This window comes from Geodermatophilus sp. URMC 63 (assembly GCF_053502565.1).
In genome coordinates, this window is record NZ_CP199956.1 from 3,852,692 (window position 1) to 3,968,034 (window position 115,343).

General features: G+C 76.5%; 96 protein-coding genes, 3 pseudogenes and 1 riboswitch (2 of these 100 running past the window's edge). Of the genes and pseudogenes, 53 read left to right on the top strand and 46 right to left on the bottom strand.

Translation table 11 applies throughout. The features are described from left to right. Window positions 1-79 carry the beginning of a winged helix-turn-helix transcriptional regulator gene (locus tag ACWIZO_RS18880; RefSeq protein ID WP_448639184.1) on the bottom strand. Its footprint begins 203 nt before the window's first position, so 79 of the gene's 282 nt are visible here — the first part of the coding sequence; its start codon is at window positions 77-79; the stop codon falls past the left edge of the window. After that, complete coding sequence (locus ACWIZO_RS18885) at window positions 76-480, bottom strand: VOC family protein (protein WP_448639185.1); 405 nt, start codon at window positions 478-480, stop codon at window positions 76-78. Before ACWIZO_RS18885 ends, ACWIZO_RS18880 begins: the two co-directional genes overlap by 4 nt. A gap of 167 nt (window positions 481-647) precedes the next feature. On the opposite strand from ACWIZO_RS18885, the gene ACWIZO_RS18890 reads away from it, so the two are divergent. Next, window positions 648-1,253 carry a dihydrofolate reductase family protein gene (locus ACWIZO_RS18890; protein ID WP_448639186.1) on the top strand — a complete coding sequence of 202 codons (606 nt, stop codon included), beginning with the start codon at window positions 648-650 and terminating at the stop codon, window positions 1,251-1,253. Between the two features lie 322 nt (window positions 1,254-1,575). Here ACWIZO_RS18890 and ACWIZO_RS18895 read toward each other — a convergent pair whose 3' ends face one another. From ACWIZO_RS18895 to ACWIZO_RS18905, 3 genes are all read right to left on the bottom strand, one after another. Beyond that, on the bottom strand, window positions 1,576-1,989 hold the full coding sequence (locus ACWIZO_RS18895) for a hypothetical protein (RefSeq protein ID WP_448639187.1): 414 nt from the start codon (window positions 1,987-1,989) through the stop codon (window positions 1,576-1,578). 561 nt (window positions 1,990-2,550) lie between these two features. After that, entirely contained in the window at window positions 2,551-2,694 is a 144-nt protein-coding gene (locus ACWIZO_RS18900; RefSeq protein ID WP_448639188.1) for a hypothetical protein, read from the bottom strand. 86 nt (window positions 2,695-2,780) lie between these two features. Continuing rightward, the gene (locus ACWIZO_RS18905; RefSeq protein WP_448639189.1) at window positions 2,781-3,746 is read right to left on the bottom strand and encodes an NADPH:quinone oxidoreductase family protein; all 966 of its coding nucleotides are present in this window, start codon (window positions 3,744-3,746) and stop codon (window positions 2,781-2,783) included. 114 nt (window positions 3,747-3,860) lie between these two features. On the opposite strand from ACWIZO_RS18905, the gene ACWIZO_RS18910 reads away from it, so the two are divergent. The 6 genes from ACWIZO_RS18910 (at window position 3,861) to ACWIZO_RS18935 (ending at window position 12,704) form a co-directional block, all read left to right on the top strand. Beyond that, on the top strand, window positions 3,861-7,235 hold the full coding sequence (locus ACWIZO_RS18910; protein WP_448639190.1) for a pyruvate carboxylase: 3,375 nt from the start codon (window positions 3,861-3,863) through the stop codon (window positions 7,233-7,235). Window positions 7,236-7,240: 5 nt separating this feature from the next. After that, complete coding sequence (locus tag ACWIZO_RS18915; RefSeq protein ID WP_448639191.1) at window positions 7,241-7,825, top strand: TIGR03086 family metal-binding protein; 585 nt, start codon at window positions 7,241-7,243, stop codon at window positions 7,823-7,825. A gap of 75 nt (window positions 7,826-7,900) precedes the next feature. Continuing rightward, window positions 7,901-8,041 carry a hypothetical protein gene (locus tag ACWIZO_RS18920; RefSeq protein ID WP_448639192.1) on the top strand — a complete coding sequence of 47 codons (141 nt, stop codon included), beginning with the start codon at window positions 7,901-7,903 and terminating at the stop codon, window positions 8,039-8,041. Window positions 8,042-8,352: 311 nt separating this feature from the next. Continuing rightward, the gene (locus tag ACWIZO_RS18925; protein ID WP_448639193.1) at window positions 8,353-10,299 is read left to right on the top strand and encodes a protein kinase domain-containing protein; all 1,947 of its coding nucleotides are present in this window, start codon (window positions 8,353-8,355) and stop codon (window positions 10,297-10,299) included. A 59-nt stretch (window positions 10,300-10,358) separates the two neighbouring features. Further along, complete coding sequence (locus tag ACWIZO_RS18930) at window positions 10,359-10,916, top strand: DNA-directed RNA polymerase subunit alpha C-terminal domain-containing protein (RefSeq protein WP_448639194.1); 558 nt, start codon at window positions 10,359-10,361, stop codon at window positions 10,914-10,916. 117 nt (window positions 10,917-11,033) lie between these two features. Further along, window positions 11,034-12,704: a bifunctional 3'-5' exonuclease/DNA polymerase gene (locus ACWIZO_RS18935; RefSeq protein ID WP_448639195.1), complete on the top strand. Its 1,671-nt coding sequence runs from the start codon at window positions 11,034-11,036 to the stop codon at window positions 12,702-12,704. A gap of 3 nt (window positions 12,705-12,707) precedes the next feature. Here ACWIZO_RS18935 and ACWIZO_RS18940 read toward each other — a convergent pair whose 3' ends face one another. Continuing rightward, window positions 12,708-14,117: an MFS transporter gene (locus tag ACWIZO_RS18940; protein WP_448639196.1), complete on the bottom strand. Its 1,410-nt coding sequence runs from the start codon at window positions 14,115-14,117 to the stop codon at window positions 12,708-12,710. Between the two features lie 57 nt (window positions 14,118-14,174). Continuing rightward, entirely contained in the window at window positions 14,175-14,684 is a 510-nt protein-coding gene (locus ACWIZO_RS18945) for an ArsC/Spx/MgsR family protein (protein WP_448639197.1), read from the bottom strand. Between the two features lie 181 nt (window positions 14,685-14,865). Beyond that, window positions 14,866-15,003: riboswitch (cyclic di-AMP (ydaO/yuaA leader) on the top strand. Window positions 15,004-15,286: 283 nt separating this feature from the next. Between ACWIZO_RS18945 and ACWIZO_RS18950 the strand changes: the two genes are divergently transcribed. After that, window positions 15,287-16,300, top strand: a complete 1,014-nt coding sequence (locus tag ACWIZO_RS18950; RefSeq protein WP_448639198.1) for a hypothetical protein — start codon at window positions 15,287-15,289, stop codon at window positions 16,298-16,300. A 70-nt stretch (window positions 16,301-16,370) separates the two neighbouring features. Here ACWIZO_RS18950 and ACWIZO_RS18955 read toward each other — a convergent pair whose 3' ends face one another. Beyond that, window positions 16,371-18,410 (bottom strand): DUF993 family protein, encoded by a 2,040-nt coding sequence (locus tag ACWIZO_RS18955; protein WP_448639199.1) that lies wholly within the window; start codon window positions 18,408-18,410, stop codon window positions 16,371-16,373. After that, the gene (locus ACWIZO_RS18960) at window positions 18,407-19,564 is read right to left on the bottom strand and encodes a Gfo/Idh/MocA family protein (RefSeq protein WP_448639200.1); all 1,158 of its coding nucleotides are present in this window, start codon (window positions 19,562-19,564) and stop codon (window positions 18,407-18,409) included. Before ACWIZO_RS18960 ends, ACWIZO_RS18955 begins: the two co-directional genes overlap by 4 nt. Window positions 19,565-19,749: 185 nt before the next feature. On the opposite strand from ACWIZO_RS18960, the gene ACWIZO_RS18965 reads away from it, so the two are divergent. Beyond that, window positions 19,750-20,811: a LacI family DNA-binding transcriptional regulator gene (locus tag ACWIZO_RS18965; protein ID WP_448639201.1), complete on the top strand. Its 1,062-nt coding sequence runs from the start codon at window positions 19,750-19,752 to the stop codon at window positions 20,809-20,811. A 136-nt stretch (window positions 20,812-20,947) separates the two neighbouring features. Here the strand turns inward: ACWIZO_RS18965 and ACWIZO_RS18970 are convergent, their stop codons facing one another. Beyond that, complete coding sequence (locus ACWIZO_RS18970) at window positions 20,948-22,339, bottom strand: MFS transporter (RefSeq protein WP_448639202.1); 1,392 nt, start codon at window positions 22,337-22,339, stop codon at window positions 20,948-20,950. Window positions 22,340-22,697: 358 nt separating this feature from the next. Here ACWIZO_RS18970 and ACWIZO_RS18975 point away from each other — a divergent pair, with 358 nt between their 5' ends. Together ACWIZO_RS18975 and ACWIZO_RS18980 are read left to right on the top strand one after the other, a co-directional pair. Beyond that, window positions 22,698-23,855, top strand: coding sequence for a Gfo/Idh/MocA family protein (locus ACWIZO_RS18975; RefSeq protein WP_448639203.1), 1,158 nt, complete (start codon window positions 22,698-22,700; stop codon window positions 23,853-23,855). Beyond that, window positions 23,848-24,693: a DUF6807 domain-containing protein gene (locus ACWIZO_RS18980; RefSeq protein WP_448639204.1), complete on the top strand. Its 846-nt coding sequence runs from the start codon at window positions 23,848-23,850 to the stop codon at window positions 24,691-24,693. The genes ACWIZO_RS18975 and ACWIZO_RS18980 overlap by 8 nt, the downstream gene beginning before the upstream one ends. Before the next feature lie 42 nt (window positions 24,694-24,735). On the opposite strand, the gene ACWIZO_RS18985 is transcribed toward ACWIZO_RS18980, so the two are convergent. Together ACWIZO_RS18985 and ACWIZO_RS18990 are read right to left on the bottom strand one after the other, a co-directional pair. Beyond that, the gene (locus ACWIZO_RS18985) at window positions 24,736-25,179 is read right to left on the bottom strand and encodes a WhiB family transcriptional regulator (RefSeq protein WP_448639205.1); all 444 of its coding nucleotides are present in this window, start codon (window positions 25,177-25,179) and stop codon (window positions 24,736-24,738) included. Window positions 25,180-25,380: 201 nt separating this feature from the next. Beyond that, on the bottom strand, window positions 25,381-25,863 hold the full coding sequence (locus ACWIZO_RS18990; protein ID WP_448639206.1) for a heme-degrading domain-containing protein: 483 nt from the start codon (window positions 25,861-25,863) through the stop codon (window positions 25,381-25,383). Between the two features lie 240 nt (window positions 25,864-26,103). Between ACWIZO_RS18990 and ACWIZO_RS18995 the strand changes: the two genes are divergently transcribed. The 3 genes from ACWIZO_RS18995 to ACWIZO_RS19005 all read left to right on the top strand — a co-directional run bounded on the left by ACWIZO_RS18995 (window position 26,104) and on the right by ACWIZO_RS19005 (window position 30,738). Next, a complete protein-coding gene (locus ACWIZO_RS18995; protein WP_448639207.1) occupies window positions 26,104-26,829 on the top strand; it encodes a hypothetical protein in 726 nt (241 codons plus the stop codon). Between the two features lie 75 nt (window positions 26,830-26,904). After that, on the top strand, window positions 26,905-27,513 hold the full coding sequence (locus ACWIZO_RS19000; RefSeq protein ID WP_448639208.1) for a DUF6529 family protein: 609 nt from the start codon (window positions 26,905-26,907) through the stop codon (window positions 27,511-27,513). Window positions 27,514-27,606: 93 nt separating this feature from the next. After that, on the top strand, window positions 27,607-30,738 hold the full coding sequence (locus ACWIZO_RS19005; protein ID WP_448639209.1) for an FAD-dependent oxidoreductase: 3,132 nt from the start codon (window positions 27,607-27,609) through the stop codon (window positions 30,736-30,738). Between the two features lie 39 nt (window positions 30,739-30,777). Here the strand turns inward: ACWIZO_RS19005 and ACWIZO_RS19010 are convergent, their stop codons facing one another. Then, the gene (locus ACWIZO_RS19010) at window positions 30,778-31,887 is read right to left on the bottom strand and encodes an FHA domain-containing protein (RefSeq protein ID WP_448639210.1); all 1,110 of its coding nucleotides are present in this window, start codon (window positions 31,885-31,887) and stop codon (window positions 30,778-30,780) included. A 328-nt stretch (window positions 31,888-32,215) separates the two neighbouring features. Between ACWIZO_RS19010 and ACWIZO_RS19015 the strand changes: the two genes are divergently transcribed. Continuing rightward, window positions 32,216-33,523 carry a protein kinase domain-containing protein gene (locus ACWIZO_RS19015; protein WP_448639211.1) on the top strand — a complete coding sequence of 436 codons (1,308 nt, stop codon included), beginning with the start codon at window positions 32,216-32,218 and terminating at the stop codon, window positions 33,521-33,523. Here ACWIZO_RS19015 and ACWIZO_RS19020 read toward each other — a convergent pair. From ACWIZO_RS19020 to ACWIZO_RS19030, 3 genes and pseudogenes are all read right to left on the bottom strand, one after another. Beyond that, window positions 33,439-34,806, bottom strand: a complete 1,368-nt coding sequence (locus tag ACWIZO_RS19020) for a cytochrome P450 (protein ID WP_448639212.1) — start codon at window positions 34,804-34,806, stop codon at window positions 33,439-33,441. The genes ACWIZO_RS19015 and ACWIZO_RS19020 overlap by 85 nt on opposite strands. Before the next feature lie 106 nt (window positions 34,807-34,912). Beyond that, window positions 34,913-35,728: pseudogene (locus ACWIZO_RS19025) on the bottom strand (SCO6745 family protein). A 30-nt stretch (window positions 35,729-35,758) separates the two neighbouring features. Then, complete coding sequence (locus tag ACWIZO_RS19030; protein WP_448639213.1) at window positions 35,759-36,937, bottom strand: MFS transporter; 1,179 nt, start codon at window positions 36,935-36,937, stop codon at window positions 35,759-35,761. A 189-nt stretch (window positions 36,938-37,126) separates the two neighbouring features. Here ACWIZO_RS19030 and ACWIZO_RS19035 point away from each other — a divergent pair, with 189 nt between their 5' ends. After that, window positions 37,127-37,843: a helix-turn-helix domain-containing protein gene (locus ACWIZO_RS19035; RefSeq protein WP_448639214.1), complete on the top strand. Its 717-nt coding sequence runs from the start codon at window positions 37,127-37,129 to the stop codon at window positions 37,841-37,843. A gap of 100 nt (window positions 37,844-37,943) precedes the next feature. On the opposite strand, the gene ACWIZO_RS19040 is transcribed toward ACWIZO_RS19035, so the two are convergent. Together ACWIZO_RS19040 and ACWIZO_RS19045 are read right to left on the bottom strand one after the other, a co-directional pair. Further along, window positions 37,944-38,207 (bottom strand): YciI-like protein, encoded by a 264-nt coding sequence (locus ACWIZO_RS19040; RefSeq protein ID WP_448642970.1) that lies wholly within the window; start codon window positions 38,205-38,207, stop codon window positions 37,944-37,946. A 16-nt stretch (window positions 38,208-38,223) separates the two neighbouring features. Next, entirely contained in the window at window positions 38,224-39,519 is a 1,296-nt protein-coding gene (locus tag ACWIZO_RS19045) for a diacylglycerol/lipid kinase family protein (protein ID WP_448639215.1), read from the bottom strand. Window positions 39,520-39,833: 314 nt separating this feature from the next. Here ACWIZO_RS19045 and ACWIZO_RS19050 point away from each other — a divergent pair, with 314 nt between their 5' ends. From ACWIZO_RS19050 to ACWIZO_RS19070, 5 genes and pseudogenes are all read left to right on the top strand, one after another. Further along, window positions 39,834-40,217, top strand: coding sequence for a response regulator (locus ACWIZO_RS19050; protein ID WP_448639216.1), 384 nt, complete (start codon window positions 39,834-39,836; stop codon window positions 40,215-40,217). Beyond that, window positions 40,205-41,971, top strand: coding sequence for a sensor histidine kinase (locus ACWIZO_RS19055; RefSeq protein ID WP_448639217.1), 1,767 nt, complete (start codon window positions 40,205-40,207; stop codon window positions 41,969-41,971). The genes ACWIZO_RS19050 and ACWIZO_RS19055 overlap by 13 nt, the downstream gene beginning before the upstream one ends. Further along, a pseudogene (locus ACWIZO_RS19060) lies at window positions 41,971-42,225 on the top strand (response regulator); the annotation flags it as partial. The gene ACWIZO_RS19055 and the pseudogene ACWIZO_RS19060, both read left to right, overlap by 1 nt. A 76-nt stretch (window positions 42,226-42,301) precedes the next feature. Beyond that, a complete protein-coding gene (locus ACWIZO_RS19065) occupies window positions 42,302-42,607 on the top strand; it encodes a helix-turn-helix domain-containing protein (protein ID WP_448642971.1) in 306 nt (101 codons plus the stop codon). A gap of 59 nt (window positions 42,608-42,666) precedes the next feature. Continuing rightward, a complete protein-coding gene (locus tag ACWIZO_RS19070; protein ID WP_448642972.1) occupies window positions 42,667-43,383 on the top strand; it encodes a CPBP family intramembrane glutamic endopeptidase in 717 nt (238 codons plus the stop codon). Between the two features lie 16 nt (window positions 43,384-43,399). Here the strand turns inward: ACWIZO_RS19070 and ACWIZO_RS19075 are convergent, their stop codons facing one another. The 7 genes from ACWIZO_RS19075 to ACWIZO_RS19105 all read right to left on the bottom strand — a co-directional run bounded on the left by ACWIZO_RS19075 (window position 43,400) and on the right by ACWIZO_RS19105 (window position 52,035). After that, window positions 43,400-45,112 carry an alpha/beta hydrolase gene (locus ACWIZO_RS19075; protein ID WP_448639218.1) on the bottom strand — a complete coding sequence of 571 codons (1,713 nt, stop codon included), beginning with the start codon at window positions 45,110-45,112 and terminating at the stop codon, window positions 43,400-43,402. A 130-nt stretch (window positions 45,113-45,242) separates the two neighbouring features. Continuing rightward, window positions 45,243-46,067 carry a CPBP family intramembrane glutamic endopeptidase gene (locus tag ACWIZO_RS19080; protein ID WP_448639219.1) on the bottom strand — a complete coding sequence of 275 codons (825 nt, stop codon included), beginning with the start codon at window positions 46,065-46,067 and terminating at the stop codon, window positions 45,243-45,245. Between the two features lie 180 nt (window positions 46,068-46,247). Continuing rightward, complete coding sequence (locus tag ACWIZO_RS19085) at window positions 46,248-47,234, bottom strand: NAD-dependent epimerase/dehydratase family protein (protein ID WP_448639220.1); 987 nt, start codon at window positions 47,232-47,234, stop codon at window positions 46,248-46,250. Continuing rightward, window positions 47,231-49,789 carry an alpha/beta fold hydrolase gene (locus tag ACWIZO_RS19090; RefSeq protein ID WP_448639221.1) on the bottom strand — a complete coding sequence of 853 codons (2,559 nt, stop codon included), beginning with the start codon at window positions 49,787-49,789 and terminating at the stop codon, window positions 47,231-47,233. Before ACWIZO_RS19090 ends, ACWIZO_RS19085 begins: the two co-directional genes overlap by 4 nt. Next, window positions 49,786-50,826, bottom strand: a complete 1,041-nt coding sequence (locus ACWIZO_RS19095) for a 3-oxoacyl-ACP synthase III (protein WP_448639222.1) — start codon at window positions 50,824-50,826, stop codon at window positions 49,786-49,788. The genes ACWIZO_RS19090 and ACWIZO_RS19095 overlap by 4 nt, the downstream gene beginning before the upstream one ends. Window positions 50,827-51,027: 201 nt before the next feature. Next, entirely contained in the window at window positions 51,028-51,540 is a 513-nt protein-coding gene (locus ACWIZO_RS19100) for a hypothetical protein (protein ID WP_448639223.1), read from the bottom strand. 114 nt (window positions 51,541-51,654) lie between these two features. Beyond that, the gene (locus ACWIZO_RS19105) at window positions 51,655-52,035 is read right to left on the bottom strand and encodes a hypothetical protein (protein WP_448639224.1); all 381 of its coding nucleotides are present in this window, start codon (window positions 52,033-52,035) and stop codon (window positions 51,655-51,657) included. A 134-nt stretch (window positions 52,036-52,169) separates the two neighbouring features. Here ACWIZO_RS19105 and ACWIZO_RS19110 point away from each other — a divergent pair, with 134 nt between their 5' ends. Next, the gene (locus ACWIZO_RS19110) at window positions 52,170-53,348 is read left to right on the top strand and encodes an FAD-dependent oxidoreductase (RefSeq protein ID WP_448639225.1); all 1,179 of its coding nucleotides are present in this window, start codon (window positions 52,170-52,172) and stop codon (window positions 53,346-53,348) included. A 12-nt stretch (window positions 53,349-53,360) separates the two neighbouring features. Then, window positions 53,361-54,335, top strand: a complete 975-nt coding sequence (locus ACWIZO_RS19115; RefSeq protein WP_448639226.1) for a patatin-like phospholipase family protein — start codon at window positions 53,361-53,363, stop codon at window positions 54,333-54,335. 94 nt (window positions 54,336-54,429) lie between these two features. Here the strand turns inward: ACWIZO_RS19115 and ACWIZO_RS19120 are convergent, their stop codons facing one another. Next, window positions 54,430-54,633 carry a cold-shock protein gene (locus ACWIZO_RS19120; protein ID WP_446760363.1) on the bottom strand — a complete coding sequence of 68 codons (204 nt, stop codon included), beginning with the start codon at window positions 54,631-54,633 and terminating at the stop codon, window positions 54,430-54,432. A gap of 504 nt (window positions 54,634-55,137) precedes the next feature. Further along, complete coding sequence (locus ACWIZO_RS19125) at window positions 55,138-55,512, bottom strand: hypothetical protein (protein WP_448639227.1); 375 nt, start codon at window positions 55,510-55,512, stop codon at window positions 55,138-55,140. A 240-nt stretch (window positions 55,513-55,752) separates the two neighbouring features. Here ACWIZO_RS19125 and ACWIZO_RS19130 point away from each other — a divergent pair, with 240 nt between their 5' ends. Both ACWIZO_RS19130 and ACWIZO_RS19135 read left to right on the top strand, forming a co-directional pair. Further along, on the top strand, window positions 55,753-57,261 hold the full coding sequence (locus tag ACWIZO_RS19130; RefSeq protein ID WP_448639228.1) for a carboxylesterase/lipase family protein: 1,509 nt from the start codon (window positions 55,753-55,755) through the stop codon (window positions 57,259-57,261). 109 nt (window positions 57,262-57,370) lie between these two features. Further along, complete coding sequence (locus ACWIZO_RS19135) at window positions 57,371-58,555, top strand: cytochrome D1 domain-containing protein (protein WP_448639229.1); 1,185 nt, start codon at window positions 57,371-57,373, stop codon at window positions 58,553-58,555. A 7-nt stretch (window positions 58,556-58,562) separates the two neighbouring features. Here the strand turns inward: ACWIZO_RS19135 and ACWIZO_RS19140 are convergent, their stop codons facing one another. Continuing rightward, window positions 58,563-60,212: an amidohydrolase gene (locus ACWIZO_RS19140; protein WP_448639230.1), complete on the bottom strand. Its 1,650-nt coding sequence runs from the start codon at window positions 60,210-60,212 to the stop codon at window positions 58,563-58,565. A gap of 176 nt (window positions 60,213-60,388) precedes the next feature. On the opposite strand from ACWIZO_RS19140, the gene gdhA reads away from it, so the two are divergent. Continuing rightward, window positions 60,389-61,738, top strand: a complete 1,350-nt coding sequence (gene gdhA / locus ACWIZO_RS19145) for an NADP-specific glutamate dehydrogenase (protein WP_448639231.1) — start codon at window positions 60,389-60,391, stop codon at window positions 61,736-61,738. A gap of 40 nt (window positions 61,739-61,778) precedes the next feature. Further along, window positions 61,779-62,258 (top strand): SRPBCC family protein, encoded by a 480-nt coding sequence (locus tag ACWIZO_RS19150; protein ID WP_448639232.1) that lies wholly within the window; start codon window positions 61,779-61,781, stop codon window positions 62,256-62,258. Between the two features lie 16 nt (window positions 62,259-62,274). Here the strand turns inward: ACWIZO_RS19150 and ACWIZO_RS19155 are convergent, their stop codons facing one another. Continuing rightward, window positions 62,275-63,483, bottom strand: a complete 1,209-nt coding sequence (locus tag ACWIZO_RS19155; protein ID WP_448639233.1) for a hypothetical protein — start codon at window positions 63,481-63,483, stop codon at window positions 62,275-62,277. A 136-nt stretch (window positions 63,484-63,619) separates the two neighbouring features. Between ACWIZO_RS19155 and ACWIZO_RS19160 the strand changes: the two are divergent. Together ACWIZO_RS19160 and ACWIZO_RS19165 are read left to right on the top strand one after the other, a co-directional pair. Continuing rightward, window positions 63,620-63,886: pseudogene (locus tag ACWIZO_RS19160) on the top strand (hypothetical protein); the annotation flags it as partial. Window positions 63,887-64,050: 164 nt separating this feature from the next. Continuing rightward, on the top strand, window positions 64,051-64,650 hold the full coding sequence (locus tag ACWIZO_RS19165) for a site-specific integrase (RefSeq protein ID WP_448639234.1): 600 nt from the start codon (window positions 64,051-64,053) through the stop codon (window positions 64,648-64,650). Window positions 64,651-64,674: 24 nt separating this feature from the next. On the opposite strand, the gene ACWIZO_RS19170 is transcribed toward ACWIZO_RS19165, so the two are convergent. Next, window positions 64,675-67,158, bottom strand: coding sequence for a lysylphosphatidylglycerol synthase domain-containing protein (locus ACWIZO_RS19170; RefSeq protein ID WP_448639235.1), 2,484 nt, complete (start codon window positions 67,156-67,158; stop codon window positions 64,675-64,677). 528 nt (window positions 67,159-67,686) lie between these two features. Between ACWIZO_RS19170 and ACWIZO_RS19175 the strand changes: the two genes are divergently transcribed. Together ACWIZO_RS19175 and ACWIZO_RS19180 are read left to right on the top strand one after the other, a co-directional pair. Then, window positions 67,687-68,511 carry an alpha/beta hydrolase gene (locus ACWIZO_RS19175; RefSeq protein ID WP_448639236.1) on the top strand — a complete coding sequence of 275 codons (825 nt, stop codon included), beginning with the start codon at window positions 67,687-67,689 and terminating at the stop codon, window positions 68,509-68,511. 354 nt (window positions 68,512-68,865) lie between these two features. After that, a complete protein-coding gene (locus ACWIZO_RS19180; protein ID WP_448639237.1) occupies window positions 68,866-69,237 on the top strand; it encodes a CPBP family intramembrane glutamic endopeptidase in 372 nt (123 codons plus the stop codon). 16 nt (window positions 69,238-69,253) lie between these two features. Here the strand turns inward: ACWIZO_RS19180 and ACWIZO_RS19185 are convergent, their stop codons facing one another. Together ACWIZO_RS19185 and ACWIZO_RS19190 are read right to left on the bottom strand one after the other, a co-directional pair. Next, window positions 69,254-69,838, bottom strand: coding sequence for a TetR/AcrR family transcriptional regulator (locus ACWIZO_RS19185; protein ID WP_448639238.1), 585 nt, complete (start codon window positions 69,836-69,838; stop codon window positions 69,254-69,256). Next, the gene (locus ACWIZO_RS19190) at window positions 69,838-71,250 is read right to left on the bottom strand and encodes an amidase family protein (RefSeq protein WP_448639239.1); all 1,413 of its coding nucleotides are present in this window, start codon (window positions 71,248-71,250) and stop codon (window positions 69,838-69,840) included. Before ACWIZO_RS19190 ends, ACWIZO_RS19185 begins: the two co-directional genes overlap by 1 nt. A 98-nt stretch (window positions 71,251-71,348) precedes the next feature. On the opposite strand from ACWIZO_RS19190, the gene ACWIZO_RS19195 reads away from it, so the two are divergent. Beyond that, on the top strand, window positions 71,349-71,672 hold the full coding sequence (locus tag ACWIZO_RS19195; RefSeq protein WP_448639240.1) for a hypothetical protein: 324 nt from the start codon (window positions 71,349-71,351) through the stop codon (window positions 71,670-71,672). Here ACWIZO_RS19195 and ACWIZO_RS19200 read toward each other — a convergent pair. Then, entirely contained in the window at window positions 71,635-72,450 is an 816-nt protein-coding gene (locus ACWIZO_RS19200; RefSeq protein ID WP_448639241.1) for an alpha/beta fold hydrolase, read from the bottom strand. The two genes, ACWIZO_RS19195 and ACWIZO_RS19200, sit on opposite strands and share 38 nt — an antisense overlap. A gap of 123 nt (window positions 72,451-72,573) precedes the next feature. Further along, entirely contained in the window at window positions 72,574-74,091 is a 1,518-nt protein-coding gene (locus ACWIZO_RS19205) for a flavin-containing monooxygenase (RefSeq protein ID WP_448639242.1), read from the bottom strand. Between the two features lie 356 nt (window positions 74,092-74,447). Here ACWIZO_RS19205 and ACWIZO_RS19210 point away from each other — a divergent pair, with 356 nt between their 5' ends. Both ACWIZO_RS19210 and ACWIZO_RS19215 read left to right on the top strand, forming a co-directional pair. After that, complete coding sequence (locus tag ACWIZO_RS19210; RefSeq protein WP_446760376.1) at window positions 74,448-74,681, top strand: hypothetical protein; 234 nt, start codon at window positions 74,448-74,450, stop codon at window positions 74,679-74,681. 100 nt (window positions 74,682-74,781) lie between these two features. Further along, on the top strand, window positions 74,782-75,549 hold the full coding sequence (locus ACWIZO_RS19215) for an AfsR/SARP family transcriptional regulator (protein ID WP_448639243.1): 768 nt from the start codon (window positions 74,782-74,784) through the stop codon (window positions 75,547-75,549). 55 nt (window positions 75,550-75,604) lie between these two features. On the opposite strand, the gene ACWIZO_RS19220 is transcribed toward ACWIZO_RS19215, so the two are convergent. Further along, the gene (locus ACWIZO_RS19220; protein WP_448639244.1) at window positions 75,605-76,921 is read right to left on the bottom strand and encodes a Dyp-type peroxidase; all 1,317 of its coding nucleotides are present in this window, start codon (window positions 76,919-76,921) and stop codon (window positions 75,605-75,607) included. 11 nt (window positions 76,922-76,932) lie between these two features. After that, window positions 76,933-77,388 (bottom strand): hypothetical protein, encoded by a 456-nt coding sequence (locus ACWIZO_RS19225; protein WP_448639245.1) that lies wholly within the window; start codon window positions 77,386-77,388, stop codon window positions 76,933-76,935. Between the two features lie 189 nt (window positions 77,389-77,577). Here ACWIZO_RS19225 and ACWIZO_RS19230 point away from each other — a divergent pair, with 189 nt between their 5' ends. The 13 genes from ACWIZO_RS19230 to ACWIZO_RS19290 all read left to right on the top strand — a co-directional run bounded on the left by ACWIZO_RS19230 (window position 77,578) and on the right by ACWIZO_RS19290 (window position 98,521). Beyond that, complete coding sequence (locus tag ACWIZO_RS19230) at window positions 77,578-78,333, top strand: AfsR/SARP family transcriptional regulator (RefSeq protein ID WP_448639246.1); 756 nt, start codon at window positions 77,578-77,580, stop codon at window positions 78,331-78,333. A gap of 135 nt (window positions 78,334-78,468) precedes the next feature. Continuing rightward, window positions 78,469-79,296 (top strand): AfsR/SARP family transcriptional regulator, encoded by an 828-nt coding sequence (locus tag ACWIZO_RS19235; protein ID WP_448639247.1) that lies wholly within the window; start codon window positions 78,469-78,471, stop codon window positions 79,294-79,296. 37 nt (window positions 79,297-79,333) lie between these two features. After that, window positions 79,334-81,100 carry a M28 family metallopeptidase gene (locus ACWIZO_RS19240; protein WP_448639248.1) on the top strand — a complete coding sequence of 589 codons (1,767 nt, stop codon included), beginning with the start codon at window positions 79,334-79,336 and terminating at the stop codon, window positions 81,098-81,100. 77 nt (window positions 81,101-81,177) lie between these two features. Continuing rightward, entirely contained in the window at window positions 81,178-82,332 is a 1,155-nt protein-coding gene (locus ACWIZO_RS19245; RefSeq protein ID WP_448639249.1) for a DUF2235 domain-containing protein, read from the top strand. A gap of 102 nt (window positions 82,333-82,434) precedes the next feature. Continuing rightward, a complete protein-coding gene (locus ACWIZO_RS19250; RefSeq protein WP_448639250.1) occupies window positions 82,435-84,534 on the top strand; it encodes a M36 family metallopeptidase in 2,100 nt (699 codons plus the stop codon). Continuing rightward, entirely contained in the window at window positions 84,531-86,597 is a 2,067-nt protein-coding gene (locus ACWIZO_RS19255) for a hypothetical protein (RefSeq protein ID WP_448639251.1), read from the top strand. Before ACWIZO_RS19250 ends, ACWIZO_RS19255 begins: the two co-directional genes overlap by 4 nt. Window positions 86,598-86,642: 45 nt before the next feature. After that, window positions 86,643-87,353 carry a peptidoglycan-binding domain-containing protein gene (locus tag ACWIZO_RS19260; RefSeq protein WP_448639252.1) on the top strand — a complete coding sequence of 237 codons (711 nt, stop codon included), beginning with the start codon at window positions 86,643-86,645 and terminating at the stop codon, window positions 87,351-87,353. A gap of 43 nt (window positions 87,354-87,396) precedes the next feature. Next, complete coding sequence (locus ACWIZO_RS19265; RefSeq protein ID WP_448639253.1) at window positions 87,397-88,509, top strand: DNA/RNA non-specific endonuclease; 1,113 nt, start codon at window positions 87,397-87,399, stop codon at window positions 88,507-88,509. 144 nt (window positions 88,510-88,653) lie between these two features. Next, on the top strand, window positions 88,654-89,106 hold the full coding sequence (locus tag ACWIZO_RS19270) for a hypothetical protein (protein ID WP_448639254.1): 453 nt from the start codon (window positions 88,654-88,656) through the stop codon (window positions 89,104-89,106). 140 nt (window positions 89,107-89,246) lie between these two features. Beyond that, window positions 89,247-90,062 (top strand): 3-oxoacyl-ACP reductase family protein, encoded by an 816-nt coding sequence (locus ACWIZO_RS19275; RefSeq protein WP_448639255.1) that lies wholly within the window; start codon window positions 89,247-89,249, stop codon window positions 90,060-90,062. A 42-nt stretch (window positions 90,063-90,104) separates the two neighbouring features. Next, window positions 90,105-95,606, top strand: a complete 5,502-nt coding sequence (locus tag ACWIZO_RS19280; protein WP_448639256.1) for an ATP-binding protein — start codon at window positions 90,105-90,107, stop codon at window positions 95,604-95,606. Window positions 95,607-95,627: 21 nt separating this feature from the next. Then, a complete protein-coding gene (locus ACWIZO_RS19285) occupies window positions 95,628-97,592 on the top strand; it encodes a 3-oxoacyl-ACP synthase III family protein (protein ID WP_448639257.1) in 1,965 nt (654 codons plus the stop codon). 68 nt (window positions 97,593-97,660) lie between these two features. Then, complete coding sequence (locus ACWIZO_RS19290; protein WP_448639258.1) at window positions 97,661-98,521, top strand: alpha/beta fold hydrolase; 861 nt, start codon at window positions 97,661-97,663, stop codon at window positions 98,519-98,521. Between the two features lie 43 nt (window positions 98,522-98,564). Here the strand turns inward: ACWIZO_RS19290 and ACWIZO_RS19295 are convergent, their stop codons facing one another. The 3 genes from ACWIZO_RS19295 to ACWIZO_RS19305 form a co-directional block, all read right to left on the bottom strand. Beyond that, entirely contained in the window at window positions 98,565-99,554 is a 990-nt protein-coding gene (locus ACWIZO_RS19295; protein ID WP_448639259.1) for a hypothetical protein, read from the bottom strand. Between the two features lie 450 nt (window positions 99,555-100,004). Beyond that, window positions 100,005-100,604: a hypothetical protein gene (locus tag ACWIZO_RS19300; protein WP_448639260.1), complete on the bottom strand. Its 600-nt coding sequence runs from the start codon at window positions 100,602-100,604 to the stop codon at window positions 100,005-100,007. 10 nt (window positions 100,605-100,614) lie between these two features. Next, window positions 100,615-101,418 carry a transposase family protein gene (locus ACWIZO_RS19305; RefSeq protein WP_448640099.1) on the bottom strand — a complete coding sequence of 268 codons (804 nt, stop codon included), beginning with the start codon at window positions 101,416-101,418 and terminating at the stop codon, window positions 100,615-100,617. A 989-nt stretch (window positions 101,419-102,407) separates the two neighbouring features. On the opposite strand from ACWIZO_RS19305, the gene ACWIZO_RS19310 reads away from it, so the two are divergent. Next, on the top strand, window positions 102,408-103,151 hold the full coding sequence (locus ACWIZO_RS19310; protein WP_448639261.1) for a hypothetical protein: 744 nt from the start codon (window positions 102,408-102,410) through the stop codon (window positions 103,149-103,151). Window positions 103,152-103,199: 48 nt separating this feature from the next. On the opposite strand, the gene ACWIZO_RS19315 is transcribed toward ACWIZO_RS19310, so the two are convergent. From ACWIZO_RS19315 to ACWIZO_RS19325, 3 genes are all read right to left on the bottom strand, one after another. After that, complete coding sequence (locus ACWIZO_RS19315) at window positions 103,200-104,945, bottom strand: PHA/PHB synthase family protein (RefSeq protein ID WP_448639262.1); 1,746 nt, start codon at window positions 104,943-104,945, stop codon at window positions 103,200-103,202. A gap of 107 nt (window positions 104,946-105,052) precedes the next feature. After that, window positions 105,053-105,562: a phosphohydrolase gene (locus tag ACWIZO_RS19320; RefSeq protein ID WP_448639263.1), complete on the bottom strand. Its 510-nt coding sequence runs from the start codon at window positions 105,560-105,562 to the stop codon at window positions 105,053-105,055. A 69-nt stretch (window positions 105,563-105,631) separates the two neighbouring features. After that, on the bottom strand, window positions 105,632-107,197 hold the full coding sequence (locus ACWIZO_RS19325; protein ID WP_448639264.1) for an MFS transporter: 1,566 nt from the start codon (window positions 107,195-107,197) through the stop codon (window positions 105,632-105,634). 60 nt (window positions 107,198-107,257) lie between these two features. Here ACWIZO_RS19325 and ACWIZO_RS19330 point away from each other — a divergent pair, with 60 nt between their 5' ends. Continuing rightward, on the top strand, window positions 107,258-107,869 hold the full coding sequence (locus tag ACWIZO_RS19330; protein ID WP_448639265.1) for a TetR family transcriptional regulator: 612 nt from the start codon (window positions 107,258-107,260) through the stop codon (window positions 107,867-107,869). Between the two features lie 198 nt (window positions 107,870-108,067). Then, on the top strand, window positions 108,068-109,129 hold the full coding sequence (locus tag ACWIZO_RS19335) for a M4 family metallopeptidase (protein ID WP_448639266.1): 1,062 nt from the start codon (window positions 108,068-108,070) through the stop codon (window positions 109,127-109,129). Window positions 109,130-109,144: 15 nt separating this feature from the next. Here ACWIZO_RS19335 and ACWIZO_RS19340 read toward each other — a convergent pair whose 3' ends face one another. After that, window positions 109,145-109,576, bottom strand: a complete 432-nt coding sequence (locus tag ACWIZO_RS19340) for a protealysin inhibitor emfourin (RefSeq protein ID WP_448639267.1) — start codon at window positions 109,574-109,576, stop codon at window positions 109,145-109,147. 96 nt (window positions 109,577-109,672) lie between these two features. Between ACWIZO_RS19340 and ACWIZO_RS19345 the strand changes: the two genes are divergently transcribed. Both ACWIZO_RS19345 and ggt read left to right on the top strand, forming a co-directional pair. Further along, a complete protein-coding gene (locus ACWIZO_RS19345) occupies window positions 109,673-109,858 on the top strand; it encodes a hypothetical protein (RefSeq protein ID WP_448639268.1) in 186 nt (61 codons plus the stop codon). Between the two features lie 235 nt (window positions 109,859-110,093). Beyond that, window positions 110,094-111,932: a gamma-glutamyltransferase gene (gene ggt / locus ACWIZO_RS19350; protein WP_448639269.1), complete on the top strand. Its 1,839-nt coding sequence runs from the start codon at window positions 110,094-110,096 to the stop codon at window positions 111,930-111,932. A 29-nt stretch (window positions 111,933-111,961) separates the two neighbouring features. On the opposite strand, the gene ACWIZO_RS19355 is transcribed toward ggt, so the two are convergent. Genes ACWIZO_RS19355 through ACWIZO_RS19365 form a run of 3 tightly spaced genes read right to left on the bottom strand, consistent with a single transcriptional unit; the run spans window position 111,962 to window position 114,344 of the window. Then, window positions 111,962-112,135 (bottom strand): hypothetical protein, encoded by a 174-nt coding sequence (locus ACWIZO_RS19355; RefSeq protein ID WP_448639270.1) that lies wholly within the window; start codon window positions 112,133-112,135, stop codon window positions 111,962-111,964. Continuing rightward, complete coding sequence (locus ACWIZO_RS19360) at window positions 112,132-113,421, bottom strand: glycerophosphodiester phosphodiesterase (protein WP_448639271.1); 1,290 nt, start codon at window positions 113,419-113,421, stop codon at window positions 112,132-112,134. Before ACWIZO_RS19360 ends, ACWIZO_RS19355 begins: the two co-directional genes overlap by 4 nt. A 38-nt stretch (window positions 113,422-113,459) precedes the next feature. After that, window positions 113,460-114,344 (bottom strand): alpha/beta fold hydrolase, encoded by an 885-nt coding sequence (locus tag ACWIZO_RS19365; RefSeq protein ID WP_448639272.1) that lies wholly within the window; start codon window positions 114,342-114,344, stop codon window positions 113,460-113,462. Window positions 114,345-114,515: 171 nt separating this feature from the next. On the opposite strand from ACWIZO_RS19365, the gene ACWIZO_RS19370 reads away from it, so the two are divergent. Continuing rightward, a protein-coding gene (locus tag ACWIZO_RS19370) for a thioredoxin family protein (RefSeq protein WP_448639273.1) crosses the window boundary here: on the top strand, window positions 114,516-115,343 show its 5' portion. The gene runs 582 nt beyond the window's last position; the window shows 828 of its 1,410 coding nt (coding positions 1-828); it begins with the start codon at window positions 114,516-114,518; its stop codon lies beyond the right edge, outside the window.

The following is a 115,343-nucleotide window of genomic DNA, read 5'->3' on the forward strand; positions in this document are numbered from 1 at the left end:
GCCCGTCGAGCAGCCGCTCCACGATGAGCAGGGCCCACCGGGCTCCGACGATGTCGAGGGCCGCGGCGAGGTCGCTCATGCGGTCGGAGCGGCGTCCGGCTTCATCCAGAACGGTGAGTAGTGGTAGCCGTCGGGGTCGTCGAACTGGCGCTGGTACATGAAGGGGTAGTCGTCGGTGTCGCCGATCCGCCCGCCGGCGGCGCCGGCGCGCTCGGTGAGCTCGTCGACCGCCTCGCGGCTGCCGAGGTCGAAGGAGACGGTGACCTTCGAGGGCGTGTGGGGTCCGCCGACCAGCTCCTCGACGCCGCCGACGCGCGCGTACATCTCGCGGCTGCCGAGCATGACGTACTGCTCGGGCGCGATCGCGAAGCAGGACACGTTGTGGTCGGACATCTCGGCGTTGAGGGTCCAGCCGAGGGCGGTGTAGAAGGCGGTCGCGCGCTCGACGTCCTCGACGGGGCAGGTGATGAAGAGGCTCATGCGGCCAACACTTGCAAAATGCAAGTCCGACGTCAAGGCCCTAGCCTACATCGCCCGCCGCCTCGACGCGCTGCAGTTCGACCGTGTCTCGTCACCGCACAGCGCGGCCGATGAGTTCGTGGCTCCCGGCCGGTCCGAGCTCGTGACACCCGAGAAAGGACACCGCCATGTCGGAGCTTCTCGTCGATTTCATCACCTCCCTCGACGGCTACGCATCGGGAGAGGGATGGCCCGGGTTCTGGGGCCTCGAGGGCCCGGAGTACCTCGCCTGGCTCGGCGAGCAGCCCGAGGTCACCTACCTGATGGGAGCGAACACCTACCGCCTGATGTCGGGTTTCGCCGCCGGCGAGGTCCCGACTGGCCAAGACGGGTTCAGGCCCGAGGAGGAGGCGTCCGTCGACGAGCTCACGCACGCGTCCAAGGTGGTGTTCTCCTCCTCACTCGAGGAGCCGCTGACGTGGGCCAACTGCACGCTCGTCCGCGACGACGCCGTCGAGGCGGTCCACGCCATGAAGTCGAGTGGCTCGGGGCTCCTCAGCACGATCGGCAGCCTCAGCCTGTGCCGGTCCCTGCTCCGAGCCGGACTCGTCGACCGCTTCCGGGTCGGGATGTTCCCGGTGATCACCGGGGCCACGGGCGAAGAACGCATCTACGACGGCTATCCGGACGTCGCCCTCGAGATGACCGAGCACCGCACCTTCGACGGCCGCATCCTGCTGGCCGAGTACAAGCCGCGCGTGCTCGAGCACCCGCCGCTCGGCGCCCCTGCGTGACGTCGCCCCGTCGGCCGGTCCGGACGGCCGCCCGAAGGACAGACCGCGGTCGACCGGCTTGGTCATGAGACAGCCCAGCGTCTGACCATCGTGCTCGGCGATGATGGCGCCCGTCTCGTCCGCGAGCTCGCGTGAGATCGCGGCGGCTGTCACGCGGGAGGCGCCCGACTCGGAGCGAACAGCGCTGGCCGCCGAGCGCGTCCCCTGCCGTGGACCACCCCTCGGTCCACCTCATCGACGAGCGGGGTCGGTGTCGGGACTGCGGCGCAGGGAGGTCCTGCTCCGGGGCATGCGACAGCCTGGGGGTCGGGAGGACCTCGGATCAGCTCCGAGGGTGGACATCGGGGACCGGTCCTCCGCGGACGTGTCGGCCGGCGGCGAACGCCACGACGGCGAGCGCCAGGCTGAGGAGAACGGCTCCCACCGCCCACCACCAGAAGAACGGGAACACCGACGCGACGAGCAGTCCCAGGCCGGTTCCCGCGTCGATGAGCACCGTGGCCGCCGCCCAGGGCCGCCGGCGGGAGGTGCAGACGAGGACCGCACGCCGCCGCACGAGGAACACCCCGAGGGCGGTCGGTCCGGTGAGCAGCGGGACGACCGCCGCGAGGTCGACGAGGGACAGTCCGTGGCCAGGGCTGATGGGGACGAGGACGGGGCCCTCGAACCGGTCCGGAACCGCGAACAGGACGAGCGCGACGGCCGGCATCGACACGAGGAGGATCGGCTTCCGCATGGGCAGTTCCCCGTCAGTCGGGTGCGTGTGCCGCGGTGGAGCCGGGCGACGCTGACAGTGCGCCGGCACGGGGCTCAGGGATCGTGGAACGGGATCGACCTGCGGGGTGCCGAGCTGTCCCGAGTGGGCCGTTCAGGGACACAGGACCGGCTCCGGGACCCTCGGAACGACGTCACTCGGTACAGCGATCTGCCCTCCACCTCGCCGACGGGCGTGGAGACAGTGCTGTGCACGCCGCCGGTGTTGGCGACCGCCGTCCTGGGCGTCGCTCCGTTGGCCGCCGGGGTGGCCGCCGCAGGGGCGATGAGCGGTGGGCCGGCCGGCAGCGCGCGTGTCGATGCCGACCAGTGGGCCGCGGTCGCCTGCGGTCTCGTCGAGAACGTGGCGGCCGACGACGGCGACGCCCACGATCGGGCCGCTCACGGCGGAGCCGGGCGGCCTCCGCTCCGGCCGCTGCCCGGGCGGCGGCCGCGGCGACGGTGGGCCGACCGTCCGGCCGACCGCGGGCCGTCCTCGAGTGGCCGTCCGGGGACACCGGCAGCCCGGCTCTGCGCCCGGCGGTCAGGCGGTGGCGAGGATGCGCTGCAGCGCCGCCTCGACGTACTCCTCATGCAGCTCCTGGACGAGGTCCATGCGGTCCTCGGCGACGGCCTCGTTGACCCGCTCCACGTAGTCCTCGTGCAGCTCGCTCAGCTCTGCCTGCACGGCTCCTCCCCCCACTCGATTCCTCTCCAGTGTCCGGCGGGGGAGGGCCGGCGTGTGGCAGGAGGCGCTGCCGATCGGCTCACACCTCAGCGGATGCGCAGCAGCACCTTGCCGGTGGCGCGGCGCTCGTCGAGCTCGGTGACCGCGGCGGCGGCGTCGGCCAGGTCGTGCACCGTGCCGAGCACCGGCTGCAGGCGGCCCTGCTCGAGCAGCTGCAGCAGGTCGGCCCACTGCTCCTGCACGAAGCCGGGCTCGCCCCGCCAGAAGGCACCCCAGCCGACGCCGACCACCGACACGTTGTTCAGCAGCAGCCGGTTGACCTTCACCGTCGGGATCTCCCCGCCGGTGAAGCCGAGCACCAGCAGCCGGCCCTCGCGCGCGAGGCTGCGCAGGGAGTCGGTGAACCGGTCACCGCCCACCGGGTCGGCGACGACGTCGACGCCGCGGCCGCCGGTGAGCTCCTTGACCCGGTCGCGGAAGCCGTCGGCGAGGACGACCTCGTCGGCGCCGGCGGCCCGGGCCGCCCCGCCCTTGCCCTCGCTCGACACCACGGCGAGCACCCGCGCGCCGTACGCCTTGGCCAGCTGGACGCCCGCCGTGCCCAGGCCGCCGGCGGCCCCGTGCACCAGCACCGTCTCGCCCTCGCGCAGCTGCCCGCGGCGGCGCAGCGCGAAGTGCATGGTCAGGTAGTTCATCGGCAGCGCCGCCCCCTGCTCGAAGGAGACGCCGTCCGGGAGCGGGAAGACGAACGCCGGGTCGACGGCGGCCACCTCGGCGAAGCCGCCGAACCCCGGGAAGGCGGCCACCCGCTGCCCGGCGGTGAACCGGCTGCCCTCCGGGGCGCTGCGCACCACGCCGGCGACCTCGCTGCCGGGGACGAACGGCGGCTCCGGCTTGAGCTGGTACTCGCCCCGGCTGAGCAGCACCTCGGGGAAGGTCACGCCGGCGACGTGCACGTCGACGACGACCTTCCCGCCGGCGTCGGGCTCGGGGACGTCGACCACCCGGATGGACGAGGGACCGTCGAGGGTGGCGATCTGGGCGGCGCGCACGCGTCCTCCTGCGGGAGTGGGGAACCGGGACCGCGAGGATGTCAGACGGACGACACACGCCTCTGGGAGAGTGCCCAGCGGATGTCCGCCGTCCCCACCCCGGAGGAGCCCCCTGTGTTCGCCAAGGTCCTGGTCGCCAACCGCGGGGAGATCGCGGTCCGCGCCTTCCGCGCCGCCTACGAGCTGGGCGTGAGCACCGTCGCCGTCTTCCCGTGGGAGGACCGCAACTCCGTCCACCGGCTCAAGGCCGACGAGAGCTACCAGATCGGCGAGGAGGGGCACCCGGTCCGGGCCTACCTGTCGGTCGAGGAGGTCGTCCGCGCCGCCCGGCGCGCCGGTGCCGACGCCGTCTACCCCGGCTACGGCTTCCTGTCGGAGAACCCCGAGCTCGCCGAGTCGTGCGCGAACGCCGGCATCACCTTCGTCGGTCCGCCGTCCTCGGTGCTGGAGCTGACCGGCAACAAGGCGCGCGCGATCGCCGCCGCCCGCGAGGCCGGGCTGCCGGTGCTGGCCTCCACCGAGCCCAGCGACGACGTCGACACGCTGCTGGCCGCGGCCGACGACCTGCCCTTCCCGGTGTTCGTCAAGGCCGTCGCCGGCGGCGGTGGCCGCGGCATGCGCCGGGTGGCCGACCCCGCCGAGCTGCCCGCCGCGGTGCAGGCGGCGATGCGCGAGGCGGAGTCGGCCTTCGGCGACGCGACGGTGTTCCTCGAGCAGGCCGTCGTCGACCCGCGGCACATCGAGGTGCAGATCCTCGCCGACGGCGCCGGGAACGTCGTCCACCTCTTCGAGCGCGACTGCTCGGTGCAGCGCCGCCACCAGAAGGTGGTCGAGCTGGCCCCCGCGCCCAACCTGGACCCGCAGCTGCGGGAGCGGATCTGCGCCGACGCCGTCGCCTTCGCCCAGGCCATCGGCTACGTCAACGCCGGCACGGTGGAGTTCCTGCTCGACCGCGAGGGCCGGCACGTGTTCATCGAGATGAACCCGCGCATCCAGGTGGAGCACACGGTGACCGAGGAGGTCACCGACGTCGACCTGGTGCAGTCGCAGCTGCGGATCGCGGCGGGGGAGACCCTCGCCGACCTCGGCCTGTCGCAGGACTCGATCGTGCTGCGCGGCGCGGCGCTGCAGTGCCGGATCACCACCGAGGACCCCGCCAACGGCTTCCGCCCCGACACCGGCCGGATCACCGCCTACCGCTCACCCGGCGGCGCGGGCATCCGGCTGGACGGCGGCTCCTCGCTGGGCGCGGAGGTGGGCGCGCACTTCGACTCGATGCTGGTCAAGCTCACCTGCCGCGGGCGCGACTTCGGCATCGCCGTCGCCCGCGCCCGCCGCGCCGTCGCCGAGTTCCGCATCCGCGGCGTGGCCACCAACATCCCGTTCCTGCAGGCGCTGCTCGACGACCCCGACTTCCAGGCCGGCCGGGTCACCACCTCCTTCATCGAGCAGCGGCCGCACCTGCTCACCGCCCGCAGCTCCGCCGACCGCGGCACCCGGCTGCTCAGCTACCTCGCCGACGTGACGGTCAACAAGCCGCACGGCGAGCGGCCGCACCTGGTCGACCCGGTGACGAAGCTGCCGCGGGCCGACCTGCGCGCGCCCGCCCCCGACGGCTCCCGCCAGCGGCTGCTGGAGCTCGGTCCCGAGGCCTTCGCCGCCGACCTGCGCGGGCAGACCGCGCTGGCGGTCACCGACACCACGTTCCGTGACGCCCACCAGTCGTTGCTGGCCACCCGGGTGCGCACCAAGGACCTGCTCGCCGTCGCCGGGCACCTCGCCCGCACCACCCCGCAGCTGTTCAGCCTGGAGTGCTGGGGCGGGGCCACCTACGACGTGGCGCTGCGCTTCCTGCACGAGGACCCGTGGGACCGCCTGGCCACGCTGCGCGAGGCCGTGCCGAACGTCTGCCTGCAGATGCTGCTGCGCGGCCGCAACACCGTCGGCTACACCGCCTACCCCGAGCAGGTCACCGAGGCCTTCGTCCGCGAGGCGGCGAGCACCGGCATCGACGTCTTCCGGGTGTTCGACGCGCTCAACGACGTCGCCCAGATGCGCCCGGCGATCGACGCCGTCCGGGCCACGGGGACGGCGGTGGCCGAGGTGGCGCTGTGCTACACCGGCGACCTGTCCGACCCTGGCGAGACGCTCTACACGCTCGACTACTACCTGGGCCTGGCCGAGAAGATCGTCGACGCCGGCGCGCACGTGCTCGCCATCAAGGACATGGCCGGCCTGCTGCGCCCGCCCGCCGCCGCCCGGCTGGTGACTGCGCTGCGCGAGCGGTTCGACCTGCCCGTGCACCTGCACACCCACGACACCGCCGGCGGCCAGCTGGCCACCCTGCTGGCGGCCTGGTCGGCCGGGGTGGACGCCGTCGACGGCGCGGTCGCCTCCATGGCCGGGACGACGAGCCAGCCGCCGCTGTCGGCGATCGTGGCCGCCACCGACGCCACCGAGCGGGCCACCGGCCTCTCGCTCGCCGCGGTCAACGACCTGGAGCCCTACTGGGAGGCCGTCCGGCGGGTCTACGCGCCCTTCGAGTCCGGCCTGCCCTCGCCGACCGGGCGGGTCTACACCCACGAGATCCCCGGCGGCCAGCTGTCCAACCTGCGCCAGCAGGCGATCGCGCTGGGGCTGGGGCAGCGGTTCGAGGAGGTCGAGGACGCCTACGCCGCCGCCGACCGGCTGCTCGGCCGGCTGGTCAAGGTGACGCCGAGCTCGAAGGTGGTCGGCGACCTGGCGCTGCAGCTGGTCGGCTCCGGGGTGACGGTCGAGGACTTCGCCTCCGACCCGGGGAAGTACGACCTGCCGGACTCGGTCATCGGGTTCCTGCGCGGCGAGCTGGGCGACCCGCCCGGCGGCTGGCCCGAGCCCTTCCGCAGCCGCGCGCTGGAGGGCCGCCGTCCCGCCGAGCCGCCGGCTGAACTCTCCGACGACGACGTCCTCGGCCTGACCCAGCAGCCGCGGGCGACGCTCAACCGGCTGCTGTTCCCCGGGCCCACGCGGGAGTACCTGGCGCACGGCGAGACCTACGGCGACGTGTCGGTGCTGCCGACCAAGGAGTTCCTCTACGGTCTGCGGCCCGGTGACGAGCACGCCGTCGACCTCGAGCCCGGCGTCACCCTGCTCATGGGCGTGGAGGCCGTCTCCGACCCCGACGAGCGCGGCATGCGCACCGTGATGTGCAGCCTCAACGGCCAGCTGCGCCCGGTGTCGGTGCGCGACCGCTCCGTCGACGCCGCGGTCAAGGCCGCCGAGAAGGCCGACCGCTCGGTGCCCGGCCAGGTCGCCGCGCCGTTCGCCGGCGTGGTCACCGTCAAGGTCGGCGAGGGCGACACCGTCGAGGCCGGCCAGCCGATCGGCACCATCGAGGCGATGAAGATGGAGGCCGCGATCACCGCCCCCGTCGGCGGCACCGTCGAGCGGCTGGCCATCGGCCCGGTGCAGCAGGTCGAGGGCGGCGACCTGCTCGCGGTCCTGGCCTGAGCGTCGTGACCGCCCCGGTGCTCGCCCCGCTGACCGCGGCGCTCGACGGGGCCACGCGGCTGGTCGCGGCCGTCACCCCGGAGGAGTGGGGCCGGCCGACGCCGTGCGCCGAGTGGACGGTGCGACAGCTGGTCGGCCACCTCGTCGGTGGCAACCGGATGACCGCGCGCGTGCTGCGCGGCGAGCCGCTGCCGCCGCTGGACCAGCTCGGCCGCCGCGACCCCGCCGACCAGCTCGGCGACGACCCGGCCGGCGCGCACCGGGGCTCGGCGGAGGAGCTGCTGGCCGCCTTCGGGCTGCCCGGCGTCCTCGACCGGGCGCACACCGTCCCGGCCGGGACGCTGCCGGGGCCGGCGCTGGTGCACCTGCGGACGGTGGAGACGCTGGTGCACGGGTGGGACCTCGCCCGCGCCACCGGCCGGCGGGTCCCGTTCCCCGACGACCTGGTGGAGCCCGAGCTCGGGTTCAGCGAGGGCCTGCTCGGCCGGCTGCCGGCGGGCCGGTCGCCGTTCGGGCCGCCGCAGCCGGTCGCCGGCGACGCCCCGGCGGTCGACCGCCTCGCCGCGCTGCTCGGCCGCACGCCCGGGTGACCGTCCGCCCGGGGGCGGACAGCGTCTGGCGGGGGGCCGCCGTACTCGAGCCCGTGCAACCCGGAGTTCGACCGGGTGCCGGGCTGGGTGAACCCGGCGATCGCGGTGGCCGCGGTCGCGTCCGTCGTGGGCGTCGCCGGCTACGGCGGCTGCCGGCTGGCGGTGCGCACCCGCCCGGCGTCCGGTGCGCACGGGCGCTCGCCGACGGACGGCTGACCCGGGCGGAGCTCTCGACGGAGGGCGACGGCGGCCGGCGGTGGACCCTGGCAGGCGGCGACCGACCGCCCCGCCACGTCGCCGGGCCACGACCGAGGGTCATCCCCGCCGCGGTGTGTCGTGACCGACGGTTGAGCTCACCCGCCCGCGGGCAGGGGTCCGTGTGCGCGAGCGTGCGCCTCGATGGCGCGCGAGGTGCGCCGACCGCCACGGCGGGCCGGGAGCGCACCGCGCGGTCCGTGGCGGGCCCTCCGCGGGCGCCGACGCAAGGCGGGGACACCCCGCAGCGGGGAGACGGGACGGAGCTGGGTGTGACCACGGTCGAGAGAGGTCGGCAGACCCTGGGGGGCCGCTACGAGCTGCAGGCGCTCATCGCCACGGGCGGCATGGGGCAGGTCTGGCGCGGGCGGGACACCCTGCTCGACCGAGCCGTCGCGGTCAAGGTCCTGCGCAGCGAGTACGCCGACGACCCGACCTTCCTCGCCCGCTTCCGCGCTGAGGCCCGGCACGCCGCCGCGCTGAGCCACCCGAACATCGCCGCCGTCCTCGACTACGGGGAGGGGCGGGCCGAGGACACCGGCGAGCACCTCGCCTACCTGGTGATGGAGCTGGTGGACGGCGCGCCGCTGTCGGCGCTGCTCACCCGGGAGGGCCCACTGGAGCCCGACACCGCCCTGTCGGTGCTCTCGCAGGCCGCCGCGGGGCTGGCCGAGGCACACCGTGCCGGCGTGGTCCACCGCGACGTCAAGCCCGGCAACATCCTGGTCCGGCCCGACGGCGGGGTGAAGCTGACCGACTTCGGCATCGCCTGGTCGGCCGAGAGCGTGCCGCTGACCGGCACCGGCCAGGTCATCGGCACCGCGCAGTACATGTCGCCGGAGCAGGCCGCCGGTGAGCGGGTCGGCCCGGCCAGTGACGTCTACGCGCTCGGCCTGGTCGGCTACGAGTCGCTCACCGGCCGTGCCGCATTCACGGGGACCAACCCGGTGGCCGTGGCGCTCAAGCAGGTCCGCGAGGACCCCGAGCCGCTGCCGGCCGACCTCCCGCCCGACGTCCGGAACCTCATCGACGCCGCCCTGACCAAGGACCCGGGTGAGCGCCTGCCCGACGGCGCGGCCTTCCTGCACGCGCTCGAGGACACCGTGCACCCCCGGCACGACACTGCGCCGGTGGCCGCGGCGGCGACCCGGCCGGTCGCGCCCGCCGGTCAGCCGCCGGCCCGCGCGTCGCGGACCGCTCCCGCCGGGGAGCCCGCGGCCGGCGACGGGCGCCGGCGGCGGCTGCTGCTCGCCCTGGCGGTGCTCGCGGTCGTGCTCCTCGGCGGCGGCGCGGTCGCGCTGGTGGGCGGCCTGTCCGACGGCGACGCCCCGGCCGCGACCGCCGCGCCGTCGGAGGAGGGCATCGTGCTGGCCGCCGCCGACTACGTCGGACGCCCGGCCGAGGACGTCGCCCGCGAGCTGACCGACTTGGGCCTCTCCGTGGGCGAGCAGACGACGGTCACCCCCGACGCCGCCCCGGGCACGGTCACGCGGCTCGACCCGGCCGGCACCGAGGTGGCCACCGGTGACCGGGTCCGCCTGGTCGTCGCGGCCGCCCCGCCGGCCGTCCCGGACGACCCGGCGGCGACCGGTCCGGCGACGACCGCGTCCGGCGGTCAGGCCCCGTCCCCGTCCGCCGACGAGCCGACGCCGGGGACGGCGGCCGACACGGCGCCCGGGCAGCAGCCCGGCGCGACGGCGCCGGGCACCGGGGACGCCCGCGCCGGTGCGACGGCGCCCGGGACCGAGGACGCCGAGGACGCCGCGGCCTCCTCGGGCGACGCCGGTGCCGGCGACCCGACGCCCGAGCCGGCGCCCGAGCCCACGTCCGACCCGACGTCCGAGCCCACGACCGACCCGACGTCCGAGCCCACGACCGATGCGACGTCCGAGCCCACGACCGATGCGACGGCCGAGTCCGCGGCCGACCCGGCGACGGGGTCCGCCTCGCAGCCGGCCACCGAGTCCGCTTCCCCGCCCGCGCCGTCGTCGGGGTCCGCGTCGCAGTCCGCGCCGTCGTCGGGTGCTCCGACCGAGCCGGCAGGCGGGACGGGGACGTCGCCGTCCGCCGGGAGCGGGACGGCGACCGGCACCGGCACCACCGACACCGGCACCGGCACCGGCGGGAGCGGCGCGCCGGGCGGTGGAGAGGCGCCCCGGAACGGCGCGGGCGCCGCCTCCGGGAGCGCCGCCGGCGGGTCGGCCGGCGCCACCGGCTGACCGGGTCGCACTGCCGGCGGCCGCAACCGGGACCGGGGACGGCGCTAGGGTCGGTGACCATGGTGGTCAGGTCCCCGGGGAACCAGTCCGGGCGGGCGCTCGAGGAGCTCAAGCTGCCCGGACGGGCGGTGGCGGCGCTGACGCGGGCGGGCATCACCGACGTCGCCGGCCTGGCGGGGCTCACCCGACGGGAGCTGTCCGCCGTCCCCGGGTTGGGGCCGAGCACCATCGCCGCGATCCGGGCCGTCGTCCCCGAGCCGCCGGCGCGCCTGCCCCGCTCCGGCGCCGAGCCGTCGACCGGCAGCGCCGAGCAGACGGTCCTGTCGGAGGCGCCGCCGGCCGAGGAGGAGTCCCCGTCCGCGCCGGCGATCCCGTCGTTCGCCTCGCTGCGCGACCCGCGGCGGCGCACCCCGGTCGACCTCCTGGTGCCCGAGCAGCCACCCGCAGCACCGGAGTCCGCAGCGCCCGAGCCCGAGCCCGAGGAGTCGGCCACCACCGCGTCCCCGGCCGGGGCACCGCGACCGGCCGAATGGGGCGACCTGTGGTGGTTCGGTCTGCGCGTGGCCCGCTGGTGGGTCGCCCAGCCGGTGCGCACGGTGCGCCGCCTCCTCGGCTGAGAGGACCCCTCCTCCCCCCGCCACTGGCAGGCTCGCGGCGGGACCCTGCAGAGGGGCTACCCCGCCCGCCCGGCGCGGGGCGGCGGTTGCGTCGCACCCGTCGGCGACACTGCCCGGGTGGAGCGGATCGTCCTCCGCCGCCGCGGCGACCTGGTCGAGGCCCGGCGGTGCCCCGGCGGCGGCCGTGACGACGGCCGTGACGTCCCCGAGGTCACCCGGCTGACCGCCGACGACCTCCCCGGCTGGGTCCGCGAGCGGGAGCGCACGCCGGTCCGCTGGGTGTGGGACGACACCACCCGCTGGTACCCGGCGCTGCTGGACGCCGGCGTCCGCGTCGAGCGGTGCACCGACCTGCGGCTCGGCCACGCCGTCCTGCGCCGCTCGCCGTCCGCCGACCAGCGGCTGCTCGCCGGCGAGGACACCCCCGGCTGGGACGCGCTCGCGCCGGTGATCACGACCGAGCACGCCCTCTTCCCGCTGGCCGACCCCGCCGACCGGCTCGACCCCGTCGCCGAGCACGACCGGCAGCAGACGACCCTGGCCGCGGCCACGCAGCGCGCACAGCTGGCGCTGCTGCTCGCCGCGGAGTCCTCCGGCGCGCTGGTCGCCGCGGAGATGACGCACGCCGGGATGCCGTGGCGGGCCGACGTCCACGAGCGGCTAATCACCGACGCGCTCGGGCCGCGCCCGCCGGCCGGCGTCCGCCCGCCGGTGCTGGAGCGGCTGGCCGGCGAGGTCCGCGCCGCCCTGCGCGCGCCCGCGCTCAACCCCGACTCGCCCGGCGACCTGCTGCGCGCGCTGCGGGCCGCCGGGCTGCCCGTGGACGACACCCGGCAGTGGACGCTCGAGCAGGTCGACCACCCGGCCGTCGCGCCGCTGCTCGAGTACAAGCGGCTGGCCCGGCTGCTGTCCGCGCACGGCTGGAGCTGGCTGGAGACCTGGGTGCGCGGGGGCCGGTTCCGGTCGGCCTTCCTCCCGGGCGGCGTGGTCACCGGGCGGTGGTCGGCGCAGGGCGGGGGAGCGCTGTCGGTGCCCGCACAGGTCCGTCCCGCCGCGGTGGCCGACGACGGCTGGGCGTTCGTGGTCGCCGACGTCGCCCAGCTCGAGCCGCGGGTGCTCGCGGGCATGAGCGGCGACGCGGCGATGGCCCAGGCGGCGCGCTCGACCGACCTCTACCAGGGCATGGTGGCCGACGGCGCCGTCGCCACCCGGGCCGAGGCCAAGCTCGGGGTGCTCGGCGCCATGTACGGGGCCACCCGCGGGGAGAGCGGCCGGATGCTGCCGCGGCTGGCCCGCCGCTACCCCCGGGCCATCGGCCTGGTCGAGGACGCCGCCCGGGCGGGGGAGCGCGGCGAGGTGGTCGCCACCCTGCTCGGCCGCGGGTCGCCGCCGCCGACCGGCGCCTGGGCCGAGCGGGCGGTCGGGCTCGGCGAGGCACCCGACGAGGACGGCCCGCGGGAGGACCGCGACCGCGCCCGCCGCGCCTGGGGCCGGTTCACCCGCAACTTCGTCGTCCAGGGCACCGGCGCGGAGTGGGCGCTGTGCTGGCTCGCCGACCTGCGCAACCGGCTGTGGCGGCTGGGCAGCGGGCCGCCGGCGCAGCGGCCGCACCTGGTGTTCTTCCTGCACGACGAGGTCGTCGTCCACACGCCCGAGCACCTGGCCGACGAGGTCGCCGGCGAGGTCCGGGCCGCCGCGGTCACGGCCGGGCGGCTGCTGTTCGGCGGCTTCCCCGTCGACTTCCCGCTTGACGTCGCCGTCGTCCGCTCCTGGGCCGACGCCGGGTGAGGGTCAGCGGACGGCGGCCGGCTCGGAGGCGGGGGCGGTCGCCGCACGGCGGCCGGTCAGGGCGGTGACGACGGCGGTCAGCAGGCAGACGACGACGCCGGTCGCGGCGATCGTCGTGTAGCCGCCGGCCGCCGGGGCCGCCGCGCCGGCCGGGGTGGCCGAGGCGAGCACGGTCGCGGTGAGCGCGCTGCCGACGGCGAAGCCCACGTACCGCAGCACCTGGTTGAGGCTCATCGCACTGCCGGTCTCCGCCGGCGGGACGGCCGCCACCACCAGCGCCGGGAACGCCGCGAACGCCGCCCCGACGCCCAGCCCGGCCACCGCCATGACGGCGAACAGCTGCCACAGGTCGGTGCGCAGGAACGCGAACAGGACGAAGGCCACGCCCTGCACGAGCGCCGCGACCGGCAGCACCCGGGCGTGCCCGGCACGGTCGGCGAGCAGCCGCGCGAGCCGGCCGCCCACCATGCTGGCCGCCGAGAACGGCAGGAGCACCAGCCCGGCGACGACGATCGAGGTGCCGAAGCCCGCGCCGTCGGCCGGCGGGGCCTGGGCCAGCACCGGCACCGCCGCCAGCAGCAGGTAGTTCGACAGCCCGACGAGCAGCGCCGCCGAGTGCGCGGTCAGGGCCACCCGGCCGCGGGCCAGCCGCAGGTCGACCAGCGGCTGCGGCGTCCGCGACTCCCACCAGACCCACAGCGCGAGCGCCACCACCGAGGCGGCGGCCAGCCCCCACAGCAGCGGCGACGTCACGCCCCAGGTCTCCGCCTCGCCCAGCGCCAGCAGCAGCCCGCCCACGCCGGCGCCGAGCAGCAACGCGCCGACCACGTCGAGCCGCCGCCGCGGCGCCGCGGCCGGCGGGGGCAGGACGACGGCGGCGGCGGCCAGCGCGGCGGCGCTCACCGCAGCCCCCGCCCAGAACGCGGCGTGCACCCCGCCGAGCTCGGCCACCAGGCCGGCCAGCGGGTAGCCCAGGCCCACGCCGGTGACGACGGTGACCGACAGCGCGGCGATGGTCGAGCGGGAGGTGTCGCCGGTCAGGGCCTCGCGGGCGGTGGCGATGGCCAGCGGGGTGAGCCCCAGGCCGAAGCCCTGCAGCGCGCGGCCGGCGACCAGCCACCCCAGGCCCAGGGGGAGGGCGGCCAGGACCCCGCCGAGGGTCACCACGCCCAGCACGGCGACTATCACCCGGCGGCGGTGCGGGCCGTCGCCGAGCCGCCCGACCACCGGGGTGGCCACCGCGCCGACCAGCAGCGTGACCGTCAGCGACCACTGCGCGTCCGGCAGCGACGCCCCGGTCGACGACGCGATCGCCGGGACCAGCGGCGCGCCGAGGCTGGAGATGACGGCGACGACCGTCCCGACGAAGACGAGCGCGGCGACGAGCGCGCGGGGTGACCGGGAGACCGCCATGCTCCCGAGCTTCCCAGGACGTTGCACAGCGCAACCGCCCGGCGGGTCAGCTCTGCGTCACAGCAGCCGGTCGAGGTCGTCGGGGCCCGGGCCGGTGCCGCCGGAGTCGCGCAGCGGTGAGTCCTCGGGCCGGTCGTCGTCCGGCGGCTCGGCGGCCACCGGCCCCTCGGCGTAGAGGGTGTCCGGGTCGCGGGGGTCCATCTCACGGGGACCGCGGGCGGCGGCGACCACCTCGGACAGCGTGCCGCCGTCCCGGGCCACCCACGCCCGGCCGTCGTCGCCGAGGACGATCGGCCGCTGGATCAGCCGCGGGTGCTCCACGAGCACGCGCACCCACGCGTCGGCGTCGCGCGGGGCGTCGGGCAGCCCGAGCTCCGCGGCCAGCGGGTCGCCGAGGCGCGTGACGTCCCACGGCTGCAGCCGGAGGGCGGCCAGCGCGGCGCGCAGCTCGGCCTCGGTCGGCGGGTCGTCGAGGTAGCGGCGCAGGGAGTACTCGACACCGGCCCGGTCGAGCTCGTCGCGGGCGGCGCGGCACGTCGAGCACGAGGGGTTGAACCAGACCTCCACGCCCCGACCCTAGGGCCCCCTACTCCGGGGCCCCTACACCACCGGGCTGCCGATCGGCGCGGACGCAACCACCATCACCCGACGAAACGCCTGTCGACTTGTTGTCACGATGTGCAATCCGCCGGTAGCGTCGCGTCGTCCGTCCGGTCGTCGTCCCCCGTCGGGGGAGGCCGGGGGACGCCGCCGAGTCGCCCGCTGGGGCGAGCCGGGGACCCACCGCAGTACTGGGGTGAATCCCCTCCTGGCCGCGTGCCGGGAGAGGTAGGGCCGCTTCCCGCCCGAACCCGTCAGCTCACCCGGTAGGCGGCTCACGGGAGAACGGAGAGCCGCCGGATGGCGCGCGCCTGCACTGCTGCCCGCACCGCTGCACCACCCCGTCCGATCCGGCTCCGCCCCGTCCCGGCGCGCCCGCGCACCTGACCGTCCGCGGCCGTCCGCCCCGGACGCCGTCCGCGCGCACACCAGCCCGGGCACCCTCCGCCCGACCGGCCCCGCGCCGCGCTGCCCCGGTGTGCCCGCGCCGGCCCGGCGCGCCCACCGGCCGTGCCGCCCGCCCAAGCCGCAGCCCGCTGCGCCCCGCACCCGCCTGGAGCACCCGCACCATGGACCCCCGCACGACCACGTCCGGCCGGTCCGCCGAGCGCCGCGGCCGCGCCACCGGCCGCCGCCGTCCGGCCGCCGCCCGCCGTCCCGGCCTGCTCCTCGGCGTGGCCGCCGCCGGCGCCCTGCTGGTCAACGTCGTCGTCGGCGGGGACCCCGCCGCCTCGGCCGGCGCCGGAGACCCGGGGTCGGCCGCCGTCGCCCAGGAGCTGGGCCTGACCGCCGAGGCCGGGACGCTCGCCGCGGGGGCGGACGCGCAGCCGGCCGAGGACCTCCAGCCGCTGGAGGACCTGGCCGCCAGCCGCAGCAGCCGCGCGGCCGAGGAGGCCACCGCGCAGCAGGCGCAGGCCGCCGCCGACCAGGCCGCGCTCGAGCAGCAGCGCGCCGACGAGGCCGCGGCAGCCGAGGCCGCCGCGCTCGAGCAGCAGCGCGCCGAGGAGGCCGCGGCAGCCGAGGCCGCCGCTGCGGAGGCCGCCGCGGACCGGGCCGCCGCCGAGGAGGCCGCCGCTGCCGAGGCCGCCGCGGCGCAGCGGGAGCCGGAGGCGGCTCCGACCTCCTCGGCCGCCGCCGCGTCGGCCGCCGCCGCGTCGGCCACTGCCGCGTCGGCCACTGCCGCGTCGTCCACCGCGGGCTCGGGGACCGCCGCCACGGCGACCGCGCGCATCACCAACACCGCCGGGCCGGTGCAGGCCGTCGTCCAGGCGGCCGCGAACGCCGTCGTCAGCAACGTGGCCGGCGCGGGCTCGATCACCCTCGGCGGCACCCGGGCCAGCGCCACCGACCCGGGCGGCCACCCGTCGGGCCTGGCCCTGGACTACATGGTCCTGTCGAACACCGCCCTCGGGAACGCGATCGTCCAGTACCACGTCGCGCACTGGGACGAGCTCGGCGTCGACTACCTCATCTACCAGCAGCGGATGCTCAGCTCGCCGGGCGGCAGCTGGTCGGCCATGGAGGACCGCGGCAGCGCCACGGCCAACCACATGGACCACGTGCACGTGAACTACACGGGCTGACGCGACCCCTGACGCGGCCCCCCGCGCCGGGCCCGGCCGGCCCTCCCCCTGGCCGGCCGGACCCGGCTGCTCATCCCCGGACGCCCGCGGCGGCGGCGAACGCGGCCGCGGTCCGGGCGGCGACGACCGCCGGGTCGGCGTCCCACAGCTCCTGGGAGAACACCTCGACCTCGACGTCGCCGCGGTACCCGGCCGCCTCGACCAGGGCGCTGGTCCCCGCCAGGTCGACGTGCCCGTCGCCGGGCAGGCCGCGCGACACCAGCACGTCGGGCCCGAGCGGGGTGACCCAGTCGGCCACCTGGTAGGACGCGATCCGGCCGCCGCGGCCGGCCCGCGCCACCTGCGCGGGCAGCTCCGGGTCCCACCACACGTGGTAGGTGTCGACGACGACGCCGACCGCCCCGGCGGGGAACTGCTCGGCGACGTCGAGCGCCTGCCCGAGCGTGGAGACCACGCCGCGGTCGGCGGCGAACACCGGGTGCATCGGCTCGACCGCCAGCACCACGCCGGCCGCGGTCGCGTCGTCGACCAGCGCGCCGATCGCGTCGCGGGCCCGCTCCCGGGCGCCGGGCAGGTCGCGGTCGCCGTCGGGGAGGCCGCCGGCGACGAGCACGAGGACCGGCGCGGAGCCGGGCGCACCGGCCGCGGCCAGCGCCGCGGTCTCCTCGATGGCGCGGCGGTTCTCGTCGAGCGCCGCGGTGCGGGCGGGGCCCGGGGGAGCGGTGAAGAAGCCGCCCCGGCACAGGCTCGACACCCGCAGCCCGGAGTCGGCCACCAGCGCGCACGCCTTCTCCAGGCCCACCTCGGCCACCGGCTCGCGCCACAGCCCGATCGCGCCGATGCCGGCCTCGCGGGTGACGGCGAGGGCGTCGACCAGCGACGCGTACTTGACCGTCGCCTGGTTCAGCGACAGCCGCGGGTGCGCGCTCACGAGACCGGCTCCAGCACCGGGACGTCGACGCCGGCCAGCGCCAGCAGGCCGTTCCACCGGCGCGCGGCGAGCTTCCGGGTCCTCCAGGGCACCGGCCGCGTCGGCCAGCCGGACCACCTCCGACAGGTGCGGCAGGCTGCGGGCGCTGTGCAGCCCGCCGACCATGCTGAACGCCGGCTGGTGGCCGTTCAGCCACGACAGGAAGGCGATGCCGGTCTTGTAGTACGCCGTGGGCGCGGCGAACACCTGCCGCGACAGCGCCTCGGTCGGCCCGAGCAGTCGCCGGTAGCCGGCCGGATCGCCGGCGTCGAGCGCGGCGATGGCGGCGCCGGCCACCGGCGCGATCGCGGCGAACGCGCCGAGCAGCGCGTGCGACGAGTGCTCGCCGTCGCCGGCGATCAGGTCGACGTAGTGGAAGTCGTCGCCGGTGAACAGGTCCACGCCGGCCGGCAGCCGCCGCCGCAGCGCGACCTCGGCGTCGGCGTCCAGCAGGCTGGTCTTGATCCCGCGCACCCGGCCGGCGTCGCGCTCCATGATGCGGACGACGACGTCGGCGGCCGCCCCGGTGTCGGGAGAGCCGAAGTAGCCGCGCAGCTGCGGGTCGAACGCCTCGCCGAGCCAGTGCAGCAGCACCGGCCGCCCGGCCCGTGCCAGCACCTCGGCGTAGACCCGCTCGTAGTCGGCGGGGCCCTCCGCGGCCCGGGCGAGGTGCCGGCTGGCCATGAGCACCACCCCGGCGCCGCAGTCCTCTGCGTGGTGCAGCTGCTCGACGTAGGCGTCGACCACCCGCGCCAGCGGGACGACGTCGTCGGTGAGGTGGTCGGTGGTGACGCCGACCACCAGGGCGCCGCCCACCGACCGCGCCTCGGCCGCGCTGCGCCGGACCAGCTCGCGGGTGGCCGCGGTGTCCAGGCCCATGTTGCGCTGCGCGGTGTCCATCGCGTCGGCGACACCCAGGCCCCACGACCACAGGTGGTGGCGGAAGGCGAGGGTGGTGTCCCAGTCGACGTCGGCCGGGGCGCCGGGGACGTTCTCCCCGGTGACCCGCGGGACGACGTGGGCGGCGGCGTAGGCGGTGCGCGACCGCAGCGGCGCGGACGGGCGGCGGACCGCGGCCGGCTCGCCGAGCGGCAGGAGCCGGGTGCGCCCGTCGGCGTCGAGCAGGACGGCGGTGCTCATCGGGCCGGCACCCCGCTCCCGATCGTCACGCGGCGGCCGGTCGCCGAGCTCTCCAGCCCGGCCTCGGCCAGCCGCACACCGCGGGCGCCGGAGGCGAAGTCGTAGGGGTGGGGGCCGTCCTCGACCACGTGCCGGACGAACTGCTCCCACTGCACCTTGAACCCGTTCTCGACGGGGTCGTTGTCGGGGACCTCCAGCCAGCCGGCCCGGTAGTCGCGGCTGTCGGGCACGTCGGGGTTCCACACCGGCTTGGGCGTGGCGTTGCGGGGCTGGATCCGGCAGCCGAACAGCCCGGCGACGGCGCTGCCGTGCGTGCCGTCGACCTGGAACTCGACCAGCTCGTCGCGGTCGACCCGCACCGCCCAGCTGGAGTTGATCTGCGCGACCACACCGCCCTCGAGCTCGAAGATCCCGTAGGCGGCGTCGTCGGCGGTGGCGGCGTAGGGCTCGCCGCGCTCGTCGACCCGGCTGGTGATGTGCGTGGTGGCCTTGGCGTACACCGACTCGACCCGGCCGAAGAGGTCCTCAAGCACGTAGTTCCAGTGCGGGAACATGTCGACGACGATGCCGCCGCCGTCCTCGGCCCGGTAGTTCCAGCTGGGGCGCTGGGCCGGCTGCCAGCCGCCCTCGAACACCCAGTAGCCGAACTCGCCGCGCACCGAGAGCACCTGGCCGAAGAAGCCGGAGTCGAGCAGCCGCTTGAGCTTGAGCAGCCCGGGCAGGAACAGCTTGTCGTGGACGACGCCGTTCCTCACCCCGGCGGAGGCGGCCAGCTCGGCGAGCTCGACGGCCTCGGCGTGGGTCTCGGCGGTGGGCTTCTCGGTGTAGACGTCCTTGCCCGCGGCGATGGCCCGCCGGATCGCCGCCACCCGCGCCGAGGTGACCTGGAAGTCGGCGTAGACGCGCCACCGGTCGTCGGCGAGGGCGGCGTCGAGGTCGGTGGTCCAGTCGGCGATGTCGTGCCGCTCGGCGATCTCCTGCAGCGCGGCGGCCCGGCGGCCCACCAGCAGCGGCTGCACCTGCACCCGCGCGCCGGTGGACAGCAGGACCCCGCCCTGCTCGCGGATGGCCAGGATCGACCGCAGCAGGTGCTGGCGGTAGCCCATGCGGCCGGTGACGCCGTTCATGATGATGCCGAGCGGTGGGGTGCCCATGGTGGTCGCTCCTCGCGAGTGGTGGCGGTGGCCCGTGGCGGTAGGCCGCAGCGGCTTGGAAAGCGCTTACCAAACGGTAGCCCGGCCGGTGGGACGCGGGCAACCCCCTGGCTGCGGTTCGTCGTCGGCGGCGTCCCCTCGCGCGGGGGAGGTCGGAAGCCGGCGGGCACGGCTAGACTGCGTCCGTGCAGTCCGGCGCCGATCCGCGGGCCCGGCGGGGTCCGGGCGGGATCACCCTGCGCGACGTGGCCGAGCGGGCCGGCGTCTCGCTGGCAACCGCTTCCCGGGTGCTCAACGGCAGTACCCGCGTCGTCAGCCCCGACCTCGCCGCCCGGGTGGGTCGCGCCGCGGCCGAGCTGCGGTACGCCGCCAACGGCCCGGCGCAGGCGCTGGCCCGCGCCACCACCAACGTCGCCGGCCTGGTCGTGCACGAGGTCGACGACCCCTACTTCGCCTCGATCGCCGCGGGCGCCATGCGCGTGGCCACCGGGCACGGCCTGCTCACGATGATGGCCGGCACGTCGCGCGACGCCGGGCGGGAGGTCGAGTACGTCGCCCGCTTCCAGGCGCAGCGGGTGCGGGCGGTGCTGCTCGCCGGCAGCGGCCGCCTCGACGACGGCCCGGAGCTCGGGCAGGCCCTCGCCGACTTCGCCGAGGCCGGGGGGCGCGTCGCGCTGGTGAGCGAGCACGACCTGCCCTTCGACACCGTCCTGCCGGCCAACCGGCGCGGCGCGGCCTCGGTGGCCCGACTGCTGCGCGACCTGGGGCACCGCGACGTCGGCGTCCTGGCCGGCCCCGCGGAGCTGCGCACCGTGGCCGACCGGCTCGGCGGGTTCCTCGACGCGTGGGCGCAGCTCGGCGGCGACCGCGGCGCCCCGGTCGTCGTCGAGGGTGACTTCTCCCGCGCCGGCGGCCACGCGGCCACGCTGTCGCTGTTCGCGCGGGCGCCGCACCTGACGGCGGTGTTCGCGCTCAACGACCTCATGGCGGTGGGCGCGCTCGGCGCCCTGCAGGGCGACCTCGGCCGGCGCGTCCCCGACGACGTCTCGGTCGTCGGCTTCGACGACCTGTGGTTCACCGGCGACCTGCAACCGGCGCTGACCACCGTGCGCCTCCCGCTGGAGGACATGGGCGCCCGCGCGATGGAGCTGGTGCTGTCCGCGGCGTCGCCGGACCCGCGCCGGGTGCCGGTCCCCGCGGAGCTCATCGTCCGCGCGAGCACCGGCCCCGCTCGCCCGGCTTCCTAGACCGTCGCCGTCCCGACGGTGGGCGCTCGGGCTCCGCTCCGTCGTCGGGAACGGGGCGCGGGCGCCCACCCTCGGCGCAGACGGCGACGGCCGCCGTCCCCCGCTCGGGGACGGCGGCCGCCGCGGGTGGTGCGGGTCAGGCGGTGCCGACCTCCACGCGGGAGGTGTCGGAGGGAGAGCCCGACGCGGGGGCCGGACCGTCGATCTCGCGCAGGTCGAGCCGGGAGGTCTCCGGTGCCGACCAGGCGGCGGCCGCCGAGACGATGCACAGCAGGAACGTGAGCCCACCGATGACCAGCGGCACGTTCGTCGACCCGGGCGGGGCGATGAGCGTGAAGACCGAGGGCAGGAAGGCGACCAGCATGAGGCCGACGTTCTGGGAGACCGCGAAGCCGGTGACCCGGTGGCGGGTGGGGAACAGCTCCTGGAAGTAGCTGGCGAAGGTGGCGTTCCAGACCTGGTACAGCACGCCGAACATCAGGATGGCCAGCACGACCGTCAGCACCACGTTGTTCTGGCCGACGGCCCAGAGGTAGCCGAAGGACAGCACACCGGCGCCCAGCGGGCCGACGATCATGAGCGGGCGGCGGCCGATCCGGTCCGAGACCTTGCCGAAGTACGGGATCAGCACCACGGCCACGACGTTGGCCGCGAGCGGCAGCCAGAGGTAGGTGGCCGCGCTCATCCCGACGCCATAGGCCTCGTTGGTGGCGTAGGCCGTGCCGAAGACGACGACGGTCGTCCCGACGACGTTGGCCATGGCCATGAGGACGCAGCGGAGGATCGTGCCGCCGCTCTCGCGGACGACCTGGAGCACCGGGGTCCTGGGCACCTCGTGCTTCGCGGCCTCCTCGAGGAAGACCGGCGTCTCGGCGACCCGGCGGCGGATCAGGTAGCCGGCCAGGATGACGAAGGAGCTCAGCAGGAACGGGATGCGCCAGCCCCAGGTCTGGAAGGCCTCGTCCGACAGCAGCGCGGACAAGGGGATGAAGCTGGCGGCGGCGAGGATGGAGCCGGCCTGGGTGCCCTGCAGGCTGAAGCTCGCGTAGAAGCCGCGCCGGTCCGCCGGGGCGTGCTCGATGATCATCGCGCTCGCGCCGCCGAGCTCGCCGGCGACCGCGAAGCCCTGGACCAGCCGCAGCAGCACCAGCAGCGCGGGGGCGAGGACGCCGACCTGGCCGTAGGTGGGCAGCAGACCGACGGTCAGCGTCGACACGCCCATGAGCATCATGGCGAGGACGAGGACGTTCTTGCGGCCGCGCCGGTCACCCCAGCTGCCGAGGACGAAGGCGCCCAGCGGGCGGGCGACGTAGCCGACCGCGTAGGTGACGAGTGAGGCGATGAGGGCGACCGTCGGGTCCTCGGACGGGAAGAACACGGCCGGGAACACCAGTGCCGCGGCCTGCGCGTAGATGGCGAAGTCGTAGTACTCGAGCGTGCTGCCGATCCAGCCGCTCATCACGGCCTTGCGCGACATGGACCGGTCGGTGGCCGACGGGCCCGACCGGTCGCTGGTGTGTCCCTGCATGACGCCTCCTGGGGTCGTCGACGATGATGGCTCGTCCGGTGCGAGGCGGGCTCCGCGGTCTCCCCGGTGCCCTGGTAAACGCTTGCCGGAGACAGGGTGCTGTGACCCACCGCACGTGTCAAGTGCCAGGTGTGGCCGCCGCCGCGCCGGCTGCTCGGGGTCGCTGGGCTTCCGTCCACGCCAGCGCGGGGACAGCGCTGACGAGCGCTGGGCAGGAGCTCCGGGGAGGTGGGCCCGCTCGCCGGGCGCACGTCGATCCGGACGGCGGTGGACCGCACAACCCGGCAACCGCTTTCCGAGACGGTGTGACGCGCGGTACGGTCGGGGTGCGGACCACCGATCGCGAGGAGGCGCCGGCATGACGGCACCGAGCTCCGTCCCCACCGTGCTCGTCGGCGTCCACGGGCACGGCCGGTGGCACCTGGAGAACGTCGCGCGCGCCACCCGCGCCGGGGTGCCGGTGCACCTGGCCGGCATCTGCGACACCCGGCCGCTGACCGACGAGCAGCGCGCCCTGGCCGGCGACGTCCCGGTGACGGCGCGGCTGACCGACCTGCTCGACGCGGTGCGGCCGGGGATCACCGTCGTCAGCACGCCGATCCACACGCACGCCGGGCTCGCCCTCACCGCCGCGGCCGCCGGGTCCGACGTCCTGCTGGAGAAGCCGCCGACGCCCACGCTGGCCGCCTTCGAGCAGCTGGCGCTGGACCTGGCCGGCACCGGCCGCGCCTGCCAGGTCGGGTTCCAGAGCCTGGGGTCGCGGGCGCTGCCGTACGTGCGCGGGCTGCTCGCCGACGGCGCGATCGGGGAGGTGCTCGGCATCGGCGCCGCCGGGGCGTGGCAGCGCGACGCGTCCTACTACGCCCGCGCGCCCTGGGCCGGGCGGCGCAGCCTCGACGGGGTCCCGGTGGTCGACGGCGCGCTGACCAACCCCTTCGCCCACGCGATCGCGACCGCCCTGGCCGTCGACGGCGCCGACGGCGTGGGGGAGGCCAGGGTCGAGCTGTACCGGGCCACCCCGATCGAGGCCGACGACACCTCCTGCCTGCGGCTGGTCACCGCCCGCGGCACGACGGTCGCGGTCGCCGTCACCCTGTGCGCCGACCGCGAGGTCGAGCCGTACCTGGTCGTGCACGGGACGCGCGGGCGCATCGTGCTGCACTACCGACCCGGTCGCGTGCGGCTCGAGCGCGGCGGGCGGGCGGAGACGACGGAGCACCCGGCCACCGACCTGCTCGAGGACCTCGTCGCGACGGTGCGCGAGCCGGGCCGCCCACTGCTGGTCCCGCTGGCCGCGACGCGCGCGTTCATGCAGGTGGTCGAGGCGGTCCGGCTCGCCGACGAGCCGGCCGAGGTGCCGCCGGCGCACCGCCGCACCGACCGCGCCGGGGCCCACCCGCGCGCCGTCGTCCCCGGGGTGTCCGCCGCGGTGGAGCGCGCCGCGGGCGAGCTGGCCCTGCTCTCGGAGCTCGACCTGCCCTGGGCGCGGGCGGGGGCAGCGGCCGCCCGTGGCTGAGCACCCGCTGGCCACGCTGCGGCTCGGCGGGGTCGTGGTGGCCGAGTACGACGACGGCGCGGGACTCGACCCGGTCCTGGCGCCGCGGCCCTACCTGCACCCGGTGCGCACCCTCGACGGCCGCGCGGTGACCGACGCGCTGCCCGCCGACCACCCCTGGCACCTGGGCATCTCGATCGGGGTGCAGGACGTCGGCGGCACCAACCTGTGGGGCGGCCCGACCTACGTGCGCGGTCGCGGTTACACCGCGTGCGGGGACCACGGCCGGATCGAGCACGCCGGGTTCTCGAGCCTGGCCGACGACGGGTTCGACGAGGCGCTGCGCTGGCTCGCCGTGGACGGCCGGCTGCTGCTCGGCGAGCACCGCCGGGTGCGGGCGCGCCTCGTCGCCGGCGGCTGGGAGCTGCAGCTCACGACCGCGCTCACCAACGCCACGGGCGGGGACCTCGCGCTCGGCAGCCCGGCCACCCACGGGCGCGCGGGCGCCGGCTACGGCGGTTTCTCCTGGCGGCTCCCGGCCACGCGGGAGCCGTTCGTGCACACCACGCACACCGCGGGGGAGCAGGGGACGCACGGCTCGGTCGCGCCGTGGCTGGCCTGGAGCGACCGCGCGGCCGGCTTCACCGTGGTCGTGACCGGGGCCGACGACGTCACGCGGGCCGACCCCTGGTTCGTGCGGGTCGGGGACTACCCCGGCATCGGCTCGCAGCTGGCGCCGCGGCGCCCGGTCACCCTCGCGCCGGGCCGCACCGTGACGCGCGGCTTCCGCGCGCTGGTCGCCGACGGGGAGGTCGACGACGCCGTCGCCGCGCGGTGGGCGGGCCGGAGCGGCGGGTGAGCACGTCGAGCACCCGCCCGGGGAGTCCTCCCGGGGAGCTGGTCAGGCGCTGAGCGGGGACCGGCGCTGCAGGCGCACCCGGCGGCGCTCGCGCTCGGACAGGCCGCCCCAGATGCCGAAGCGCTCGTCGTTGGCCAGGGCGAACTCCAGGCACTCGGCGCGCACCGAGCACCCGGCGCAGACGCGCTTGGCCTCGCGGGTGGAGCCGCCCTTCTCCGGGAAGAAGGCCTCGGGGTCGGTCTCGGCGCACAGCGCGTCGAGCCGCCACCCCTCCTCGCCGGCGGGGTTCTCGCCCATGGCGATCTGCGACCAGGACGTGTCGTTCCACGACGCCGGCTCGAAGGCGGGCTCGTGGGCCGGGGTGTGGGCGGGGGTGTGGGCGGGGGACCAGGCCGGCGTGTGGGTCGGGGTGTGGTCCGTGGTCCAGGCCGGCGTGTGGGCGGCGGAGTCGGAGAGCAGGCTGAGGTGGGGGCGGGAGGCGTACACGGGAAGCTCCTCGGGTCGGGGTGGAGCGCACCGGCAGTGACGGACCGGTACGGGCTGGCTGCTGTCGGTAACGTTACGGACACCCCGCGCCCGTGCGCACTGGCATGTCTTGGCTGAAACGACGCCGTCCGGTTGTCGGATCGTGACCTGGCCCCCGGCGCTCCGCGTGTCCGGCACCCCGGGCGCCCCGCCGGTCCGGCCTCAGCGCCCGAGGTGGGCCCGCAGTGCCGCCACCACCATCCGGTGGTCCTCGAGCTGGGGCAGCCCGGACACGGCGACGACGCCGACCGGGCCCACGTTCCGCACGAGCACCGGGAACGCGCCGCCGTGCGCGGCGTAGAGCCGCGGGTCCAGGCCGGAGCCCTCCTCGAACGTCGTCCCGCGCTCGGCCCACGACTGCCGGACGTGCAGCGAGCTGTGCCCGAAGCGGTCCACCACCCGGGTCTTGCGCTCGATCCACGACGCGTTGTCCGGGGTCGCGCCGGTCAGGGCGACGGAGAAGAGCCGCTGCCCGTTGCGGCTGATCTCGACCGCGACCGGCGCGCCGTCCCGGCGGGCGGTGGCGACCAGCGCCGACCCGAGCACCCAGGCGTCGTCGTTGGTGAAGGAGGTGACCTGCAGCTCGTGCTCCTCCGCGGCCAGCTCGGCGACGGAGGGGAAGACGGCGGGGGAGGAGGTGTCCATGGGTCATCCTGGCGTCCGCCGGTCGCCGGCCCGGCGGTGACGCCGCGGTGACGCCCCCGTGACGGCCGGAGGCCAAGGTCGCCGTCCGGACGGGCTGCGCTCGCGCGGAGGCCCGAGGCGGCGCCGAAACCGGTTCCGCCCTCCCGGCGACTCTGGCACGGTGGGCGCCGGGTTCCACCTCGGCCGCGGCCGGGGCCGCGGGGGATGTCGACGGCGGTGACGTGGACCGGAGGGTGACGCATGAGCGCTCGACGCAGGCGTGCGGCGGGCCCGCTGGCCACCCTGGGCGCGGTCGTCCTCCTGACCGTGGTGCTCTTCGCGGCCAACAGCCGCGTCGACCCCGCGGCGAGCAGCGCGCCGCTGTACCCCGGCACCGGCGGGGCCGGCGCCACGACCGCGCCGCCGTCGGCCGAGCCGTCGGCAACGCCGTCCGCCGAGCCGAGCGCCGAGCCCACCGACGCGGCGCCGCCCGGCCCGGTCGCGCTGCAGGCCGTCTACGCCGGCGTGACCAGCGGGGGCGAGGCGACCATCGCGATGGCCGTCGACGGCGACGCGGTGGCGGCCTACCTCTGCGATGGCGGCGCCGTCGAGGCCTGGCTGCAGGGCACGGTGGACGGCGACACGGTGACGCTGACCGGCCGCAACGGCGCCGGGCTCACCGGGTCGGTGACCGACGGGGCCGTGTTCGGCACGGTGACCACCAGCTCCGGGCTGGCGCTGCCGTTCTCCGCGGCGGCGTCGCAGCCGCCCGCCGGCGTCTACGAGGCCCGCCTGACCCTCGACGGCCTGGCGACGCGGATCGGCTGGGCGGTGCTGCCCGACGGGACGCAGGTCGGGGTCGCCACCGTCGGCGGCAGCAAGCGCGAGGCCCCGCCCCTGGACCTCGACGCCCGCACCTTCGAGATCGACGGCTCCCCGGGCACCGCCGAGGCCGTCGTCGGCACCGACACCGTCGTCGGCGGCTGAGCCGCGGCACCCGACGACCGCCCCGACGCCCTGCCCGGTCCTCCCGCCGGCACGGCACGCGAGGAGACCACCGCCATGACCGACACCCGCGAGACCGTCGACGCCCCGGCGACCGCACCCGAGCCGGTCGCGCGACGCGTCCGGCCGCGCCCCGAACCACGGGACGCCTTCCGGCTGCCCCTGCTCACCTTCCTGCTGGTCGGCTGCGCGGTCGCGGTCGTGCTCGGCGTCTACGCCGCCGAGCACGAGCCGGCCGGCTACTCCCTCGACGTCGGCGGCTTCTCCTCGCCGCTCTACGTCAAGGCGTGGCTGACCACCGCGGCCGCCGTCCTCGGCGTCGTGCAGCTGCTCACCGCCGCACGCATGCACGACGCCGGCGCGCGGCCCTGGACGCGGACCCTGCACCGCTGGTCGGGCCGCGTGGCCGTGGTGCTGACCGTCCCGGTTGTCGTCCACTGCGTGTACGCGCTGGGCTTCCACAGCGACTCGACGCGCGCACTGGTCCACTCCGCCGTCGGCTGCTTCTTCTACGGCGTCTTCGTGGCCAAGATGCTCGCGCTGACCCGCCCCGGCCTGCCGCGGTGGGTCGTGCCGGTGCTCGGCGGTCTGCTCTTCACCGCCCTGCTCGCCCTGTGGTTCACCTCGTCGCTGTGGGTCTTCACCTCCAGCGGCTTCCGCTTCTGACGCACCACCGCCGACGCACCGCCCGGCGGCGCGTGCACTCCGAGGAGGGGCCATGCCGGCGTCCACCAGCACCGTGACCGGGCGGGCCGAGCGGTGAGCAGCCCGCCGGTCGTCGAGATCCGGGAGCCGGGCCGGGAGCCGCGGCGGGTGGCGCTGACCCGCGCGCTGGAGGTCGGCCGCGACCCCGGCGGCCTCGACCCCGACGGCCTCGCCCTCGCCGACGACCGGGTCTCCCGCCGCCACCTGCGGCTGGTGCCCAGCCCCGTCGCCCTGTCGCTGGTCGACCTGGGCAGCCGCAACGGCACCCTGGTCAACGGGGTCCCGGTCGACGGCCGGGTCACCCTCGAGGCCGGCGACGTCGTCCGCCTCGGCGGCACCGAGATCGTCGTCATCGGCCGGCCCGAGCGCATCCCCGTGCCGGCGGCCGCCCGCGAGACGGTGCTCGCCGGCGGCGCCGGGGTGGCCCTGCCACCGCCGCCGCCTCCGCCGCCGGCACCCCCTGCGGCCCCGTCGCGCGTGGCGGTGGCGTGGGACCGGGTCCTGGGCCGCACCGCCCGGCCCGGGGAGGACCTCTTCCCCGTCTACACCGAGATGCGCACCCGCGTCCCGCTGGGGGCGTGGCGGGCGGTGCGGGTGGTCAGCGTGGCCGCCTACGTCGCGCTGTGCGTGGCGCTGTTCGTCCGGCCCGCGGGCGGGCTGTTCGTCTTCTTCGGCATCGTCGTGCCGCTGCTGCCGGCCCTGTTCTTCGTCGCCCCCGGTCTGTGGCGCAACATCTGCCCACTGGCCGCCGCCAACCAGACGCCGCGCGTCCTGGGCTTCAGCCTCGGGCGCACGCTGCCCGAGTGGTTCCGCCGCCGCGCCTTCGTCGTGGCGATGGTGCTGTTCTTCGGCATCGCCGGCGCCCGGCTCGCCGTGTTCAACGGCAGCGGGACGGCGACCGGGGTCCTGCTGTCGGTGATCATCGCCGCGGCCTTCCTCGGCGGCCTGCTGTTCAAGGGCAAGAGCGGCTGGTGCAGTCAGATCTGCCCGCTGCTGCCGCTGCAGCGCGTCTACGGGCAGACCCCGTTCGTCCGGGTCCCCAACAGCCACTGCCGCCCGTGCGTCGCCTGCACCACCAACTGCTACGACTTCGCCCCGATCGGCGCCTACCAGGCCGACCTGCACGAGGACGACCCCGTGTGGACGGCGCCCCGGCGGCTGTTCGTCGCGGCGCTGCCCGGGTTCGTGCTCGGCTTCTTCGTCCTCGCCGGCGCCGGCGGCGGGCCGCTGACGACGACCTACGGGGAGCTGGCGCTGTTCTTCCTCGGCAGCGTCGGGCTCTTCTACGCCGTCTCCGCGCTGCTGCCGATGAGCGCGTCGGTGGTGGTCGCGCTGTGGGGCGCGGCGGCGATCAACCTCTTCTACTGGTTCGCCGGGCCGGTCCTCGCCGCCTCCTTCGCCACGGTCACCGGCGTCGCGGCGCCGTGGCTGCGCTGGCCCGTCTCGGGGCTGGTGCTCGTGCTGTCGCTGCTGTGGATCGCGCGCACCGTGGTCAAGGAGCGCCAGTACGTGCAGCAGTTCCACCCGGAGCTGCTGCCGCTGGTGCCGGTCAGCCGCCCGGCGCCCGCCGCCGAGGCCGCCGCGGACGACGGTGCGGACACCGCCGAGGTGCGCATCGCCGGCACCGGTGCCGCCGTCGAGGCCGAGGTCGGGACCAGCCTGCTGGAGACCGTCGAGCGCGCCGGCCAGCCGATCGAGGCCGGCTGCCGGATGGGCGTGTGCGGCGCCGACCCGGTCGCCGTCCTGGAGGGGGCGTCGTGCCTGTCCGAGCCCGAGGAGGAGGAGCTCTCGACGCTGCGCCGGCTCGGGCTGGCCCCCACCACCCGCATGGCCTGCTCGGCGCGGATCCGGTCCGGGCCGGTGACGGTCTCGCTCACCCCCGAGCCCGGGGGCCCCGACGACGGGGCGGCCCCGCGCGACTTCGACCGGTCGATCGTCAGCGTGGTCGTCCTCGGCAACGGCATCGCCGGGGTGACCGCCGCGGACTTCGTCCGGCGCGGGCACCCCGAGTGCGAGATCCACGTCGTCGGGCAGGAACCGCACGTGCTCTACAACCGGATGGGCATCTCGCGGCTGGTCTACGGCCGGTCGGCCATGCAGGGGCTCTCCCTGCTGCCGGAGACCTGGTACGACGACCACCAGATCACCGCCTGGCTCAACACCGTCGCCACCCGGATCGACCCGGGGACCCGCCGGGTGTTCCTCGGCACCGGCGAGGTGCTGCCCTACGACCGGCTGGTCCTGGCCACGGGCAGCCGCGGCGTCGAGCCGCCCGTCGAGGGCTTCGGCCGGCCCGGCAGCTTCGTGCTCCGCTCGGCGGCCGACGCCGCGGCGCTGCGCGCCTACGTGCAGCGCCACGGCGGGCGGGACGCCGTCGTCGCCGGCGGCGGCCTGCTGGGGCTGGAGGCTGCGCACGCGCTGCTCGAGCTGGGCCTGCGGGTCACCGTCCTGGAGCGCGGGGCCCGGCTGCTCAGCCGCCAGATCGACCCGCGGTGCAGCGAACTGGTCGACGCGTACTTCCGCCGGATCGGCCTGCAGGTGCTCTACCGCGCCGAGGCGCAGGCGCTGACCGGCGAGCCGCGGGTCAGCGGCGTCCGGCTGACCGACCGCCGGGCGCTGCGCTGCGACGTGTTCCTGGCCGCCGTCGGCATCCGCCCGGACGTCGACCTGGCCCGCGCGGCCGGCATCCCCGTCAACCGCGGGGTCCTCGTCGACGACCGGATGGCCACGGCGGTGCCCGGGGTCTTCGCGGCCGGTGACGTGGCCGAGCACGGCGGGCGGGTGTGGGGGCTGTGGCCGATCGCGGCCAAGCAGGGCGAGGTCGCCGCGGTCAACGCGCTCGGCGGGGACGAGACGCTGGCCGCCGAGGTACCGGCCACGCTGCTCAAGGGCGTCGGGCTGGACCTGTTCTCGATCGGCCGGGTGGAGCCCGAGCCGGGCGAGGAGGTGCTGGTCGCCGAGGACGCGTCGCTGCCGTCCTACCGGCGGCTGGTGGTCGCGGGGCGGGCGGTCGTCGGCGGCGTGGTCCTGGGGCACCACCCGGAGGACGTGACCGCGGTGACCGCGGCGGTCAAGCGGGGGCTGGAACTCGACGACGTCGTCCTCGCCGGGCTGCGCGCCGGTGACTGGCGGGTGCTGCGCGAGGCCGGCCGGCGCCGGCCGACCTCGCAGCCGGCGCCCGCCTGAGCCCGGGGTCGGGAGGGCCCGGGGTCAGGCGGGCCCGGGTCAGCCGGCGTCGGCTCTCGTCGTGCGGAGGGTGAACACCTGGGTGCCGATGCGCAGGCTCCAGTCGGGCGGGAGCAGGGTCGGCTCGCCGCCGATCCGGGTCCACTCGCCGGCCCCCGGACCGGCGACGAAGGTGCCGCTGACCGAGGGGGCGTCGCGCACGTACACCCGGCCGCCGTCGACGCTGACGCGGGCGTGCACGCGGGAGACGAGGTTGTCCGGGTCGTGGATCACGACCGGGGAGGCCACGGCGCTGCGCACGTCGGGGTCGTTGTGCGGCTCGCGGCCGAGCACGTAGTCCCGGTCGAGCACGAGCGTCGGGCCGCCGTCGCCGACCAGCGCGCCCACCGGCGCCGGCGCGAGCAGGGTCTCCAGCAGCTGCTCGGGGCGGGCCGGTCCGGCGCCGACCGTCCCCGCCGGCACGTCGTCCGGACCGGGGGTGGGGACGTCGAGCGGGCGGGCGTCGGCGAGGGTCTCCCGCAGCTGGCCGCGGGCCGCCGGTGGCGCGGCGGCGGGTGCGGCCGCGACCGGGGCGGCCGCGACGGGTGCGGCCGCGACCGGGGCGGCCGCGACCGGGGCGCCGGCGGGGCCGAGCGCGAAGCCGCACGCGGGCACCACGCCGTCCCGCAGCGCCGAGCGGGGGTGGACCGGCGCGCCCGTCCCGGCCCCGGCGCCGACGGTCACCCGGTCGAACGGCTGCGCGACGACGTGGTCGACCCAGGTCAGCGCCTGCCGTCCGGAGAGCCGCGTCGTCCCCGCCGGGCCCTCGACCTGCGCCGACACCGCGCCGCGCAGCAGCACGACCACGCCGTCGGCGACCGGGGCGACCACCCCGAACGCCGTCCCGTCGCCCGGTGCCCGGCCGCCGACCCAGCCGACCAGGCGGGCGGCGACCGCGCTGCCCGGCTCGTCCTCGGCCGCGGCGGCCGCCACGAGGTCGAGCAGCTCCTCGGTGGCGGAGCCGTCGGCGGCGTCGCCGTCGGGGAGCAGGAGGACGACGTCGCCGAAGCGGGCGACCAGGCCGTCCCCGGGGGCCAGCCCGACCCGTGACCGTCCCGGCCGTGTCCCGGTGTCCGGCATGGCGGTGTCCGGCATGGCGGTGTCCGGCATGGCAGTCCTCCCGACCGTGTGTGGACCCTGCCGCGCTCCCGCGCCCCCGTGGTCGGCGGGCCCAGGCTAGGGCCACGCGGCGCCGCGGAACAGGACGCCGGACCCGGCGAGGGAGGGCGCGCGCGACGGCCCGGCCGCGGGGCCGCCGCCAGTAGACTGCCCGGGCCATCTCCGCCGGAGCCATGGCCAGCCCGGTCCGTCGGCGGCACGCCGGCCGGGGTGGTCCGAGGAGTCCCCGTGGCCCACAGCCAGCCCGTGCGCGCGCCGTCCGGCTCCGCCCGTCCCCCGTCCCGGCCCGTCGTGGCCGGGCGCGGGCCGCGCTGATCCGATGCAGGCCGAAAAGCAGCGGATCGCCGACGCGCTCCCGGCGTACGACATCGGCGAGGTGCTCGGGCAGGGGGGCTGGGGTGTGGTGCTCGCCGGCCACCACCGTCAGCTCGACCGCAGCGTCGCGATCAAGCAGCTGCCCACCGCGTTCGCCGCCGACGTCGCCGTCCGGCGGCGGTTCACCGCGGAGGCGCGCGTACTCGCCTCGCTCGACCACCCGCACGTCGTCCCCGTGTACGACTTCGTCGAGCGGGAGGACCTGTGCCTGCTGGTGATGGAGCTGCTGCCGGGGGGGACGCTGCGCGAGCGGGCCCTCACCACCGGGTTCTCCGCCCCGGGGGCGGTCGCGGTGTGTCTGGCCTGCGCGGCGGGGCTCAACGCCGCCCACGTGCGCGGCGTGCTGCACCGCGACGTCAAGCCCGAGAACATGATGTTCGCCGGGAGCGGGGCGGTGAAGGTCACCGACTTCGGCATCGCCAAGGTGCTCGGCGGCGCCGAGACGATGCTCACCCGCGCCGGCGACGTCGTCGGCACGCCGTCCTACGTGGCGCCGGAGCAGGCGCGCGGCGCGGAGTTGTCACCGGCCACCGACGTGTACGCGCTGGCGACGATGCTCTACGAACTGCTGTCGGGCGAGCTGCCGTTCACCGCCGACGGCGACGTCATGTCCCTGCTGTTCAAGCACGCCTACGAGGCGCCGGTCCCGTTGCGCGACGTGGCCCCCGACGTCCCGGCCGACATCGCGGCCGTCGTCATGCACGGCCTGGCCACCGACCCCGCCGAGCGCCACGCGACCGCGGAGGCCTTCGGGGTGGCGCTGGCCGAGGCGGGCACGCGGGCCTGGGGCCCCCACTGGCTGGCCGCGGACGGGATGCCGGTCGTGCTGGGTGCCGAGCGCATCGTCGCCCCGACCCGCGGCGGCGGGCCGACGCCGGGCGCCCCGGCGGCCGGTGCCCGGCAGGGGAACTCCCACGGCGCGGCGCCGGCGGGCACGGCGCCGGGCCCCGCGGTCACCGTCGGGCCCGGCCCGGCGCGGGAGGGGACGCCGGTCCCCGCCGTCCCGGCCGCCGACGAGCCGGCCCTCCCGGAGCCGGACACCGTCGGGGAGGCGGAGGAGGACGAGGCGCGGCCGCCGCGCCGTCCGGCCGTGGTGGTCGCCGTCGTGCTGCTGGTCCTGCTGCTGGCGGTGCTCGCGGTGTGGCTGCTGCCGCGGGCGTTCACGGTCTACGGCGCGCCCGCGGACGGGGCGGCGTGCGGTTCGCCGACGGCGGCGGTCTGCGGGCTGAGGACGACAGGCAGCGACTCGTAGCCGCGCAGGATGACCGTGCCCCGGTGGCGCCCGGCGCCGGCCGGGGCGAGGCCGGGGAAGCGCTCGAACAAGGCCCGCAGCGCGACCTCGCCCTCCATCCGCGCGAGCGCGGCGCCGAGGCAGAAGTGGATGCCGCTGGAGAACGCGACGTGGTCGCGGGCGTTGGCGCGGGTGACGTCGAAGACGTGCGGGCCGGGGAACACCCGCGGGTCGCGGTTGGCCGCGGCGAGGACGAGGAGGACCAGGTCGCCCTCGCGGATGCGGGCGCCGTGCACCGTGGTGTCGCGCCGGGCCCGCCGTCCGGTCCGCTGCACCGGGGAGTCGACGCGCAGCACCTCGTCGACGGCGTTGGGCCACAGCGAGGGGTCCGCGGCCAGCAGGCGGCGCTGGCCGGGGTGGGCGAACAGCTGCGCGGCGCCGTTGCCGATCAGGTTCACCGTGGTCTCGAAGCCGGCGCCGAACACCAGCAGGGCCGTGGACAGCAGCTCCTGCTCGGTCAGCCCACCGCCGTCGTCGTCGGCCGTGGTGACCAGCGTGGACAGCAGGTCGTCGCCGGGGGAGCGGCGCAGCCGCCGCAGGTGCCCGCGGAACCAGGTGTCGAGCTCGCCCAGGTTGCGCTCAACGCTGCGGTGGGTGCGCCGGTCCAGGCCCATGTCCAGGCTCGGCGCGGCGCCGTCGCCCCAGGCGAGGAACTGCTCGCGCATCGCCACGGGGACGCCGAGCACCTCGGAGATGACCGTGACCGGCAGCAGGCTGGCGTAGCGGGCGACGAGGTCGACGTGCCCGCCGGTGCCGGCGGCCTCGCGCCCGAGCCCGTCGAGCAGCTCGTCGGCGATCTCGCGGGTGCGGTCGCGCAGCCGGGCGACGGCGCGGGCGGTGAACGCGCGGCTGACCAGCCTGCGGTAGCGGGTGTGCTCGGGCGGGTCGACGGCGAGCATCGACGGCGGGTCGATGGGTCCGACGCTCGGCCGGGGGCCGGCCAGCCGCAGCAATGTCCGCAGCAGCGGCGGCAGGCCCTCGGCGCGGTCCCCGCCGATCTGCCCGAAGGCGTCGCTGCGCAGGACCTCGGTGCACACGTCGTGGTGGACGCTGACCCTGGCGAACGCCCCGCCGGTGAACGGCGCCGGGGTGCGCAGCCGCTCGTAGTGGGCGAAGGGGTCCTCGCGGACCGCGGGGTCGACGAGCACCTCGGCGTCGGCGTTGCCGGTGCGCGCCCGCGACCGGATCGCCAGCCGCATCGCGCCGTGGGTGGCGGCCCAGCGGACCGTGCTGCGCGCCGTCACGTCCTGCCTCCCCGTCCGCCGGCCGAGCCTGCGGGACCCATCCTCCGGCCCCCGTGCAGGGGCCCGCCGCGAGCTCGCGAGTGGCGGGGGGCACGGGGGTCCTTCCTCAGCCGCTGATCCGCTTGTACACGTCCGGTGGAGCCGCCCCGCCGGCGACGATCGCCGCCGACCACTCGTCGAGCTGCGCGGTGACCCCGTCCAGGTCGGGGCCGATCGCGGCCAGCGCCGGGTCGAGCGCCGCCTCGGTCCGCGCCTCGATCGTGTCGCGCAGCCGCCGGCCCTCGTCGGTGAGCCACCCGCCGGAGACCAGCCCGCGGTCGGCGAGGTCGGCGTCGGCCGCGGCCATCGCCTCGGGTGACCAGCCGCGGGTGCCGGCGTAGGCGGTGTGCTCCCACCCCACCCAGTACTCGGTGAGCAGGTTCATCTGCACGCCGCTGATCCCCTCGGCGACGTTGGCGGCCACGTGCACGTCGCCGCGGTACTCGCGCAGCAGCGTGGTGGCGTGCCCCAGCTGCCCGAGCGGGTCCTCGGGTCAGGGCAGCGAGAGCTGGCCGGCGAACAGCGGCCGGCCGGCGAGGTCCTCGGCCGCCGCGTCGGTGCTCCGGCGCAGCACGGCGACGGCGCCGGTGACGTCGACGCCGGGCAGCAGGTCGCGCAGCGACTCGACGACGCCCTGCTCGCGGGTGGCGAGCACGTCGGCGCGGGACGCCGTGGCCCGCGCCTGCTCGTAGAGGCCGGTGAGCAGCCCCGGTTCGAAGACGCCGAACGCGGCGACGACGACCAGCGGGGCCGGCTCGCCCATCGGGGCGGTGCGGCCCCACACGTAGCCGGTCAGGAAGTCTAGGCCGAGGGCGGCGAGCCGGTCGTTGACCGGCGTCCCCCACCAGCTGACGGTCGCGATCGGCTCGGCGGCGTCGCGCAGCCGGCGTGGGAGGGGCCGGTCCGGCTCCGCTCAGCCCCGGCCGTCGCGGCGCAGCTCGAGCCGGAGCCAGCCGGCGATCGCCAGCGGCACGGCGACGAACGCCGAGATGGCCGTGACCGCGCCGAGGGCCGACCCCAGGGAGGCGAGCAGCAGCGGCGTGCCGAAGCCGAGGTAGGCGAAGGCGTAGAACGCGCTGTTCATCGCCCCCCGGGCGTGCGGCGGCGCCAGCCGGGCGGTGAGGGTGAGCCCGGCGGTGAGACAGAGCCCGCCGCCGGCCCCCATCAGTGCCGACGACGGCAGCAGCAGCGGCCCGGACCGCGCGAGGATCGCGGCCACGCCGAGGGCCAGGCCGACCGCGCCGAGCAGCATCCCGAGCGGCCCGGCGCCGCGCTCGTAGCGCCGGCCCATCCGGGCCGCGGCCGCGCTCGCCCCCAGAGCCAGCCCGGCGATGACGCCGGCGTAGGCGACGCCCACGCCGTCGGGGACCACCAGCAGCGGCAGCAGGGTGGCCGCCACCGTCGGGAACGCGAACACGCCGACGGCGGTGGGGGCCAGCACCGCCCAGAACGGCCGCCGCGCCTCCGGCGGCAGCCCGAGGGTCATCAACCGGCCCGGACGGCGGACGTGCACGGTCTCGGGGACGGTGACCAGCGCGGCCAGGCCGACCAGCAGGACGGCGACGTGCACGAGGTAGGGCAGCGTCGTCGGCGCCGGGCCGTACTGCGCGAGCACACCGCTCATCGCCGGGGCGACGGCGAAGCCCAAGGACGTCGAGACGGCGCCGCGGGTGGCCGCCGACTGCTGCCCGTGCGGCCCGGCGAGGTCCTGCAGCCACGCGTTGGCCACCGAGAACACGACCCCGGAGACGACGCCCTGCAGCAGCCGGCCGGTGTAGAGCAGGGGCAGCGAGCTCGCGGCGGGGACGAACAGCAGCGACACCAGGCCGGCCACCACCGCGAACGGCAGGACCAGCGCCCGCCGGCCGAAGCGGTCGGAGGCCGCGCCGGAGACGGTGAGCGCGGCGACCAGGCCGACGGCGTAGCAGCCGAAGACGGCGGTGAGGTCGGACTCCGAGAGGTGCAGCGTGCGGCGGTAGACCAGCAGCAGCGGTGTGGGGATGTTGGTGCCCAGCGCGACGGTGAACAGGCCGAGGGTGAGGGCGTCGAGCCGGCGCCGGGCGGCCCGCTGCTCGGCTGTGGCCCCCGTCACCGGCCGGACGCTACCGGTACCGCTGACCTGCGGACGTGCGTGCCCACGGGCGGGTGCTGGGTGTACCCGGCCCGGCCCGGCCGCCGGCTCCCCGGGCTCGTTCCGGCCTGTGCCGGTCCGATCGGGCCCGCAGCGGCCGGATCGAGCCGGCGGAGCGCGGGGCCGGACCGGGGCGAGGATGCTCGGCGGGTGCCGTCGGACGAGGAGCGCCGGAGCCTGGCCGCGACGTTCGACCGCGTGGCGTCCTCCTACCAGCGGGCGCGTCCGGAGTACCCGGACGAGCTCTACGAGCACCTGCTCGCGGTGACCGGCCTGCCGAGCGGCGCGCGCCTGCTCGAGATCGGGTGCGCCACCGGCAAGGCGACGCGGCCGCTGGCGCGCCGCGGGTTCGCCATCACCTGCCTGGAGCCGGGCCCGGCACTGGCCGCCACCGCGCGCGCCGACCTCGCCGGTCTCGACGTCGAGGTGGTCACCACCCGGTTCGAGGACTGGGCCTCCACCGGGGAGCCGTTCGCGATGGTGTTCGCGGCCACCGCCTGGCACTGGCTCGACCCGGCGGTGCGCTACGGCCCGGCCGCCGAGCAGCTGCGCCGCATCCACGGCTGGGTCGCCGGGCACCTCGGCGACCCTGGGCTCGACCCGGCCGCCGTCGCCCGCGCGCACCACCTGTCCACCCGGCACCTGCACCGGCTCTTCGCCCGCCAGGGCACCACCGTGGCCCGGCACATCCGGCGCGAGCGCCTCGAGCGCTGCCGCCGGGAGCTCGCCGACCCCCGCGGCACGGCGCCGGTGTTCGCCATCGCCCGCCGCTGGGGCTTCCCCGACGCGGCCGGCCTCAGCCGCGCCTTCCGGCAGGCCTACGGCACCAGCCCCAGCGAGTACCGGCGGTGGGCCCGGCAGCCCTGACCGGCGCGGCACCTGCCGCCGGCCCCGCCGGGTCGTTCCGCGCGCCGCCGGCCCGATCGGACACCGGGGGTGCGGAACGAGCCGGGGGAGCGGGCGGATCTCAGCCCACGACCACGTTCCACGGCCGGACCGTCCAGGCGGTGACCAGCCCGTGGACGACGTAGGGGTCGGCCTCGGCGAACCGCTCGACGACCTCGCGCTCGGCCGTCCACACCAGCAGCGCCCGGTCGTAGGGGTCGGGCAGCGCGCCGGCCAGCAGCAGCTCGCCCCGCTCGTGCGCCGCCCGGGCGAGGGCGAGGTGGTCCTCGCGGAGCGCCGCCCGCCGCTCGAGGTAGTCGTCAGCCAGGGTGTACTCCAAGAGCATGTGCACGCCGCCACTGTCACACGGCGGTGTCCCGCTGCCGCACCGGCGGCGTCACCCGGGGCGGCAGCCGGCGAGGGTCGCCGCCGGCGGCGATGCGGGCGAGTGCGCGGAGGGCCGCCAGCGCCCCGACCGGCTCGACCGCCGAGGGCGAGGCGCCCGGGTGGTGCGCGGCGATGCGGACCCGCAGGACGGCCGGGCGCGTCCGGAAGACGACCGGTGGGTGCAGCAGCGCCGACTCGCCGTCGATGCCCGCCGCCACCGGCCGGTCGGCGTCGACGCGGAACGCGGGGGCCGTCCACTGGCGCACCGGGCGCCGCCCGCGCCGGTCGCGGCTGCCCGGCGGGTCGACCACGGTGATCCCGAGGACCCCCTGGTCGACGGCCGGACGCGTCCCCGCGCCGGCGGCCCCGGCCAGCCGGTACTGGTTGTTGCCCACGAGGATCACCGCCGCACCCCGCACGCTCCTCCCGCCCGGCGTCGTCCACCGCAGGTCCTGGACGCCGCCGCCCGCGCCCAGCGCCTCGGGCACCGTGGCCAGCAGGGTCCGCAGCTTCGCGCCGCGGTACCCGTCCCGCGCGACGGCCTGCGCGTAGACCCCGAGCGAGACGTTGTCGACGAAGACGCGGCCGTTGACCTCGGCGAGGTCGACCACCCGCTCCCCGCCGTCGACCAGCGCGTCCAGCGCCCCCACGACGTCGTCCCGGTCCACGCCGAGGTCGAGGGCGAAGTGGTTGCGCGTCCCCGCGGGGATGCAGGCGTAGGGGAGGCCGGTGTCGGCGGCGACGGCGGCCACCACGGCCTGCGAGCCGTCGCCGCCGGCCATGCCCACCGCGTCGGCGCCCGCGTCGATCGCGCTCCGCACGAGCGCCGCCAGGTCCTCACCCGGCCGCAGCTCGAGCACCTCGATGCCCCGCGCGCGGGCCGCCGCGGCGAGCCCGACGCGGGCCGCGCGGCCGTCGCCCGACCGCGGGTTGACGACGACCACCGGCCGGCGGGGCGGCTCGGCGGGCGGGAGGACGACGTCCGGGCAGAAGGCCGACCGGGCCGCCGCGTGCCAGACGAGGGCGCCCAAACCGAGCAGCAGGAGGGTGCGCGAGTAGCCCTCGTCGACGAGCAGGAGGACGCCGCCGGCCAGGGCCGCACCGGCGACGGCGAGCCCGGCGACCCGCCCCCAGCCGCGGCGCAGCACCCCCTCCCACGCGCCCGCGGCGACCAGCGCGCCGCAGACCAGCAGGAACAGTCCGCGGGGGAAGTCGTCCAGCGCGGCCGCGACGACGAGCACCGCCACCCAGGCGGCGGCGGCGAGGGCCACGGCGGCCGTCGTGCGGCGCCAACGCCGGCGGGGGCGTCTCCGGGCCGTGCCGTCGGGTCCGTGCGGGGTCCGGCGACGCTCGGGGTCGGACATCGACGGCCGCCTCTCCCCGTCCGGACGGGCATGCGGTGGATCAGTGTGGTCCTCCGACCGGGAGGACGGGCCGGTGCGGGACACGACCGCTCGATAGCGGGCGGGACCCGACGGCGTCGAGGGTGCTCCGGAGGACCCCTCCCGCGTCAGCGGGCCTGCCCCGGGACGGGCACGGGGCTGCCCCCGTGGCGGGAGGCGGACAGCGTCGCCACGCTCGGCCCGTGACACCGCGGGTGCTGATCGTCGACGACCACGCCCCCTTCCGGTCACTCGCCCGCCGGCTGCTGGTGGCGGAGGGCTTCCGGGTCGTGGGGGAGGCGGCCGACGGCGCCGGTGCCCTCGCCGCGGTCCGGGAGCTCACGCCGGACGTCGTCCTGCTCGACGTCCAGTTGCCGGACCTGGACGGCTTCGCGGTGGCCGAGGCGCTCGCCCGGGGGCAGCCCGCCGTCGTCGTCGTGCTCGTCTCGAGCCGGGCCCGGCTGGACTACGGCCACCGGGTCGCCGCCAGCACGGCGCGCGGTTTCATCGCCAAGGCGGAGCTCAGCGGCGAGACACTGCTGCGCGTGATCGACGGACCAGGACGGCCGGTCCCGTGCGGCGCCTGAGGAGCCGTACCCGCGCGGTGGTGGCCTGCGCCGGGGCGGCCGCCGGCGTCGCGGCGGCGGGCGCGCTGGTGTGGGGCGGCTACTCGGTGCCCGCCGACCTGCTCGCGCCGACCCTCGTGCTGGACCTCGCGGTCGGCTGGTCGTTCATCGGGGTGGGCCTCGCGGCCCGGACGCGCCGCCCGGACAACCGCACCGGCGTCCTGATGGTCGTGCTCGGCTTCGCCTGGTTCGCCCGCTTCACCGTGGCGGTCGACACCCACCCGGCCTTCGTGGCCGGCGTCCTCCTCGGCTCGGTCCACCTCAGCGTGCTGGTGCACCTGCTGGCCACCTTCCCGGCCGGGCGCGTGCAGGACACGGCGGAGCGGGTGCTGGTGACGGTCGGCTACCTCCTCTCCGCACCGCTGGACGCCGTCTTCCTGTTCGCCCTGGGGGCCCAGCGGCAGCTCGGGGAGGGACCGCCGCCCAACGGTCTGGTGATCGCGCCGAGCAACGGGGAGTTCGACCCCTCCGGCGTCGACCTGGTCGTGCAGGGCGTGGTCGTCGTCCTGTTCCTGTCCCTACTCGGTGTGGTGTTCAGGCGGTGGCGGTCGGCCGGCCTCGCGCAGCGCCGCAGCCTCACCCCCGGAGCGGTGGGCGCGGTGCTCATCGTCGTCACGATCCTGGTCGAGCGGACGGCGATCCTGCTGCTCATCCCGCCGGCCGTGGGCGTGGCGCTCGCCTGGTCGGCGCAGGTCGTCCTCGTCGTGTGGCCGCTGGCGCTGCTGCTGGGTCTGCTCCGCAGCCAGCTCGACCGGTCGGCGGTGGGCCGGCTCATCGTGGAGCTCGGCGCCGGGCTGCCGGTGCCCGAGCGGCTGCGCAGCGCCCTGGCCGCCACGCTGCACGACCCGTCCCTGGAGCTGGCCTACTGGCTGCCCGAGCGCAGCGCCTTCGTCGACCCGGCCGGTGCCCCGGTGCGCGTCGCTCCCACTCGCGGGCGGGCCCTGACCTACCTGGAGCGCGACGGCGAGCAGATCGCGGTGCTGGTGCACGACCCGGCGCTCGCCGGGGAGCCGGAGCTGGTGGCGGCGGTCGCGGCCGGGGCGGGCCTGGCGGTCCAGAACGAGCGCCTGCACGCCGAGGTCCGCAGCCGGCTCCGGGAGGTCCAGGCGTCCCGGGCGCGGATCGTCGAGGCGGCCGACGGTGCGCGCCGGCGGGTGGAACGCGACCTGCACGACGGCGCCCAGCAGCGGCTCGTCACCGTGGCCCTCGCGCTGCGGCTGGCGCACACCCGGCTGGACGCCGGGTCCCGCCGTGAACTGGGCGCGCTCCTGGACGAGGCGAGCGCGGAGCTGGCCGGTGCGCTCGACGAGCTCCGGGAGCTGGCCCGCGGGATCTACCCGGTGCTGCTGACCGACGCCGGTCTGGGGCCGGCCCTGTGCTCCCTCGCTGAGCGCTGCCCGGTGCCGGTGGTGGTCGGCGAGGTGCCCGCTCGGCGGTGGGCGGACGCGGTCGAGCAGACCTGCTACTTCGTGGTCTCCGAGGCGCTGGCCAACGCGGCCAAGCACGCCGGTGCCGGGCAGGTCGTCGTCGAGGCGCGGGAGGACGGCGGCCGGCTGCGCGTGCAGGTGGGCGACGACGGCGTCGGCGGAGCCGACCCGGACGGGTCGGGCCTGCGCGGGCTCGCCGACCGGGTGGCCGCGCTCGGCGGCGAGCTGTCGGTGCGCAGCCCACGGGGCGGCGGCACCCGGGTGATCGCGACGGTCCCGTGCGGGTGATGGTCGCCGACGACGCGGCGCTGTTCCGGGCGGGCATCGCGCGGCTGCTCGCCGACGCCGGGTTCGACGTGACCGCGCAGGTGGGGGACGCCGCCGCGCTCCTGGACGCCGCGGACCGGGACCCGCCGGACGCCGTCGTCGTCGACATCCGGATGCCGCCCACGCACACCACCGAGGGGCTCGACGCCGCGCGGGAGCTCACCGCCCGCCACCCGGGCACGGGCGTCCTCGTGCTGTCGGCGCACGTCGAGCCGCACTACGCGATGCGGCTGGTCGAGTCCGGCGCCTCCGGCGCCGGGTACCTGCTCAAGGAGCGGGTCGCCGATCCCGGTGAGCTTCGCCGACGCCGTCCGCCGGGTCGCGGCCGGGGGAGTGGTGATCGACCCCGGCGTCGTCGCCCAACTCGTCGGGCGGCGCCGCGTGCGCAACCCCCTGGACGCGCTCTCGGAGCGGGAGCGGGAGGTCCTGGCGGTCATGGCGGAGGGGCGGTCGAACCAGGCGATCTGCGAGCGGCTGTTCCTCAGCCCGAAGACGGTCGAGGCCTACGTGCACAACGTGTTCACGAAGCTGGACCTGCACCCGGCGCCCGACGCCAACCGGCGGGTCCTCGCCGTGCTCGCCTACCTGCGCTCCTGACCGACCGCGCCGCCGGTCCGCGCGGCGGGCACACCGCAGTCCGGGGGAGGACCACGCCGGTGGACGACCGCACAGCAGGGCGCCGGAGGCTCGTCCGGTTCACCGCAGGGCTCTGCGTGGTGCTGGCCGGCTGGAACGGCCTGGTCGTCCCGCTCCTCCCCGGCCGGCCCGCGTCCGCCGTGGTCGCGGCCGTGGTGGCCGCCGGGGTGCTGCTCGCCGCGGCCAGGCGGGTCGGCCTGACCTGGGACGAGCTGGGACTCGGCCGGCGGAGGTTGCCGGCCGGGGGCAGGTGGGGCGCGGCCGGCGCGGCGCTGGTCGCCGCCGGGTACGCGGTGGCCGTGGCCGCTCCTGCGCTGCGCCCGCTGCTGGCCGACGCCCGGATCGGGGGTCTCGACGGTGCGGAGGTGGCGGTGCGGGTGCTCGTGCGCATCCCCCTGGGCACCGTCCTGTGGGAGGAGGTCGCCTTCCGCGGCGTCCTGCAGGCGGCGGCCGGCCGCGTGCTCCCGCGGCCGGCGGCCACGGCCGTGTCCTGCGTGCTCTTCGGCGTCTGGCACGTCCGCCCGACGCTGGACGGCCTGGCGGCCAACGACCTCGCCGGCGGGCCCCTCGCCACCGGCGTCGCCGTCCTGGTGACCTGTCTGTGGACGGTGGCCGCCGGGCTGCTCCTCACCTGGCTGCGGCTGCGCAGCGGCAGCCTGCTGGCGCCCGCGCTGCTGCACCTGGCGTCCAACTCGCTGGGCGTCCTGGCCGCCGCCACGGCCCTGCGTCTCCCGTGACGGACCGGGGGACGGCTCAGGCGCCCCCCGCGAGGAGGTCGCGGAGCCGCTGGGCCCGCTCGGCGTCCCAGCCGGGTGGCTGGAGGACCGCGGCCCAGGCGTCGACGTACTGGGACCGGTAGACGTGCCCGTGCCTGTCCGGCACGTTGCCGGCGAACGGGAGGTCGGCCGTCACCTGCCAGAAGGTGACGAAGGGGATCCACCGCACCGCGTCGACGACGTCCTCGCCCCGGTGCTCCTCCAGCCAGGTCGGGCGTGCGTACGCCAGCTCCGGGGTCCACCACACGACGGGGTCGGAGGCGTGCAGCAGGTAGAGCACGCGGGAGCCGTCCCACGGCTCGGAGGTGGGGGCGATCCCCTCTCCGGGGTCGTCGGTGAAGCGGACCGTGCGGCCGTCCCGGTACTCCGGCGCGATCTCGGGGCTGCCTGCGTCCCGGTCGTCGACGAACTCCCGGAAGAGCGTGTTGAACTGCGGTGGGCCGGCGAGGACCGCCCCGGCGGTCCGGTTGCGCAGGTCGTGCTCCCCGCTGAACGCGGTCTCGGCGCCGAAGGAGCCCAGGCTCTCGCCCACCACGACCAGGCGCGGCCGGTCCTCGAGCGGCAGGCGGGACCAGCGGTCGTACACCGCGTCGAAGAGCTCCCGGCCGGACTCGCGGGCCCGGTCGCTGTCGACCAGGTAGGAGACGAACGACGGCAGGTAGGAGTACTGGATCGCCACCGCGGCGGTGTCCCCGCCGGCCAGGTACTCGAGGGAGTCCACCGCACCGGGGTCGACCCACCCCGACCCCGTGGTGGTGACCACCGCCAGGACGGCGCGGTCCAGACCGCCGGCGCGGACGAGGTCGTCGACGGCGAGGCCGGCGCGCAGCTCGGCGGTGGGGGCCGAGTCGAGCCCGGCGTAGGCGCGCACCGGCTGCGGGGCCGGAGCGCCGGTGAAGGCCGCGATGTCGTCGGCCGAGGGCCCGGTCCCCACGAACGTGCGGCCCTCCCGGCCGAGGGACCCCCAGCCGATGAGGGACCCCGGTCCTCCCGACCGCTCGGCCGCGGTGGGCGCGACCACGCCCTCGTCGGTCCGGTCGTTGCGGACGGAGAAGACCCGGTCGGCGGCCGCGACGAGCTGGTCTGCCACGACGCCGCTGAGCAGGAGCGCCGAGCCCACCACGACCACCGCCCAGCCCAGCGCACGGGCGGCGCGGGCGCCGATCCACCGGTCGAGCAGCAGCGCGATCCCGGTGTAGACGCGCCGGACCGCACGGGCCAGCGCGACGAGCACGACGAAGACGGCGCCGGCGACCAGGGGCACCACCACCACGGAGAACGCGCTGTCGGCGGGCGCGTCCATCAGCTCCCGGATGCGCGCCTGCCAGTAGCGGCCGTACGCGGTCGCCGCGACGAAGGCGACGAGCGTGACCCCGCCGAGGACGAGCCAGGAGCGCCGCCGGGCGGGCCGGGCGTCCCGGTCCACGACCGCCCGCCACGCGGCGGCGGCCACCACCCCGACGCCGTAGCCGAAGGCGGCGCTGATGCCGCTGACCAGCCCCTGGGTCAGCCCGGTCCGCGGGAGCAGCGACGGGGTGAGCGACGCGCAGAGGAGGACCAGGGCCCCGACCAGGCCCGGCAGGGTGTAGCGGAACGGGCGCCGGAGCGGACGTCGCCGGACCGAGGGCCGTTCGCGTCGCGGGCGATCGGGGGTGCCCGTCCGGTCCTCGGGGACCGTGAGCTGGTCCACGCGCGCATCCTCCTCCCGGACGGGCACCGTCGGCGCTCCGCGGGACCTCGTGGACGCAGGATCGGCCGCCGGGCCCGGGGGGCGCGCGGTGCCGGGGCGGGGTCGCGGCCCCGGCACCGGTGCAGCCCCGTCAGACCCCGGCGCCGGCCGGGACGGACCCGGGCTCGGTGTCGACGGCCGACTGCGGCGCCCTGCGCCAGATCTCGCGGTCCAGGCCCACCACGGCCCCCACGGCCACCACGAGGACGCCGAAGTAGACGTAGGCGGCGCGGTCGACGTCGGCGTCGGCGAAGCCGAGCATGCCGAAGGTGAAGGCGCCCTGGCTGGCGTGGAAGAGCACGGCCATGAGCAGGCTGCCGCCGCTGCGGTTGAACAGCCACACGTAGAGGAACGTGATCACCACGGTGGAGGGCAGCCCGATCCAGCCGAGGTTGCCGAGTGCGACGAGCGGGACGTGCCAGCCCGCGGTCAGGACGCCGAGCACCCCGGCCGCCGCCAGTGGGGACAGCCGGTCCTGCAGGTGCGGCAGCGCGTAGCCGCGGAAGCCGGGCTCCTCGCCCAGCGCGCTGTCGGTCGGGTTGACCGTGCGCAGCGCCAGCAGCAGGACCACGTCGGTCCAGACGACCCCCGAGAGGTCCGGTGCCGAGGCGCCGCTCCACCACGTGAGGACGCCGGTCGCGAGCACCATGAGCACCGGCAGGCCGAGGGCGACGACGTACCAGACCCAGCCGACCCGCCACCGGACCAGCCGGGAGCCGAGCTGCCGGAAGCCCCGCCGGCCGTCGGCGGTCGCGATGACGACGAGCGCCGCCACGAGCGGACCGCCGGGGAAGAAGGGCGTGCCGAGGGAGAACCCGAACGCGTCGAACGCCCACGGTGTCCAGGACACCAGGTAGGCGAGGGCGAAGAAACTGGTCAGCCGGTGCTGCCGCACCCAGGCCACGGTGCTGGACATGAGGGCCTCCGTCGGGTGGAGAGGAACGCGACCGAGGGTCGGCCCGGCGACGGGGGTACGACCAGCAGGCAGGCCCTCGACCGGCCTCAGGGCTGACCCTGCACCTGGCGGCCGGACCGGCCGGTCGACCGGTGCCTCCGGGCGCCCTCGCCGCACGGCACCGCGGCCGGTGGACGACCCCTATCCGCGGTCGGGGAGCGGGGTCCGGCGGTACCAGTCGGCCAGCCGCCCGAAGCCCTCCTCGAGGCCCACCCCGGGCCGCCAGCCCAGGGCCTCCCGCGTCCGCCGCTGGTCGAACCAGTGCGCGGTGGCCAGCTGCTCGGCGAGGAACCGGGTCAGCGGGGGCACCGAGCGCCGCCGGGTGGCCTCCCACACCGCCTCGACCGCGGTACCGGCCAGCCAGGCCAGGCCGAAGGGCACCCGCCGGCGCGGGCCGGGGACGCCCGCGGCCCGGCAGAGCCGGCCGATGACCTCCGCGACCGGGCGCGGCTCGCCGTTGGAGACGACGAGGGCCTCGCCGTGCACGGGCCCGCAGGCGTCCACCGCGGCGACCAGCGCGGCCGCGGCGTTGTCGGCGTAGGTGGTGTCGATCAGCGCCGCGCCCGAGCCGATCACCGGCAGCCGACCGGCCCGCGCCCGCTGGACGATGCGCTCGACGAGCTGGGTGTCACCCGGGCCCCACACCAGGTGCGGGCGGACCGCCAGCACGGCCAGCGCGGCGGAGTCGGCGCCCAGCGCGCCGAGCTCGGCCACGGCCTTGGACCGCGCGTAGCGGCCGCGGGCCCGCGCGGGGTCGGCCGGCCCGGCGCCCACCCCGGTCAGCGCCGTCCCGGCGTGGGCCACCGACGGGGACGACACGTGCACCAGCCGGCCGACGCCGGCCGCCCGGCAGGCGTCGACGACGGCGCGGGTGCCGTCGACGTTGGCGTGCGCGTACTCCGCCCACGGGCCGGTGACGTCGACCTTGGCGGCGAGGTGCAGCACGGCGTCCTGACCCCGCGCGGCGCGGCCGACGACCGCCGGGTCGGCGACGTCGCCGAGCACCTCGGGGCAGGGCAGGCCGGCGGGACGGCGTTGCAGGACCGTCACCTCGTCGCCGCGGGCGAGCAGCGCCGTGGCCGTGGCCCGGCCGAGCATCCCGCTGGCGCCGGTGACCAGCACCCTCACGGGCGGCGCCGCGCCCGCGCGCCGGCGAGCACCCGCGCGGCGCGGCGGGCCACCTCGCCGCGGTCGACCTTGGACTGGTGCCGGACGTCCACCGGCAGCGCGGCGGTGCCCAGCACCGCGGCGACCTCGACCCCGGCGGCGGCGCGCACCGCGTCGGCCAGCTCCGGGGCGGCCAGCGCCATCCGCCGCCCGCGCCGTCCGGACCGGCGTCCGGACGGCACGACGACCACGACGACGACCTGCGCTCCCGCCGGGCCGACGCCGACGGCCGCGGCGGCCGACACGCCCTCGAGCCGCTCCACCCGCTGCTCGATCCCGACCGGGGTGACGACGCCCGCCGCCGTGGTGACGACGTGCTGCAGGCGTCCCTCGATCCACAGCCGGCCCTCGGCGTCGAGGTGCCCCACGTCGCCGGTGCGGTGGAACCCGGGGTCGCGCGACGCCGCCCGCTCGAGCGCCCACAGCGCGTCGTAGCGGTCCTTGACGTGCGCGGCGCGGACGCAGACCTCGCCGGTCACGCCGGGGCGGTCGGTGAGCTCGCCGTCGGCCTCCCCGCCGGGGGACAGCGGGCTGACCCGCACGGTCACGCCGGCCAGCGGGCGGCCCACGCAGACGCCCTCGCCGTCGCCGGCCGCCTCGATCCCGGCCAGCGAGACGTCGGTGACGGGCAGCGCCTCGGTCATGCCGTAGGGGGTGTGCGCGTCGGCGGCCGGGAGCACCTCCCGCAGCGAGCGCAGCAGCGCGGCCGGGACGGGCGCGCCGGCGGACATGAGCAGCCGGACCTGGGCCAGCGCGGCCCGCTGCTCCGGCGTCAGGTCGCCCGCGGTGGCCGCGACCCGCCGCAGCGCCGCGGGGGAGGCGAAGACGACGGTCGCGTCGACGGCGGCCGCGGCGTCGGCCAGCGCCGTCGCGGTGAGCGAGCCGGGGGCGGTGACGTCGACGTCGGGGACCGCCGAGCCGATGCCCAGCGCCGGCCCGAGGATGGCGAAGGGCGCGAACGCGGCCACGAACCGGTCGCCGGCGGTGAGGCCGTAGGTGGACCGCACGAGCTCCAGCTGGGCGGCGGCCTGCCGGTGCGTGTAGACGACGCCCTTGGCCGGCCCGGTGGCCCCGGAGGTGAACAGCACGGCGCAGTCGTCGTCCGCCGGGGGTTCGGCGGGCGCCGGCGCGGACCGGCCGAGGGTCTCCAGCTCGTCGAGCGTGTGCGCGGCGCCGGACCCGGGGCCCGGCCGGCCGGCGGCGATCCGGGTGCCGGGCAGGCCCATCAGCCGGGCCGCGGCCAGGCCCGGTCGGCCGCCGACCACGGAGTCGACGGCGGCACTGCGCAGCGCCCGGCGCATGCCACGCAGCCCCAGCCCCTTGTCGGCCACGACGACGACGGCGCCGGCGCGCCACACGGCGTACACCGCGGCGGTGAGGTCGGCGGAGGGCTCGACGAGCAGTGCGACGCGGTGCCCGGGGCGGACCCCGGAGGCGGCCAGGCCGGCGGCCAGGTCGCGCACCCGCCGGGACAGCGCCGACCAGGTCACCGTCGCGCCGCCGACCTCGACCACCGCGGGCGCGTCGTCGCCGGAGCGCTCCTCCAGGGCGGACCACAGCCGGCGTCCGGCGTCGCCCGCCGGGCGGGCGGACGGCACCGGGCCGGTGCCGAGGTCGCTCACCCACTGGGCCACGGCCTGCGCGTACTGCGGGGCGTCCTCCGGGAGCAGGTGGGAGGCGCCCTCGTAGCGGTGCAGCCGGGCCTGCGGCAGGCGGCGGCGCAGGTCGGCCAGGTAGCGCTCGCCGAAGACCGGGTCGCGCGGACCCCACAGCAGCAGCGCCGGGACGTCGAGGCCGCGGATGCCCTCGGCGACGGCCTCCTGCGCCGCGCGGGACGGGTGGCCGCGGGAGAAGGGGATGTCGGCGACGAAGTCGCCCACCGACCGGCGCCGCGCCGCGGTCCGGTAGGGCGCGGCGAAGGCGCGCCGGACCTCGGCCGGCAGCGCCGGCCGGGACAGCGCCGTCGTCGCCCGGACGAAGACCGGCGTGCCGACGGTGACCGCCGCCCGCACGCCGGGGGCGTCGGCGGCGCGGATCAGCGCGGGACCCCAGTCGCCCTCGGGCATGGCGACGGCGGTGTTGGCGAGGACGACGCCGCGCAGGTCCGCGCGGTGCTCGAGCGCCCAGCCGAGGGAGACGACCCCGCCCCAGTCGTGCCCGACGGTGACCACCGGGCCGGCGACGCCGAGGGCCGCGGTGAGGTCGCCGAGGTCGGCGATGCGCTGTGCGAGCGGCCGCGGCCCGGGCAGCCGCTCGGAGAAGCCCATGCCGAGCTGGTCGGGGGCGACCACCCGCCAGCCGGGCGGCGCGGCCGCGAGCAGCCGGCGCCACAGGTAGGACCAGGTGGGGTTGCCGTGGACGCACAGCAGCGTGCCCACCGGGTCCGCGACGCCGTTGTCGAGGACGTGCCAGGTGTGCTTGACGCCCGCCGCGTCGGCGACGGCGACCGTGCGCGACCAGGCGGGGTCCAGGCCCGGCAGGTCCGGCGGGAGGCCGGGGCTGTCGGGGGCCCTCACCAGGCGAGCTCGAGGCAGGAGACGTTGAGGCCCGAGCCGATGCCCATGAGCAGCACGCGGTCGCCGTCGACGAGGGAGTCCTGCTGGCCGGCCAGCGTGTAGGGCACCGACGCCGGGCCCAGGTTGCCCCGGGTCGGGAAGGTGGTCGGCACCAGCGCCGGGTCGATCGAGAAGCGGTCGCACATCGCCTGGGTGTGGACCTTCGACACCTGGTGGACGATGTAGCGGTCCATGCCGCGGGCCCAGTCGACCTCGGCGGCGGCGTCGGCCCACATGTCCTGCGACAGCGCCAGGCCGGCGTCGAGCAGGCCCTTGAGGTCGGTCCGCATGAGGTCGTTGTCGCCGACGCACAGCTCGTGGTGCTCGGTGCCCGCGCGGCTCACCGAGGCGACCAGGCGGTGGCCCTCGGGGTGCCGGTCGGCGCGGCCGAGCACCATCGCGACGGCGCCGGAGCCCAGGGTCAGGGTGGCGAACTGCGCGATCACGTCCTTCGACGTCGTGCCCGGCTCGTTGAGCCGCTCGAGGGTCCGCTCCTGCACCGGCCGGGAGTCCTCGCCGTTGACGACCAGGGCGTACTCGACCATCCCCGAGTCGATCATCGCGGCGGCCAGCTCCATGCCGTTGACGAAGCCCAGGCAGGCGTTGGTCACGTCGAAGTTCTGGCACGACCGCGGCAGGCCGAGCGCGTGGTGCACGGCCACCGCGGTCGAGGGCTCGAGGTACCTGCGGCTGACCGACGTGTTGACCATCAGGCCGATCCCGGCCGGGTCGACGCCGCTCTCGCTGATCGCCTTCGCGCCGGCCTCGGCGGCGCCGTCGACGAAGGTGACGCCGTCGGCCCACCAGCGGCGCTCGCGGATGCCGGCGAGGCGCTCGAGCAGGCCCGGCCGCAGCCCCACCCGGCGGTAGGTGTCGGCGAGCACGTCGTCGAGCGCGTCGGACGTGACCACGCGGGTGGCGTCGGCCGTCTGCAGCGCCAGGACGGCGGTGTTGCCGAAGCGGTGCGTGGCGTTGCCGTTCAGGGGTGAGCCGTTCATTCGCGGGGTCCAGTCCTCGGAAGGGCCGGCCTCCTGCCCACCGCCCTCGTTGACGCCACCACTACCCGACCTCTGCACGCGCATTCCGCCAGTGTCCGCCCTGGCTGCCAGCAGCCGGTGCGGTGGGGGAGGAGCGCACACGGGTCCTCGCGGTGAGCGACGCCGCGCCGCCGGGGTGCTGCTCGGCGGAGGTGCCGGCCCTCAGGAGGTCGGCGCGGGTCCCGAGGTGCCGGTGCCGCACTCGTCGCGGAGGTAGGCCTCGACGTGGTCGCTCGCCGTGGACAGCTCGTCCCCGACGTCCTCCAGCCCGGCCAGCGACTGGGGGTCGGTGAGGTCGAGGTCGGCGAGCGCGTCGGCCGTGCGGTCGAGGCCGTCGGCCAGCGCGGCCCAGTCGGCGGCGATGGGCTCGGGGGCCTGGATCGCCCGCAGCTCCGCCGCGATCTGGTCGAAGGCGTCGCGCACCGAGGGGTCGTCGTCGCCGATGCCGTCCAGCGCCGTCTCGACCCGCTCGTCGATCCCGGCGGCCTGCGCGCAGAAGTCCCCGGCGCCGGAGCCGGAGGCGGTGGGCTCCCCGGTCTGCACGGCGCTCGGGGCCGCCGAGGAGGCGCTCGCGGAGCCGCTCGAGGAGCCGTCCTCGCCGCCGCACGCGGCCAGCAGGACGACGGCGGCCGCGAGCGCGGCCCCGGCTCGACACGGGTGCGGGGTTCGGGACACGACGGCCTCCCGGGGGTGGGTCGGGGTGACCGTGTCGAGGGTCCGCCGGGCAGGCGTCGCTGACCAGGGGGTCGGGCGCCGTGCTCCCGGGTCTCGGGCTCAGGTCGCTCCCGCTCAGGGGGCGTCGAACAGGACGACGTCGCCCGGGGTGGCGGGAAACGGGTTGGCCCACTCCGACGGCGTCCCGGTGATGGGCGCGGCGTCGGTGACGACGACGAACGGCGTGCCCGGGTAGACGGCGAGCACCCGGGCGGTGGAGGTCAGCGTCTCGGTGCGCTCGTGCAGCTCGCCGCGGCGCAGTTGCCGCGTCGTCCGCTGGCCGCGCAGCTCCTCCCCGACCTCGGCGACCCACCGGGCGCCGTCCTGGTCGAAGGCGATCGAGCGGACCCGCCGTGCCGGGGGCGCGGGCTCGCAGCCGGCGAACTCGGCGAGGGCTTCGTACAGCCGCTCGGCCTGCTCGTCGTCGCTGGCCCGGGGGAGGAAGAAGGCGACCACGGGCCGATCCTGCCGGTGGCCACCGACGGTCGACCGCCGTCGGTCCCGCCGGTGCGGCAGAGTGCGGGCTCCGGCGGCACGGGGCGACGTGGGGGAGGGGCGACGTGGGGGTGGGGCGACGTGGGGGTGGGGCGATGAGGGCGATCGTGGTGGGCGGCGGCGTCGCGGGACCGGTCACCGCCATGGCGCTGCAGAAGGCGGGCATCGACGTCACCGTCCACGAGGCGCACCTGGCCCCCGCCGGGGACGTCGGGGCGTGGCTCGGGGTGCAGGTCAACGGCCTGGACGCGCTGCGGGCGGTCGACGCGGACCGGCCGGTGCGGGACGCGGGCTTCCCGACGCCCCTGATCCAGTTCCGCAGCGGGACCGGCCGGGTGCTCGGGACCCTGCCGACCGGCACCGGCGGCCCCGGGGGCATCTCGCTGCGGCGGTCGGACCTGTACCGGGTGCTGCACGCGGAGGCCGCGCGGCGCGGCGTCGACGTCCGCTTCGGCTCCCGGCTGGCCGCGGTGGAGAGCACCCCGGGCGGCGTGCGGGCGACCTTCGCCGACGGGACGAGCGAGTCGGCCGACCTGCTCGTCGGCGCCGACGGGGTCCGCTCCACGGTGCGCACCCTGCTCGACCCGGCCGCCGCGCCGCCCCGCTTCGTGCCGGTGCTCAACACCGCCGGCTACGCCGAGCACACGCCCGCCGACGGGCAGGTGGGGAGGCTGACGATGGTCTTCGGCCGGCGGTCGTTCTTCGGCTGGCTCCCGGCGCCCGACGGCCGGACGTGGTGGTTCGCCAATCCGCCGGCGGCGCGGGAGCCCGCGCCCGACGCGGTCGCCGCCCGCTCGGACGCCGACTGGCGGGCGCTGCTGCACGACCTGCACGCGTCCGACCGCTCACCGGTGCCGGCCCTCGTCGACGCCACCCCGCACCCGCTGCGGGGCTGGACGACCTACGACGTCCCCGCCGTCCGTCGCTGGCACGACGGGCGCACGGTGCTCGTCGGCGACGCCGCGCACGCCACCTCGCCGGCCGCCGGGCAGGGGTCCTCGCTGGCCATGGAGGACGCCGTCGTGCTCGCCCGCTGCCTGCGCGACCTGCCGCGGCCCGAGGCCCTGGCGGCCTACGAGCGGGTCCGGCGCCGGCGCACGGAGCGGATCGTGGCCGAGGGGTTCCGGACCAGCAGCGTCAAGGCACCGCCGGCCGTGGGGCGCGTGGTCCGCGACCTGGTGGTGCCGCTGGTGCTGCGACGGCGCGACCCGCAGGCCTGGGTGCGTGACCACCACCTGGAGTGGGACGACCCGGTGCGGGCCGCGACCGCGTGACAGGCTCGGCGCATGACTCGCGTCGGCCTGGTCCTGGGTGGTGGCGGCGTCGTCGGGCAGGCCTACCACTCGGGTGTGCTGGCGGTGCTGGAGCACGACCTCGGCTTCGACGCCCGCCGGGTGGACGTCGTCGTCGGGACCTCCGCGGGCTCGATCACCGGCACCCTGCTGCGGCTGGGGGTCTCGGCGGAGGACCTCGCCGCCTGGACGGTCAAGGCGCCGCTGTCCGGGGAGGGCGGCGTGATGCGCCACGTCGCCACCACGCCCGTCCCCGAGCTGGCGCCCTTCCGCCCGCTCGACGTGCTGCGCCGCCCCCTGCGGCTGCCCGGCCCGTCGATGGTGCACCGGGCGCTGACCCGGCCGTGGCAGTTCCGGCCGATGGCCGCCGGGATGACCCTGCTGGCACCCGGGCAGCACGACATCGTCGAGCAGCTGGCCGCCCTGCGGGAGCTGGAGGAGCAGGCGCCGGGCTGGCCGGCCGCCCCGCTGTGGATCACCGCGGTGCGCCGGCGGGACGGCCGCCGCGTGGTCTTCGGCCGTCCCGGCACGCCCGAGGCGCCCCTGCACCTGGCCGTCGCGGCCTCGTGCGCGGTGCCCGGGTACTTCGCCCCCGTCCGCATCGGCGGCCGCCGCTACGTCGACGGCGGCGTGCACTCACCGACGAACGCCGCGGTCCTGCGGGGCCTGGGTCTCGACGTCGTCATCGTCGTCTCCCCGATGAGCGGGTCGGCCGGGTGGCGGCCGGACCTCTACGCGGCCGCCCGCCGGCACGCCACGCGGCTGCTGCACCGCGAGGTCCGGGCGCTGCAGGCGGAGGGGATCCGGACCGTGGTCTTCGCCCCCGGTGCGCGCGAGCAGCAGGTGATGGGCAACGACATGATGTCGCGCGCCCGCCTCAACGAGGTCATCCAGGAGTCGTTCCTCGCGGCCGGCCGCCGGGCGGCCGAGCCGGAGGTCGCCGACCTGGTCCGGCTGGCGGCCGGGTAGCTCCGGGCTCCGGCCGCACACGCGACGGAGGGGCACGGCGGTGTGCCCGCCGTGCCCCTCCTGCGCTGCTCGGGTGCGCCGTCCGGCGCGCCGCTCAGATCGCGCGGACGTTCTCCGCCTGCGGGCCCTTCTGGCCCTGCGTGATGTCGAACTCGACGCGCTGCGCCTCGTCCAGCGACCGGTAGCCGCTGCCGCTGATCGCCGAGAAGTGGCAGAAGACGTCGGCGCCGCCGCCGTCCTGCTCGATGAAGCCGAAACCCTTCTCCGCGTTGAACCACTTCACAGTGCCCTGGGCCATGTCGATCTCATTCCGTGCTGGAGGTGTCGGGGCCGGCAGGCGCCGGCCGCGGGTCGCCGCACCGACCGGCAGGACCGAGAGGAACGTCAGGCAGAGACGACTGCGGACGTCCGGGAACGAGGCAGAGGCACGACAGCGACCGGCACCGACTGTACGGGGTGCGCGCCGCCGCAGGGGACGGCGACCCGATCGGGGAGCGGGATCACACCGGACCCGGCGGCCGGCCGCGCCCGCGGGCCCGGCCGGCCGCGGCGCTCACCAGCGCAGGGGGTCGGTCACGCGGGAGTGCGCCGTGCGGCAGGCCCGGCAGTTGCCCCACGTGACGATGGCCAGCGGCGTCGTGGGCGCGCCGCACTCGGGGCAGTCGACCGGCTCGTGGGACCGGGAGCGCGCCTCGGCGATCGCGCGCGAGTGCTCCTCGTGGATCGCCTCGTCACCCCGGCAGGGGCACCCGAGGGAGGCGTCGGCGCAGCGTCCCCGGTGTGCGGCGACGGGATCCTCCGGTCAGCGGCCGCGGCGGGCGACCCGGAGGACCATCCCGTCGGCGCCGGCGAGGACGACGAGCCCACCGCGGCGGAACCGGGTGCGCGACGGGGTGCGCTCGTCGGGGGAGACGTCATCGGGCGCGTCGAGGCAGCGCTGCACGTCGCCGTCGCTCACCCCCATGCCGGTGGCGGCCTCCCGCGCGCCGCGGGTCATGCGCAGCCCTCCGGCCGGCTCCTGCCGACCCGGCTCGCGGTGACGGCCCGCGGGGCGGCTCGCGGAGCGGCTCGCGGCGGCGTCCCGCGGCGGAGGAGGGGCCGGGGTGTCGGCGCGGTCGTCGTCGGGCTCGTACCCCGACGAGGGGGGAGCGAGGAACAGCAGGTCGGGTGCGGTCATGCAGGGGTCCAGACGTCAGGGCGGGGGCGCGCGGCCTCTCCGCGGTGGGGAGCGCCGGATCGGCGCGGTCTGCCCGGGCGCAGGGCGCGCCGCCGTCGGGCAGGGGACGGTGCGGGCACCGAGCCGTCCCGCACCCCCGACGCTACGCGCCGGACCGCCGGGTCGCGGGACGACGACCCGACGCGGCCCGGCGTGGCCGGGCGGGACCGGGGGTCCCGAGCGAGGGCTAGCGTCCGCGGGGTGACGACGACGACACCGACGGTCCAGACCTCCGGTGGCACGGTCCGCGGCACCAGCCGCGACGGCGTGCACGCCTTCCTCGGCATCCCCTACGCCGCCCCGCCCTTCGGCCCCCGGCGCTTCGCCGCGCCGCAGCCGGCCGAGCGCTGGGACGGGGTCCGGCCGGCCACCGAGTACGGGCCGACGGTGCCCAAGCCGCCCCACGCCCCGCCCTACGACCTGCTGCTCCCCGAGCCGCAGATCCCCGGCGAGGACTGCCTCAACCTCAACGTCTGGACGCCGGACCCGGGCGCGTCCGGGCTGCCGGTGTTCGTGTGGATCCACGGCGGGGCCTTCGTCAACGGGTCCGGGGCCGTCCCGGTCTACGACGGCACGGCCTTCGCCCGCGACGGCGTCGTCTGCGTGACGATCAACTACCGGCTCGGCGTCGACGGCTTCCTGCACTTCGCCGACGGCGGCCCGGCCAACCGCGGCCTGCTCGACCAGGTGGCCGCGCTGCGGTGGGTGCAGGAGAACATCGCGGCCTTCGGCGGCGACCCCACCAGGGTCACGATCGGCGGGGAGTCGGCCGGCGCGATGAGCGTGGCCTGCCTGCTGGCGATGCCCTCGGCGCGCGGGCTGTTCTCCCAGGCGGTGGCGCAGAGCGGTGCCGGCCACCACGCGCTCACCGCGACCACGGCGACGCGGATCGGCGGCTACCTCGCCGAGCGGCTCGGCGTGCCGGCGACCCGGGAGGCGCTGGCCGCCGTCCCCGTCGCGGACCTGATCGCCGCGCAGCAGGGGCTGGCCCGGGAGGTCGCGCTCGCGCCCGACCCCGGCCGCTTCGGCGAGGTCGCGGTCAACCTCATGGCCTTCGAGCCGGTGGTCGACGGCGACGTGCTGCCCGACCTGCCCATCCGGGGCATCGCCGGCGGGTCGGCCCGCGACGTCGCCGTCCTCGTGGGCGCCAACCGCGACGAGCAGCGGCTGTTCCTCGTGCCCAACGGCGTCGCCGACCTGGTGACCGACCAGCTGCTCGCGCTGGCCCTCGCCGGCTACGGGCTGCCGGCCGACCGGGCCCTGGAGGTCTACGGCGCGGCCCGTCCGGGCGCGACGCCGGGGGAGCTCCTGGCCGACGTCGCCACCGACTGGTTCTTCCGGGTGCCGGCGATCCGGCTGGCCGAGGCGGTGACGGAGCGGGGCGGAGCCGGCGGGCGGGCGTGGGTGTACGAGTTCTCCTGGCCCTCCCCGCAGTTCGGCGGCCGGCTCGGCGCCTGCCACGCCCTGGAGCTCGGCTTCACCTTCGACACGCTCGAGCAGGAGGGCCACGGCGCGCTGATGGGCGAGGCCGCCCCGCAGGCGCTGGCCGACGCGATGCACGGCGCCTGGGTCCGCTTCGTCATCGACGGCGACCCCGGCTGGGCGCCCTACGACACGCAGCGCCGGCCGGTGCAGGACTTCGGCGAGCAGGTGCGGCTGCTGCACGACCCCCGGGGCGACCAGCGGGTCCTGTGGGAGGGCATCCGCTGACCTGGGTTCGCCGCCGCGGCCGTTCCCCTTGTGAGCGAGCCGGGACCACCCGACGATGCAGCCCCTGAGGGGGGATGCACGCGCGGACGGCGGACGGGGACCAGCGGCCATGGACCTGCACCACGGCACCCACGGGAAGCACCGCCGCAGGCGCGCCCGCCGGCGCGTCGCCGGCGTCGTGCTCGGCGTCCTCCTGCTCGCCGGCGCCGCGGTCGCCGTGCTCCTGGTGCGCGGCGGCCCCCCGTCGGTCGACGGGCGGGCCGAGGCGGCCCAGGCCGCACCCGGCGGCACGGAGCACGCCGGGCACACCACCGCCTCGTCGGCGGCGTCGGGCACGGGCGTGCCGTCCTCCGGTGCGCCGACGTCGGCGGCCAGCGCGGCCACCCCGGGAACCGGGCCGGCGGTCGCGGTCGGGCAGGCGCCGCACCACCTCGCCCTCGCACCCGGCGGCGGGTTCGGCTACGTGGCCGACCCGGCCGCCGGCGCGGTGGTCCGGATCGACCCGGCCACCGGCGAGCCGACCGGGACGATCCCCGTCCCCGACGCGCCGCCGCAGATGGTCACCTTCTCGCCGGACGGCACGCGCGCCTACGTCTCCGCCTTCGACGCCGAGTACACCGCCGACGCCGTCGTCACCATCGACACCACCACCGACCGGGTGGTCGGCGCCGTGCCGGTGGGCCGGGGCCCCTACGCCCTGTCCACCACCCCCGACGGGCGGCTGCTCTACGTGCCCTACTTCGACGAGGACCACCTCGACGTCCTCGACCCGGCCACCGGCGCCCTGGTACGGCGCATCGAGGTGGCGCCGTCCCCGCACTGGATCGCGTTCGCTCCCGACGGCCGCCACGCCTACGTGACCAACCACTTCTCCGACGTGGTCACCGTCCTCGACCTGGCGACGAACGACGTGGTGACGACGATCCCGGTGGGCGACGGGCCGCACAGCCTGGAGTTCTCACCCGACGGCACCCGCCTGGCGCTGGTCGACTACATCGGCGGCGACGTCGTGCTGATTGACCCCGCGAGCGACAGCGTGGTCGCCACCGTGCCCGGCGTGGGCGCCGGGCCGCAGGACGTCACCTGGGCGCCCGACGGCCGGCACCTCTACACCGCGAACGTCGACGAGGGCACCGTCGGCGTGGTCGACGTCGCGTCGGGCACCGTCACCGCCCGGGTCCCCACCGGCACCGACCCGACCAGCGTCACGGTCACCCCCGACGGGCGGCGGCTGCTGGTCACGAACTTCGGCGACGGCACCATCCGCCTGCTCGACGTCGCGCCCGGCGGGTGAGCACCGGTCAGGAGACGCGCAGCCGGTCGGCCCCGAACACCGGCACGCCGCCGACGACGGTGGCGACGACCTCGATCGACCCGATCGCCGCCGGGTCGACCCGGGCGGGGGCGTCGCCCAGCACGACCAGGTCGGCCAGCATGCCCCGCGCGAGGGTGCCCTTCTCGTGCTCCTGGTGGTCGGCGTACGCCGAGCCGTGGGTGTAGGCGCGCAGCGCCTCCTCGACGGTGAGCGCCTCGGCCGGGGTGAACGGCTGCCCGGAGCCGGTGCGCCGGTTCACCAGGTCGTGGATGCCGAGCAGCGGCGCGCCCCGCACGACGGGGCAGTCGGAGCTGCCGGGCAGGACGACCCCGGCGTCGAGCCAGCTGCGCTGCCGGTAGCACAGCCGGGCCCGCTCGGGCCCGAGCGCCTGCAGCATCCCGTCGCCGATCTCGCCGACGAAGTGCCCCTGCGGCACCGGGACCACCCCGAGCGCGGCGAGGCGCGCGACCTGGTCGTCGCCCACCACCCCGGCGTGCTCCACGCGATGGCGGGGGTCGGGACGCGGGAAGCGCCGCTGGGCGTCGTCGTAGGCGTCCAGGACGACGTCGAGGGCGGCGTCGCCGATCGCGTGCGTGGCCACCTGCCAGCCGTGGGCGTGCGCGGCCACGATACGCTCGTGCAGCCACCGCGCCTCGTGCTGCAGGAAGCCGCTGGTGTCCGGCCGGTCGGCGTAGGGGACGCGCATCGCCGCCGTCCGCCCGATCAGCGAGCCGTCGGAGAACACCTTCACCGCCCCGACGCGCACCCACTCGTCGCCCAGCCCGGTGCGCACGCCGAGGTCCACGCCGAACCACGGGTGCCCGGGCTCGACGTCGCCGATCTCGTGCAGGGCGTCGACGGCCGGCATCAGGGTGGCCCGGACGCGGAGGAGGCCGCGCTCGCGGGCGGTGAGGTAGGCGGCGAGGTCGGCGGGGCTGTTGCCGGCCAGGCCGGCGCAGATGCCCGGTTCGGTGATGCTGGTGGTGCCCTCCGACAGTGCCACGTCGCTGGCCAGGCCGATGCCGGTGACCCAGTCCTCGAACGGCTCGGGGCGCAGCACCGCGTGCGCGAGCCCCTGGGCCTGCTCGGCGAGCAGCCCGAGCGGGCGGCCCCGCTCGTCGCGCTCGACGTGCCCGCCGGGGACGTCGGGCACCGCGTCGAGGTCGGCGAACCCCGCGCGGGCGAAGCCCTCGGTGCTCAGCACGCCCATGTGCCCGGAGTTGTGCGTCAGCCAGACCGGCCGCCCGCCCGCCGCCCGGTCGAGGGCCTCCCGCGTCGGGTGCCCGCCGATCTTGTTCTGGTCGTAGCCGTGCCCGAGGACCCACGCGCCGGGCTCGAGGGAGGCGGCGCGCTCCGCCACCCGCGCGTAGAGCTGGTCGAGGGTGGCGGTCCCGGGGGAGGTCAGGTCCACCTGGCGCAGGCGCTGCCCGCGCATGCTCAGGTGCTGGTGGGCGTCGTGGAACCCGGGGACGACGGGCGCGCCGCGCAGGTCGACCACCGTGTCCGCGGTGCACCCGGCCAGGTCGTCGTCGAGGCCGGCGACCCGGCCCCGCCACACGCCCAGTCGGCGGGCGCGCGGCCGGCCGGGGTCGCCCGTGGTGATGTCGCCGTCGACGTAGAGCACGTCCAGCCGCACCGCGTCGTCCTTCCTCGCACCGGATGGGGACCGGGCCAGTGTGCCGCCTCCCGGCCCGCCGTCCCGGCCCCCGCCGCCCGGGGCCGGCCGGCGGGTTGCGGACAGGTCGGTTCCGCGGCGTCTCGGGTGGGCAGGGACGCAGGGGCCCGCCCGGGGCCGGGATCGGGAGGACGACGATGACCGAAGGTGTGCCCGCTGTCGTGGAGCGGATCTACGAGGAGGTCCTGCGACGCAACCCCGGTGAGGTCGAGTTCCACCAGGCCGTCCGCGAGGTCTTGGACTCCCTCGCCGTCGTCCTGGGCCGGCACGGCGAGTACACGGAGATGAAGACGATCGAGCGGATCTGCGAGCCCGAGCGGCAGGTCATCTTCCGGGTGCCCTGGCAGGACGACAGCGGCGAGGTCCACATCAACCGGGGCTTCCGCGTCGAGTTCAACTCCGCCCTCGGCCCGTACAAGGGCGGGCTGCGGTTCCACCCGTCGGTCAACCTGGGGATCGTCAAGTTCCTCGGCTTCGAGCAGATCTTCAAGAACGCCCTCACCGGCATGCCGATCGGCGGCGGCAAGGGCGGCTCGGACTTCGACCCGAAGGGCCGCTCGGACGCCGAGGTCATGCGGTTCTGCCAGTCGTTCATGACCGAGCTCTACCGGCACCTCGGCGAGCACACCGACGTCCCCGCGGGCGACATCGGGGTCGGTGCCCGCGAGATCGGCTACCTGTTCGGCCAGTACAAGCGGATCACCAACCGCTACGAGTCCGGGGTCCTGACCGGCAAGGGGCTCGGCTGGGGCGGCGCGCTGGTCCGCACCGAGGCGACCGGCTACGGCGCCGCCTTCTTCGCCGCCGAGATGTGCCGGGCCCGGGGGGAGTCCCTCGACGGGCGGCGCGTGGTCGTGTCCGGCTCGGGCAACGTGGCGGTGTACGCCGTGGAGAAGGTGCGCCAGCTCGGCGCGACGGCGGTCGCCTGCTCGGACTCCAGCGGCTACGTCGTCGACGAGAAGGGCCTCGACCTCGAGGTCCTCAAGCAGGTCAAGGAGGTCGACCGGGCCCGGATCGGCGCCTACGCCGAGCGCGTCCCTTCTGCCACCTTCGTCGCCGACGGCAGCATCTGGGACGTCCCCTGTGACGTCGCGGTCCCCAGCGCCACGCAGAACGAGCTCGACGGCGACGCCGCCGCGACCCTGGCCCGCAACGGCTGCCGCTACGTCGTCGAGGGCGCCAACATGCCCTCGACGCCGGAGGCGGTCCGGATCTTCCGCGAGGCGGGGATCGCGTTCGCGCCGGGCAAGGCGGCCAACGCCGGGGGTGTGGCCACCTCGGCGCTGGAGATGCAGCAGAACGCCTCGCGCGACCGGTGGACCTTCGAGCACACCGAGGCCCGGCTGGCCGAGATCGTGCGCGACATCCACGCGCGCTGCTCGTCCACCGCCGAGGAGTACGGCGCGCCCGGCGACCTGGTGCTCGGCGCGAACGTGGCCGGCTTCCTTGAGGTCGCCGAGGCCGTGCACGCCCTCGGGCTGATCTGAGGCCGGCGACCGACGGGGCCGTGGCTGCCACACTGGTCCGGTGGCCTCCGAGGACGGGCGGACCGTCACCGTGGAGCGGGCCGTCCCGGCACCGGCGGGGGCGGTCTTCGCCGTGCTGGTGTCGCCGGAGTGGCACGGGGCCCTCGACGGGTCCGGGATGGTCCGGGGGGCGCCGTCGGGTCCGGAGCGCCTGCACCTGGGCGCGCGCTTCACGATGGGCATGCGACAGGGCCCCGTCCGGTACCGGAGCGTCAACGAGGTCACCGAGTTCGAGCAGGACCGGCTGCTCGGCTGGCGGACCACGGGGGAGTGGCGCGGGCACACCCTGGTGGGCGGCCAGTGGTGGCGCTACCGCCTCGTCCCCGAGGACGGCGGCACGCTCGTCCGCCACTCCTACGAGTGGGGCCGCGCCCGCTGGCCGACCCTGACCGTCCGGCTGCCTCGGTACCCGCAGCGGATGGCCCGCGCGATGCCGGAGACGCTGCGGCGACTCGAGGCCCTCGTGCTCTCGCTGGGCTGAGGACGGCCGGCGCGGGTCAGGTCCGCCCGGCGCCGTCCGCGCCGTCGGCGGGCCGTGCGGCGAGCTGCGCCTGCAGGGCGGCGACCTCGGCGGTGAGGGCGCCGACCCGTTCGCCGGCGGAGCGCGCCGTCGCCTCGGCCTCCGCGGCCCGGCGGTCGGCGTCGTCCGCGCGCTGAGCGGCCCGCGCCGCGTCGGTGAGCGCCTGCTGGCGGTCGCGCTCGGCTGACGCGGCCCGCGCGGCCGCGTCCCGCTCCCGCGCGTGCGCGTCCTGCTCGGCGCGGCGGGCGGCGTCCCGCTCGTGCTCGGCGTCGCGGGCCTGCTCGCGCGCGGCGGCCGCGGCGGCCCGCGCCTCGTCGCCGGCGCCGAGCGCGGCGTCGCGCTCCTCCGTGCGCGTCTGCACCGCCTGGGCGAGCCCGCGCTCGGTGACGCGCCACCCGGCCCGGGCCTCCACGAGGGCGTCGTGCTCGCGGGCGGCGTCCTCGCGGGCACCGCGCTCGGCCCGCCGCGCCTCCGCGGCGCCCCGCTCCGCCGCCTGCCGGGCCACCTCGGTGTCGTGCGCCCGCTGCTCGGCGGCGGCGCGCGCGTCCTCGGCCCGGACACGGTCGGACTCGGCCCGCCCGAGGGCCGTCTCGGCTCCCCGGCGCGCCTCCTCGGCGAGCTCCACCCGGCGCGCGGCCTCGGCCCGGGCCTCGGCGACCTGCTGCCCGGCGTCGGCCCGCGCGGCCTCGGCGTCCCGCTCGGCCGCCTCCCGCGCCCGCTGGGCCTCCGCGTGCAGCCGCGTGGCCAGCCGGGCCTGCTCCTCGGCGCGCAGCTGCGCCGCGTGCGCGGCCTCGACGTCGGAGCGGGCCTGGGCGATCCGCGCCTCCACCGTCGTCTCGTCGCGGTAGGCGTCCAGGGCGTCGACGGCGGCGGTGAGCAGCGTGGCCTGCGCCTCGGCCGCGGCGGCGGCCTCCCGGGTGGCCGCCGCCCACCGGCCCACCAGCTGCCGGACCCGGCCCTCCGGAGGCAGGTCCTCGGCCAGCGCGGTGACGGTGGCGACGGCGCGGGCGGACCGGGAGCCCGATGCTCTGGCCCGTGCCTGGCGCGCCGACTCGGGGTTGTGGTCGGGGCGCGCGCAGAACGTGGGCGAGGGGCCGCTGCGCCCCGGTGTCCGCGGCCGGCGCGGCTCGGTGCAGCCGGGGAAGGCGCACGGCTTCGTACCGGTCTCGTTAGTGGGCTCCGTCACGTTCGGGACAATAGTCGGATGCACGGTCCGCCCATCCATCGGTCAGGGCTACCACGGGATGGCTCGTGCACCGCTTCCGAGAGGCACCTACTCTGCGAAGTGATCGTTGACGGGACACATGACCGGAGGAGACGCCATGGGGACCGATCCGGACGATGCGGGGGAGGCGTCACCACGCTCGGTCGCCGCCCCGGCGGCGACGGACGGCGACGGGCTGCTGCTGCCCGGCGACCTGACCGCGGTCGGCTCCTACGTCGCCGCGGCGCAGTCGGCCGCCACCCGGGAGGCGTACGCGCGGGACGTGGCCGCCTGGCGGGAGTGGTGTGCCGCCCGGTCGCTGCCGAGTGCCCTGCCCGCCGACCCGCTGACCGTCGCCGCGTGGCTGGCCGCCATGGCCGACGAGGGGCGCAGCCCGCGCTACGTCGCCCGGCGGCTGTCGGCGCTCAACGACGCCCACCGCACCGCCGGCCACGCCGTCCCCGGCGACAGCGAGGGGGTGCGGCGCACGCTGGCCGGCATCCGCCGCACCGCCGTCCGCTCGGGTACCGGCCGCGCCGGGCCCGGGCGTTGGACACCGCCACCGTGCGGGCCCTCGTCGAGGACCTCCCCGACACCCTCGCCGGCCTGCGCGACCGCTGCCTGCTCCTGGTCGGCTTCGCGCTCGGCCTGCGCGCCAGCGACCTGGTCTGGCTGCGGATCGAGGACCTCGCCCCGGCCGGGCACGGCGGCCTCGACGTCCTGCTGCGCTTCTCCAAGACCGACCAGGAGGGTGCGGGGGAGACCCTGGCCCTGGCCGAGGGCGTCCGCGAGGTGACCTGTCCCGTCCGCGCCACCCGTGCCTGGCTGGCGGCGCTGGCGGCGCAGGGGATCACCGCCGGCCCGCTGTTCCGGTCGGTGGGCAAGGGGCACGCCCCGCGGATCGGGACGACCGCGCTGACCACCCGCAGCGTCGACCTGGTCCTCAAGCGGGCCGCCGAGCGCGCCGGCGTCGTCCCCGAGGGGCTGTCGCCGCACTCGCTGCGACGCGGCTTCGCCACCACGGCCTACGCGCAGGGCGTGCCGGAGAAGGAGATCAGCCGGACCGGCCGGTGGCGGTCGCTGGTGGTCCGCTCCTACGACGCGTCCAGCCGGTGGGCCGATCCCGCCTCGGGTTCGCTGGGCCTCTGACCCGCCGGCCCGCGCGCCGGGCGGCTACACGTAGTGCGACCTCCGGAGCCAGTGGAAGGCCGCCCACCCGGGCAGGACGGGCAGCCAGAACGTCGCGATCCGGTAGAGGAACACGGCGGGGACGGCGATCGTGTGGTCCATCCCGACGCCGACGAGTCCGGCGATGAGGGCGGCCTCGAGGGCACCCAGACCGCCGGGTGTCGGCGCGAGGGCGGCCACGGCGGCGCCGGCGAGGTAGACGGCGCCCACCGGGGCCAGGCCCACGTCCCCGCCCAGTGCCCGGGTGGACAGGTAGAGGCAGAGCAGGTAGCCGAGCGTGGTCGCCGCCGAGCCCCCCAGCAGCAGCACCACCTTGCCGGGGCTGCGCAGGGTGCCGCCGAGGCCGTGGACGGAGCGGCGCAGCGGCGGCCCCAGCCGCGGAACGACGAACCGCCGGACGGCCGGGACGGCGGACGCGGCGACGGTGAGCGCCAGCACCGCCAGGGCACCCCAGGCCACGGGAGGCGACTCCACCGGCCGGACGACGTCCGGCAGCGACCGCCCGGCCCACACCCCGAACCCCAGCAGCAGGAGCACGTGGACGACGGTCCCGGCCGCGTAGCTGAGCCCGACGCCGGACGTGGCGACGGCGACGTCGACGCCGCTGCGCTGCAGGAAGCGGACGTTGAGCGCCATCCCCCCGAGACCGGCGGGCACCAGCCGGCCGGCGAAGGAGGAGGCGAGCTGGGCGACGAAGGTGGGGACGGCCCGCAGCCGCCCGGGCACCGCTCCGGCGAGGCTGAGCGCAGCGCCCACGTACGTCAGCGCCGACGTCGCCAGGACCAGCGGCGACCAGGCCCAGTCGGCGTCCCGCACGCGCTCGGCCATGCCGGCCACGTCGCCGAGCTGGGGCACGAGCAGGTAGGTGGCGAGGACGAGCACGCCGACCACGAGGAGCGTCCGGGGCCGGATGCGCTCCAGGTCCGCCAGCCGTGGTTCCGGGACGCCGCACCGCTGACTGACGGCGGCGCGGATCTCCCCGGCCAGCTCCCTGTCGTGCCTCAGCGCGTCCCGTGTCGCGCCGCTGAGCGAGTTCGGCTGCAGCCGCGGCAGCGACGCGGCCACCGCCTCCGGCCCCAGCCGGGCGACCGCGGTGTCGACGGCAGGCCCGACCCCGACCTGCAGCGCGAGGGTGACCAGGAGCTGGGCGACGTCGGCGTCGAGCAGCGCCGGTGCGGCGGCGACCTCGCTGAACCCCCAGTCGATGAGCCACGGCGTACCCGAGGGGTCGAGGAGGACGTTGGCCCGGCGCAGGTCGCGGTGGGCGACGCCGTGCCGGCGCAGGACGGCCACCTGCTCCCAGATGCCGTGCAGGACCGGCCCGGTCACGGCCGTGTCCGGCACCCGGTCGAGGGTCGTGCCGTCGACGAGCTCGTAGGACAGCAGCCACGAGTCGTGCCCGACGGGGGCGATGGTGCGCAGGCGGGGCGTCCGCCCGCCGGCGTCCCGGACGAGCAGCGACACCATCGCCTCGTGCTCGACCGTGCGGCGCAGGGAGGAGAACGGGCGCTCGTCCCCGACGTCCCTCAGCCGGAGGAACCGGTAGGCCCGGAACAGCAGGTCCGCGGCCCGGTTCTCGGCGCCCATGACCTTGGCGAACACGCGGTCCCCGTTCCGCAGCCGCGCGGTCCAGGGCACCGAGCCGCGGGCGTCGACCACGGCCGGCGCCACCTCGACCGGGTCGAGCCCGCTGCCGGCCAGGGCGGCGGCCACGGCCTCCCGGGTCGGCCGGGCGACGGGCCGGCCCAGCAGCAACAGGGTCGCCGAGCCGACCGCGGCGCCGAGCAGCAGCGACACGGCCAGGGTGGCCGGGGACGGCCGGGGCGACAGGAGCTGCAGCAGCGTGGTGGACGCGAGGACCAGGACCCCGGCCCGCCGCCACCGGCGGGACACGAACGGCGCCAGCACCGCGAACGACGCCGCGGCCACGGCGAGGCCGTCCACCCGGAGCGCGCTGTCGAGGTCCCCGGGCCACGCGGCCGCGCGCGGCGGGATGCCCGGGGCACCGGCGTCGAGCAGCCACCGGGCTGCCCGCGCCAGCGCGACGGCGAGGACGCCGCCGACCAGCAGGTAACCGAACAGCCGCCACCGGCGCGTCACCGCAGGAGTGACCCAGGCCGCGGCGACCGACGCCACCACCAGCAGCGCGGCCGCGCCGGTTCCGAACCGCTCGACGGCCGGCGCGGCCGAGGACAGCCGGCCTACCAGGTCCTCGTCCGCTGCCGCGGCCGTCTCGCGCGACCACCGGGCGACCGGCAGCAGCAGGACGGCCGCGGCGGTCAGCACGCCGGCGCGGAGCACGTCGCTGGGGGACCGGTCGTACCCGGTGACCTCCTCCGGGGAGGAGTTCCCACCTCCCCGGACGGCGCCTGCGCCCGCTGCCCGGGTCGGAGGGGACCCGGTCGTCGGCGCCTCCGGCAGCTGCGCCGAGGGGGCACTCGGCCGGTCCGACGTGCTCGTCTCGTCCATGCGGTCCGCCCTCCGGGGTCGCCGTGCACACGGTGGCGTGCGGGAGGCCCGTCCCGGGGGCCCGCGGGGAGCCGCGCCGGGGTGCCGGTGCGGGGTTCCTCGGCGGGGCGTGACCCGACCGGGGGTCAGGACGACGCTGCGCGACGCCCGTGCCGCCCCGGCCGGCGGGCCGGACGCCGGAACCGGGCTGACGAGCGCCGGACCCGCGCCACGGTCTGGACCCGCTCCCGGGTCCTGAGCAGGATCCGCCTCGCGTCAGGCGCGACGGCGCAGGACCGACGACGGGAGCCACCGGGTGGACGGTCTCCTCGGGGTCAGCGCCGTCGCCGTCGCACTCGGCCGGCCGCAGCGCACCGGTGTCCCGGCAGCCGCCACCCCCCGCGGGCCGCAGCCCCGGCCGCCGACTGAGCGGGCGCGGGTGGTGCACCCGGGCCGCTGACGGCGCCGCCCGCACGCGTCCGGGTCCTCCGGGTCCTGCGCGGGAGGAGGCCCCCGGGCTCCGGTGCTCCCCGTCCGCCACCATCAGCCGTGCGCTCCGTGCTCCGGGCCGCGGTGGTCGTCGCGGTCGTGTTGGCTGTGCTGGTGGGTCTGCTCTGGGCTCTGCAGCGGCGCCTCGTCTACTTCCCGGACGACGGCCCCGTGCCCGCGGCCGCCGACGCCGTCCCCGGTGGCCGCGACGTCACGCTGACCACCGCCGACGGCCTCTCCCTCGGAGCCTGGTTCGTGCCCGGCCCGACCGCCGAGGCCCCCGCCGTCCTCGTGGCGAACGGCAACGGCGGGCACCGCGGGCTGCGCGCGCCGCTTGCGCGAGCGCTGTCGTCGGCCGGGCTGGCGGTGCTGCTGTTCGACTACCGCGGGTACGGCGGCAACCCCGGCAGCCCCAGCGAGGCGGGGCTCGCCCTCGACGTCCGGGCCGCGCGCAGCTGGCTGCTCGAGGAGGCCGGTGTCCCGCAGGAGCGGCTCCTCTACTTCGGCGAGAGCCTCGGCTGCGCCGTCGTCACCGGGCTCGCCGTCGAGCACCCGCCCGCCGGGCTGCTGCTGCGGTCCCCGTTCGTCGACCTGGCGGCCGTCGGCAGCGCGCACCACCCGTTCCTGCCGGTGCGGGCGCTGCTGCGCGACCGCTACCCGGTCGCCGAGCAGGTCGCCCGCGTACGGGCGCCGACGACGGTCGTGTACGGCGGCGGGGACACGATCGTCCCGCCGGCGCAGAGCCGTCAGGTGGCCGAGGCCGCCGCGCGGCTGCACCGCCGTGTCGAGGTGCCCGGCGCCGACCACAACGACGCCGTCCTGCTCCACGGGCAGGCGCTGGTCCACGCCGTCGTGGAGCTCGCCGCGCTGGCCGACGGGCCGTGAACCACGCCCGCTCGCCAGGACGGAGGGGCCTGGCGTTCACCGGACCGCTGGTGCTCGTCCTCGGCGCCTGGAACAACGTCGTCGTCCCCCGGCTGCCCGGCTCCTCCGGCTCCTCCGTGCGGGCCAACGTCGCGGCGACGGGCCTGCTCCTCCTGGCCGCCCGCGGCGCGGGCCTGTCCTGGTCGGAGCTGGGACTGGACCGGCACCGCCTCCGCGCCGGGCTGCGGTGGGGCGGCCCGTTCGCCGCGGTGGTGGCCGGGGGCTGCGGAGCCGGTCTCGCGGTCCCGGCGGTCCGGCCGCTGCTCGCCGACGCCCCGGCTGGCCGGGGCCGGTGGCGGCGAGGTCGCCCACCGGGTGCTGGTGCGCATCCCGTTCGGCACCGTCCTGTGGGAGGAGACGGCCTTCCGCGGCGTCCTGCTCGCCGCCCTGGCCCGGAGCGTGTCGCCGCCGGTGGCGGTCGCAGGCTCGGCGGCGCTCTTCGGGTTCTGGCACGTGCACCCCACGCGGAGCGCGCTGGTGGCCAACGACCTGGCCGGGGGTCCGGTCGCCCGCGGTCTCGCCGTGGGCCTGGGCTGCGCGGCCACCGCGGCGGCGGGGGGCCTGTTCACCTGGCTGCGGCTGTGCAGCGGGAGCCTGCTGGCGCCGGTCCTGCTCCACCTCGCCGCCAACGCGGCGGGCACGCTCGCGGCGGCCGCGGCGCACCACCTCCGCCGACCGCCCGGGTGAGGGCGGCGCCGGCCGTTCAGCGCCGGAGGTGGGCCACGAGCCCGTCCAGGCCCGGGAGCTGGTAGCTCCAGAAGCCGGCCACCAGGGCCCGTCCGTGCTCGCGGTCGCGCGCGGTCCGCAGGATCCGGGCGAGCGCCCGCCGGGTGTTGTCGAACACGAGGTCCAGGACGTCGCGCTGCTCCGGGGTCGCAGGACGGTCCAGGGACCGCTCGGCCGCGTCGACGAGACGCCCGACGAAGGCCGCGGGGTAGCCGGCGAACCGCGTGCCCTCGGCCCGGTCGAGCAGGACGGCGACGGCCAGGCGGTGGTCGAGCCAGAAGCCGAGCAGCTCCTCGGCCGGTTCCCCGTGCCGCGAGCCCCCGGCCAGGGCCGTCACCCGGGTGTCGAGCAGCCGGTCGTGGCGGGCCGGGAGGTCCGCGGGGACGACCGCGTCGAACAGCAGCTCCTTGGCGCCGAAGTACCGGTAGACGTTCCCCGGTGCGGTGCCGGCCAGACCGGCGATCGCGGCGATCGACGTCCCGGGGTAGCCCTGGTCGGCGAAGCAGCGCAGCGCGGCCGCCTCGATCCGCGCGCGCACCTCCGGCTTGAGGACCTGGGCCATCACACTCGTCCCGCGGCCACCGGCTCCGGCGGCCACACGTCGGCCCACGGGGCGGCCGCCTCGAGCTCGAAGGCCAGTTCCAGCAGCAGCCGGTCGGCACCGGGGCGGGCGGCGAAGTGGACCCCGACCGGCAGCCCCTCGTGCCGGCCCAGGGGCACCGACATCGCGGGACAGCCCGCGACGTTGTGGATCGGGGTGTAGCCGACGGCCTCCTCGGTGCGCCGGACGAGCGTCTCCCGGCCGGCCGCGGGGGAGAGGTGGCCCACGGGCCAGGAGGCGCGGGCGAGCGTGGGGGAGAGGACGACGTCGCAGCGCTCGAACAGCCGCAGGTAGCCGCGCGCGGCGTCCGCGAGCGCCCGCTCGGTCCGCGCCGGCGCGTCGGGGCCCAGTGTCGCCGCCCAGGCGACCAGCTCCAGCGTGAACGGCTCGAGCTCGTCCTCGCCCGGCGGGCGGCCGAGCAGCGGCGTGACCGCGCGGGCGACCTCCGCCACCGTCAGCGCGGCCGCGGTGAAGAAGCCCCGGCTCACCGCCGCGCCGTCGACGTCCGGGGCGGGGGCGACCTCGACCCGGTGCCCGAGGGAGTCGCAGAGCGCCGCCGCGCGGTCGAGCTCCCGCCGGACCGCTCCGTCGGGGCGGGCGCCGAGCAGCGTCGGCTCCAGCACGGCGATCCGCAGCCGGGTCGGCGACGGGCCGGTCACCCGGCCGACCGGCGGGTGGACCGCGCCGGGACCGCTGCGCTCGGTGGCCGCGAGGAACGCCGCGCTGTCGCGGACCGAGCGCGTGATGACGTGCTCGACGAGCAGCGCGCCCAGGCCGGGCACCTCCGGGCCGGTCGGCTCGCCGCGCCGGTTCGACGGCTTGAACCCGAACACGCCGTTCAGCGCCGCCGGCACGCGCAGCGAGCCCCCGGCGTCGCTCCCGTGCGCCATGGGGAGGACCCCGGCCGCGACGAGGGCGGCGGAGCCTCCCGACGAGCCCCCCGCGGACAGGCCCGGCCGCCACGGGTTCAGCGTCACGCCGTGCAGCGCGGTCTCGGTGCTGCCGAGCAGGCCGAACTCCGAGCTGGTCGTGGAGCAGACCACGTCGAGTCCGGCGTCCCGGATCCGTGCGGCGTACGGCGAGAGCCCCGGCGCGGGCGCGGCGGCCGTGAGCCGTGAGCCCATCGACCACGGCAGCCCCGGCCAGGCGAGCAGCTCCTTGACGGCGAACGGGACACCGGCGAAGCGGCCTGCCGCGCGCGGGCCGACCGCTCCCGGGTCGGCGGGGGAGGCGACCGCCTTCAGCTCGCGCCGGGCCTCGACCAGCTCCCGTGCGGTCTCGGCCAGCTCCGCGGCGGAGACGCGCCCGTCGCGGACCAGCCCGGCCATGGCGACGGCGTCCCAGCGGCGGTACTCGTCCGAGCTGATCGTCATGCCGCAATCGTGAACGGTTGATTCGCGTTTGGCAACGGGCCGGCGCGCGGGTCGGTCACCCCGCGCGGGGCCCCGCCGGTCGCGCGCAGGATGGCCGCGTGCCCGATCCCGCGCCGTCGTCCCACGTCGCCCTCGGCGACTCGATCTCCACCGACGCCGTCGCCGTCATCGGGGAGCTCAACGGGGCCCTCCGCCGGGTCGCGGTGCGCCACGGGGCCGCGGTCGCGGACGTCGCCGGGGTCTTCCTCGGCCACGGCCTCCGCGCGGGCGACCCGGCGCGGCGCGACGCGCGACCACCGGACCGGCGGCTGTGGTCCTGCGACCTCGTCGAGCCGAACGCGTGGGGAGCCGGTGGGGTCCGGACGGCGTTCTGGGACGCGCTGGTCAGGCCCGGACCGGGTGGTCGGCCAGGAAGCCGGTGACGATCCGGACCAGGTCCTCGGGGCGCTCGATGTGCATCCCGTGGCTCGAGCCCGGGCCGGTCACGAGCTCGAAGCGCGCGCCCGGGACGGCGTCGGCCACGGCCTGCGCCTGCCAGGGCGGGGTCAGCAGGTCCTGCTCCCCGACGACGACCAGCGTGGGCGCGGTGACGCCGCCCAGCCGGTCGAGGGTGTCGTGGGCCAGGTCGGCGTCCCACTGCTCGGTGGTGACCTGCATCTGCTCCTCGTTCTGCGGGAACGCCGGCAGCAGCGGCTCGAGCAGCTGCGCGAAGTCCGGGCGGTCGAGCAGCTGGGGCGAGAAGGCGATGCCGGCGCTGGTCAGGGCGGCCTCCATGTCCCGCACCGCGTAGGGCAGCCGGAGCGCGCTGAGCACGGCGCGCTGGAAGCCGTCGCAGCGTGCCCAGGTGGCGTACATGACCGCGCTCGCCACCTGCTCGGGGTGGCGCAGCGCCAGCTCCTGCGCGATCGCCGACCCGAGCGACCAGCCCATGACGTGCGCCCGCGGCACGTCGAGCGCCTCGAGCAGGGCCGAGGCGTCCTCGGCCAGGGACGCGACGGTGATCGCGCCCTCGCCCCGCTCGCTGCCGCCGAGCCCGCGGTTGTCGAAGGCGATGACCTGGTACCGCTCGGCCAGCCGCGGGACCATCTCGCCCCAGAGCGGGATGGAACCCGACGTCCCCATGACCAGCAGCAGCGGCTCGCCCTCGCCGCTGGTCTCGTGGTTGAGCGTGACTCCGGTGCGGCAGGCCGTCTGCGGCATGGTGGGCTCCTCGGGAGGCGGGGGCGGCGAGCCTGGCAGGGCGGCCGCCCACCGACAAGACCCCCACCCACAGCACCCCCGCGACGGCCGCCGGCGGCCGTCGCGGGCGGAGCCCGGGGCGGGTCAGCTGTAGGCGAGCGTCCCGTCCTCGAGGTCGGCCTTCGGCAGCATCTCCGCCTCCTGCGCGTGCTCGAGCATGTGCGTCCACGGTTCACGGTCGCCCTGCTTGAACAGGACGTGCTGGGAGCGCAGGACGTAGCCGGCGTTGAAGTTCTCCGGGTCCGACCACGGCCGCAGCTGCATGCCCGCGTCCTCCGGCCGGAGCGTGGGGACCACCATGGTGGCGCCCTTGTCCTGCATGAGCGCGAGCATCCGGATCACCAGGTCGCAGACGAGGTCCACGCGCAGCGTCCAGCTGTGCCGGAAGTAGCCGAAGACGTAGGCCATGTTCGGCACCCCGCTGATCATCATGCCGCGCCAGGTGACCCGCTCCGGGAAGACGACCGGCTCGCCGTCCACGCTGAAGTCGACGTCGCCGAAGGCCGACAGGTCGAACCCGGTGGCGGAGACGACGACGTCGGCCGGGATCTCCTCGCCGGACCCGACCCGGATCCCGGTCTCGGTGAAGGTCGCGATCGTGTCCGTGACGATGGAGGCCTTCCCCTCGCGCAGTGCCGCGAACAGGTCGCCCTCCGGGACGATGGCGATGCGCTGCTGCCACGGTCGGTAGCGGGGCGTGAAGTGCTTCTCGACGTCGAAGCCCTCGGGCAGCAGCGGGCGCATCGACTCCATCAGGAACTCGTGCAGCTCGTCGGGCGCCTCGTGCGACAGCCGCGCCAGCTCGTTGAACTGGGCGCTGTAGGCCCGCCGCAGGATCTCGTGCGTCCAGTCCTCGGGGATGTCCAGCTGGCGCAGCGTGACGGCGAGCTCGTGCGTCAGGGGCGGGGCCAGGAAGTAGGAGGGGGAGCGCTGCAGCATCGTCACGTGCTCCGCCTCCTTCGCGATCGCCGGGATGAGCGTCGCGGCCGTGGACCCCGACCCGATGACGACGACGCGCTTGCCGGCGAGGTCGAGGTCCTGGGGCCACTGCTGCGGGTGCACGACCAGGCCCTGGAACCGGTCCATGCCCTCCCACTGCGGCCGGTGGGGCCTGGTGTGGTTGTAGTAGCCCTGGCACATCCACAGGAAGTCGGTGGTGAACCGCAACTGCTCGCCGGTGTCGCCGCGGGTGACCTGCACGGTCCACCGGCGATCCTCGGTGGACCAGGCGGCCTCGGTGACCCGGTGGTGGTAGCGGATGTGCTGACCCAGGTCGTCCTCGGCGATGACCTCGTCGAGGTAGTGGAGGATCTCCTCACCCGCGGCGATCGACGGGCCCCGCCAGGGCTTGAACCGGTAGCCGTAGGTGAACAGGTCGCTGTCGGAGCGCACGCCCGGGTACCGGTGGGTCCACCAGGTCCCGCCCCGGTTGTCCTGTGCGTCGAGGATGACGAAGCTCCGGTCGGGGAACTGTTCCTGCAGGTGGTGGGCGGCACCGATGCCGGACACCCCGGCGCCGACGATCAGGACGTCGACGTGGCCGGCGTCCTGGACGTCTGCCTGGATCTGTCCGGCGGGCTCGGTGGGTGCGGTGGTCGTCATCGTGCGGACCTCCGGGAGTGGGGAGTGGTGCAGATCACGATAGGTCGGCGGCGGCCTCCCCAGTGCCCTCACCGGTGACGCTCCGGTGACGCGTGGGCTGCCAGACTCCGGCGACCGGGGGAGACCGGAGGAGACCGGGACGCAGCCCGTCGACCGCGGCGAGGGGGCCGACCGTGACCGACAGGGCGCCGCAGGCGGGGACGGCTCCTCCCGCGCCGGTCCGGCCGGCGGATGACGCCCCTCCGGGTGAGTGCGCCGGGCAGGGTCACGAGCGAGGATGGGGTCCCGCGATCATGACGACTCGCGGGGGACGGGCCGTCCGCTGGGGCGGGCGGCAGGGACGACCCCGATGGACGGTGACCTTGGACGGCGACCACAGTGCCGCACTGCTCGTCCGCGTGTGGCTCGAGGACGGCGCCGAGACCTTCCGCGGTCGGCTGACGAGCATGGACACCTCGCCCGGTCCGGGCGGCACGGGGGAGGCGACCGTGGCCCTGGCCGCCTCGCCCCGTGACGTCGTCGACGCGGTACGTGCCTGGGTGGAGCAGTTCCTCCGCGACGCGTCGAACTCGATTGACGGCGGCGACTGAGAGCCCGGACCATTCCCGCCGGCGGACCCGGACGCCGCCGCTCCACCGTCGTCGGGTGCTCCAGGGGGTGTGCCCCGTGACCCTCCCACCGGCTGTCCGCGTGACCCTGCTCGACGGCTTCGGCCTGCGGCTGGGGGACGGCACCCGCGCCGCCCCCTGCGAGCTGCCGCGGGCGGTGCAGCGCCTCGTCGCGCGCCTGAGCCTGTCGCGCTGCCCGGACCGCACCGTCATCGCCGGCCAGCTGTGGCCCGACGTGCCCGAGGACCACGCGCACGGCAGCCTGCGCTCGGCGCTGTGGCGGCTGAGGAGGGTGGCCCCCGGCATGGTCGAGGTGTCGGGCGGCTCGCTGTCCCTGGCCGCCGGGGTGCGCGTCGACGTCCGCGAGCTCGAGGCGTGGGCGTCGCGGGTGCTCGACCGGCAGGTCCGCGGCGACGTCGCGATGCCGCCCGAGGAGCTGCGCGGGCAGCTCCTGCCCGGCTGGTCCGAGGACTGGGTGGTGCTCGAGCGGGAGCGGCTGCGCCAGCTGCGGATGCACGCGCTGGAGGCCCTGGCCGACGAGTTGGTGGCCGCCGGCCGGTTCGGCGAGGCGTTGCAGGCCGCCTACGCCGCGGCGCACGAGGAGCCGCTCCGGGAGAGCGCCCACCGGGCCGTCGTGCGGGCCCACCTCGCCGAGGGCAACCTCGCCGAGGCGCGCCGCGCCTACGAGTCGTTCCGGGCGGTGCTCGCCGACACCCTGGGTGTCGCCCCCACACCCTCCATGACCGCCCTGCTCGCCCAGGCCCGGCGCCGGACGGCCGACGGGCGCCCGGCGCGCGCCCCCGGGGTGCACCGCAGCCCCGTCCCCGAGGGAGCGCGGCGCGGCGGCTGACCCGGTCGCGACGCCGGCGCGGTGGCCGGGTGGTCACCGGGCGGTCACCGGGCGGTCACAAGGCGGCGAGGTGACCGATCGCGGTGGTGCTGGGGAGGAAGCAGTAGGCGCCGCCGCGGGTGGTGACCAGCCGGGGCAGGCCGCTCAGCTCGGCCCGTCCGCCGCCCGGGGTGGCCAGCGGCAGCGTGCCGCCCGACCCGAGGAAGGGGTCCTGCGTCCGCCCGAGGCCCGGGGCGAAGCGGCCGTCCACGGCCCACTGGCCCATCACGAACTCGAACTGGTCGCGGAGGCTGACCCCGATGAACAGGCCGAGCAGCCCGCGGTCGTGCCCGTCCCGGGGGTGGTCGGGGTCGTAGGGCGGGCCGTAGGTCAGCCCGCGCCGCACGATCCGGTGCTGGTTCCCCCCGCCCCCGGCCACCCGGGAGTCGCGCGGGTTCATGCGCCGCACGTGCGACCCGATCGGGCAGCGCTCGCCTCTCGGGTCCGCGGCGTAGCCGAAGTCGTTGAGCGCGTCGGCGGGCACCGGCGGGTCGGGGGAGTCGGTGTCCGGGGAGAGGGCCAGGGGGGTCCCGTTCCGCCACCGTCCGCACAGCTGCGCGGCGACGCGCCCCGGGGAGGTGCCGGTGCGGCGGGACTGCTCGATCAGCAGCTCGCGGAAGGCGTCGACGTCCTGGGACAGCACGCGGAACGCCGCGAAGCTGCCGTTGCGGCCCAGCACCTCGGGCTCCGGCACCGGGTAGGTGTAGTCGCGGAACTGACTGGGGTGGCCGAGCAGGAAGGCACCCGCGGGCGCCACCGGCAGCCGGTCGGGCGGCCCGGGTGGCGGCGCGTCGCCGACGGTGGGCTGGGAGATCCCGTCGACGTAGCCGAAGTGGTCCACCCGGGCGCCGAGCAGAGCGGCGTCGAACCGGCACAGCTCGGTCAGCCCCGGCGCGGTGCCGGCCAGGAGGTCGTCGGTGGCCCGGTCCACCGCCGCGGCGGACTGCCCGAACAGCGAGACCAGCAGGTGGAAGCCCGGGTCCCCGAACACCGGCAGCCAGTGCTCGGGGGCGCTGGGGCCGACGTCCCCCACCCGGCCGGCCCGGGCCCGCGCGCCGGCGAGGAACTCCGCGGGGAAGGTCGCCAGCGACTCCTCGGGGACCCCGAGGGCGCGCAGCCCGCCGGCGGTCACCGACAGGTTGAGGCAGCAGTCGGGCTTCTCCGTCCACGGCGTCCCGGTCGTGACCTGCGGACGGCGGGGGTCCCCGGCGACCAGCGAGCCCAGCAGCTCGCGGCCGGCGGCCGCGGCGTCCACCCGCAGCACCAGGTGGCGGGCGCGCGGCATCGTGTACCCGCGGAGGACGACGCCCTGGACGTCGGCGAGGTCGAGCACCGGGACCCGCGTCAGGCCACGACGTCGGCGGCGAGGACGTCGAGCACCGTCCGCTGCGGATAGGCGCTGTAGAAGGGCGGCACGCAGCGCAGGTCGTGGCGGCGCACGTAGTCCAGGAACTCCTCGCGGTGCCGCTGCACCGGCAGCGGCGGGGCGCCCTCCACGTGCTGCAGCAGGTCGTCGAACACCTCACCGATGTGGTCGACGAACTCGTTGATGTAGACGTCGAAGTCGCCGTCGTAGGTCGTGATCACGGCGAGCCGCTGCTCGTCGAGCAGGACGAAGCGCGCGAAGTGCACGGTGCCGATCGCCTCGAGCGCCCGCACCACCGGGTTCTGCTCCCGCGGCAGGGACTGCAGCGCCTGGACCTTCTGCTGCAGCACCCGGCGGTCCTCGGGCGAGCGCGCGGTCATCACCAGCGTCAGCGGGTTCTGCACCGGGTCGTCGGCGGTGCTCGGTCCGGTCATCGGTGGTCCCTCGTCTCCTCGCGGGCCGCGCCGCCGGGTGGCGGCCGGTCGGGCCCGACCCTGCCGCCGGGGACATCACCGCCGCGTCACGCCGCCGTCATCCCGCCCGTGTATCAGCGGCGTCCCGGTGCCCCTCTGCTGGGCGACGCCGTCACTCCCGACGCCGTCGCTCCTGATCGGGGACCGCCGATGGACCAGCTCCCGCGCACCACCCCGGACAGCGGACCGCGGGTCACGCTGCTCGACGGGTTCACCGTCCGGGACGGCGCGGCCGCGCGGCGGCCGGCCGCCGTGGAGCTGCCCCGGGCGGTGCAGCGCGTGGTCGCGCACCTGTGCCTGGCCGAGCGGCCGGCGCGCACGGCGGTGTCGGGTCAGCTGTGGCCCGACGTGCCCGAGGACCGGGCCCAGGCCAGCCTGCGGTCGGCGCTGTGGCGGCTGCGCCGGTCCGCTCCCGAGCTCCTCGACCCCTCGGACGGCGTCCTGCGGCTGGCCGCCGGCGTCCGCACCGACGTGCGCGAGCTGCACCGCTGGGCCGAGCGCGTGTGCGATCCGCGGACCGGCACCGACCGGGTGGTGCTGCCGGACCCGGCGCTGCTGGGCGACCTGCTCCCCGGCTGGTACGACGACTGGGTCCTCCTGGAGCGCGACCGGCTGGCCCGGCTGCGGCTGCACGCGCTGGAGACGGCGGCGGTCCGGCTGGGCGCCGCCGGCCGGCACGCCGAGGCCCTCCAGGCCGCCTACCTCGCGATCCGGACCGAGCCGCTGCGGGAGAGCGCCCACCGCACCGTCGTGCGCGTGCACCTCGCCGAGGGCAACGTGGCCGAGGCGCTGCGGGCCCACGACCTGTTCCGGGACCTGCTGCGCGACGAGCTCGGGGTGCCGCCGACCGAGCGGATGAGCCGGCTGGTCCGCGGCATCCCCCGGGCGCGGCGGCTGGCCTCCTGACCGTCGCCGGGCAGACGCCGTGCTCCGCAGGGACCAACGACCGTTGACGCCCCCGGGGCGTGTCGAAACGATCCCGGTACGTCACCACACGCACCGGGACCCACCGCCCAGAAACGGGCTCGAGAGGGGCCTTGCATGACCACTCGCACGACCACCACGACCGCACGCGTCCACCTGCTCGACGGCTTCCGCGTGTCGGGGGACGACGGGACCGAGCCGACCACCGCGAGCGCCCTGCCCCACGGTGTCCAGCGACTGATCGCCCACCTGAGCCTGTGCGGACGCCCGGCGCGCGGGGCGATCGCCGGCCGGCTGTGGCCCGACGTCCCCGAGGCGCAGGCCCACGGCAGCCTCCGGTCGGCCCTGTGGCGGGTGCAGAAGGCCGTCCCGGGGCTGGTGGACGTCTCCGGCGGCGCGGTGACCCTGGCCGCCGGGGTGCGCGTCGACGTCCGCGAGCTCGTCGAGTGGGCGCACGCCGTCCTCGACCCGGCGGTCCCCGTCGACGGCATCCGCACACCGGCGACGGCGCTCGCGGGGGAGCTCCTGCCGGGCTGGTACGACGACTGGGTCCTGCTGGAGCGCGAGCGGCTGCGCCAGCTGCGCATGCACGCCCTCGAGGTGCTGGCCGACCGGCTCGTGGCCGCCGGCCGCCACGGCGAGGCGGTGCAGGCCGCCTACGCGGCCGCCCGCGACGAGCCGCTGCGCGAGAGCGCGCACCGGGCGATCGTCCGGGTCCACCTGGCCGAGGGCAACCTCGCCGAGGCGGTCCGCGCCTACACCGCCTTCCGGGACGCGCTCGCCCGGGAGCTCGGCGTCCCGCCCACCCGCCAGATGCAGGAGCTGGTGTCGCGGTGGCAGGTGCGCGTCGTCGCCGGCCGCCCTGGCTCCGGCCCCGGACCGGCCGGCGTCCCGCAACCGCGCTCGGCGGCCGCTGCGGTGGCCGCCGGGGCGCGGGGCGCCTGACGCGGGAGACCGGCCGGTCCGGGAGGGGGAGTGCGCCGTGCTGCTGGTGCTGTTCGACCTCGGCGACACGCTGGAGTCCGGCGGCGTCCTCCGGCCGGGGGCGCGCGAGCTGCTGCAGGAGCTGACCGACCTGCGCGCCGGTGGGCGGCCGGCGGTCGTCCTTGGGCTGCTGTCGGACACCCGCGACCCGGTGGACGCTGCGGACGTCGCCGCGGTCGTGGCGGAGTACCACGCCCTGCTCGACGCGCTGGGCATCCGGCGCTTCTTCGAGCCGCTGTCGCGGCGGGTGACCCTCTCCGCCGAGGTCGGGGTGCGCAAGCCCGCGCCGGCGGCCTTCCGGGCCGCCGTGGCCCGGGCCGAGCCCACGCTGGCCCTCTCCGACGTCGTGTTCGTCAGCGAGCACGCCGGCCACGTGGCGGCCGCGCGGCGGCTGGGCGCGGCCGCCGTCCACCTGCGCCCGCCCGGCGGGACCGGTGGCGACGTGGCCGGGCTGCCCGACCTCCTGCCGGTCCTGCGCGACCTGGTCGGGGCGGCGGCCGCCCGCCGGCGCGCCCCGGGCACCGACCCGGAGGGTGCCCGGACCCGGCTGGGCGAGCACGTCGTCGTGACCCGGGACGCGTCCCCGGCCGACGCGCCGTCCGGCCGCGCGGAGGCCGGTGTGGTCGCGGTGGACGGGGCCCGCGCGCAGCGGCTGTTCCTCGTCGTCCAGAACGGCCGGCTCTTCCAGGCCGACCACCCCGAGGTGCCGGTCCTCGTCGACACCGGCCGCCACCTGGTCGTCGACCTCGAGCCGGAGCGAGCGCGGCGGCTCGCGGGCTCCGGCGGCGCCTGCTGGGCGCTGCGCCCCCTCCCCGTCGGCCCGGTGGTCACTGCCGTCGGCCCGGTGGTCACTGCCGCGCCCGCTCCCGCGGCCGGCCGCGAGGAGCCGGAGTGGGTGCGGCGCTGCGTGGCCCGCCTGTCGCGCGAGGAGCTGGCGGCCGACCTGGCCGCGCTGGCCGCCCACCGCACCCGGCACTCCGCGAGCGCGGCGTTCGACGAGGCCGCGACCTGGGGCGCCGCGCAGCTGACGGCGGCCGGTCTGACCGTCACCACGCAGCCGGTACCCCGCGGGGGCGGGCGCTGCCGCAACGTCGTCGCCGACCGGGCCGGCACCGGCCCCGCCCCCCGCGACGTGGTCCTGGTGACCGCGCACCTGGACTCGGTGAACCGGCTCAGCCCGGGCGCGCCCGCGCCGGGGGCCGACGACAACGCCTCGGGCAGCGCCGGGGTGCTGGCGCTGGCGCGGGCGCTGGCCGGCTCCCCGTCCCTGCTCGACCTGCGGCTGGTGCTGTTCGGCGGTGAGGAGCAGGGGCTGTTCGGCAGCCGGCGCTACGTCGAGGAGCTCCCCGGCCCGGAGCGCGCCCGCATCCGCGCGGTGGTGAACATGGACATGATCGCCGGCCGGAACACCGCCGTCCCGGGGGTGCTGCTGGAGGGCGCGGCCGTCTTCCGGGACGTCATCGACGGGCTGGCGCGGGCCGCGGCGGCCCACACCGGGCTGGCCGTCAGCGTGGGCCTGAGCCCCGCCAACAGCGACCACGTGCCCTTCACCGACGTCGGCATCCCCGCCGTCCTGACCATCGAGGGCGCCGACGGCACGAACCACCGGGTGCACACGGAGGAGGACGCGCTCACGCACGTCGACCTCGACCTGGCGCTGGAGATCCTCCGGATGAACACCGCCTTCGTCGCCGGGACGCTCGGCCGACCGGAGGGGGACGAGCCCGCGGGCGCGACCCCCGGCTCCCGCGGAACGGTCGCGTGACGCGGCGGTGACGCCCGACGCCCTACCGTCGCGGCCCAGCCGGGGAGGACCCGGACCCGCCCAGGGAGGAGCCGACCGTGCCCAAGCGTCTGGTGCTGTGCTGCGACGGCACGTGGAACACCGCCGACCAGGTCCACGGCGGCCGCCTGTGCCCCACGAACGTCACCAAGGTCGCCCTGGGGGTCGACCGCGAGGACGGGGACGGCGTCGAGCAGCGGGTGTACTACCAGCAGGGGGTCGGCACGAAGCCGGGGGAGCGCATCCGGGGCGGGGCCTTCGGCGTGGGCCTCTCGCGCAACGTGAAGGACGCCTACCAGTTCCTCGTGGAGCACTACGAACCCGGCGACGAGCTGTTCCTCTTCGGGTTCAGCCGCGGCGCGTACACCGCCCGGAGCACCGTCGGCCTGGTGCGCAACTGCGGCGTCCTGCGGCGCGAGCACGCCGGCCGGCTGGAGGAGGCCTACGACCTGTACCGGTCGCGGGCCGCCCACCCCCGTGACCTGGAGTCGCAGCTGTTCCGGCGGTCCTACAGCCACGAGCCGCGGATCCGCTTCCTGGGCGTCTGGGACACCGTGGGCTCCCTCGGCATCCCGTCGGTCGGGCTGGGGCTGGCGCGGCTGGCCAACCACCGCCTCGAGTTCCACGACACCCGGCTGAGCAGTGCCGTCGACGCCGCCTTCCAGGCGCTGGCCGTCGACGAGCGGCGCCGGCCCTTCGCCCCGACCCTGTGGGACCGCGCCTCGGTCGCCGGGCGCCCGGACGTCGAGCAGGTGTGGTTCAGCGGCGACCACTGCGACGTCGGCGGCGGACACCCGGAGGCCGAGCTCGCCGACATCACGCTGCTGTGGATGGTCGACCGCGCCCGCTCCTGCGGACTGGCCTTCCGCGACGACGCCTACCGCCGGCGGGCCGACGGCGCACCGGAGCGCTTCGACGGCCGGACCTTCCCCGTGGACCCCGACCCTCTGGGGACCCTGCACGACTCGCGGCGGTGGTTCTACCGCCTGCTGCGCCCCTACGCGCGGCCGATCGGCGCGGAGGACCCGGACTCGGAGTCCGTCGCCTCCAGCGCCGTCGCCCGGCGGGAGGACGCGCAGGCGCGGTACGCGCCGCGCCGGCTGGTCGACTACCTGGCCGGGCGGCCACGGGTCACCGAGGTCCCGCTGCGGGTCGGCCCGCGCGGCCGCCGGCCCGTCGGCGCGGTGCCGGCGGAGGCCGACGGCGGTCGGTGACGCCCCGGTGACGGCGGTCGGCCAGCCTCGGGGTGACGACCCGGGTGCGACGACCCGGGTGCGACGAGGACGAGGGCGGACGACGCCCGGACAGGGGACGACGTGGTCACCAGGGACCTGCCGCAGGACTTCCACGCGCTCTACGACGCGGGCGCCCGCCGCGTCCGGGGCGGACCCGCGCCGACGGCCGGGGAGCCGGCGGACGGGAGCGGCCGGCCGGCCGCGGCCGCCGCTGTCGGCGCCGACACCGGCGACCTGCGCGTCGAGCACGACGAGGCCACCGGGCTGCCCAACCGCGTGGCGGGCCTGTCGCCGGGCGCGCGCCTGACCGCGCCGACCGGCGGCACCCCCGAGGAGGCGGTGGGCCGCTTCGTCGCCGAGCACGGGGACCTGTGGCGGCTCGCCCCGCAGGACGCCGACGGCGTCGCCGTCGCCTCGGTCAGCGGCACGCGCCTGCGCACCGCCCACCTGGTCCAGCGCGTCGACGGCGTCGAGGTGTTCGCCTCCGACGTGACGGCCGCGATCGGCCCGGACGGCGACGTCGTCTCCGTGGCGGGTCAGTTCTTCCCCGGCGCGGCGGAGGCGGGCCGGGCCGGCCGGGCCGCCGGCAGCACGCCCGAGGAGGCCATCGCCGTCGCGGCGTCCGACCTCACCGGCCTGCCGTACGAGCCCTCGTCGTTCGTCGCCGAGGAGCCCGACGGGGACGCCGCGGCGGCCGGCGCGGGCGCGTGGCGCAGCTACCGGGCCGCGGCGCCCGACGGGCCGGCGTTCGAGCGGCCCGTGCGGGTCCGGGAGGTGCTGTTCCCGCTCGGCGGCGGGCAGTTCGCGCGGGGCTGGCACCTGGAGCTGTGGATCAGGACGTTCCCGGCCTTCGCCTACGTCGTGGAGGCGGCGCCGGAACCGGAGGTGCTGTTCCGCAGGAACCTGCGCGCCGACGTCGCCTTCAGCTACCGGGTGCACAACACCGGCGACGCGGTGTGCCGGCCCGAGGACGGTCCCGCACCCGGCTCGCCGCACCCGACCGGCGTCCCGGACGGGTTCCAGGCGCCGACCGTCCCCGAGCGCCTGGTCACGCTGGAGAGCCTGCTGCCCGGCCGGCCGTGGCTCCCCGACGACGCGACGACGACCGTGGGGAACAACTGCACCGCCTACGCCGACCTCGCCGGACCCGACGGGCTGGGCCCCGGGGACGTCCTCGGCACGGTGACCGGCCCGCGCGTGTTCGACCACGTCTACGACCACGCCAAGCCCGCGTCCGACCCGGAGAACCTGCAGGCGAGCCTGGTCGGGATGTTCTTCCACGTGAACTGGCTGCACGACCGCTGGTACGAGGCCGGCTTCGACGAGGCCGCCGGGAACGCCCAGCGGGTCAACCTCGACGGCGTCGGCGTCGGCGGCGACCCGGTCCTCGCCGAGGGCAACGACTTCAGCGGCAGCGACAACGCGAACATGCAGACGCCGGCCGACGGCGCCAGCCCCCGCATGCAGATGTACGAGTTCCGCGCGGTGACGCCGTCGCGGACCAGCAACCACGAGGCGCTGATCACCTTCCACGAGATGGGCCACTACGTCACCAACCGGCTCGTCGGCAACGCCAGCGGGCTGGCCAACCGCCAGGGCCGGGCGATGGGGGAGGGCTGGGGCGACTTCTTCGCGATCTGCATGACCTCGCAGGAGACCGACGCGTTCGACACCGGCGTCTTCCCCGTCGGCGGGTGGACCGACCTGACGCCCACCTTCCACGACAACTACTACTTCTCGATCCGCCGCTACCCCTACTCGGTGGACACGGCGAAGAACCCGCTGACCTTCCGGCACATCAGCGACGGCGCCGTCCTGCCGAAGGGCCCGCCGCGCAACCCCCACGGCGGCGGCGCCAACAGCGAGGTGCACAACGCCGGCGAGGTGTGGTGTGCCGCGCTGTGGGAGGTCTTCGTGGCCCTCGTCGCCCGGCACGGGCACGCCGAGGCCGAGCGGCGGGTGCTCGAGTACGTCATCGGCGGCCTGAAGCTGACGCCCTCGATGCCCACCTTCACCCAGGCCCGCGACGGCGTCCTCGACGCGGTCGCCGCCCTGGACCCCGATGACCTGCCCGACGTCTGGGGCGGGTTCGCCAGGCGCGGGATGGGCGTGGGCGCGGTGTCCCCGCCGGCGACCTCGACGTCACTGGCCGGTGTGGTGGAGAGCTTCGCCACCCCGTGACCGCGCACGTGCTGACCCTGCGCCGGACCGAGTTCGTCCTGTGGCGCCCGGCCCGCACCGACCCGGTGCCGCTGCTGGTGATCGGGCGGCTGCAGCCCGGCGCCCCGGTGACGCTGGTGGGGGAGCGCTCGGTGCCGCTCGCGCCCTCGCCGCACGGGGCCGACCTGTGGACGGTGCCGGCCGCGCGGTGCGGCCTCGAGGACGGGCAGGTGTGGCACTACTGGTTCGAGGTGACCGACGCCCACCCCGGCCGCTCCGGGCAGCGGGTCCGGGTCACCGACCCGTGGGCCACCACGGTCGACTGGCGGCTGCGGGCCCCGCAGCCGCCGGGGCCCGGGTACACCGCGGCCGACCGCTACCCGGCGTCGGTCGTCCGCTGGCGCGACGGGGTGCTGGAGCCCTGCGACGCCGGCGGCGAGTACGGGGAGCTCGACGACGTCCCTCCGGCGTCCCTGCCGCCGAACAACCGGATCGTCCTCTACGAGCTGCCGACGGCGTGGTCGGCCGGGAGCGGGGCGGGCCGCTACGAGCGCGGGGTGGGCACCTTCCGGGACGTCGCGGCCCTCGTCGACCGGGCCGCCGGGGGCGCCGACTTCGCCGCGCTGGACGTCACCGCGCCGGGCCGCTCGTACCTGGTCGACGAGCTGGGCGTCAACGCCCTGGAGCTGCTGCCGCCGGCCGACAGCGCCTACGTGCGCACCTGGGGCTACGGGACGACGGACTTCGCGGCGCCGGACTCCGAGCTGGGCTCCCCCCTCGACTCCTCGCACCCGACGCCCAACCGCGACCTGCGCGCGCTGGTGGCGACCCTGCACCGGCACGGGGTGCGCTTCTTCGTCGACTCGGTGACCGCGTTCGCGCGCGACCACCCCTACCTGGCCGCGGCGACCGAGGACTTCTTCGTCCTGGACCCCGCGACGGCCGACCCGGCCGACCCCGACCGGTACGACTCCCGCGGGGGCCTGCGCAACGGGTACGGCAGCACCCTGTTCCGCTTCGCCGCCCGCCCCGAGGGCTCCGACCCCGTCACCGGGGAGCACGGGCCGCTCTCGCCGGCCTCGGGCCTGCTGCGCACGGCCCTCGCGCGGTGGATGACCGACCTCGGCGTCGACGGCATCCGGCTCGACAGCATCGAGAACGTCGCCAACTGGGACTTCGTCGGCGCCTACCGCGACCTGGCCCGCTCGCTGTTCCTGCAGCGGTGCGGGGCCGCGCCCGGCGACCCGGAGGCCGAGGCCCGCTTCCTCGTGGTGGGCGAGGAGCTGACCGAGCCGCTCGCCCTGCTGACCCAGCACCGCCTCGACGGGCTGTGGCACGAGGGGTTCAAGCGCTGCGCCCGCGCCGCCGTGCTCGGGCAGGACGTCGACGGCCTGGGCTTCGCCGAGACCGTGCGCCGGATGGTCGACTGCCGGGCGTCGGGTTACGGCGACCTGTCCCAGGCGGTGCTCTACCTGACCTCGCACGACGTCGAGGGGCTGCGCAACGAGCGGCTGTACGACTTCCTGCGGGCCAACGGCGTCGTCGACTGCGAGAAGCGGGTCGAGCTGGCCTTCGCCTGCCTGCTGACGGCGGTCGGCGTCCCGCAGATCCTGGCCGGGGACGAGTTCGCCGACCAGCACGACCTCGTCGACCCCTCCGGCCACGTCACCGAGGCCTCCGGCAAGCAGGTGGACCCGGTCAACTGGTCCCGGCTGGAGGAGGACTGGCGGCGGCGGGTGCAGCGGTACGTGGCGCGGCTGGTGCGGCTGCGGACCACCAGCGACGCGCTCGCGGTCAACGACGTCGAGCTGCTGCACGTGGACCTCGACGGCAAGCGGGTCGTGGTCTGGCGGCGCGGGCGGCCCGGCGCCGACGAGCAGGTGGTCGTGGTCGCCAACTTCTCCGACTACACGACACCGCCCGGTCCCTCCGCCGAGTACGTGGTGCCCACCTGGCCGGCCACGCCGCCGGGACGACGCTGGCGCGAGGTCCCCCAGGAGCGCGACGTCCCGCCGGAGTGGGCCGGGCGCGAGCCGCTGTTCTCCTGGGAGGCGAAGGTCTACGCCCTGGTCCGGGCCGCGTGACACGCCGGTGACGCCCCGGTGACGACCGGTGCGTGAGGTGGGGTCATGCCCGACCTGCTGCCGGAGACGACCACCGACGAGCTCCTGCCCGGGGCCCCCGACGAGGCCGGCGCCGGGCGCGCCGCGGTCGCGTCGGTGCCCCTCGCGCTGCTGCGGCGCATCCGGGCCGGGCGGCACACGACGTTCGACCGGCTGGTGTTCGACCTCGACGGTCCCGTCCCGGGCGTGCGCGCGCAGTACGTCGGCGAGCTGCGCCACCAGGGGTCCGGCGACGTCATCCCGCTGCGCGGCCGGGCCGTCGTCCAGGTCGACATCCGTCCGGCGGCCGCGCACGACGACGCCGGGAACCCCACGACGACCGCCCCGCTGCCGGACATGACCGGGTTCGCCGCGTTCCGCCAGCTGGCCGACGCCGGCGACGTCGAGGCGCAGCTCACCTGGGGGATCGGCGTCGCGGCGCGCACCGGACTGCGCGCGACCACCCTGACCGGCCCCACCCGGGTCGCCGTCGACGTGTCGCACGCCGAACCGGGGACCGGGGACCAGCTGCTGCGCGGCGGGGACGTCGGCGCCGGCGTCGCCACCCGGCAGTGGCGGCTGGTCCAGGCACTGGGCCGGCAGCTCGACGTCGACGAGCACTTCGGGCCGGTCACCGAGCAGGCGACCCGTGACTTACAGCGGGCGCACGGCCTCTCCGCCGACGGCGTCGTCGGGCCGCGCAGCCGCGCGGCGATGGTCACCGCCCTCGGCCTCTGAGACCCACGGCGGGACCGGCGACCGCGACACGAGGGAGGACCTCATGAGCACCGACACGACCCCCACCGGGACCACCGCGGGCGGCCCGGCCGACGCCGGCGGGGACGGGCACCTGCTCGCCGCGCTCCGCCGGCTGGTCCGGGCCGGGGACGCCGCGTCCCTCGCCGACCTCGACGTGTCCGCCATCGACGTCTCCGCCATCGACGTCGGGTACGCGACCGCCGGCGGCCGGCGGGTCCCCGAGATCACGGTCCGGTTCACCCTCGACGGCGAGCCCGCAGGGGCGCAGGCAGCGCCGCGGACCGCCCCCGCCGCGTCCCGAGCCGCTGCGGCGGACGCCGCCGAGGTCGTCGAGGGCTACGACGCCGCCTTCCTCGGCGAGCAGGTCCCCGCGCCCGTCCCCGGCGCCGCCGTCCTGGCCGACGTGGCGCGCACGGTCGACGGCGGCACCGTCGTCGACCACGTGCACTTCTCCCTGCAGATGAGCGCCTCCCGCCGGTTCGCCCGCTGGGTCGCCTGGAACATCGACGGCGGCGCCCTCAAGGCGCTCAGCCGCAACGGCCTGCGGTTCGTCAAGGACCCCCGGATCGCCGAGGACCTGCAGGTCGGCGACGAGCTGTACGCGGGCAACCGCCTCGACCGCGGGCACCTCGCGCGCCGCGCCGACCTGACCTGGGGCAGCCTCCCCGTCGCCGAGCGGGCCAACCGCGACTCCTTCTTCTTCACCAACATCACGCCGCAGATGGACGACTTCAACCAGAGCGCGCGGGACGGCGTGTGGGGACGCCTGGAGAACGCGGTCCTCGCCGACGTCGACGTCGAGGACCTGAGGGTGAGCGTGTTCGGCGGGCCGGTGCTCGCGGACGACGACCGCGTGTACCGCGGGGTGCGCCTCCCGCGCGAGTACTGGAAGGTGATCGCCTTCCGCACCGACGGCGCCCTGCGGGCGCGGGCCTTCCTGCTGACCCAGGCCCTCGACCAGCTCCCGATCCTCGAGCTCGACGAGTTCCGGGTCTTCCAGGTGGCCCTCCCCGAGCTCGAGTCCCGCACCGGGCTGCTCTTCCCGGACGTGCTGCGGGCGGCCGACACCCCGGTGCTCCCGGCGCGGACCGGGGAGCGCGAGCCGCTCGGCAGCGTCGCCGACATCCGGTGGTGACCGGCGCCTCCCGCGGTCCGGCACCGCGGGAGGCGGAACCCGCGGTATCAGCAGCCCCCGTCGCCACCTCCTCCAGGCGGGCACCGCGCCCGGCCCCGACGGGACCGCGGCGGTGCACCCGGTGACCCCGACCGGAGGTGGACCGTGACCGCGAGCCCGCACGAGCCGTCCTTCCCGTTCCTGCGCGCCCTCGAGGCGGCCCGGGCGCTGGGCCGCGCCGACGGGCTGCTCGCGGCCGGGTTCGAGCCGGCCGAGGAGCCGGGGGAGGAGCCGGCCCCGACCGGCTCGTGCTGCCACGGGCTCGACCCCGACGACCTGGCCCGCCTCGTGTGGGACGCCGGGGCGGGCGCCCCGCCCGCCGGGGTCCGGCTCGACGCCCCGCTGTGGTACGGGGAGGGCTTCCGCGAGGCGCTGGCCGGCGCCCGGTCCCCGTCGTCGCCGGAGCCCGCCCCGGACCCGGTCGGGCACCGCAGGCGGCCACGGGGACGCCGTGGCGGCGGGGGCTCCCCGAGCCCTTCTGACCCCGCGCCCGGGTGGTCCGGGCTGCCCCCGGCCGCCCGGGGGAGGCGCCGGTGCCGCGACGCGCCGCGCCGGTGACGAACGAATCCGTCTCCTGCCTTGCCGTGCTGGTCACTCCGCAGGATGCTGCCCGTACTCCGATGGCGGGACACGGCTCCACAACCGGTCCCGGCTCCGGCCCACGTACCGACGCGCAACCGAGATCCCAGGAGGAGCCGGTGACGGCGACCCAGGAACGGACCAGCAGGACCGGCGACAAGCTCTCCGGCCGGGTGGCCTTCGTCACCGGTGGGACCCGCGGGATCGGCGCGGCCATCAGCCGCAGCATGGCCGCCCAGGGCGCCGACGTCGCCGCCGGCTACAGCGGCAACGACGAGGCAGCCGAGCGCTTCCGCAAGCAGTTCTGCGACGACTTCCCCGACCAGGGCTTCTCCGTGCACAAGGGCGACATCAGCAACGCCGAGGACTGCCGTCGCACCATCGGCGAGGTCATCGACGAGCACGGCCGGCTCGACATCCTGGTCAACAACGCCGGCATCACCGCCGACCGCACCGTGCTGAAGATGACCGACGACGACTGGCGGCGGGTCATCGACGTCAACCTCTCCGGCGCCTTCTACCTGTCGCAGGCCGCGCTCAAGCACATGCTCGAGCGCGGCAGCGGGCGGATCGTGATGATCTCCTCGGTCATCGGCGAGATGGGTGGCATCGGGCAGTCGAACTACGCCTCGGCGAAGGCCGGACTGCTGGGCCTGACCAAGACGCTGGCCCGCGAGGCCGCGATGCAGGTGCAGCGCTCCGGCAAGACCGACGGCCTCGGCATCACGGTGAACGCCGTCACCCCGGGTTACACCGCCACCGAGATGCTCGGCACGGTGCCGGACAAGGTGCTCGAGGGACTCAAGCAGAAGATCCCGCTCGGCCGGCTGGGTGAGCCCGAGGAGATCGCCCGCGTCGTGCACTTCCTCGCCGCGGACGCCTCCGGTTACATCACCGGCCAGGTCTGGGGGGTCAACGGCGGCCTGGACATGTAGCACCCGCGCCCCCGTCAACCCAGCGATCGAGGAGAGTGCCCGGTGTTCGACCGCATCGCCGTCGTCAACCGTGGGGAGCCGGCCCTCCGGCTGATCCGTGCGGTGCGTGAGCTCAACGCCGAGCAGGGCACCCGGACCCGCGTCGTGGCCCTGCACACCGAGGCCGAGCGCCGGGCGACCTTCGTGCGGGCCGCCGACGAGGCGGTCCTGCTCGAGGAGACGGGGGCCGGCTCCCCCTACCTCGACCACGCCGCGCTGGGCCGGGCCCTGCGGGCCAGCGGCGCCGACGCGGCGTGGGTGGGCTGGGGGTTCGTCGCCGAGGACCCCGCCTTCGCCGAGCTGTGCGCCGACCTGGGCGTGACCTTCATCGGGCCGCCCCCGGAGGCCATGCGGCTGCTCGGCGCCAAGATCGAGGCCAAGGTCCTCGCCGAGAAGACCGGCGTCCCGGTCGCGCCGTGGAGCCACGGCCCGGTCGAGGGTCCCGAGGACGGCCGGCGGCACGCCGAGGCCATCGGCTACCCCCTCATCGTCAAGGCCCGCAGCGGCGGCGGGGGCCGCGGCATCCGCGTCGTGCGCTCGCCGGAGGAGCTGGAGGAGGCGCTGGTCCGCACCCGGTCGGAGGCGGAGAAGAGCTTCGGCGACCCGATCGTCTTCATGGAGCGGCTGGTCGAGGGCGGCCGGCACGTCGAGGTGCAGGTCATCGCCGACCAGCACGGCGCGGTGTGGGCGCCCGGCGTGCGGGACTGCTCGGTGCAGCGGCGCAACCAGAAGGTCATCGAGGAGTCGAGCTCACCGGCGCTCCGCCCGGAGCAGGACGCCGCGCTGCGCGAGTCCGCCGTCGCGCTCGTGCGGGCCGCCGGCTACGTCGGCGCGGGCACCGTCGAGTTCCTCTACCAGCCCGAGGAGCAGCTCACCACGTTTCTCGAGGTCAACACGCGGCTGCAGGTCGAGCACCCGGTGACCGAGGCGACCACCGGCCTGGACCTGGTCAAGCTGCAGCTGCACGTGGCGGCCGGCGGCCGGCTGGAGGGCGGCCCGCCGGAGGCCAACGGGCACGCGGTCGAGGCGCGGCTCACCGCCGAGGACGCCGAGGCGGGGTTCGCCCCGGCGCCGGGCCTGGTGGAGCTGCTGCGCCTGCCCACCGGCCCCGGGGTCCGCGTGGACACCGGCATCAGCGTCGGCGACGTCATCCCGCCGCAGTACGACTCGATGATCGCCAAGGTCATCGCGTGGGGCCGGGACCGTCCCGAGGCGCTGGCCCGGCTGCGCTGCGCGCTGCAGGAGACCACCGTCGTCCTGCGCGGCGGCACCACCACCAAGTCCTTCCTGCTGCACCTCCTGGACCGCCCGGAGGTCGTGGCCGGTACGGCCGACACCGGGTGGCTGGACCGCGCGAGCACCCTCGACGGCGTCCGCCCGTCCGGTTCGGCGTGGGTGGCGCTCGTGCAGGTGGCGCTCGACCTGGCCGAGGCGGAGGAGGAGCAGGAGCGGCTGGCGTTCCTGGCCTCGGCCCGCGGCGGCCGGCCGCGCGCCCCGCACGAGGTGGGCCGCACCATCGAGCTCGGCCTGCGCGGCCAGGTCTACCGGCTCACCGTCGCCACGGTGGACCGCGACCGGCACCGGGTCGAGCTCGACGGCCGGGTCGTCGAGGTCGAGGTCGACCGGCTCGGCCCCCTGGAGGCCCGGCTCATCGTCGGCGGGCGCCGCTACTCGGTGGTGGCCGCCGAGGCGCCCGGGTCCTCCCTGGTGGAGGTCGAGGGCGAGACGCACCGGGTGAGCCGCGACGTCGGCGGCATCGTGCGCGCCCCCGCCCCGGCCGTGGTCGTGGCCGTCCGCGTCGCGCCGGGTGACGAGGTAGCGGCCGGCCAGCCGGTCGCGGTCCTGGAGAGCATGAAGATGGAGACGGCGGTGCGGGCGCCGTTCGCCGGCCGGGTCCGCGAGGTGCGGGCCGCGGTCAACAGCCAGGTCGACGCCGGCGCCCCGCTGCTGAGCCTGGAGCGGACCGGCGGGGACGTCGAGGAGGCCACCGGCGAGCGGGTGGCCCTGCCCGAGGAGGCCCAGACCGCGGACGGCGACCCGCGTGCGCGGGCGCTGGCCCGGCTGGCGTCGCTGCGGGCGCTGGTCACCGGCTACGACGTCAGCGGCGGGCACGCCAAGCGGCTGGTCGCCGAGTACGCCGCCGCCCGCGACGAGCTGCCCGTCGACGACGTCGCACTGCTGTCCGCCGAGCTGGACGTGCTGGTCACCTTCGCCGACATCTCCGAGCTGTCCCGCAACCGGCCGGCCAGCGAGGAGGAGGAGGCCGACACCCAGGTCCACAGCCCGCGCGAGTACTTCCACGCCTACCTGCACTCCCTGGACGTGGAGCGGGAGGGGCTGCCGGAGACCTTCCGCGCCCGGCTGGGGCGGGCGCTGGCCCACTACGGCGTGGAGGACCTCGAGCCCAGCGCGGCGCTGACCGAGGCGGTGCACCGGGTGTTCCTCGCCCAGCAGCGGGTCGGCGAGCAGCTGCCCGCCGTCTCGGCGCTGCTCGACCGGTGGCTGACCGCCGGCCGGCTGCCGGAGGGACCGGCGCGCGCGGAGCTGGGCGAGGTGCTCGACCGGCTCGTCGTCGCCACCCAGCTGCGCCACCCCGCGCTGGGCGACCTGGCCCGCGCCGTCCGCTACCGGTACTTCGAGGAGCCGGTCGTCCAGCAGGCCCGGCAGGAGGTCCTCGACCGGGCCGTGCGGCTGCTCGACGAGCTCGACGAGGCCGCCTCGCGCGGCGACACCGGCGAGGCGATCCGGCGGATGGAGGCGCTCGTCGCCAGCCCTGAGCCGCTGATCCGGCTGCTGGCCCGGCGATTCGAGCGCGACACCAGCGTCCCGGACCCCGTCCTGGAGGTGCTCACCCGCCGCTACTACCGCAGCCGCAGCCTCGAGGACGTGGCGTCCACCCTCCTCGACGGCGACACCTGCGTCACCGCCGACTACGACCTCAACGGCGACCGGCTGCACCTGCTCGCGCTGATGACCGAGATGGGCCGCCTGCCGCAGGCCCTGGGATCGGTGGCCGGCGCGCTGGCCGACGTCGCCGACCCGGCCCACGCCGTCGTCGACCTCTACGTGGACTGGCGCGACCGCCCGGCCGACGCCGACGCCGCCGCCGAGCAGCTGCACGCCGTCCTCGCCGGGGTCCCGGCGCTGCGGGCCGGCCGCCGGGTCACCGTCACCGTCTGCACGCCCGACGGCGAGGCGGAGACCTTCACCTGGCGGCGGACGCCGGACGGGGCCGGTCTGGCCGAGGAGCGCATCGTCCGGGGCCTGCACCCGCTGACCGCGCAGCGGTTCCAGATCTGGCGCCTCAAGGAGTTCGACGGGGAGCGCGTGCCCTCGGCCGAGGACACCTACCTGCTGCACGTCACGGCCAAGGAGAACCCCGACGACGAGCGCTTCATCGCCATGGCCGAGGTCCGCGACCTCACGCCGCTGCGCGACGAGCGGGGCGAGGTCGTCGGGTTCCCGACCATCGAGCGGCAGCTGACCTCCTGCCTGGACAGCCTGCGGCGTGCGCAGTCGCTGCGGCGCTCGCGGCGGCCGCTGGAGCACAACCGGATCCACCTCTACGCCTGGCCCTCGATCGAGGTGCCGCTGGCGGAGGTGGCCGACTTCGCGCGGACCGCGGCCCCGCTGACCGTGGGCGCGGGCCTCGACCAGATCGTGCTGCTGGCCCGGCTGCAGGAGGAGGAGGGACGCCCGCCGCGTGACGTGGCGCTGCGCTTCTCCGCCCGCCCGGGCACCGGGGTGCAGATGCGGGTGACCGACCGCCCGACCGCGCCGCTGCGGGTCCTGGACGACTACACCGCCAAGGTGCTCAGCTCCCGGGCCCGGGGCGCGCCCTACCCGTACGAGCTGGCCCCGCTGCTGGCCGGCCCGGACGGCTCCTTCGTCGAGCACGACCTCGACGGCGACGGCCGGCTGGCACCCGTCGAGCGCCCGCCCGGGCAGAACAGGGCGGGGATCGTCGTCGGCCTGGTGACCACGCCGACCCGGCGCTACCCGGAGGGCATGACGCGGGTGGCCCTCTTCGGCGACCCGACGAAGGCCCTCGGGACCGTCGCCGAGCCCGAGTGCGCGCGGGTCGTCGCCGCGCTGGACCTGGCCGAGGAGCGGGGCATCCCGGTCGAGTGGTTCGCGCTGTCCTCGGGCGCGCGCATCTCGATGGACAGCGGCACCGAGAACATGGACTGGGTGTCGCGGGCGCTGCGCCGGATCATCGAGTTCACCCAGGCCGGCCACGAGATCAACGTCGTCGTCACCGGCATCAACGTCGGCGCCCAGCCGTACTGGAACGCCGAGGCCACGATGCTCATGCACACCAAGGGCATCCTGGTCATGACGCCGGACAGCGCGATGGTGCTCACCGGCAAGCACTCCCTGGACTACTCCGGCGGGGTGTCGGCCGAGGACAACTTCGGCATCGGCGGCTACGACCGGGTGATGGGGCCCAACGGGCAGGCGCAGTACTGGGCGCCCGACCTCAACGGCGCCCTCGACGTCCTGGCCCGGCACTACGACCACACCTACCGCGCGCCGGGGGAGCGCTGGCCGCGGCCGGCGCCGACCACCGATCCGCGGGACCGGGACGTGCGCTCCTTCCCGCACGAGCACCCGGCCAGCGAGTTCACCACCGTCGGCGACGTCTTCTCGGCCGAGAAGAACCCCGAGCGCAAGAAGGCGTTCGACATCCGCACCGTCATGCGCGCGGTCACCGACTCCGACCACGCGGTGCTCGAGCGGTGGGCCGGCATGGCCGACGCCGACACCGCCGTCGTCTTCGACGCCCACCTGGGGGGTCACCCGGTGATGGTGCTGGGAGTCGAGTCGCGGCCCATCCCGCGGCGGGGCAGCTACCCGGCCGACGGCCCCGACCAGTGGACGGCGGGGACGCTGTTCCCCCGCTCCTCGTGGAAGACCGCCCGGGCGATCAACGCCGCCAGCGGCAACCGGCCGCTGGTCGTGCTCGCCAACCTCTCGGGCTTCGACGGGTCACCGGAGTCGCTGCGCAAGTGGCAGCTGGAGTACGGCGCCGAGATCGGCCGGGCCATCACCAACTTCGACGGCCCGATCGTCTTCTGCGTGGTCTCCCGCTACCACGGCGGCGCGTTCGTGGTGTTCTCCGGCGTCCTCAACGAGGGCATGGAGGTCCTCGCGGTCGAGGGCTCCTACGCCTCGGTGATCGGCGGTGCGCCGGCCGCGGCGGTCGTCTTCTCCCGCGAGGTGGACAAGCGCACCGGCGCCGACCCCCGCGTCAAGGAGCTGGAGGCCGCCCTCGGCTCGGCCGACGCCGTCGAGCAGGCGCAGCTGCGCTCGCAGCTGGCCACCCTGCGCACCACGGTCCGCTCCGAGAAGCTCGGCGAGGTCGCCGCCGAGTTCGAGGCGGTCCACGACATCGAGCGGGCCCGCCAGATGGGCTCCGTGCACGCGATCATCCCCGCCGCCGAGCTGCGCCCCCGACTCATCGACGCCGTCGAGCGGGGGATGGAGCGCACTGCCCGGAGCTGACCGCCGACAGAGAGGACCCTCGTGAACGCCTTCGTCCTGAACCAGCACGGCCGCATGGTGTTCCCCTCGAACATCATGCCGGAGCTGGACTTCTCGACCGTGGAGACGCTCGAGCAGCTCGACAGCGTCATCCGCCGTGACTTCGAGACCAAGGCCCCGAGCGGCACCGACATCCTGGAGAGGGTGCGCACCGGCGCCTACGCCACCCGGTACGACCTGATGCGGGACATGGCCCTGAACCTGTTCTGGGCCAACCGGTTCTCGATCACCATGTACGACAAGCGGCCCACCCGCTGGGGCGACCTGCCCCGGTCGCGCCCGGACGTCTTCCTCCCGGTGCTGGAGCCGTGGGAGGACGGCGAGACCAAGATCGCCGCGGTGGAGGAGGCCTACCCCCAGCTGCCGTCGCGGTGGAACGAGGGCTGCGAGGACCGGATCTTCGACGTCCTGTTCGACGTCTACGGCCACCGGAAGCACCACGCCTCGACGCTGCCGGCGGTCAAGCCGACGGTCGCGGAGTTCCTGGAGCAGCCCGGCGCGCTCACCTTCCGGCTGCCGGACTACGACCCGGACTACCCGGTCTACGACTACACCGACATCCTCGACGTCACCGAGGACGTGCCGGAGCTCGAGGCGCTGCACCGCTGGGCGATGGTGCTGCACAACCAGTACCCCTGGGACCGGTCGAAGATGGAGCTGGCCCGGGCCGAGGACCTGAAGGACGACGACTACGTGGTCGCCTTCCACCCGCGGGACAAGGAGGTGCGCGGCTTCCTGCGCCGGCTGCGTGCGGGCGCCGAGCCCCGGCACGTCGCCGGACCCCGGGAGTCCCGGCCCCCGGTGCGGCCCTACCCCGAGCTCGACGTGCGGCAGCGCTTCTCGGTGCAGCCGCGGATCGAGGCCCTGGCCGCGGTGCACGGCGACCAGGTGTGCACCAACGACGACCTGATCCGCAACACCGCCTACAACTGGTCGCCGATGAGCGCCGAGGAGATCTCGTCGAAGACCGGCATCGAGCAGCGCGAGTACAGCTCGCTCCCGTTGGAGGAGCTCGCCCTGCAGGCGGCCGAGGCCGCACTGGACAAGGCGGGACGGCAGCCGGAGGAGATCGGCGCCGTGCTGGTCTGCACCTGCACCAGCTCCCGGCTCATCCCGTCGCTGGCCACCTACCTGTGCGGCCAGCTCGGGATGCACCAGGTCTACGCCGCCTACGACGTCATCGCCGCCTGCGCCGGCATGCCCTACGGCGTGGCCGACGCCGTGCGGATGCTGCAGGAGGTCGAGCGGCCGGTCCTGGTCGTCTGCGTGGAGAAGTTCTCCGACAAGATCGGCAACGTCCGCACCTCGCGGATGATCTTCGGGGACGGTGCGGCGGCGCTGGTCGTGGGTCCGGCACCCGAGGGCACCGACGGCGACATCGACTACATGAAGACCTACGCCAGCGGACCGGCCAGCGAGGTGAACTCCATCCTCTGGCCCAACCCCGAGTTCGACAACAACATCACCGTCTTCGGCCCGCAGGTGAAGGCGCTGGCCGGCCGCTACCTGTCCCAGATGATCGAGGAGCTGGGGCAGCTGCCGGCACCCGAGGGCCGGGACGGGTCGCTGATGGACGCCATCGACCTCATCGTCCCGCACCAGGCGAACAAGACGATGGTCATCGGCCTGGCCGAGCGGGCGGGGCTGACCGCCGACCAGCTCTACTTCAACATCGAGCAGGTCGGGAACACCTCCTCGGCGAGCATCCCGCTGGCCATCCACGACGCCGTGCGCGACGGCGTCATCACCGAGCCGGTACGGGTCTTCGCGCCCGGGTTCGGGGCGGGAGCCGTCGCCGGGTACGCCGTCATGCGGGTCGACCCGGCCGTCGTCGCGATCCAGGGGGCCTCCGCGCCGCACGAGCACGGCGAGATGCCCGCCCCGGCGCCGGCGGACGAGACGCAGCCCGGCTCGGCCTCGGAGGGCATGCGGGAGGCCTTCACCTGATGAAGGACCTCCCTGCCCCCCGCCACTCGCAGGCTCGCGGCGGGCCCCTGCAGGGAGGCCACACGACGGTGCGCGCCGCGGACGGCACGCGGCTGCGCGCCTGGACCAACGACGGGGACGGCGTCCCGCTCCTGCTGTGCAACGGCCTGGGCGCCCCGCCGGCGGCCTGGCCGGGGCTGGTCGGCCGCGACAGCGGCTTCCGGGTGGTCACCTGGTCCTACCGCGGCCTGTCCGGTTCGGAGCGGCCGGCCGACCGGGACCGGGTGCGCGTCGAGGACCACGCGGACGACGCCCGCGCGGTCCTCGACGCCTTCGGCCTGTCCTCGGCGACGGTCGTCGGCTGGTCGCTGGGGGTCAACGTGGCGTTCGAGCTCGCGCTCGAGGACCCCGCCCGCGTCCGGTCGCTGCTCGCCGTCGCCGGGGTGCCGGGCGGCAGCTTCTCGGCCGTGTTCGCGCCCTACGGCGTGCCGCGGCGGCTGCGGGCGCCGGCGGGGCGGCTGAGCAGCCGGCTCCTGCCGGCCGTGGGCCCGCTGCTGCCGGTGCTGGTGGCGAGCCTCCCGCCGTGGCCGGAGCTGCTGACGCCGGCGGGGGTCACCGGCCCGGCGCGGGAGGCCGGCCACCCGGCCGCGCTGTACCAGGTGCTGCACGAGTTCTCCCGGCACGACTGGCGCTGGTACCGGCACCTGGCCCTGGCCGTGGCCGAGCACGCGCCGCTGGACGTCGGGCCGGTGCGCTGCCCGGTCACCTTCGTGGCCGGCCGCTACGACAGCCTGGTCGACCTCGCCGACGTCCGGATGGCGGCGCGGGCGGTCCCCGGCGCGCGGCTGCGCACGCTCGCCGGCACCCACTTCGTGCCCCTGCAGTACCCCGGGGTCATGCGGGCGGAGCTGCGCGCGCTGGTCGCCCGGGAGGCCCGGGGCGGGTCGTGACCCGGTGCACCGTGGACCGCGCCGTGGGCCGGGGGCGCCCGCGTCAGCGACCGGGGGCCGGGACGGCGCCGTCGCCGGGGACGGTCCCGTTGCCGGCACGGACGCTGCTCAGGACGGTGTCGGCCTGCGCGTCGACCAGCCGGGTGAACACCTGCTGCGCGTAGCCGAAGACCAGCGCCCACGCCAGGATCTGCGCCGAGGTGTCCAGAGCGGTCAGGCCCGGGAAGAACTGGCCGCGCACGAGCAGCAGGCCCAGGACCGCCGTGAGGGCCGCCGTCGGCAGCTTCAGCAGGGCCACCGCGACCGGGATGCCGTGCGGCTCGGAGGAGCCCCGCAGGTTGCGCACCGCCGCCGCGGCGGCGACGGCCCCGGCGGTCAGACCGATCGCCTCGACGAGGAGCACGTCCAGCGGCCGGACCGTCTCGCGGACGACGTCGTCGACGTCGCCGGAGGCGGGGTCGCCCCTGCCGCCCGCGGTGTCGACCGTGGTCTGGGCGGTCGGGCAGACCACCAGGGTGCTGCCGTCCTGCTGCTCCGGGGCGAAGCACAGCGGCAGTGACGTGGGGCTCCGCAGCCCGATCAGGCACAGCGTCGCGGCCAGGAGGGTGAGCAGGACGGTGGCCACGATCAGCACGTTGCGGAAGCTGCGCAGGCGCATCTGCTCCCGCAGCGCCGCGGAGCCGGCGGCCCGGCTGGCCGTGGCGATCGTCAGCCTCTCGGCCTTGACCAGCTCGAGCGGCTCGGCGTCCGCCGGCGGTGTCCCCTCCGCGGCGTCCCCGGAGGAGCACACGCCGACCCGCCGGCCGAGCTGCTCGAGCTGCCGGCGCCGATGGTCCGACGGCGCGAGGTGGCGGGTCACGTCGTTGAGCACGCCCGGGAGCCGGCCCAGGAGGTAGGCGGGGGGTGCGACGGTGAGCAGCATGCCCTCGGCCGCGTCGAGGTTGCTCATCGCGCGTTCCAGCAGCGCCTCGTCCATCACCAGGTGACCGCGGACCTCGGCGGCCTGCCGGGCCGCCGCGAGGTGCACCGCCACGGCTCGGAGGATGGGTTCGTCGGCGTCTGAGGACTGACGGTGACGGGCCGCCCAGGCGCACAGGGCCTCCAGCTCCTGGACCCGCGTCAGGGTCCCCTCCCGCCACGCCCGCGAGGCCGGCACGCGGCCGTGGCGCCCTGGGACGCCGAGCCGCCGGCGAGGTCGCCGGGGCGCGTGCTGGTCGGGGGAGGGGGTGCCGACCGGAGGCGGGACCGGAGCGCCGTCCTCGCGGGTCGTGTCCTCGTGCGTCGGGTCCTCCGGGATCGGGGTTTCGCGGGTCGGGTCCTCGGGGGTCGTGTCCTCGCGGGTCGGGTCCTCGCGCGTCGGGGCACCGTGGGGGGACGTGACAGCCATCGCCACAGGGTCGACCGTGGGCGTCACCACGCCGTCACGTCGCCCGGGCGGTCGGTGACGGGTCGGAGGCGGAAGACCGCAGTCGACGAAGCGCCTCTACGAGCCCGAGCCCTCCTCACCATGCTGCGATGACGTCGCAGCGTCGTCCGCGTCAAGGGTGAAGATGATCTCCGGAACGACGCCCCGTCCGTTGGACCGATTCCGAAGCTCGTGCTCGATCAACCCCCGCAGTAGCAGGCGCAAACCAGGAAAGCTCAGACGGCTGACGCGGTTCGGGATGACCCGCGCCACGAACTCGGTATTGATGTCGACGGCGCGGTCGCCGGCGTGAACGAAGCCGCTGCGGGCTACATAGCTGCGCTTCAACGCCGCCTTCAAGTGCTCCCGGTCTCGAGGTACGAGCTCCTCGATCGAGGCCCCGCTCGTCCAGCCGCCTCCGGTGAACGTCCCCGCGGGCATCGTCAGCGTGTAGAGCCAGTCCTGCCAGCGACCGTCCCAGAACAAGTCCGGCAAGGTTGAACTGGCATACGCCGCGAAGGTCTCGTTCAGCCGGAGTTGGCGGTCGCGCATCAACTGGTCTCGCAGTGCCTGCGTCTGCTTAGTTGATAGCGCATTTTCTTCACAGAACTTGTCCCAGGTGGCAGCTTGATCCCAATTGGCCCAATCCTCGGGCGGACTTCCGAATCGCCGACTCATTGAGGTTTTCTCACCTGGTTCCGCGGTCGAGTGAGGTCAGGACGAGTGCGGCGGCAGCGATTGCACTGATGCGCTGAGGGCAGACGGTGACGCGGTCAAGGGCGCGCCACCGGCCGAGCAGAGCGTTGCTGCGTTCGGTGGGTGCCCGCAGCGCGGTGATCAGCCGGTTGTAGCAGCGGTTGTCGATGTGCAGCGGCCCGTCGGGATGGTGACGAACCGGGACGTGCACGCCGACGCCGGCACCGGTGTAGCCCTTGTCCGCCAGTACCGGCAGGCGTCTGGCCGCGTGCGGGTACAGCGTCGGAAGCACCAGCTCGCGGGCGGCGGTCAGGTCGTGGGTGGAGCCGGGACGGACTGCGGAGACCCACAGCGGAAAGCCGGTCGGGTCGGCGAGGACCTGCACGCTGCCGCCGAAGGCGTGGTGCTTGCCCGAGTACCACAGGTGATGACCCCGCTCGGCGCGGGCGGCCACCCGGTCGGTGGGCACCAGCGTGCCGTCCAGGCAGACAAAGGGCAGGTCCGCGGCGTGAGCGCGCGCCAGTACGGCCTCCAGGTCGGGCGCCTGCGCGGCGATGACCTCGAGCGCCTCGTGCAGATAGCGGTAGGCGGTGGCGATGCTCAGCCCGGCCTCCCTGGCCAGCGTGCGCAGATCCAGCCGGTGGCGCAGCCACCGCAGGACGAGCACGACCTGGGCGTGCACCGTGCCGGCCCGCTGCGCCGGCCGCGCACCGGGGCGGCGGCGGTGCTGGGCGATCCAGCCGGTCACGGCCTTCAACACCGCGGCGGACACGTCCAGGCTGGCACGATGAGACACAGCGGGCTCCCGGGGAAGACGGGGATCGACCTTTGGCGAGACGATCTTCACCCCGAGAGCCCGCGCGCTCTTCTGCAACCCTGGCTGCGACCAGCAGCAACGCCTATCAGGCCGCCAAATCTGGTGAGAAAACCTCATTGTTTCGATGCCGGCCACGAGCAGCGTGTACGCCGAAGCAATGTCCCGGTCAAGGAGAAGACAGGCGCCGTAGTGCATGTCGAGAGCCGCCGCGATGACCTCGGCGTCCTTCTCATCGAGACCAGCCAGGAGAGCCAGATGCTCACGGAGAAGTTCATCTAGCCCAGTCTGGTCGATGTCGAAAGGCGCCAGCAGCGCACGGTCGGGAACTCCCCCGATCGGCAAGAAGGTCGCGACGTCGGGTTGGTCCTCCATGCTCATCGCCACTTCAGCCAGGACGTCGACGCGTCTGTTCACCATGAAGCTGAGCAGCGCACCCAGGGCACGGGCGAGATCGCCTTGTCGGAACCCGTAGTCCTGGCCGACGGGCACGAAGAAGCTCATCAGGGACAGGTACTCAGGCGGCTGTCCCGGCCGCTGCAGCGGGCCAACGGCCTGGTGCCGGACGAGGCCCGGCCCATGCAGCGGCGGACCGCCGGGGTGAATCACGCGGTGGTGCGTTGCCGCGAGCTCATCGCCTCTCGTGATCGCCGCCATCTCGGTCAACCATCGCGTCAGGGGAGGCACCACGGCCGCTAATCTGTCAGGGACCAGGGGGTCACGCACGCGTGCGCGTGAACAAGACGGACAGGTGTCGCGCAGCCTGCATTCGATCGCGGTCGCGTCCACCCCTTTCGGTCTCGGTGTCGGGGCACTCCGTCCATGGCGGCTGAGCGTTCCAAGTCGTCCCAGATAGACCGTCCGTGATGAAGCAAGAGGCCAGGTAAAGAAGTTTCCTGCATCCACCCGGTGACGGTGCCGTGACGCGGGCCGCGGACGCTGGGCCGCCCACCCCGGAGCGGAGGCACGCCATGCGGCTGGACGGCATCGAGGTCAAGGTGACCCTCGGCGGGGACGGCACCGACGCGGCGGTGCGGGCGCTCGGGTTGAGCGGCGGGCAGTCCTGGCGCATCCACTTCTGCGAGGACGTCGTCCCCGGTGCCCTCCCGGGCACCCCGCTGCTCGACCGCGGCGTCGTCCTGCGCGCCCGCTCGAAGCCGGAGGGCCGGGGTGACTCGACGATCAAGCTGCGCCCGGCCCGGCTCTCCCAGCTGACCTGTCGCTGGCTCTCCGCGCGCGAGGGCGAGACCGCCGACGGGCACGACTGGGAGGTGGAGGTCGAGGCCGACTGGGCGGGGGAGCGCCGGGTGCTCGCGGTCTCGCACACCGTCGACCGGCCACCGCCGCTCGACGGGATCGACGAGGAGGGGCGGTCGGCCGAGGAGCTGTTCACCGAGGAGCAGGCGGCCTTCCTGCGCGACTGCGCCGACGTCCCGGTGCAGCTGGCGGCCCTCACCGTCCTGCCGCCGGTGGCCGCGACCCGGTGGAAGGAGGTCCGGTCGGCACCGCCGGACCTCGGCGTCCGGGCGGAGCGGTGGACCGTCGACCACCTGGACTTCCTCGAGCTGTCGGTCGTGGCCCGCGACCCCGCCGAGGCCGCGGCCCGCCAGCACGCGCTGACCGGGTTCGTCCTCTCCTGCGGGCTGCCCGCCGACCCGCAGCCGCAGAGCAAGACCGGGCAGGTGCTCGACCACCTGGTGCGGCGGGCCGGCTGACCCGCCCGCCGCACCAGGACTCAGGAGGACTCAGGAGGACCCGAGTGCTCAGCCGCGGCCGGGGACGCGGTCCCGGACGTAGGAGCCGGGCGCCGGCTCCAGGACCGGGTGCCGGGCGCTGCCGAGCGCCTCCGGGGCGGGCACCTCGTCGCCGGAGCGCTCCAGCGCCCACTCCGACCACGGCTCCCACCAGCTGCCGGTGTGCTCCTCGGCCGCCGCGCGCCAGGCGTGGGGGTCGGGCCCGGGCTCCCCGCCGGTCCAGTAGCGGGCCCGGGGGTTGCCCGGCGGGTTGACCAGGCTCTGGATGTGGCCGCTGGAGCTGAGCACGAAGGTGCTCGGGCCCGACAGCAGCTGGGTGGTCCGGTAGCAGCCGTGCCATGGGGTGATGTGATCGGTGAGCGCCCCGGTGACGAACGTGGGGACGGTGATCCGGCTCAGGTGCACCGGCGTCCCCAGCACCCGCAGCGCCCCGGGCTTGACCAGCGCGTTGTGCGCGAAGACGTCGAGGAACTGCTCGTGCAGCCGGGCGGGCAGGTTCGTGCCGTCCGAGTTCCAGGCAAGGACGTCGAACGCGGGCGGGTCCTCACCCATGAGCCACTGGCTGACCAGGTAGTTGAAGACCAGGTCGTCCGGGCGCATCCAGGTGAACATCGAGCCCATCTGCCGGGCGGAGATGACGCCCCGGCGGCGGGAGTTGCGCCGGGCGACCTCCAGCAGCCGGGGACCGGAGAAGGCGCCGAGCGGGGCCCGGCTGGAGAAGTCGAGCAGGGTCACCGCGTAGCCGGCGGCGTGGACCCGGTCGTCGCCGGTGGCAGCCAGGTGGTTCAGCGCCGTCGTCATCACCTGGCCACCGGCGCACAGTCCCAGGGTGGTGACGTCGTCGGACCCGGTGACCTCCCGTGCGACGTCGACGGCGGTGACGACGCCGCCGGCGTACTCGTCCAGGCCCCACTCGGACTGTTCCCTCGTCGGGTTGCGCCAGCTGACCATGAAGACCTGCAGGCCCCGGCTGACGGCGTACTCGACGAGGCTGCGTCCCGGTCGCAGGTCGAGGAAGTAGAAGCGGCCGATCGGCGGCGGCACGATCACCAGTGGCCGCTCGCGCACGGTCGGCGTCGACGGCGTGTACTGGACGACCTCGACGACCTCGTCGCGGTACACGACGGCGCCCGGGGTGATGCCGAGGTCCTCGCCCACGGTGAAGGCGCTGCGGTCCACCTGGCGGGGCAGCCCGCCGTTGCGCACGAGGTCGTGCAGCACGTTCCGCAGGCCGCGCAGCACGCTGACCCCGGCGGTGTCGAACGCCCGCTTCAGCGCGGCCGGGTTGCCCGCCAGGGTGTTCGTGGGCGCCAGGGCGCTGGTGAGCGCAGTGACCACGAAGCGCACGCTCTCGACCTCGCGCCAGTCGGCGCCGGTGGCCTCGAAGTCGTCGACCAGGCGGCCGAGGGCCGCCGTCGTGGCGAGGTAGGACTGGCCCAGCCGCCGGTACCCGGGGTGCAGTGACCAGGCGGGGTCGGCGAAGCGCTGGTCCTTCGGCGAGGGCGCGAGCTCGTCGGTGCCGCGGAGGATGCGGGCGGTGTCCCGCCCGAGCCGGACGGCCTCCCGCGCCACGGGCCCGGGCCGGGCGAAGGTCGCGACCAGGCCCCGGGCCATGCCGCGCGGGGAGGGGAGGCCGACGGGCTCACCACCCTCCACCGGGGCCGGCGGCGCGGGGTCGTCGCGGGTGGCGCGGTCCGCGGGCGCGAGGTGCGGGCGGGTGGACGTGCGCTGGTGTGGTGGCTGGGTCCTGGTCACCGATCCCCCTCTTGTGAACTGGGTCACACAGGAGGGGACGCTAGTGCTGCACCGGCTACGGGGGTACCCCTGACCGGCGGGCTGTCCGCGCCGGCCGGCGGCGCGGGTCAGACGAGGATGCGCCGGCCGCACCCCGGGTCGGCGGCCTCGGCGGCCAGCAGCATGCGGCGGGCCGGGCGGTAGCGGCCCTCGCGGAGGGTGCGCGCCCGGTCCGGGTCGGTCCGCGCGAGGACGGCGTTGGCCGCCAGCGCGTGGGCGTTGTCGGTGAGCGCGACCAGGCGGCCGAGGGGGTGGGCGGCGCAGCGGCGGATCAGGCCGGACATGTAGGGCTCGCCAGGGCGCCGGGTGACTGCGTCGACCGCCTCGACGACGACCTCCGGGACGCCGAGGGCGCGCAGCCGGTCGAGGTCGTACCGGCGGGCGGGGTCGGGGTGGTCGCGGGTGCCCTCGACGACGTCGTGCAGGACGCCGGCCATCTCCGCGTCCGGGCCGTAGGGCCGCAGCGCCTCGGCGACCGGCCGCAGGTGGGCGAGGTAGTGGTCCCGGCCCTGCGCGTCGACCTGCCCCTCGTGTGCGTGCAGCGCGAGCAGGTGCGCGTCGGGAACGGTGAACCCCACGCGCCCGAGGCTAGGCGGTGACGGGGGCGCGCGGCGGCTCCGGCGAGCCGACCGTGCGTGGCAGGGCGCTCAGGGGCTGGCGGTGCCGGTCGCCGTGGTCGTCCCGGCCGGTGTCGTGGTCTCCGGTGTCGTGCTCCCCGTCGCGGAGGTCGTGGCCGGGGTCGTGGCCGGGGTCGTGGTCGGGGTGCTCGTCTGCGCCGGGGTGGTCGGTGTCGCAGCCGGTGTCGTGGGGGCCGGCGTGGTCGGGGCCGGCGTGGTCGGAGCCGGAGTCGTGGGGGCCGACGTGGTCGGAGCGGGCGTGGTCGGAGCGGGCGTGGTCGGAGCGGGCGTGGTCGGGGCCGGAGTCGTCGGGGCGGGCACCGTCGTGGTCGGGGCGGGGACCGTCGTGGTCGGGGCGGGGACCGTCGTGGTCGGGGCCGGCGTCGTGGTGGCCGTGGTCGTGGTGGCCGGGGCCGCGCTGGTCGGAGCCGCGCTGGTCGGAGCCGTGGTCGTCGAAGCGGTGGTCGTCGGGGCCGGAGCCGTCGTCGGAGCCGTGGTCGGAGCCGTGGTCGTCGACGTCGAGGTGGCGGAGGCCGTCGTCGGGGGCGCGGGCGCGGGGGCGCTCGTCCCGGCCGGGGCGGCCTCCCCGGTCTGCCCGGGTGTCTCCGTGGTGGGCGCCACGGTGGGCTGCTGCCCGTCCGCGGCGACGCCGGCGGGTACGGGGGCGGCGGCCGTGCCCGCGAGCGGCGGCGCGGCGGCCGGCTCCGCCGCGGGCACCGGCAGGATCGAGGTGCGGTCGGGTGCCGGCCGGGGTGGCGCCACCCCGTCCTCCTCGGTGGTGGTGGCCATGGCCGGCGTCGAGGGTGCGGCGTCCGGGACCACCGCGCTGACCAGGACGACGGCGCCGGTGACGCCGAGCACCAGCGCGCCGGCCGCGACCGCCTGCAGGGTCCGGGACAGGTGGGAGGTCCGCGCCACTGCCGGCGTCGACCCCAGGCCGATGACGGGGTGCCGGGCCGGCACGACGCGCGCGCCCGCCGGAGAGGTCGAGCGCACGGGACGGCGGCTGCCCCGGTGCGCCCACGACGGCGGGACGACGGCCAGGCACAGCCCGGCCACCCCCGCGGCCAGCAGGCCGGAGACGACCTGCAGGCTGCCCCACCACGCGAAGGACAGGAGCACGTCGGCGAGCACCAGGCCCACCAGGGCGCCGGCGCCGGCCACCGCGACCCACACGGCGACGGCCGAGGGGCGGCCCTCGGCCGGGTGGGCGTCGAGCAGCACCGACAGCGCGGCCGGCACGACCGCCGCCGCCCCGGCGCCGGCCAGCCCGCGCAGCACGACCAGCGTGGTGGGGTCGGCGACGAGCCCGGACCACACGCTGCAGACGGCGAGGACGGCCAGCCCCAGCACGAGCGCGCTGCGCCGGCCCCAGCGGCGCGCCGCGATCCCCAGGGGGAGCGCGAGGACGGCGACGGCCAGCGCGTAGGCGCCGACCGCCCAGGACACCTCGGCACCGGTGGCGCCCGTGGCGCGGGCGATCTCGTGTCCGGCGCGGGCCAGGGCGGTGCCGGCGCCGCCGACCAGCGCCACGGCCGCACTCGTCGCGGCGAGGAGCGCGCCCGGGCCACCCCGGACGACTCGAGCGTCGGGCATGCTCACTCCAGACGATCGTCTGATACGCCCGTGTTAGGCGGGCCCCAGCATGGAGGTCGGATGACGGAGGTGGCAACCCCCGCGCGGTTGCTGGACGCGGCCGAGCAGCTGCTGGCCGCGCGCGGCCCGGCGGGCACCTCGGTGCGCGACGTGCTCCGTCTGGCCGGCGTCGCCAACGCCGCCGCCGTGGGCTACTACTTCGGCGACAAGGCCGGCCTGGTCGCCGCGGTGGAGCGCCGCGTCGTCGAGGAGGTCCTCACCCACCGCGAGCGGGTGCTGGGCGACCTGCGGTCCGGCCCCGACGTCGAGTCGCTCGTCGACGGGTGGGTGCGGCCGATCGTCGTGCTGCGGTGCGCCGGCCGCGGCCGCTACGCCGCGCGCGTGTTCACCCGGATCTTCGACGCACCGCCGGAGGCGTGGGAGGCCAACGGCGCGGCCGCCGTCCGCGCCGTCGCCGACCGGTACTGCGCGGTGCTGGCGCCGCTGCTGCCGCACCTGGACGGGTCCGAGCTCACCTGGCGCTGGCAGTGCGTCACCGCGACGACGGACTTCTACGCCATCGGCGCGCTCGACGCCGCCCAGCCGGCCCCCGGCCCGGACGACGTCGACCGGCACGTGCGCCGCCTCGTCGTGCCGGGCGCCGCGCTGCTGCGGGCGGGAGCGGCCGGCTGACCGTCGGGCAGTGGCGGCGGTCCCGCGGGGAGGCGAGCGGTCGGCCGGGGCCCGGTGACGCCGTCGTGACGGAGGGGTGACGTGGTCCCCGCGATCCTGGCGCAGCGATCCGCGCACGGCCCCGGGTCGCTCCCTCGGGCGGTGCGCAGTGTCCCGGTCGAGGGGCTCCCTCGTCGCTGGCCAGCAGGAGGCTCCTCCATGTCCGTCCCCACCAGTCCCGCGCGGTGCTCCTTCGTGCCGCCCGCGGTGATCGAGCACCTCGCGCGCTCGAGCAGCATCGACACGCCCGACCCGGGCGCGGCGCAGCGCACCGCGGTGCTGACCCAGCAGCTGCGCGACCTGCGCCAGAACGCCTCCCCGGACCTCCCGTCGGCGCTCACCACGGTCGTCTCACCCCGGCCCACCAAGGGCGACCGCGCCATCTACGACGACCAGAACACCGCGAACTTCGACGTCAAGCTGGTCCGCGGTGAAGGGGACCCAGCCAACAAGGCGCAGAACGTCAACCAGGCCTACGACTACGCCGGAGCCGCGCGGGACTACTACAAGACCGTGCACAACCGCGACTCCATCGACCACAACGGGATGACCGTCAACGTCAACGTGAACTTCGACGTCGCGTTCATGAACGCCTTCTGGGACGGCGTGCGGCTGGTCCTGGGCAACGGCGACGGCAAGATCTTCGTCGACTTCGCGGCCTCGCCGGACGTCCTGGGGCACGAGCTGTCCCACGGCGTCGTGCAGTTCACGGCGAACCTGCAGTACAAGGGGCAGTCCGGCGCGCTGAACGAGTCCTTCGCCGACGTGTTCGGCAGCCTCATCGAGCAGCAGGTCCGCGGTCAGGACTTCGAGTCGGCGAACTGGCTGATCGGCGACGAGATCATGGCGCCGGACCTCTACGGCGAGGCGCTGCGGTCGATGGCCCACCCGGGCACGGCCTACGACAACCCGCTCATGGGCAAGGACCCGCAGCCGGACCACATGAGCGGGTACTACTCCGGGCCCAAGGACAACTACGGCGTCCACATCAACAGCGGCATCATCAACCGCGCGTTCTACCTGACCGCGTCGGAGCTGGGCACCGACAGCGCGGGCAGGATCTGGTACGCGGGCCTGCAGAACCTGTGGCCGACGGCGAACTTCGCCGACGCCGCGCAGGTCCTCAGCGCGCAGGCGCGCATCCTCGCGCGCGACCAGAAGGTCGACCGCCAGGCGGCGCAGGCGGTGCGCGGCGCCTTCCGCACCGTCGGCGTCCTGTAGGCCGGGGGGAGCCGGCTACGTCCGCTGGATCACGAAACGGATCAGCGGACGTAGCTGCTCCGGCACGTCCGGGTCCTGGGCGTGCAGGCGCACCGAGCGCCCACCGGTGGAGATGACGACGTCGTACTCGAACGCGTCGGGCACCGACCGGGTCGACGCCGGCGCACGCCCGAGGGCCTCGACGTCGAGCCCGCCGACCAGGTCCCGCAGCTCGCGCGCCTCGTCCGGGGGCAGCGCGGCGGTGTCCGCCGACCGGTGCGTCACCAGCCCGCCGAACCCGCCCGTGCGCTCGACCTCGACCTGCACCCGTTGGTCCACGACCTCGATCCCCCTCCCTGGCGCGCCGTTCCCCGCGCCGTCGCCCGCACCGTCACCGGCGGCTCCGCCGGCGGCGGCCCCGCCCGACCCGCACCCGCCGACGACCACGACCACGACCGCGAGCAGCACCGAGGCGAGCCCGCGGCGCGCCCCCGTGCGCCGGTTTGCCCTCCCGCGTGACCGGGCACCGCTCCGGCGTCGTGTCGGCGAGCCCGCGGAGCCCCCATGTCGGTCGTCCCGTCCTCCTCCGGGGACCAGTACACCCACACGCTGGACGTCCGCTCCTGCTGCTGGTCGTGCGGCACGGCGATCACCCGCAGCGTCCAGCGGCGCCACCGCCACCACCGCCACCTGACGTGGTTCTGCGCCCACTGCGAGACCTCCTGGGCGGGGCCGGCCGAGCAGGCCTGACGCTACCCGGCCGGACGCCGCCCGCCCCCGCTCGCGTGGTCGTGTTCCGGGGAACGCGGGCCCCTCCGCGGCCGAGGGACGCTGGGGGCCGGCCGTCCTGCACCTCCCCACGTCGCTGTGGGCCGTGGCATCCGCTGCCCGGGTGGACGCTCCTCTCAAGGGCCTGCGGTGGCGCTCCCCGGGAGGCCGGTGTGCGATGGGGGCCTCGCTGGTCGACCCCGCCGGAGGAGGCGTCATGGCCCGTCGACGCACCACGCTGCTCGCCCTCGCCGGTCTGACGACCGGTCTGGTCGCCGCCGGGGGTCCCGGCGCGGCGGTCGCCGAGGAGCCGGCGCCGGAGAAGGTGCCGCTCGCGGTGGGCACGGGCGGCGCGGTGGCCACGGTCGACCCGGACGCGACGCGCGTCGGCCTGCAGGTGCTGGCGGACGGCGGCAACGCCGCCGACGCCGCCGTCGCCGCGGCCGCGGCGCTGGGGGTGACCGAGCCGTACTCCGCCGGCATCGGGGGCGGTGGCTTCTTCGTCTACTACGACGCCGCCACCGGCGAGGTCTCCACGATCGACGGCCGGGAGACCGCCCCGCTGGCCATGGGCGCGGACGCCTTCCTCGACGCCGACGGCACCCCGCTGGACTTCCAGGAGGCCGTGCAGAGCGGGCTGTCGGTCGGCACACCGGGGACGCCGCTGACGTGGGACCAGGCGCTGGAGGAGTTCGGCACGCTGTCCCTCGGCGAGGCGCTGCAGGGCGGCATCGGGCTGGCCGACGAGGGCTTCGTCGTGGACGAGACCTTCCGGCAGCAGACCGCGGACAACGAGGCGAAGTTCCGCCGGTTCGCGCCGACCGCCGAGATGTTCCTCCCCGGCGGGCAGCTGCCGGAGGTCGGCTCGGTCCTCCGCAACCCGGACCTGGCCGACACCTACCGGCTGCTGGCCGACGAGGGGCTCGAGCCCTTCTACGCCGGCGGGCTCGCCGACGAGATCGTGGCGACGGTGCAGGACCCGCCGGAGGCGCCCGGCGCCGAGGAGGTGCGCCCGGGCCTGCTCGAGGAGGCCGACCTGGCGCGCTACGACGCCCCGCTGCGCGCGCCGACCCAGGTCGACTACCGGGGCCTGCAGGTCTACGGCATGGCCCCGCCGTCCAGTGGCGGCTCCACCGTGGGAGAGGCGCTGGACGTGCTCGAGCAGTTCCCGCTCGGCTCGCTGCCCGACGTGCCGCTGCTGCACACCTACCTCGAGGCCGCCGCGCTGGCCTTCGCCGACCGCAACCGCTACGTGGGCGACCCCGCCTACACCCCGGTGCCCCTCGCCGAGCTGCTGTCCGACGGCTTCGCCGCCGAGCGGGCCTGCGCGATCGACCCCGCCGCGGCGCTGCCCAAGCCGGTCGAGGCCGGCGTCCCGGACGGCGAGTACGGCCCGTGCCCCGCGGAGGGGGCCGCGACCGGTGCCGGCGGTGCCGAGGGGCCCTCCACCACCCACCTCACGGTCGCCGACGCGGAGGGGAACGTCGCCAGCTACACGCTGACCATCGAGCAGACCGGCGGCAGCGGGATCACGGTGCCCGGCCGGGGCTTCATCCTCAACAACGAGCTCACCGACTTCACCTTCGCGCCGGCCGACCCGACGGTGCCCGAGCCCAACCTGCCGGCCCCGGGCAAGCGCCCGCGCAGCAGCATGGCGCCGACCATCGTCCTCCGCGACGGCGCGCCGGTGCTGGCCCTGGGCTCCCCGGGCGGCAGCACGATCATCACCACGGTGCTGCAGACCCTGGTCAACCGGGTCGACCGCGACATGGACCTCGGCGCGGCGATCGCCGCGCCCCGGGCCAGCCAGCGCAACAGCCCGACGACCGACGCCGAGCCCGCCTTCCTCGCGCTGTACGGCGAGCAGCTGCAGGCGCTGGGACACCAGTTCACCGAGACCGCCGAGATCGGGGCCGCGACCGGCGTCGAGTTCCTCCCCGGCGGGGTGCTGCTCGCCGCCGCCGAGCCCGAGCGCCGCGGCGGTGGCAGCGCCGGCGTCGTGCACGAGCTGCCCGGCGTCCCGGAGCTCGCCCCCGACCTCGGCGAGGACGGGTAGGACCACGCCGGCGCGTCCTGCGCCGGTGATCAGGCGGTGCGGTCGGCCTCGGCGGAGGCGACGGCCTCGTCGCGACTGGGGAACGGTCCGGCGGTCCGGCCGTCGGCGCGCCGCGTCCACCGGTAGCCGTCGGGGGTCTCCTCGACCAGGTAGCCGACCGGGTCGGCGGGGCCGTGGCCGGGGCGCTCGCGCGGGTCGCTCACGTGAGCACCAGGTCCCGGAAGCGGACCGCGGCGGACGTGCCGCCGAGGTGGACGACGGGCACGGGCCGGTGGGTGGTGTCCACGACGGTCAGGGTCCCGCCGTCGGCGTCCGCGCGGCTGACGGTGAGCGCCGAGCCGGTGACGGCGATCCGCAGCGGCACCCAGGCGCCCGGCCGCGGGGCCGTGCCCGGCGCCGAGGACGCCAGCGGGGTGGGGACGCCGTCGGTGACCCGGTGGACGTCGAGGCCGCCGTCCCCGCGGAGGCCGACGAGGTAGCCGTCGACGCCGGGTGACGGACCGGACGGCGGCCGGTACGGGTGGTCGTCGGTGCTCAGCAGCACCCACCCGCAGCAGGTGCGGTCGGCGGCGTCGGGGGCGTCCACGCGGAGGTCGAGGGACAGCGTGAACGCCGCGGGGTCCGGCGGTGCGAGGAAGCCCATCAGGGTGCAGGTGGTGGTGTCGGGTGCGCCGCAGCCCCACGAGGGGTCGTCCGGGTGGAACTGGCCGCGGTCGGTGTCCGGCAGCATCCCGGGCAGCCAGACCTGGCGGGCGAACAGGTCCGAGGTGCGCCGCCCGGCGTCCCCCGCGACGTAGACCGGGTCGTCGGAGAAGAGCGCGTCCACGCCGTCGGCGACGAGGGCGTCCCGGTGGTGCCGGCGGTTGACCGTGTGGGTGGCCACCTCGACGCCGGCCCCGTGCGCCCGCGCGCAGACCTCCGCGGTGACCGAGCCCGCCTCCGGGCCGATCCAGCCGATCCCCTCGGCCGCGGCCCGGGCGGCGTCGGTGGTGCCGAGCCAGATGACGTCCCACCCGCGGGAGCGGGCCAGCCGGCAGTCGGCCAGGGCGTAGGACTGCAGCAGCACCGACGCCGGGCGGACCCCGCGTCGATCGAGGGCGGCGAGCATCGGGGCCATCGCGTCGCTGCTCTTGGCCTCGGCGCAGAGCAGGACGCGGTTGCCGAACTCGGTGAGCACCTCGTCGAACAGCGGGGGGTGCAGCCCGTCGGGCCAGCCGCCGCCGAGGGTGACCGAGGCGTCGATGTCGAGCTGCTTCCACGACACCGAGGTGTGGTCGGCGACGTTGCCGCTGGAGGTGGTCGTGCGGTCGACGGTGCCGTCGTGCATGACGCCGAGCCCCCCGTCGGCGAGGGTGGCGACGTCCTGCTCGATGACCGGCAGCCCCTGGCCCACCGCGACCCGGTAGCCCTCCATCGTGTGCTCGGGCACCTGCACGGCCCCGCCGCGGTGGGCGATGACGAACGGCCGGGTCAGGTCGGCGAAGTCCACGCGGAACCCTACGTCCGCGCCGGGGTGGCCGCGCCCGGTCAGCGCCGGGCCGGGCCGCCGTGGGGCCAGAACGCGAGCAGGGTCCGGATGCCGGTCACGAGGGCGAGCGGCTGGTCGAACACCGGGTGGTGACCGGCGTCCGGGAGCTCGACGACCGGCAGGCCGCCGGCGACGAGCCCGGCCATCTCGGCCGCCATCCGCCGGCCGACCAGTCCCTTCTCGCACCGGAACAGCGCCGCCGGGCAGGTCAGCCGCGGCAGGAGCTCGGTCAGCGCAGGTGGCCGGCCCCACAGCTGCGGGTCGAACTTCCAGCTCCACCCGTCCTCGACCCGGCGCAGCGAGTTCCGGGCGACGTGCTCCCGGACGTAGGGGAGCAGCACGTCCTGGTGCGGGACGGTGCGGAAGCGGGCGACCGCCTCCTCCGCGGTGGCGTAGGACCGGGAGGGGCGCCGCCGCTCGCGCAGCCGCTCCTCCTCCGGTGGCCGCGCGACGAGGGGGGAGTCGACGACCGCGACGGCGGAGACCGCGCCCGGGTGCCCCACCCCGACGGTGAGGGCGACCCAGCCGCCCATGCTGTGGCCCAGGACGACGGGCCGCTCGAGGTCCTCGGCCGCGGCCACGGCCACCACCTCGCGGGCCCACGTCTCCATGTCGTAGGCCGGGCGCCGGCCGCTGTCGCCGTGCCCGCTCAGGTCCAGCGCCACGACCCGGTGCGAGTGCAGCTGCGGGGCGATGTGGTCCCACCAGCCCGAGTGCGCGGCGCCGCCGTGGACCAGCACGAGACCGGGCCGCCCGGCCTCCCCCCACACCCGGTAGGCGATCGGCCTCCCGTCGACCTCGGCCACCCGCCGCACCGGCGTCGCGGCGAGTGCCTCCTCGAACCAGGCGGGCGCCGCGGCGGGCTCGGTCGCGGGGCAGGACATCGGCGGCTCCTCGGACGTGGCCGGACGGCCCGCCGATCATCCGTCGCCGCCGTGCGGGGCGCCGCGCGGGGTGGGTGTCCGCTCCCACGGCCGGGCCCGCCAGGCGGAGCAGCGGTCCGCTGCCGCTCCGACCGCTGCCGGCCCGGGGCCGGGTGGGCTAACGTCGCGACGGTGCAGCTCCCCGACGGTCTCGTCGCGGTGGTCAAGCGCGACTGCCCCACCTGCGTGCTGGTGGAGCCGGTGCTGCGCGGGCTCGGCGCCGCCGTGTGGTGCCAGGACGACGCCTCGTGGTTCGACGGCGACGACACCGACCTCGAGCTCTCCTACCGCCTGGAGGTCGAGACCGTCCCGACCCTGCTGCGGATCGAGGACGGGCGGGAGACGGCGCGGGTGGTCGGGTGGAGCCGGGAGCAGTGGGAGGCGCTGACCGGTGTGCCCGGGCTGGGGCCGGACCTGCCCGAGCACCGGCCCGGCTGCGGCTCCCTGTCGGTCGACCCCTTCCGGATCGACGCCCTCGAGGCCCGCTACGGCGGCACCGGGCTGCGCAGCCGGCGGGTCGAGCTCGCCGCGCTGGAGGACGAGCACGAGGCGCTGTTCGACCGGGGCTGGACCGACGGGCTGCCGGTCGTCCCGCCGACGCCCGAGCGGGTGCTGCGGATGCTGCGCGGCACCGTGCGCGACCCCGGCGAGGTGGTCGCCGTCGTGCCCCCGGACCTGGTCGAGTGCACGGTCGAGAAGGTCGCGGTGAACGCGGTGATGGCCGGCTGCCTGCCGGAGCACCTGCCGGTGGTCCTGGCCGCGCTCGAGGCGGCGTGCGCGGAGGAGTTCGCGCTGCACGGGCTGCTGGCCACGACGTACTTCGCCGGCCCGGTCGTGGTCGTCAACGGGCGGGTCGCGGCCCGGATCGGGATGAACAGCGGCGTCAACGCCCTCGGGCAGGGCAACCGCGCGAACGCCACGATCGGCCGGGCGCTGCAGCTGGTGGTGCGCAACGTCGGG

Bases quoted from the DNA above. Each gene is read 5' to 3' on its own strand.
- ACWIZO_RS18885 (WP_448639185.1), bottom strand. From the start codon at position 480: ATGAGCCTCTTCATCACCTGCCCCGTCGAGGACGTCGAGCGCGCGACC.
- ACWIZO_RS18890 (WP_448639186.1), top strand. From the start codon at position 648: ATGTCGGAGCTTCTCGTCGATTTCATCACCTCCCTCGACGGCTACGCA.
- ACWIZO_RS18895 (WP_448639187.1), bottom strand. From the start codon at position 1,989: ATGCGGAAGCCGATCCTCCTCGTGTCGATGCCGGCCGTCGCGCTCGTC.
- ACWIZO_RS18930 (WP_448639194.1), top strand. From the start codon at position 10,359: ATGGTGGTCAGGTCCCCGGGGAACCAGTCCGGGCGGGCGCTCGAGGAG.
- ACWIZO_RS18940 (WP_448639196.1), bottom strand. From the start codon at position 14,117: ATGGCGGTCTCCCGGTCACCCCGCGCGCTCGTCGCCGCGCTCGTCTTC.
- ACWIZO_RS18950 (WP_448639198.1), top strand. From the start codon at position 15,287: ATGGACCCCCGCACGACCACGTCCGGCCGGTCCGCCGAGCGCCGCGGC.
- ACWIZO_RS18955 (WP_448639199.1), bottom strand. From the start codon at position 18,410: ATGAGCACCGCCGTCCTGCTCGACGCCGACGGGCGCACCCGGCTCCTG.
- ACWIZO_RS18960 (WP_448639200.1), bottom strand. From the start codon at position 19,564: ATGGGCACCCCACCGCTCGGCATCATCATGAACGGCGTCACCGGCCGC.
- ACWIZO_RS18970 (WP_448639202.1), bottom strand. From the start codon at position 22,339: ATGCAGGGACACACCAGCGACCGGTCGGGCCCGTCGGCCACCGACCGG.
- ACWIZO_RS18975 (WP_448639203.1), top strand. From the start codon at position 22,698: ATGACGGCACCGAGCTCCGTCCCCACCGTGCTCGTCGGCGTCCACGGG.
- ACWIZO_RS18990 (WP_448639206.1), bottom strand. From the start codon at position 25,863: ATGGACACCTCCTCCCCCGCCGTCTTCCCCTCCGTCGCCGAGCTGGCC.
- ACWIZO_RS18995 (WP_448639207.1), top strand. From the start codon at position 26,104: ATGAGCGCTCGACGCAGGCGTGCGGCGGGCCCGCTGGCCACCCTGGGC.
- ACWIZO_RS19000 (WP_448639208.1), top strand. From the start codon at position 26,905: ATGACCGACACCCGCGAGACCGTCGACGCCCCGGCGACCGCACCCGAG.
- ACWIZO_RS19010 (WP_448639210.1), bottom strand. From the start codon at position 31,887: ATGCCGGACACCGCCATGCCGGACACCGCCATGCCGGACACCGGGACA.
- ACWIZO_RS19015 (WP_448639211.1), top strand. From the start codon at position 32,216: ATGCAGGCCGAAAAGCAGCGGATCGCCGACGCGCTCCCGGCGTACGAC.
- ACWIZO_RS19040 (WP_448642970.1), bottom strand. From the start codon at position 38,207: ATGCTCTTGGAGTACACCCTGGCTGACGACTACCTCGAGCGGCGGGCG.
- ACWIZO_RS19080 (WP_448639219.1), bottom strand. From the start codon at position 46,067: ATGTCCAGCACCGTGGCCTGGGTGCGGCAGCACCGGCTGACCAGTTTC.
- ACWIZO_RS19095 (WP_448639222.1), bottom strand. From the start codon at position 50,826: ATGAACGGCTCACCCCTGAACGGCAACGCCACGCACCGCTTCGGCAAC.
- ACWIZO_RS19110 (WP_448639225.1), top strand. From the start codon at position 52,170: ATGAGGGCGATCGTGGTGGGCGGCGGCGTCGCGGGACCGGTCACCGCC.
- ACWIZO_RS19115 (WP_448639226.1), top strand. From the start codon at position 53,361: ATGACTCGCGTCGGCCTGGTCCTGGGTGGTGGCGGCGTCGTCGGGCAG.
- ACWIZO_RS19120 (WP_446760363.1), bottom strand. From the start codon at position 54,633: ATGGCCCAGGGCACTGTGAAGTGGTTCAACGCGGAGAAGGGTTTCGGC.
- ACWIZO_RS19125 (WP_448639227.1), bottom strand. From the start codon at position 55,512: ATGACCGCACCCGACCTGCTGTTCCTCGCTCCCCCCTCGTCGGGGTAC.
- ACWIZO_RS19135 (WP_448639229.1), top strand. From the start codon at position 57,371: ATGGACCTGCACCACGGCACCCACGGGAAGCACCGCCGCAGGCGCGCC.
- gdhA (WP_448639231.1), top strand. From the start codon at position 60,389: ATGACCGAAGGTGTGCCCGCTGTCGTGGAGCGGATCTACGAGGAGGTC.
- ACWIZO_RS19170 (WP_448639235.1), bottom strand. From the start codon at position 67,158: ATGGACGAGACGAGCACGTCGGACCGGCCGAGTGCCCCCTCGGCGCAG.
- ACWIZO_RS19185 (WP_448639238.1), bottom strand. From the start codon at position 69,838: ATGGCCCAGGTCCTCAAGCCGGAGGTGCGCGCGCGGATCGAGGCGGCC.
- ACWIZO_RS19190 (WP_448639239.1), bottom strand. From the start codon at position 71,250: ATGACGATCAGCTCGGACGAGTACCGCCGCTGGGACGCCGTCGCCATG.
- ACWIZO_RS19200 (WP_448639241.1), bottom strand. From the start codon at position 72,450: ATGCCGCAGACGGCCTGCCGCACCGGAGTCACGCTCAACCACGAGACC.
- ACWIZO_RS19205 (WP_448639242.1), bottom strand. From the start codon at position 74,091: ATGACGACCACCGCACCCACCGAGCCCGCCGGACAGATCCAGGCAGAC.
- ACWIZO_RS19225 (WP_448639245.1), bottom strand. From the start codon at position 77,388: ATGACCGGACCGAGCACCGCCGACGACCCGGTGCAGAACCCGCTGACG.
- ACWIZO_RS19230 (WP_448639246.1), top strand. From the start codon at position 77,578: ATGGACCAGCTCCCGCGCACCACCCCGGACAGCGGACCGCGGGTCACG.
- ACWIZO_RS19235 (WP_448639247.1), top strand. From the start codon at position 78,469: ATGACCACTCGCACGACCACCACGACCGCACGCGTCCACCTGCTCGAC.
- ACWIZO_RS19260 (WP_448639252.1), top strand. From the start codon at position 86,643: ATGCCCGACCTGCTGCCGGAGACGACCACCGACGAGCTCCTGCCCGGG.
- ACWIZO_RS19265 (WP_448639253.1), top strand. From the start codon at position 87,397: ATGAGCACCGACACGACCCCCACCGGGACCACCGCGGGCGGCCCGGCC.
- ACWIZO_RS19300 (WP_448639260.1), bottom strand. From the start codon at position 100,604: ATGAGTCGGCGATTCGGAAGTCCGCCCGAGGATTGGGCCAATTGGGAT.
- ACWIZO_RS19310 (WP_448639261.1), top strand. From the start codon at position 102,408: ATGCGGCTGGACGGCATCGAGGTCAAGGTGACCCTCGGCGGGGACGGC.
- ACWIZO_RS19325 (WP_448639264.1), bottom strand. From the start codon at position 107,197: ATGCCCGACGCTCGAGTCGTCCGGGGTGGCCCGGGCGCGCTCCTCGCC.
- ACWIZO_RS19330 (WP_448639265.1), top strand. From the start codon at position 107,258: ATGACGGAGGTGGCAACCCCCGCGCGGTTGCTGGACGCGGCCGAGCAG.
- ACWIZO_RS19335 (WP_448639266.1), top strand. From the start codon at position 108,068: ATGTCCGTCCCCACCAGTCCCGCGCGGTGCTCCTTCGTGCCGCCCGCG.
- ACWIZO_RS19345 (WP_448639268.1), top strand. From the start codon at position 109,673: ATGTCGGTCGTCCCGTCCTCCTCCGGGGACCAGTACACCCACACGCTG.
- ggt (WP_448639269.1), top strand. From the start codon at position 110,094: ATGGCCCGTCGACGCACCACGCTGCTCGCCCTCGCCGGTCTGACGACC.
- ACWIZO_RS19365 (WP_448639272.1), bottom strand. From the start codon at position 114,344: ATGTCCTGCCCCGCGACCGAGCCCGCCGCGGCGCCCGCCTGGTTCGAG.